This window comes from Streptomyces sp. NPDC096048 (genome assembly GCF_044763415.1).
Lineage (GTDB): Bacteria > Actinomycetota > Actinomycetes > Streptomycetales > Streptomycetaceae > Streptomyces.
Genome location: NZ_JBIWGG010000001.1, coordinates 184,530 through 294,532 on the forward strand (window position 1 = coordinate 184,530; position 110,003 = coordinate 294,532).

Sequence of the window (110,003 nt, forward strand, 5' to 3'; positions counted from 1 at the left end):
TCTCCCGGGGGGGGCCCGCGCCGGGGTTTTTGCGGCGGGGGGCCGGCTTTTTTTCCCCGCCCCGACCCGGCGCGGGGGGGGGCGCCCCCCCCCGCCCGTGTTAGGGCGGTCAGGGACGCCGCCACGAGGCCGGTCCAATTCCGCCCCAAGCCCTCCGCGAAGAAGGCTGCCGTGTCGGACCCTCGCGGACCACCTTCATGGGGTAGGCGTGGGGCCGTGTTCTTTGGTGTGGCTGTTTTTCAAGGTCACCCGCCCTTGTTTGCGCAGACTGTAAATCTGCCGGCTCAGCCTTCCCAGGTTCGAATCCTGGCGCCGCCACACGGGAACGAAAGACCCCGTGACCTGCCCAAACAGCAGGTCACGGGGTCTTCGTCATGTGTGGGCTCAAGAGAGGGCTCGTCCGGCGGGCAGACTGGTGACATGGTCTCGTCCTCCCGTCGCAGAACCTGCCCCGAATGCCGTCGCGAGATCGCCGTCGTCGCGGGCCGGTACGCGCGTCACGATCCGCCCGGGACGCGGGAGAGCGGCGAACTCGTCTCCTGCCCGGGGTCGCGTCGCACGGCGCAACTCGGCGGTGCGGTGCAGCCGTCCCTGGACGGGTACGTCGTCCCCGACTTTCCCGGGCAGTTGCCGCTGTTCTGACTGCGCGTGCCGGGGCGCGCCTCAGGCACCCCACGCGCCCCGTGCCCCGCCCTCAGTTCCCGGCCACCGACTTCACCGCCACCGACACGGGCGTGGAACCGCTGATCAGCTCCAGGGTCAGGCCGTTGGTGGCCGGGGTGTCGACCAGTTCCGCCAGTACGGCGGCCACGTCGTCGCGCGGGACCGGGCCCCGGCCGGTGTGTGCCTCCAGGCGGACGAGGCCGGTTCCGGCGTCGTCCGTCAGCGCGCCGGGGCGCAGGATCGTCCAGTCCAGCTCGTCCAGGGAGCGGACGTACGCGTCGGCCTCGCCCTTGGCGCGCTGGTAGACGTCGAAGATCTCGTCCCCCCGGTGGCTCGGGTCGGCGCCCATGGAGGACACGACGACGAAGCGCCGTACGCCCGCCCGGACCGCCGCGTCCGCGAAGAGGACCGCCGCCGCCTTGTCCACCGTGTCCTTGCGGGCCGCTCCGCTGCCGGGGCCCGCGCCCGCCGCGAAGACCGCCGCGTCCGCGCCCCGCAGCCGCTCCGCGACCTCCTCGACCGAGGCCGACTCCAGGTCCAGCACGACCGGTTCGGCGCCGGCCGCACGCAGATCGTCGGACTGCTCGGCCTTGCGGATGATGCCCGCCACCTCGTCACCACGCGCGGCGAGCAAGCGCTCCAGCCGCAGCGCGATCTGACCATGACCACCAGCGATGACAATGCGCATGTCTTCGACCGTACGCCCCGACGGCCGCCCGCGCCGCACGACTTCGGCCGCATCCCACCGGACGCGCGTCGCGCCCCCTCAGGAGGTCTCCCCGCGCCCCGCGGAACCCTCGCGCCCCTTCAGGAGGTCTCCCCACGCCCTGCGGAACCCCCGCGCCCCTGCCGAGGCAGCCCCAGGTCCGTCGCGGTCGTCGAGTCGCCGTACTCCCGTACCGCGCTGGTCCGTGACACAACGCGCCCCCGGTGCACCACGATCCGGCTGTACGCCAGTGACAGCGCCCCCGCCAGCCCGTCCCCGCGTACCGCGAGGAGTTCGGCAGGGAAGCCCGCCTCGACCCGTACCTCGGGCAGACCCAGGGCCGCCCGCGCCGCCGCGCTCACCGCGTCGTACGCGTCCTCGGGGCGCAGCCCGTGGCACGCGGCCAGCAGATAGGCCGCCTCCAGGGGGTCGCCGCGCCCGACCGGGTTGGACACGTCCCGCAGCGCGCCGCTCCCGGCGGCCACCCGCACCCCGGCCGCGCGCAACAGCCGTACCGGAGCGGTGCCGTCGCGGTGGTCGACGGCACCGCAGGCGCCCTGCGGCAGGCACACCACCGTCAGCCCGGCCGCCGCGAGCCGGTCGGCGGCCTGAGCGGCCGCGTCGGCGGGCAGCCGCCCCAGCCCGTCGCAGGGGCCGAGGGTCACTCCGGGACGCAGCCCGCCCGCCATCGCCGCCAGCCGGGCCAGCCGTGCCGGGTCGGCGGCGTCCGTGTGCAGGTCGACCGGGCAGCCGTGCTCGGCGGCGACCTCCAGGGCCGCCTCCACGTACCCGGCCGGATCGGGGTCCAGGTCCGGACACCCGCCCACCACGTCCGCGCCCATCTTGACCGCGTCCCGCAGCATCGCCAGCCCGTCGGCCCCGGCCACCCCGGTCAGCAGTCTCGGCATCGCCACCGCGGTCAGCTCCGTCAGCCCGCGCAGCGACCGCCGCGCCCGCAGCACGGCGGTCAGCGCGCCCAGCCCCGCGACGTCGCCCACGCGCACGTGAGCCCGCACCGCGGTCGCCCCGTGTCCCAGCTGGAGCAGGGCGGCCTCGGTGGCCCGGCGCTGGACGTCCTGGGGGTCGTAGGAGACGGGGCCGGGGGCGTCGGCGGTCAGCGCCGTGTCGCCGTGGACGTGGGGTTCGGCGGGGGCGGGGAGGAGCAGGTAGCCGGTGAGGTCCACACGGGCGCCGGGGCCGGGGGCGCGGGCCGCGGACAGGCTGCCGGCCGTGCCGACCGCCTCGATGCGCCCGCCGTGCAGCCGTACGTCCACGGTCCGGCCGTCGGTGAGCCGCGCCCCGGACAGCAGGAGCGAGCCGCGGTCGGCGGGGCCCGAGGGGGAGGGCGAGTGGGGCGGCTGCGGCTGGCTGTCGGGCATCGCGCTCCTCTGGGCTCGGGACTGCGCAGTGGGGGACGCAAGATCACGCAGAGTGAGTCGAGCCTAGGACGGTGATCAGTCCGTGGCGCGGAGGAGCGCAATAGTCGTACCGGCGCGGTCCGCCGTGCCGAGGGTCCGTCGGAGGGCCCGCTGGAGGCTCGTCGAAGGGCCTTGGAAGGCCCTTCGGAGGACCTCCGGGGCGTACGCGCGGGAAGGCCGACGGGCCCGGGGGCAGGACGGGGGACGGGCTGGGGCAGGGGCGGCGAAACGGATTTGGGCGAACGGCGGGCGACCGTGTAATGTCTTCATCGCTCGCCCCAATAGCTCAGTCGGCAGAGCGTCTCCATGGTAAGGAGAAGGTCTACGGTTCGATTCCGTATTGGGGCTCTGGTGTGAGAGGTTCCCGCCGCGAGGCGGGGCCCGATCGCATCACAGCGGTGTAGCTCAGTCGGTAGAGCAAGCGGCTCATAATCGCTGTGTCACCGGTTCAAGTCCGGTCACCGCTACACAAAAAGTAGCCGATTGCGGGGTCGGTCCTTCAGTCGGCTACTCTTGCTTGCGTTAATACCATCAATCCGTTCGTCAAGGAGTGCACTCACGTGGCTGCCACCGACGTCCGCCCGAAGATCACGCTGGCCTGCGTGGAGTGCAAGGAGCGGAACTACATCACCAAGAAGAACCGGCGTAACAACCCGGACCGACTGGAGATGAAGAAGCACTGCCCGCGTTGCAACGCGCACACCGCGCACCGCGAAACGCGATAGAAACAGGCTCGTACACGAGGCCGTCCCCGAGGTTTGGGGGCGGCCTCGTGTCGTTTTGTTCAGTGGCACCCGAGACGGCACCCACAGCAGCACAGAGCAGCAGGAGGTTGCGAGCCCATGGCGCTCGACCAGTCGTTCGTGGGGCGGACCTATCCGCCCACCGAGCCCTACGAGGTGGGCCGGGAGAAGATCCGCGAGTTCGCGGAGGCGGTGGGTGACGCCAGTCCGGCGTACACGGACACGGAGGCCGCGAAGGCGCTCGGCCATCCGGATGTGATCGCTCCGCCGACCTTCGTGTTCTCGATCACGTTCAAGGCGGCCGGTCAGGTCATCGAGGACCCGCAGCTCGGCCTGGACTACAGCCGGGTGGTGCACGGCGACCAGAAGTTCGCGTACGTCCGTCCGGTGCGGGCCGGTGACCGGCTCACGGTGACCTCCACCATCGAGGCGATCAAGTCGATGGCGGGCAACGACATCCTGGACATCCGCGGCGAGGTCCACGACGAGGCCGGCGAGCACGTCGTGACCGCCTGGACCAAGCTCGTGGCCCGCGCGGCCGAGGAGGCGTGAGCATCCCATGACGGCGAAGGTCGCTTACAGCGACGTCGAGGTCGGTACCGAACTGCCCGCGCGGAGTTTCCCTGTGGACCGCGCCACCCTCGTGCGGTACGCGGGTGCCTCCGGTGACTTCAACCCGATCCACTGGAACGAGAAGTTCGCCAAGGAGGTCGGTCTGCCGGACGTCATCGCGCACGGCATGTTCACCATGGCCGAGGTGATCCGCGTGGTCACCGACTGGATCGGCGACCCGGGCGCGGTCGTGGAGTACGGCGTCCGGTTCACCAGGCCCGTCGTGGTCCCGAACGACGACCGGGGTGCCGTGATCGAGGTCAGCGGCAAGGTCGCGGCCAAGCTCGACGACAACACCGTCCGCGTCGACCTGACGGCCACCAGCGCCGGCCAGAAGGTCCTGGGCATGTCCCGGGCGGTCGTGCGTCTCGCCTGAGGCCGGGTGGCCGGGCCTGATCTCCGGTCGGCTCTTCGGCTTACCGGGCTTGCCGGGCTTACCCGGATCGCCGGGCTCCCGGGGATTGCCGGGAGGTGACGGGGACGGGGGCGGGGACGGGGACGGCTGACTGTCGGCCGGTCCCGTCCGGCACCCGCTTCACGCGTGAGCGATGAGTCCGGGTGCCGGCTCGGGTCTGTCCTGTATGACCCGAATCATCGCTGACATCTCGATCTCCCTCGACGGGTTCGTCACCGGACCCGACCCCGGCCCGGACAACGGTCTGGGCACCGGCGGGGAGGCCCTGCACACCTGGGCGTTCTCCGACGACCCCGACGACCGCCGGATCCTGCGCGAGGCGACCGCGCGCTCGGGTGCCGTCGTCCTCGGCCGCCGGCTCTTCGACTTGGTCGACGGGCCGAACGGCTGGGACGACACGTCCGGCTACGGTGCCGGAGAGGTCGGCAAACCCGCGTTCGTCGTCGTGACGAGTTCGCCGCCGGAGTCGATGCGACTCACCGGCCTCGACTGGACGTTCGTCACCACCGGTCTCCCCGACGCCCTCACCGCCGCGCGGGAGCGCGCCGAGGCGGCGTCGTCGGACGGCGCCGAGGATCTCGACGTCGTCCTCATGGGCGGCGGTGCCACGATCGGCTCGGCGCTCGACGCCGGGCTGGTCGACGGACTGTCCCTGCACCTCGCGCCCGTCGTGCTGGGTGCCGGGACGCCGCTGTTCACCGGCGGAGCGCCGCGCACGCTGGCGCAGCGCGGTGTGACCCGGACGTCGACCGCGACCCACCTGACCTACGACCTCCTGTGACGTCCGGTGGCGACGGGGTGTGGGGGAGCCGGCCGCTCTTGACGCAGTGAGTGATTGACGTAGTTAGTGATTGAGTACTAACTTATTCGCATGGTCAGGATGAGCGCAGAGGAGCGGCGCGAGAGTGTCATCCGTGCGGCGACGAGCGAGTTCGCCCGGGGCGGCTACTACGGCACGTCCACGGACGCCATCGCCAAGCGAGTGGGAGTCTCCCAGCCGTATCTCTTCCGGCTCTTCCCGGGCAAGAAAGCGATCTTCCTCGCGGTGGCGGAACGCTGCCTGCAGGACACGCGCCGGGTCTTCGAGGTGGCGTCCGAGGGCCTGCACGGCGAAGAGGCACTGCAGGCCATGGCGGAGGCCTACACGCAACTGATCGACGAGCGGCCCGAGCGGCTCCAGATGCAGTTGCAGGTGTACGTCACGGTCGCGGCCGCGGAGGCGGCGGGAGACCATGAGTTCGGTGAGATGGTCCGCAAGCTCTGGCTGGACCTCTGGGACACCGTCGGCCTGCCCCTTGGCGGCGACGTCAACGAGACGACCACGTTCATGGCGTACGGGATGCTCATCAACATCCTGGCGGGCATGGGCTTCCCGCCTGAACACCGGATCTGGGACGGTCTCCACATCTCGGCGCAGGCCAGACGGAACAACGAGGAAGGCCCGTAGGGGCGCACAGGTGCGTACGGGTGCCGCGTAGGGTGCGCTCGGACTGCGCGCTTCCGTATGCCCCGAGTAGTTAGTCAGTAATCACTAACCGCATCGATCGCAATCAGTGGACACCCTGTGGGGGAGAGATGTCGCAGCAAGGCGCACGTAGTGGGGGAGCAGGCTGGGCCCTCGTCATCACCAGCGCCGCCGGTTTCATGGCGGCCCTGGACAATCTCGTCGTCACCACCGCCCTGCCCGCCATCCGGGAGGACCTGGGCGGAGCACTGCACGACCTGGAATGGACGGTGAGTGCCTACACGCTCACCTTCGCGGTGCTGCTGATGTTCGGCGCCGCCCTCGGTGACCGCTTCGGCCGCCGCAGGCTCTTCGTGGTCGGCCTCACCGTCTTCACCGGTGCCTCCGCCGCCGCGGCCCTGGCGCCCGGCATCGACTCGCTCATCGCCGCCCGCGCGGTCCAGGGCGTCGGCGCGGCGATCATGATGCCGCTGACGCTGACCCTGCTGACGGCCGCCGTGCCCGCCGAACGGCGTGGGATGGCGTACGGCGTCTGGGGCGCCGTCAACGGGCTCGCCGTGGCCTCCGGTCCGCTGGTCGGCGGCAGCCTCACCGAGCACATCTCCTGGCAGTGGATCTTCTGGCTGAACGTTCCGCTGGGGCTCGTCCTGCTGCCGCTCGCCCGCCTGCGGCTCGCCGAGTCCCACGGCACCGGCGCCCCGCTCGACCTCCGCGGCACTCTGCTCGCCAGCGGCGGGCTCTTCGGCATCGTCTACGGCCTGGTGCGCGGACCCGTGGACGGCTGGACCGCCCCGGTGGTGCTGACCGCCCTGTTCGCCGGCGCCGCGCTGCTGGTCGGCTTCGTCCATCACGGCATCAACAACAAGAACCCCATGCTCCCCATGAGGCTCTTCCGATCCCGCGCCTTCTCCGGCATCAGCGCGGCGAGCCTGCTGATGTTCCTGGGGATGTTCGGTTCGATCTTCCTGCTCAGCCAGTACATGCAGGGTGTCCTCGGCTACTCGCCCACCGAGGCGGGCCTGCGCATGCTGCCCTGGACCGGGATGCCGATGCTGGTCGCACCGATCGCCGGCATCCTCTCGGACCGGATCGGAGGGCGCCCGGTCGTCGCCGCCGGACTCTTCCTCCAGGCGGCCGGCCTCGGCTATCTCGCCTCCGTGATCACGGCAGACACCTCCTACGCCATCCAGCTGCCCGGTCTGATCATCAGCGGAATCGGCATGGCCCTGTTCTTCGCCCCCGCCTCCGCCCTGGTGATGTCCAGCGTCGGCCCGAAGGAGCAGGGCATCGCGTCGGGCGCCAACAACGCCCTGCGCGAGGTGGGCGGCGCGCTCGGCATCGCGATCATGGGCTCGATCTTCGCGGCGCAGGGCGGCTACGGGTCCGGGCAGTCCTTCGTCGACGGGCTGCGGCCCGCGGTCGCGGTGGGCGCCGGCGTGGTGGCCCTCGGAGGCTTCGCGGCCCTCTTGATCCCGGCCCGCCGCCGGGAGGACGACCACGCGTCCACCGACGGGCCCGGGGCCGGGCCGGCACCGACAGCCGAACCCGTGCTCGTCACGACCGGGGAAGCGGCCCCCCGCTGACCGCACACCGCGCGAGAAGCGACGCACGAGAACCACAAGCGACGAACGAGAACCACAAGAGACGCACGAGAACGAGAAGCAAGGCCCGCGAAACGAGACACGACACGCGCCAGAGCAACGAACGGAGTCCACCATGCCCACCCTCCCCTGGACCGTGCCGAACCGGCCGCCGCAGGCCACCGAGGTCCACGTCTTCGCCTCCCGCTTCGAGACCCGCACGCTGTGGGGAGCGCTGAAGTTCCTGGCGCGTACGCCGGGCGTGTGGCGCCAGGTCAGGGGCGCGCCCGGAGCGTACGGCGCCTCCCTGAAGGCGGAGCCCTTCAAGCGGACCTTCTGGACGGTGTCCGCCTGGGAGTCGCCCGCGGCCCTCAAGGCCTTCGCCCGCTCCGGCACCCACGCGCCGACCTCCCGCGGGCTGTCCGCGCAGATGCGGGACTCGAAGTTCGCCTCCTGGCCGGCACCGGGCGACGAGCTCCCGGTGAGCTGGGCGGAGGTACGGGAGCGCCTGCGGTGAGGGTCAGGCGCGGACCGACATGAGTACGGCAAACGCCCCGACCGGTCGGGGCGTTTGCCGCTGCTCGGGGTTGTCAGCGCAGTCTCGTAGTCTTGAGCGCGTGCAGGAACTCCACGACGCCCCCCTCGCCCCGCTGACCACCTTCCGGCTGGGAGGACCGGCCACCCGGCTGGTCACGGCCACGACCGACGCCGAGGTGATCGCCGCCGTCCGCGAGGCCGACGACACCGGCACGCCCCTGCTGCTCATCGGCGGCGGCTCCAACCTGGTCATCGGCGACAAGGGCTTCGACGGCACCGCCCTGCACATCGCCACGCGCGGTCTCTCCCTCGACGGCACGACGCTGGAGCTGGCGGCCGGCGAGATCTGGACCGACGCCGTCGCCCGCACCGTCGAGGCCGGACTCGCCGGCGTCGAGTGCCTGGCCGGCATCCCCGGCTCGGCGGGCGCCACCCCCATCCAGAACGTCGGCGCGTACGGCCAGGAGGTCTCCTCGACGATCACCGAGGTGACCGCGTATGACCGCAGGTCCGGCGAGACGGTCACCCTCATCAACAGCGACTGCGGCTTCTCCTACCGCCACAGCCGCTTCAAGGCCGAGCCCGAGCGGTACGTCGTCCTGCGCGTCCGCTTCGAGCTGGAGAACGCCGACGGGCTCTCCGCGCCCCTCCGCTACGCCGAGACGGCCCGCGCCCTCGGCGTGCAGCCCGGCGAGCGGGTCCCGCTGACCGAAGCCCGTGACACCGTGCTGAAGCTGCGCGCCGGCAAGGGCATGGTCCTGGACCCCGAGGACCACGACACCTGGTCGGCCGGGTCGTTCTTCACCAACCCCATCCTCACGGACGAGGAGTTCGCCGCGTTCCGCGCGCGCGTGGACGAGCGGCTCGGGACGGGCGCCGAGCCGCCCGCCTTCCCGGCCGGGGAGGGCCGCATCAAGACCTCCGCGGCCTGGCTGATCGACAAGGCCGGTTTCACCAAGGGCTACGGCACCGGGCCCGCCCGTATCTCCACCAAGCACACCCTCGCCCTCACCAACCGCGGCGGCGCGACCACGGAGGACCTGCTCGCCCTGGCCCGCGAGGTCGTCACCGGCGTCCGCGAGGCCTTCGGCGTCACCCTGGTCAACGAACCGGTGACGGTCGGCGTCAGCCTCTAGCCGAAGCCGAAGCCGAAGCCGAAGCCGAAGCCGAAGCCGAAGCCGAAGCCGAAGCCCAAGCCCAAGCCCAGGGCATCAGTAGGCCATGCCCACGCCCTGCTTCACGGTCCCCGCGTCCCCGCGTCCCCGCGTCCCCGGGCATCGTGAGCATCGCGTGGGCGACGTCGGCGCGCCCCGTGGAACGGCCTTCGGCCCTTGGACGGGAAGCCGCCGACCACCGTCCGGTAACGGCCGGACGACCGTCCAGTCGGTTGAGCTGCGCGCCAGCTCGGCCTCCATGGCGCGCGGATCGGCGTAGACGTCCTTGAAGATGGCGGAGACGACGCCCCGCACGCCCTCCGCCTCCATCGCGTCGAGTACCGTCCGGGTCAGCCTGGTCGCGACCCCGGCGTCGGCGCGATCCGCCGCTGCGCTGAACCGTCGCCCGGCGCGGGGGCGGGACGGGCTCCGACCACACCGTCATCGAACGCGACACGCCGACCCCTACTCGGTCAGCCAGTCGTCCACCCCCGCCAGCAGCCTTTCCTTCACATCCTCGGGGGCGGCCGAACCCCGCACCGACTGGCGTGCCAGTTCCGCCAGTTCCGCGTCCGTGAACCCGTGGTGGTCCCGTGCGATCTCGTACTGGGCGGCCAGCCGCGCCCCGAACAGCAGCGGATCGTCCGCGCCCAGCGCCATCGGTACCCCCGCCTCGAACAGGGTCCGCAGCGGTACGTCCTCCGGCTTCTCGTACACGCCCAGGGCGACATTCGACGCCGGACACACCTCGCACGTCACCTGCCGGTCCGCCAGCCGTTTCATCAGCCGGGGATCCTCCGCCGCCCGCACCCCGTGCCCGATCCGGTCGGCCTCCAGGTCGTCCAGGCAGTCCCGCACGGACAGCGGACCGGTCAGTTCGCCTCCGTGCGGCGCGGACAGCAGCCCCCCGTCCCGCGCGATCGCGAACGCCCGGTCGAAGTCCCGGGCCATGCCCCGCCGCTCGTCGTTGGAGAGCCCGAAGCCGACCACGCCCCGGTCCGCGTACCGCACCGCGAGCCGGGCCAGCGTCCTTGCGTCCAGCGGGTGCTTCATCCGGTTCGCGGCGACCAGTACCCGCATCCCGATCCCGGTGTCCCGCACGGTCGTCTCCACCGCGTCCAGGATGATCTCCAGCGCCGGAATCAGCCCGCCCAGCCGCGGCGCGTACGACGTCGGGTCCACCTGGATCTCCAGCCACCCCGACCCGTCCCGCAGGTCCTCCTGAGCGGCCTCGCGGACCAGCCGCTGGATGTCCTCCGGCTCCTGGAGGCACGACCGCGCCGCGTCGTACAGCCGCTGGAAGCGGAACCAGCCCCGCTCGTCCGTCGCCCGCAGCTTCGGGGACTCCCCGCGGCCCAGCGCCTCGGTCAGCGTCTCGGGCAGACGCACGCCGTGCTTGTCGGCCAGTTCCAGCAGGGTCGCGGGCCGCATCGACCCGGTGAAGTGCAGGTGGAGATGGGCCTTCGGCAGTTCAGAGACATCACGTACACGCTCCATTCCGTGATCCTGCCGTACGACACGCCCGGCCCGACAGCACTTTCCCCGTACGTGGTCTTGCTCGCACAAAGAAACAGGGCTCCCCGGAACGTTACGGGGAGCCCTGTCGCGGGAGCGCGGTCAGTTCCGCGCCTCCGCCAGCAGCTTCTGGATCCGGCTCACGCCCTCGACGAGGTCCTCGTCCCCGAGCGCGTACGACAGCCGCAGGTACCCGGGCGTGCCGAACGCCTCGCCGGGTACGACCGCGACCTCGGCCTCCTCCAGGATCAGCGCGGCCAGCTCGACCGTGTCCTGCGGACGCTTGCCGCGGATCTCCTTGCCGAGGAGCGCCTTCACCGACGGGTACGCGTAGAACGCGCCCTTGGGCTCCGGGCACAGCACGCCGTCGATCTCGTTGAGCATCCGCACGATGGTCTGGCGGCGCCGGTCGAAGGCCTCGCGCATCTTCGCCACGGCGTCCAGGTCGCCGGAGACCGCGGCGATCGCCGCCGCCTGGGCCACGTTGGACACGTTGGACGTGGCGTGCGACTGGAGGTTCGTCGCGGCCTTGACGACGTCCTTCGGGCCGATGACCCACCCGACCCGCCAGCCGGTCATCGCGTACGTCTTCGCGACGCCGTTGACCACGATGCACTTGTCGCGCAGCTCGGGCAGCAGCGCGGGCATGGAGACGGAGAAGGCGTCGCCGTAGACGAGGTGCTCGTAGATCTCGTCGGTCAGCACCCACAGACCGTGCTCGACGGCCCACTGGCCGATCGCCTCGGTCTCGGCCTCGCTGTACACGGCACCCGTCGGGTTCGACGGCGACACGAACAGGACGACCTTCGTCTTCTTGGTGCGCGCGGCCTCCAACTGCTCCACGCTCACCCGGTAGCCGGTCGTCTCGTCGGCGACGACCTCGACGGGGACACCGCCGGCCAGCCGGATCGACTCCGGGTACGTCGTCCAGTACGGCGCCGGGACGATGACCTCGTCGCCCGGGTCGAGAATCGCGGCGAACGCCTCGTAGATGGCCTGCTTGCCGCCGTTGGTGACCAGGATCTGCGACGGGTCGACCTCGTAGCCGGAGTCGCGCAGCGTCTTCGCGGCGATGGCGGCCTTCAGCTCGGGCAGCCCGCCGGCCGGCGTGTAGCGGTGGTACTTCGGGTTCTGGCAGGCCTCGACGGCGGCCTGGACGATGTAGTCCGGGGTCGGGAAGTCCGGCTCACCGGCGCCGAAGCCGATCACCGGACGCCCGGCGGCCTTGAGGGCCTTGGCCTTGGCGTCCACGGCGAGGGTGGCGGACTCGGAGATCGCGCCGACTCGGGCGGAGACCCGGCGCTCGGTGGGAGGGGTTGCAGCGCTCATGGCCCCATCGTTCCAGACCGGAAACTTCCCGGGCACACGGGTTTCACGGACTGAACAGCACACAACGGGACGGGACGGAGGCGAGGCAGCGGAGACAGAAGGGGAGACGGAGACCGGACGGCGGCGGGGACAGCGGTGAGACAGGACGGGACAAGCGCCTGAACAACAGTCCGGATCCGCCGCGGAAACGTCCCGGATCCGCCCCGCGGCCAGGGCGATCTTCGGCCAGGACGGCCCGGCGGAGCCTTTCGCGCGTCCTTTCTGTTCGACGCCCGGCTCCTGAGCACGTACACTCTCACCTCGTTGGCCTTCAGCGGTCCGCGCTCACTCGGTGCACACCAAGCATCCGGGCGGATGCGGTACGTTGGGGACACACAAAGGGTCGTAGCTCAATTGGTAGAGCACTGGTCTCCAAAACCAGCGGTTGGGGGTTCAAGTCCCTCCGGCCCTGCTACACACACCTTCGCCAGGATGTGTGCGCATGTACGTACAGCAATGCACCGCCGTGCGGCTCCAACCGGGCGCGGCACGGCCACGACCCGGAATCAGGTGAGGACGAGTGACGGACGCCGTGGGCTCCATCGACATGCCTGATGCCCAGGACGAGGCGCCGGACTCCAAGAAGAAGTCGCGCAAGGGCGGCAAGCGCGCCAAGAAGGGCCCGCTGAAGCGCCTCGCGCTCTTCTACCGCCAGATCGTCGCGGAGCTGCGCAAGGTTGTCTGGCCGACCCGCAATCAGCTGTCGACGTACACCACCGTCGTGATCATCTTCGTGGTCATCATGATCGGCCTGGTGACTCTGATTGACTATGGCTTCTCTCACGCCGCCAAGTACGTCTTCGGCTGAGTCGAGAGCGAAGGGCGCCGAGGTACCCGGCGCCCCTTTCGCGTGTTCCACCCCTATGTATCCAGGAAGAAGCAGCCACCGTGTCTGACCCGAACGTGAACGACGCCATCGAGCCGGTCGAGTCCGTCGAGGACGAGCCCGGCATCGTCGAGGGCGCCGACAACGAGGACACCGAGGCCTCCGCCGAGGCCGAGGCTGCCGACGACGCCGTCGTCGCGGACGTGGACGAGACCGCCGAGGCCCAGGACGAGACCGCCGAGGAGGCGGGCGAGGACGTGGAGGCCGAGGACGCCGACGCGGAGACCGCCGAGGCCGCGGAGCCCGAGCCCGAGATCGACCCGATCGAGAAGCTCCGCCAGGAGCTGCGCGTCCTGCCCGGCGAGTGGTACGTGATCCACACGTACGCCGGCTACGAGAACCGCGTGAAGACCAACCTCGAGCAGCGCGCCGTCTCGCTGAACGTCGAGGACTACATCTTCCAGGCCGAGGTGCCGCAGGAAGAGGTCGTCCAGATCAAGAACGGCGACCGCAAGACGATCCGGCAGAACAAGCTGCCCGGCTACGTCCTCGTCCGCATGGACCTGACCAACGAGTCCTGGGGTGTCGTCCGCAACACCCCCGGCGTCACCGGCTTCGTCGGCAACGCCTACGACCCGTACCCGCTGACGCTGGACGAGATCGTCAAGATGCTCGCCCCGGAGGCCGAGGAGAAGGCCGCCCGCGAGGCCGCCGAGGCCGAGGGCAAGCCGGCGCCGCAGCGCAAGGTCGAGGTCCAGGTGCTGGACTTCGAGGTCGGCGACTCGGTCACCGTCACCGACGGCCCGTTCGCGACGCTGCAGGCCACGATCAACGAGATCAACGCCGACTCGAAGAAGGTCAAGGGCCTCGTCGAGATCTTCGGCCGCGAGACCCCGGTCGAGCTGAGCTTCGACCAGATCCAGAAGAACTAGTACCCCTCACCGGTACTTCTCTGGACGTACTGCTTCCGAGCAGGTCAGGCAGGCGCGAGAGCGTGTGCCTGACCTGCTCGGTTTTGGCCGCACATCCATACCCGTTATCGTTGTGCGGTATGCCTGTGTCCGGGTCGCCCCCGGATGCGGGCAGGACCCGAATCGAAAGGACCCGGAGAGCTATGCCTCCCAAGAAGAAGAAGGTCACGGGGCTCATCAAGCTCCAGATCCAGGCCGGTGCCGCGAACCCGGCTCCGCCGGTCGGCCCCGCGCTGGGTCAGCACGGCGTCAACATCATGGAGTTCTGCAAGGCCTACAACGCCGCGACCGAGTCGCAGCGCGGTTGGGTCATCCCGGTGGAGATCACGGTCTACGAGGACCGCTCCTTCACCTTCATCACCAAGACGCCGCCGGCCGCCAAGATGATCCTCAAGGCCGCGGGCGTGGAGAAGGGCTCCGGCGAGCCGCACAAGACCAAGGTCGCGAAGATCACGCGCGAGCAGGTCCGCGAGATCGCCACCACCAAGATGCCCGACCTCAACGCCAACGACCTGGACCAGGCGGAGAAGATCATCGCCGGTACCGCGCGTTCCATGGGCGTCACGGTCGAGGGCTGACCTCCACCCCCGTAAGACAGCAGTAGTAGTGGCAGGGCCTGCTCGGCCCGCACCACGACTCCTCAGAAGCCAACAGGAGCAGTAGTGAGCAAGCGCAGCAAGTCTCTCCGCGCTGCGGACGCCAAGATCGACCGGGACAGGCTCTACGCCCCGCTCGAGGCCGTCCGTCTCGCCAAGGAGACCTCCACGACCAAGTTCGACGGCACCGTCGAGGTCGCCTTCCGCCTGGGTGTCGACCCGCGCAAGGCCGACCAGATGGTCCGTGGCACCGTGAACCTCCCGCACGGCACCGGTAAGACCGCCCGGGTCCTGGTCTTCGCGACCGGTGACCGTGCCGAGGCCGCGACCGCCGCTGGCGCCGACATCGTCGGCTCCGACGAACTGATCGACGAGGTGTCGAAGGGCCGTCTGGACTTCGACGCCGTCGTCGCCACCCCGGACCTCATGGGCAAGGTCGGCCGCCTCGGTCGCGTCCTCGGCCCGCGTGGTCTGATGCCGAACCCGAAGACCGGCACCGTGACCCCGGACGTGGCCAAGGCCGTGACCGAGATCAAGGGCGGCAAGATCGAGTTCCGCGTCGACAAGCACTCGAACCTGCACTTCATCATCGGCAAGTCGTCCTTCGACGACACCCAGCTGGTGGAGAACTACGCCGCGGCGCTGGAGGAGATCCTCCGTCTGAAGCCGTCCGCCGCCAAGGGTCGCTACATCAAGAAGGCCGCCATCAGCACCACGATGGGCCCCGGCATTCCGATCGACTCCAACCGCACCCGCAACCTCCTCGTCGAGGAGGACCCGGCGGCGGTCTGAGCCCACGGCTCGCCCAACCGGTTCACGGGCCCCGCACCTTCCGAGGTGCGGGGCCCGTTCCCTTTTCCCCGTACGGGTGCCCGATCGCTGGGCTAGCGTGCGGGCAGCGCGGGATCGCGCGCGGGGCACACGGGGACAAGGGGTGGGCGTATGACGGGCACGACGGCACGCCGTACGGTCGTCTCGATCGCGGTGACGGCCGCGCTGGCGTGCGTCACCGCGTGCACCTCCGCCGACGGGCCGACCGACTCCACCGACTCCACCGGCGCCCCCGACAGGTCGGAGCGGTCGCTGCGTGCCGTCGAGCGGGCCACCGGACGGGCGGGTTCGGCAAGGGTCGAGTCCACGACCGTCATGGGCCGCGAGTTGTCCCTGTCCGCCGACGGAGCCCTCGGCTGGCGCGACGGCCTCACCGGCACCCTGACCATCACGTACACCGGCGGCACGACCGCCGAGACCATGCGCCGGCTCGGCACCACGGCCATGGAGGCCCGGTACCTGCCCGACGCCTACTACGCCAGGATGGGCGACGAGTTCGCCGACCGCGTGGGCGGCAGGCACTGGATCAAGTACGTCTACGCCGACCTGGAGGGCCTCGGCGCCACGGGCGCCGGGTTCGCGGAGCAGATGCGCGACACCACGCCCCACCAGGCGGTGAAGCAGCTGCTGGCCTCGGACGACGTACGCAGGGTCGGGGAGGAGACGACCCGCGGCCGGCGCACCACGCACTGGACCGGCACGGTCGGCGGCGCCACCGCGCAGACCGTCGACATCTGGGTCGACGACCGGGACCTGCTGGTCAAGAAGGTCGAGCGGGGGCGGTCGGAGACCGGGGAACTGAGCCAGACCGCGTACTACAGCGACTACGGCGTCGCCGTCTCCGCCGAGCGCCCTCCGGCCGCCGACACGGCGGACTTCAAGGAACTCCTGAAGGCGCAGGAGAGCGGCTGATCCACAGAAATCACAAGACCGTTCGAACCGTCCTGGGTACGCTCGCGTCCTGCTGAGTAAAGGCTGCTTCTTACTGTGTTCCGTGGGGGGACTCCATGAAGAATTCCGTGCGCGTGCCCGTGGGTGCCGGGCTGGCCGCGCTGCTGCTCGCCGCCGGCGCGGTGGGCTGCTCCAAGGGTGACGGGGCCGGGGAGTCCCCGAAGATGACGCCGGCGGCGGCCGTCGCCAAGGCGGCGAAGAACACGGAGGAGATCGATTCCCTTCGCTACCGCATGACCGGGCGGACCCCGGAGGAGGGCCGGATCAAGGCCGAGGCCGAGATGCGGATCAAGCCCACGCTCGCGATGAGCATGAAGATGACGGCACTCGACCAGGGCGCCGACGCCAAGGGGGAGATCCGGCTCGTCGACAAGGCCATGTACATCGGCGGTGGCGCCGAGGCGGCCAAGGAGCTGGACGGCAAGAGCTGGATCAAGTTCGATCTGGCCGCGCTGGGCGCCGACAAGGAGCTGAACCAGCTCGGCGGCGCCTCCCAGGCGGACAAGAACCCGGCGACCGAGTCCACCTTCCTCACCGGCGCCAAGGACGTGGAGAAGGTCGGCACCGAGACCGTCGACGGCGTGAAGACCACCCACTACAAGGGCACGGTCACCCTCGCCGACCTGGAGAAGTCCATCGGGGACGAGGACGCGGCCACCCGGGAGAAGCGCCGGAAGAGTCTCGAGCAGTACGAGAAGATGGGCCTCGACAAGCTCACGATGGACATGTGGGTCGACGGCGACGACCAGACCAAGCAGTTCCGCATGCGCGGCGACGCCGACAAGGGTCCGCTGGACATGACCATCACCTTCCTCGGCTTCAACGAGCCCGTGAAGGTCACCGCCCCGCCCGCCAAGGACACCGTCGACCTGGCCGAGATGATGCGGGAGTCCCAGCAGGGCTGAGTCGCCGTACGGGCGGATTTGCTTGACACTGCCCCGTTCACGTACGCTTCCCCAGAAGCCAAAGACCGCTGGTCGTTGCCGTGCTCTCGTGAGAGACACGGTGGCCGAAGGATCCGCTGAACTGCGGACGACCCGCGCAGGTGACTGTGGATGAGCTCCCGTCAGTCCGCGCCTCGTGCGTGTGATCAACGGTCGAGCCACGCCCCGTGCGCCTGCGCCGGGGCGTTTCGTATTCCCCAGTCCTCCTTCGGGTCCGCGCGGTCCGAATCACCCGGAAGGAGGCCGAGGCTCTATGGCGACGCCCGAAAAGGCTGCCGCGGTTGCCGAGCTGACGGACAAGTTCCGCAGCTCCAACGCCGCTGTGCTGACCGAGTACCGCGGTCTCACCGTGGCGCAGCTCAAGACGCTGCGCCGGTCGCTCGGTGAGAACGCCCAGTACGCCGTGGTGAAGAACACGCTGACCAAGATTGCGGCCAACGAGGCCGGGATCACGCTCGACGACCAGCTCTTCGCTGGTCCGACGGCCGTCGCCTTCGTCACCGGTGACCCGGTGGAGTCGGCGAAGGGTCTGCGCGACTTCGCCAAGGACAACCCGAATCTCGTCATCAAGGGCGGTGTCCTTGACGGCAAGGTGATGTCCGCCGACGAGATCAAGAAGCTTGCGGACCTCGAGTCCCGCGAGGTTCTGCTCTCCAAGCTGGCGGGTGCCTTCAAGGGCAAGCAGTCCCAGACTGCGCAGCTCTTCCAGGCGCTTCCCTCGAAGCTCGTCCGCACCGTGGACGCGCTCCGTGCCAAGCAGGACGAGCAGGGCGGTGCCGAGTAATTCGGCTCGCTTTCCGATCCTCGCCGCATGAACCGCATGAGGTGAGGGTCGACGCGGGCCCGACGTACGCCCGCCTCACCCCGTACATCCGGCACCTGCCGAATTAGTGGAAGGACCGCCATCATGGCGAAGCTCAGCCAGGACGACCTGCTCGCCCAGTTCGAGGAGATGACCCTCATCGAGCTCTCCGAGTTCGTGAAGGCCTTCGAGGAGAAGTTCGACGTCACCGCCGCCGCCGCGGTCGCCGCCGCCCCGGTCGGCCCGGCCGCCGTTGCCGACGCCCCGGAGGAGAAGGACGAGTTCGACGTCATCCTCACCGGTGCCGGCGACAAGAAGATCCAGGTCATCAAGGTCGTGCGCGAGCTGACCTCCCTGGGTCTCAAGGAGGCCAAGGACCTCGTGGACGGCGCCCCGAAGCCCGTCCTCGAGAAGGTCGCCAAGGACGCCGCCGAGAAGGCCGCCGAGTCCCTCAAGGGCGCCGGCGCCTCGGTCGAGGTCAAGTAAGACCGCGAAGGCTCCACGGATCCGTCAGGATCTGTAACGCCACAGCACCGAAGAGCGATCATCCATCCGGGTGGTCGCTCTTCGGCGTATCCGGGGGCCCGGCGGCGGCTGCCTTGCACGCGCGACGGCGAAGAGTATGGTGATCTTCGTCGTGCCGTCGCCGGGGCCCTGAGAGCCCCCAGGCGGCAGGCGGTTCGGGCAAGGGGGGCCTTGACGAACCGCACGCAGCGCGCGATTCTCAGGACGCGTCGTCACACGGATCCGAATCCGAGGCATGGATCCACGGCGAAGAGGGCAGTATCACGGTGCGTTGAGGGCGAGGCCTTGCCGCAGGTGGTGAGAACAACGAGGAGCGAACACGGTCATCGAGACCCGCACTGGACATCAGTGTGCCATGTGGCTACACTGACCCTTTGCGCTGCCTGTTAGTTGCCCCCTGCCCGTCACCAGGGGTCTGCCCTCGCCCGAGCACCGACGACCAGAGCCTGCCTGACCTGGCTTTATAGCCACATCAGGCGCCCCCTGTCTTCGTGCACGGAAGAGGGGCCGGTACGCGCGTAGTGAGTCCGAGCCCTCGGAAGGACCCCCTCTTGGCCGCCTCGCGCAATGCCTCGACCGCGAATACGAACAACGCTGCCAGCACCGCCCCGCTGCGCATCTCCTTTGCAAAGATCAAGGAGCCCCTCGAGGTTCCGAACCTTCTCGCGCTGCAAACCGAGAGCTTCGACTGGCTGCTCGGCAACGACGCGTGGAAGGCTCGCGTCGAGTCGGCTCTGGAGTCCGGTCAGGACGTCCCCACCAAGTCCGGTCTGGAAGAGATCTTCGAGGAGATCTCGCCGATCGAGGACTTCTCCGGGTCGATGTCGCTGACGTTCCGCGACCACCGTTTCGAGCCCCCCAAGAACAGCATCGACGAGTGCAAGGACCGCGACTTCACGTACGCGGCCCCGCTCTTCGTCACCGCCGAGTTCACCAACAACGAGACCGGCGAGATCAAATCCCAGACGGTCTTCATGGGCGACTTCCCGCTCATGACCAACAAGGGCACCTTCGTCATCAACGGCACCGAGCGTGTCGTGGTGTCGCAGCTGGTCCGTTCGCCGGGTGTCTACTTCGACTCCTCCATCGACAAGACGTCCGACAAGGACATCTTCTCCGCCAAGATCATCCCGTCCCGGGGTGCCTGGCTGGAGATGGAGATCGACAAGCGCGACATGGTCGGTGTGCGCATCGACCGCAAGCGCAAGCAGTCCGTGACCGTCCTCCTCAAGGCCCTCGGTTGGACCACCGAGCAGATCCTCGAGGAGTTCGGCGAGTACGAGTCCATGCGCGCCACCCTGGAGAAGGACCACACCCAGGGCCAGGACGACGCGCTGCTCGACATCTACCGCAAGCTGCGTCCGGGCGAGCCCCCCACGCGTGAGGCCGCGCAGACGCTGCTCGAGAACCTCTACTTCAACCCGAAGCGCTACGACCTCGCCAAGGTCGGCCGCTACAAGGTCAACAAGAAGCTCGGCGCGGACGAGCCGCTGGACGCCGGCGTGCTCACCACCGACGACGTCATCGCCACCATCAAGTACCTGGTGAAGCTGCACGCCGGTGAGACCGAGACGGTCGGCGAGTCGGGCCGGGAGATCGTCGTCGAGACCGACGACATCGACCACTTCGGCAACCGCCGCATCCGCAACGTCGGCGAGCTGATCCAGAACCAGGTCCGTACGGGTCTCGCCCGTATGGAGCGCGTCGTGCGCGAGCGCATGACGACCCAGGACGTCGAGGCGATCACGCCGCAGACGCTGATCAACATCCGGCCGGTCGTCGCCTCCATCAAGGAGTTCTTCGGCACCAGCCAGCTGTCCCAGTTCATGGACCAGAACAACCCGCTGTCGGGGCTGACGCACAAGCGTCGTCTGAACGCCCTCGGCCCGGGTGGTCTCTCCCGTGAGCGGGCCGGCTTCGAGGTCCGTGACGTCCACCCGTCGCACTACGGTCGCATGTGCCCGATCGAGACGCCGGAAGGCCCGAACATCGGCCTGATCGGCTCGCTCGCCTCGTACGGCCGGATCAACCCGTTCGGTTTCATCGAGACGCCTTACCGCAAGGTCGTCGAGGGCCAGGTCACGGACGACGTGGACTACCTGACCGCCGACGAGGAGGACCGCTTCGTCATCGCGCAGGCCAACGCCACGCTCAACGACGACATGCGCTTCTCCGAGGCCCGCGTCCTGGTCCGCCGCCGTGGCGGAGAGGTCGACTACGTCCCCGGTGACGACGTCGACTACATGGACGTCTCGCCGCGCCAGATGGTGTCGGTCGCGACCGCCATGATCCCGTTCCTCGAGCACGACGACGCCAACCGTGCCCTCATGGGCGCGAACATGATGCGTCAGGCGGTGCCGCTCATCAAGAGCGAGTCCCCGCTGGTCGGCACCGGCATGGAGTACCGCTCCGCCGCCGACGCCGGCGACGTGGTCAAGGCCGAGAAGGCGGGTGTGGTCCAGGAGGTCTCCGCGGACTACATCACCACCACCAACGACGACGGCACGTACATCACGTACCGCCTGGCCAAGTTCTCCCGGTCCAACCAGGGAACCTCGGTCAACCAGAAGGTCATCGTCGCCGAGGGCGACCGGATCATCGAGGGCCAGGTCCTGGCCGACGGTCCGGCCACCGAGAACGGCGAGATGGCGCTCGGCAAGAACCTGCTGGTCGCGTTCATGCCGTGGGAGGGTCACAACTACGAGGACGCGATCATCCTGTCGCAGCGCCTCGTGCAGGACGACGTCCTCTCCTCGATCCACATCGAGGAGCACGAGGTCGACGCCCGTGACACCAAGCTCGGCCCCGAGGAGATCACCCGGGACATCCCGAACGTCTCCGAGGAGGTCCTCGCCGACCTCGACGAGCGCGGCATCATCCGCATCGGTGCCGAGGTCGTCGCCGGCGACATCCTCGTCGGCAAGGTCACGCCCAAGGGTGAGACCGAGCTGACGCCGGAGGAGCGCCTGCTCCGCGCGATCTTCGGTGAGAAGGCCCGTGAGGTCCGTGACACCTCGCTGAAGGTGCCGCACGGCGAGATCGGCAAGGTCATCGGCGTCCGCGTCTTCGACCGCGAAGAGGGCGACGAGCTTCCCCCCGGTGTGAACCAGCTGGTGCGCGTGTACGTCGCGCAGAAGCGCAAGATCACCGACGGTGACAAGCTCGCCGGCCGTCACGGCAACAAGGGCGTCATCTCCAAGATCAACCCGATCGAGGACATGCCGTTCCTGGAGGACGGCACCCCGGTCGACATCATCCTCAACCCGCTGGGTGTCCCGTCCCGAATGAACCCGGGGCAGGTCCTGGAGATCCACCTCGGCTGGCTCGCCAGCCGCGGCTGGGACGTCTCCGGCCTCGCGGAGGAGTGGGCCCAGCGCCTCCAGGCCATCGGCGCCGACAAGGTCGAGCCCGGCACCAACGTCGCCACCCCGGTCTTCGACGGTGCGCGCGAGGACGAGCTGGCCGGTCTGCTCCAGCACACCATCCCGAACCGCGACGGCGAGCGCATGGTGCTCCCGACCGGTAAGGCGCGGCTGTTCGACGGCCGCAGCGGTGAGCCGTTCCCGGACCCGATCTCGGTCGGGTACATGTACATCCTCAAGCTCCACCACCTGGTCGACGACAAGCTGCACGCCCGGTCGACCGGTCCGTACTCGATGATCACCCAGCAGCCGCTGGGTGGTAAGGCCCAGTTCGGTGGCCAGCGCTTCGGTGAGATGGAGGTGTGGGCGCTGGAGGCTTACGGCGCCGCGTACGCCCTCCAGGAGCTGCTGACCATCAAGTCCGACGACGTGACCGGCCGCGTGAAGGTCTACGAGGCCATCGTCAAGGGCGAGAACATCCCTGAGCCCGGCATCCCCGAGTCCTTCAAGGTGCTCATCAAGGAGATGCAGTCCCTGTGCCTCAACGTGGAGGTGCTGTCCTCGGACGGCATGTCCATCGAGATGCGTGACACCGACGAGGACGTCTTCCGCGCAGCGGAGGAGCTCGGCATCGACCTGTCCCGGCGCGAGCCGAGCAGCGTCGAAGAGGTCTGACGGGAGTTTCGGCGGACCTTGAGCGATCAAGGTCCGCCGGCCCCAGGACCCCCGTTTCAGACCCCAAGACTTACAACCCTGAGAGGGATTGACGCATAGTGCTCGACGTCAACTTCTTCGACGAGCTCCGGATCGGTCTGGCCACCGCTGACGACATCCGTCAGTGGAGCCACGGCGAGGTCAAGAAGCCCGAGACGATCAACTACCGCACGCTCAAGCCCGAAAAGGACGGACTCTTCTGCGAGAAGATCTTCGGTCCGACCCGGGACTGGGAGTGCTACTGCGGCAAGTACAAGCGAGTCCGCTTCAAGGGCATCATCTGTGAGCGCTGTGGCGTCGAGGTCACGCGCGCCAAGGTGCGCCGTGAGCGGATGGGCCACATCGAGCTCGCCGCCCCCGTCACCCACATCTGGTACTTCAAGGGCGTTCCGTCGCGGTTGGGCTACCTGCTCGACCTCGCCCCGAAGGACCTGGAGAAGGTCATCTACTTCGCGGCGTACATGATCACGTACGTCGACGAGGAGCGCCGCACCCGCGACCTGCCCTCGCTGGAGGCCCACGTCTCCGTCGAGCGTCAGCAGGTCGAGCAGCGCCGTGACTCGGACCTGGAGGCCCGGGCCAAGAAGCTCGAGACCGACCTGGCCGAGCTCGAGGCCGAGGGCGCCAAGGCCGACGTGCGCCGCAAGGTGCGCGAGGGCGCGGAGCGTGAGATGAAGCAGCTGCGCGACCGTGCGCAGCGCGAGATCGACCGCCTCGACGAGGTGTGGAACCGGTTCAAGAACCTCAAGGTCCAGGACCTGGAGGGCGACGAGCTGCTCTACCGCGAGCTGCGTGACCGCTTCGGCACGTACTTCGACGGCTCGATGGGTGCCGCGGCGCTGCAGAAGCGCCTGGAGTCCTTCGACCTCGACGAGGAGGCCGAGCGCCTCCGCGAGATCATCCGCACCGGCAAGGGCCAGAAGAAGACCCGTGCGCTCAAGCGCCTCAAGGTCGTCTCCGCGTTCCTGCAGACCAGCAACAGCCCCAAGGGCATGGTGCTCGACTGCGTGCCGGTCATCCCGCCGGACCTGCGTCCGATGGTGCAGCTGGACGGTGGCCGCTTCGCGACCTCCGACCTGAACGACCTGTACCGCCGCGTGATCAACCGCAACAACCGCCTGAAGCGGCTTCTCGACCTCGGCGCGCCCGAGATCATCGTGAACAACGAGAAGCGCATGCTCCAGGAGGCCGTGGACGCCCTCTTCGACAACGGTCGTCGTGGCCGCCCGGTCACCGGTCCGGGCAACCGCCCGCTGAAGTCCCTGAGCGACATGCTCAAGGGCAAGCAGGGCCGTTTCCGTCAGAACCTGCTCGGTAAGCGTGTGGACTACTCCGCGCGTTCCGTCATCGTCGTCGGCCCGCAGCTGAAGCTGCACCAGTGCGGTCTGCCCAAGGCCATGGCGCTGGAGCTCTTCAAGCCGTTCGTGATGAAGCGCCTGGTCGACCTGAACCACGCGCAGAACATCAAGAGCGCCAAGCGCATGGTCGAGCGCGGCCGCACGGTCGTGTACGACGTGCTGGAAGAGGTCATCGCGGAGCACCCGGTTCTGCTGAACCGTGCGCCCACGCTGCACCGCCTCGGCATCCAGGCCTTCGAGCCGCAGCTGGTCGAGGGCAAGGCCATCCAGATCCACCCGCTCGTCTGCACCGCGTTCAACGCGGACTTCGACGGTGACCAGATGGCCGTGCACCTGCCGCTCTCCGCGGAGGCGCAGGCCGAGGCCCGCATCCTGATGCTGTCCTCGAACAACATCCTGAAGCCGGCCGACGGCCGTCCGGTGACGATGCCGACCCAGGACATGGTCCTCGGTCTGTTCTTCCTCACCACCGACGGCGAGGGCCGCGACCTCAAGGGTGAGGGCCGTGCCTTCGGGTCCGCCGCCGAGGCGATCATGGCGTTCGACGCGGGCGACCTGTCGCTCCAGTCGAAGGTCGACATCCGCTTCCCGGTGGGCACCATCCCGCCCCGCGGCTGGGAGCCCCCGGCCCGCGAGGAGGGTGAGCCGGAGTGGCAGCAGGGTGACACCTTCACGCTGCGCACCACGCTGGGCCGCGCGCTCTTCAACGAGCTGCTGCCCGAGGACTACCCGTTCGTCGACTACGAGGTCGGCAAGAAGCAGCTCTCCGAGATCGTCAACGACCTCGCCGAGCGGTACCCGAAGGTCATCGTGGCGGCGACGCTCGACAACCTGAAGGCCTCCGGCTTCTTCTGGGCGACCCGTTCCGGCGTCACCGTGGCCATCTCCGACGTCGTCGTTCCCGAGGCGAAGAAGGAGATCGTCAAGGGCTACGAGGCGCAGGACGAGAAGGTCCAGAAGCAGTACGAGCGCGGTCTGATCACCAAGGACGAGCGCACGCAGGAGCTCATCGCGATCTGGACCAAGGCGACCAACGAGGTCGCCGAGGCGATGAACGACAACTTCCCGAAGACCAACCCGATCTTCATGATGGTGAACTCGGGTGCACGAGGCAACATGATGCAGATGCGTCAGATCGCCGGTATGCGTGGTCTGGTGTCGAACGCGAAGAACGAGACGATCCCGCGTCCCATCAAGGCCTCCTTCCGTGAGGGCCTGTCCGTGCTGGAGTACTTCATCTCCACGCACGGTGCCCGTAAGGGTCTGGCGGACACCGCTCTGCGTACCGCCGACTCGGGTTACCTCACGCGTCGTCTGGTCGACGTCTCCCAGGACGTCATCATTCGCGAGGAGGACTGCGGCACCGAGCGCGGTCTCAAGCTGCCGATCGCCACGCGTGACGCGGACGGGACGCTGCGCAAGGCCGAGGACGTCGAGACCAGCGTGTACGCCCGCATGCTCGCCGAGGACGTCGTCATCGACGGCAAGGTGATCGCGCCGGCCAACGTCGACCTCGGTGACGTCCTGATCGACGCCCTGGTCGCCAACGGCGTCGAGGAGGTCAAGACCCGCTCGATCCTGACCTGTGAGTCCCAGGTCGGCACCTGCGCCATGTGCTACGGCCGCTCGCTGGCCACCGGCAAGCTGGTCGACATCGGTGAGGCGGTCGGCATCATCGCCGCCCAGTCCATCGGTGAGCCCGGTACCCAGCTGACGATGCGTACCTTCCACACCGGTGGTGTGGCCGGTGACGACATCACCCAGGGTCTGCCGCGTGTCGTCGAGCTCTTCGAGGCCCGTACCCCGAAGGGTGTCGCCCCGATCTCCGAGGCCTCCGGCCGCGTGCGGATCGAGGAGACCGAGAAGACCAAGAAGCTCGTCGTCACGCCCGACGACGGCAGCGACGAGACGGCGTTCCCGATCTCGAAGCGTGCCCGTCTGCTGGTCGGCGAGGGCGATCACGTCGAGGTGGGCCAGAAGCTCACCGTGGGTGCCACCAACCCGCACGACGTGCTGCGCATCCTGGGTCAGCGTGCCGTCCAGGTCCACCTGGTCGGCGAGGTCCAGAAGGTCTACAACTCGCAGGGCGTGTCGATCCACGACAAGCACATCGAGATCATCATCCGGCAGATGCTGCGCCGCGTGACGATCATCGAGTCGGGCGACGCGGAGCTGCTGCCCGGCGAGCTGGTCGAGCGTACGAAGTTCGAGACCGAGAACCGTCGTGTGGTCCAGGAGGGCGGTCACCCGGCCTCCGGTCGTCCGCAGCTGATGGGTATCACCAAGGCCTCGCTGGCGACGGAGTCCTGGCTGTCGGCCGCCTCCTTCCAGGAGACGACCCGAGTCCTGACGGATGCGGCGATCAACGCCAAGTCCGACAGCCTCATCGGCCTCAAGGAGAACGTCATCATCGGTAAGCTCATCCCGGCCGGTACGGGCCTGTCCCGCTACCGCAACATCCGGGTCGAGCCGACCGAGGAGGCCAAGGCCGCGATGTACTCGGCCGTCGGCTACGACGACATCGACTACTCGCCGTTCGGCACGGGCTCCGGCCAGGCCGTTCCGCTGGAGGACTACGACTACGGTCCGTACAACCAGTAGGCGAGCCGTCGCTTGATCGCATGAAGGGCGGTCACCCCCAGGGGGTGGCCGCCCTTCGGCGTGTGCGCGGGGAGGGGCTTACGGCACGCCCAGCTCGAAGATGACGTAGTGCGCGTACCAGCCGGAGGCGAGCGCGGCGGTGGAGAAGAAGACCACCAGGCTCGGGCGCTTCAGGCGGCTGAGGGCCGCGGCGGGGGCGAGGAGCAGGGGGAAGGCGGGCAGCAGGTAGCGCATCGTGTTGCCGAACATCTGCTGGGTGCCGAGGACCGTGATGATCGTCGCCAGGGTGTACGCGACGAGCACCAGCGGGGGCTTCTCGCGCAGCATCAGGGCGATCAGGAACGGCAGCGCCAGGACCAGCTGGAGGGAGAGCAGGTCCGGGGTGGAGAAGGCGAAGTGGTAGTCGCCCTTGCCCACCGCGAGGTTGCGCAGCACGTCCAGGGTGTAGGCGCCGTAGTCGAAGAAGTGCGCCCAGCCCTCGCGCTGGAGCGTGAAGTACGCCGTGGCCTCGCCCGTGCGGTAGCCGACCCAGGCGATGTAGGAGAGCAGGCCCAGGGGAGCGACGGCCATCGCGTACACGGGACCGCGTACGCCGTGCTCGCGTCTGGTCGCGGGGCGGGCGAGCGTCACCAGCGCGGCGAGTCCCACGGCGCCTATGAGCACGGCGGACGTGGGGCGGTTCAGGCCCGCGGTGAAGGCGAGGAGGCCGGCCGTCACCCAGCGGCCGGTCATCACGGCGTAGCAGGTCCAGGCGGCGATGGCGACGAACAGGGACTCGGAGTACACCGCCCACTCGACGCCCGCGCCCGGGGCCACGGCCCACAGCCCCGCGGCGACGGTGCCCGCGCGGGCACCGGCGACGAGCCGGACCACGGCGAAGATGCCCGCCGCCGCGACGAACGACGAGACGACGGAGACGAGGATGCCGGAGCCGTACAGGCCGAGGCCCGTGGTCTCCGAGACCATGCGGATCAGCGCGGGATAGAGCGGGAAGAAGGCGACGGAGTTCTGCTGGACGGTGAACAGGCCGTCGCCGCCGAGCCGCACCAGGGAGGGGCTGTAGCCGTGCTCGGCGACCTGGAGGTACCACCAGCCGTCCCAGGTGGCGAGGACGTCCCACCAGTGGGCGCCGCCGCCGAAGCGCGGGTTCTTCCCCTTGTAGTCCCCGGCGTACTCCAGCAGGGAGGCGAAGACCGTGAGGCCGACGAGCTTCGTGACGCCGTAGAGGGCGAGCGCGGGCAGGTAGGGGCGGGCGCCGTCCGGCAGCGTCGGACGCCAGGTCCGCCAGGCCCGCCAGGAGCGTTCCGGGCGGTCGTCGGGCTGCCCGTCCGGTGCGCCGCGCGGTCCGTCGGTCACCGTGCCGTCGGCAGCCGTGTCCATGGCTGTCATCCCCCTCAGTCCACCCTCAACCGTCAATTGCTGCCATAAGATCGCACAAGAGTCGCACATCTGTGCCCGGTGTTCGGGGGAGGGGAGGCGCGGTGCCCGAGGAACGGGACGAGGAACTGCACGAACCGATCGTGCTGTCGGTCGTCATTCCGATGTACAACGAGGAAGAGGTCCTGCCCGCGCTGGTCAGCAGGCTGCGGCCGGTCCTCACGGAGCTGGGCGTCCCCCACGAGGTCGTGGCGGTGGACGACGGCAGCGGCGACCGCACGGCGGAACTGCTCGCCGCCTTCCGGCTGGGATGGCCAGAGCTGCGCGTGGTCGCGCTGCGGCGCAATTCCGGCCACCAGGCCGCCCTCACCGCGGGCTTGGACCGGGCGTCCGGGGCCTACGTGGTGAGCCTGGACGCCGACCTCCAGGACCCGCCGGAGAAGATCCCCGACATGCTGGCGCTGGCCCGCGCCGAGGGGCTCGACATCGTGTACGGCGTCCGCGCCGACCGCAGCAGCGACACCGGGTTCAAGCGCTGGAGCGCGGGCCTCTACTACCGCCTCATGCGGCGCCTGGCGGGCCCGTCGGTCCTCGCGCAGGCCGGCGACTTCCGGCTGCTCAGCCGGGCCGCGGTGGACGCCCTGAAGGCCCTGCCGGACCAGCAGCGGGTCTACCGGCTCCTCGTGCCCTGGCTGGGCTTCCCGAGCGGGCGGGTGACGTACGAGCGCGCTCCGCGCACCGCGGGCCGCACCAAGTACCCGCTGGGCCGGATGATCCGCCTCGCGGTCGACAGCGTCACCGGCTTCTCCGCGGCCCCGCTGCGACTGGCCACCTGGCTGGGCGCCGGCGCCTTCGTGGTCTGCCTGGCGCTGCTCGTCTACACCCTCACCGCCTTCGCACTGGGCCGCACGGTGCCCGGCTGGACGTCGCTCTTCACCGGCATCGTCTTCATCGGCGCCGTGCAGCTGATCTGCGTCGGCCTGCTCGGTGAGTACGTAGGCCGCATATACACGGCCGTGCAGAACCGGCCGACGTACTTCGTCCGCGACGACACGGCGGCACCGGCGGCACGGGCGACGCCGACGACGCCGGCGGCTCCGGCCCGCGGTGACGCCGTCCCCGCCGGCGACGCCGTCCCGGACGGGCCTTCGGACCGACGGGCCGAGCCCGCCGCCGACGCCGCCGCGGATCCGGTCCGGGGCTCTGCCGGGTCGGGTGCCGTCGACGGTCACGGCGATCCGGGCGGACCCGCGTCCGGGGCGAGCGGTGCGTCCGAGGCGAGCTGTGCGTCCGAGGCGTCCGGCGCGTCCGGCGCGACCGTACGCGGTTCCTCTGGTCCGCCGGGGCCACGGGCGGCTGCCGAGCCCGCACCTGGCGGGGCGCGCGTTCCGGTGCCGCGGGTCTGAGGCGCCGGGCCCTGAGCACCTGAGGCACCGGGTCCCGCGGGCCTGAGACGTCGGGGCGGCGGTGAGTCGCCGGCGGTGCTCCCGGGGGCGTGGAGGCGCTGCGCGCGGGTCGGGAGGAATCGGGGCGAGGCGGGTGCCACTGCCGGTCCCGCGCATTTGTTTTGACCGCAGCGAATGCGATAGGTACGCTCAGACCTTGTGCCTGGGGTGTGCCCTGGCCCTCGTGCGTGCCTTCAACCGCAGTGAGGGTCGTGACCGGCCACCGCAATCCGCGCTTTCCTCTGCCTCGCGGCAAGGGTTCGCGGCTTCGACACACCCGACCGCGTGGGTCGGAGACGTTCCAGGTTAGCTTCACCATTCGGCACACAGAAACCGGAGAAGTAGTGCCTACGATCCAGCAGCTGGTCCGGAAGGGCCGGCAGGACAAGGTCGAGAAGAACAAGACGCCCGCACTCGAGGGTTCGCCCCAGCGTCGCGGCGTCTGCACGCGTGTGTTCACGACCACCCCGAAGAAGCCGAACTCGGCCCTGCGTAAGGTCGCGCGTGTGCGTCTGACCAGCGGGATCGAGGTCACCGCTTACATTCCGGGTGAGGGGCACAACCTGCAGGAGCACTCCATCGTGCTCGTGCGCGGCGGCCGTGTGAAGGACCTGCCGGGTGTTCGCTACAAGATCATCCGCGGTTCGCTTGACACCCAGGGTGTGAAGAACCGCAAGCAGGCCCGCAGCCGCTACGGCGCCAAGAAGGAGAAGTAAGAATGCCTCGTAAGGGCCCCGCCCCGAAGCGCCCGGTCATCATCGACCCGGTCTACGGTTCTCCTCTGGTGACCTCCCTGATCAACAAGGTGCTGCTGAACGGCAAGCGCTCCACCGCCGAGCGCATCGTCTACGGCGCCATGGAGGGCCTGCGCGAGAAGACCGGCAATGACCCGGTCATCACGCTGAAGCGCGCTCTCGAGAACATCAAGCCGACCCTCGAGGTCAAGTCCCGCCGTGTCGGTGGTGCGACGTACCAGGTGCCGATCGAGGTCAAGCCCGGTCGCGCCAACACCCTCGCGCTGCGCTGGCTGGTCGGTTACTCCCGCGCCCGTCGCGAGAAGACCATGACCGAGCGTCTGCTCAACGAGCTTCTCGACGCTTCGAACGGCCTCGGTGCGGCCGTCAAGAAGCGCGAGGACACGCACAAGATGGCCGAGTCCAACAAGGCCTTCGCGCACTACCGCTGGTAGTCGCTACCCACATCGAGACCGAGAGAAGACTGAAGCCTTATGGCTACCACTTCACTTGACCTGGCCAGGGTCCGCAACATCGGGATCATGGCCCACATCGACGCGGGCAAGACGACCACCACCGAGCGGATCCTGTTCTACACGGGTGTGTCGTACAAGATCGGTGAGGTCCACGACGGCGCCGCCACGATGGACTGGATGGAGCAGGAGCAGGAGCGTGGCATCACGATCACGTCTGCTGCGACCACCTGCCACTGGCCGCTCGAGGACAACGACTACACGATCAACATCATCGACACCCCGGGGCACGTCGACTTCACCGTCGAGGTGGAGCGTTCCCTGCGTGTGCTCGACGGTGCCGTGACCGTGTTCGACGGTGTCGCCGGTGTCGAGCCGCAGTCCGAGACGGTGTGGCGTCAGGCCGACCGTTACGGCGTGCCGCGCATCTGCTTCGTCAACAAGCTGGACCGTACCGGCGCCGAGTTCCACCGCTGCGTGGAGATGATCTCGGACCGCCTGGGCGCCCAGCCGCTCGTCATGCAGCTCCCGATCGGTGCCGAGGCCGACTTCAAGGGCGTCGTGGACCTGGTCCGCATGAAGGCGCTCGTGTGGTCCGCCGAGGCCGCCAAGGGCGAGATGTACGACACCGTCGACATCCCGGCCACGCACACCGAGGCAGCCGAGGAGTGGCGCGGCAAGCTGGTCGAGGGCGTCGCGGAGAACGACGAAGAGATCATGGAGCTGTTCCTGGAGGGCCAGGAGCCCACCGAGGAGCAGCTGTACGCCGCGATCCGTCGCATCACCATCGCCTCCGGCAAGTCCAGCGACACCACGGTCACCCCGGTGTTCTGCGGCACCGCGTTCAAGAACAAGGGCGTTCAGCCCCTGCTCGACGCGGTCGTGCGCTACCTGCCGACCCCGCTCGACGTCGAGGCCATCGAGGGCCACGACGTCAAGGACCCCGAGGTCGTCGTCAAGCGCAAGCCGTCCGAGGACGAGCCGCTGGCCGCGCTCGCCTTCAAGATCATGAGCGACCCGCACCTCGGCAAGCTCACCTTCGTCCGGGTCTACTCGGGCCGCCTGGTGTCCGGCACCGCGGTGCTGAACCCCGTCAAGGGCAAGAAGGAGCGCATCGGCAAGATCTACCGTATGCACGCCAACAAGCGTGAGGAGATCGAGTCGGTGGGCGCCGGTGACATCGTCGCCGTCATGGGCCTGAAGCAGACCACCACCGGTGAGACGCTGTCCGACGACAAGAACCCGGTCATCCTGGAGTCCATGGACTTCCCGGCGCCGGTCATCGAGGTCGCCATCGAGCCCAAGTCGAAGGGCGACCAGGAGAAGCTCGGCGTCGCGATCCAGCGCCTGGCCGAGGAGGACCCCTCCTTCCAGGTCCACTCCGACGAGGAGACCGGCCAGACCATCATCGGCGGCATGGGCGAGCTGCACCTCGAGGTGCTGGTCGACCGTATGCGCCGTGAGTTCAAGGTCGAGGCCAACGTCGGTAAGCCCCAGGTCGCGTACCGTGAGACGATCCGCAAGGCCGTCGAGCGCGTGGACTACACCCACAAGAAGCAGACCGGTGGTACCGGTCAGTTCGCCAAGGTGCAGATCGCGATCGAGCCGATCGAGGGTGGCGACACCTCGTACGAGTTCGTGAACAAGGTGACCGGTGGCCGCATCCCGAAGGAGTACATCCCTTCGGTGGACGCCGGTGCCCAGGAGGCCATGCAGTTCGGCATCCTGGCCGGCTACGAGATGACGGGCGTCCGCGTCACGCTCATCGACGGTGGCTACCACGAGGTCGACTCCTCCGAGCTGGCGTTCAAGATCGCCGGTTCGCAGGCGTTCAAGGAGGCCGCGCGCAAGGCCTCGCCCGTGCTCATGGAGCCGATGATGTCCGTCGAGGTCACCACCCCCGAGGACTACATGGGTGAGGTCATCGGCGACATCAACTCCCGCCGTGGCCAGATCCAGGCCATGGAGGAGCGGATGGGTGCTCGCGTCGTGAAGGGCCTCGTGCCCCTCTCGGAGATGTTCGGCTACGTCGGCGACCTCCGCAGCAAGACGTCGGGTCGCGCAAGCTACTCGATGCAGTTCGACTCCTACGCCGAGGTTCCCCGGAACGTCGCCGAGGAGATCATCGCGAAGGCCAAGGGCGAGTAACGGACTACTCCGTTTAACGGACCCCGTTCTCACGCTTTAGGCTTGACCCCGGAGCCTGCATGGGGCATTCCGTCGTGAACCCGGCGGAATGCCCCCGGCACCCGGGCTTTCCAGCAAAGATCACCTGGCGCCGATGAGTAAGGCGTACAGAACCACTCCACAGGAGGACCCCAGTGGCGAAGGCGAAGTTCGAGCGGACTAAGCCGCACGTCAACATCGGCACCATCGGTCACATCGACCACGGTAAGACGACCCTCACGGCCGCCATTACCAAGGTGCTGCACGACGCGTACCCCGAGCTGAACGAGGCCTCGGCCTTCGACCAGATCGACAAGGCTCCCGAGGAGCGCCAGCGCGGTATCACGATCTCGATCGCGCACGTCGAGTACCAGACCGAGACGCGTCACTACGCCCACGTCGACTGCCCCGGTCACGCGGACTACATCAAGAACATGATCACGGGTGCGGCGCAGATGGACGGCGCCATCCTCGTGGTCGCGGCCACCGACGGCCCGATGCCGCAGACCAAGGAGCACGTGCTCCTGGCCCGCCAGGTCGGCGTTCCGTACATCGTCGTCGCCCTGAACAAGGCCGACATGGTGGACGACGAGGAGATCCTGGAGCTCGTCGAGCTCGAGGTGCGCGAGCTCCTCTCCGAGTACGAGTTCCCGGGCGACGACCTGCCGGTCGTCAAGGTCTCCGCTCTGAAGGCCCTCGAGGGCGACAAGGAGTGGGGCAACTCGGTCCTCGAGCTCATGAAGGCCGTGGACGAGTCCATCCCGGAGCCCGAGCGCGACGTCGACAAGCCGTTCCTGATGCCGATCGAGGACGTCTTCACGATCACCGGTCGTGGCACCGTCGTCACCGGCCGCATCGAGCGTGGTGTCCTCAAGGTCAACGAGACCGTCGACATCATCGGCATCAAGACCGAGAAGACCACCACCACGGTCACCGGCATCGAGATGTTCCGCAAGCTGCTCGACGAGGGCCAGGCCGGTGAGAACGTCGGTCTGCTCCTCCGTGGCATCAAGCGCGAGGACGTCGAGCGCGGCCAGGTCATCATCAAGCCGGGTTCGGTCACGCCGCACACCGAGTTCGAGGCCCAGGCCTACATCCTGTCGAAGGACGAGGGTGGCCGTCACACCCCCTTCTTCAACAACTACCGTCCGCAGTTCTACTTCCGTACGACGGACGTGACCGGCGTCGTGACCCTCCCCGAGGGCACCGAGATGGTCATGCCGGGTGACAACACCGAGATGAAGGTGGAGCTCATCCAGCCCGTCGCCATGGAAGAGGGCCTGAAGTTCGCCATCCGCGAGGGTGGCCGGACCGTGGGCGCCGGCCAGGTCACCAAGATCAACAAGTAAGCTCCGCTTGCTTGTCGGTCGACTGACCTGACATGGGCTGATGCCTGAACAGAGGGGCCCGTACGACTTCGGTCGTACGGGCCCCTCTGCCATGCCTCTCCGCCGATGGCCGCCCACGGGAGATCGAGCGCGGGGGTGCACCGAGGGCGGGCCATACCCCCCGACAGGCCGTTGCGGCGGCACCGGGTGCGTCTCGTGGCCCCGGACGGCGCAGCAGTTCTGTCACAACTCCCCCACGGGGGTGCACTCCTGCTACACCCGAGGCCACCATTGATCTTCTGATCTTCGAAAGCCCAGCCCTGTGCCGCCACCGGGAAGTGAGTCCGTGAGTACTGTTCCGCCTTCCGGCCGCTCCGACGACGAGTCGGCCTCCTCCCTGTCCGACGAGCAACTGGAGGCGTTCCTGCGGGAGGCCGCCGAGGGCGGGGGCACCGCCACGCCCAAGGAGCCCTCCGCGCGGGCGCGGATGGTGGCCCGGCGGTTGCGGGAGGAGGACGAGGCGGCGCGGCGCGCCGGCGGCGGACGTGGTGGCCGAGGACCGGGCGGGAAGCGAAAGGCTCAGGGCCCGCCGCCCCCGCCGGGATGGCGCACGGGCCCCGTGGGCCAGGAGGGGAACGGCGGTTCCCGTCGGCGCCGGGTGGGCGCCGTCATCGGCGTGCTGGTCGTGGCGGCGCTCGCGGTCGTCGCCGTGCGCCCCTCGCTGGTGCTGCCCGGCGACGCCGGCGGCTCCGAGCAATCGCCGTTGGCGGCCGAGACCGCGCGGCCGACCGGTGCTCCCGGAAACCCCGCCGAGTCGGGGCGGGCCACGCGCGAGCACCCCTTCCGCGGCTCACCGGCCGAGCGGTGGGCCGAGGGCGCCGACGCCATCGAGATACCGGAGGCGAAGGCGCTCTCCGGCATGAGCGAGAAGGACGTGGCGTTCGCGCTGCGGCGTACCAAGGAGCTCCTGGTCGCCGCCAACCTCGACCCCGGCGTACTGCGCGGCGAGCGGCCGGACAAGGCGCTGGCCGTCCTCGACCCGAAGCAACCGGAGCTGCTGCCCAAGCTGCGCCGGTCGCTGCGCGCGCCGGACGAGGAGCACGACCCGCTCAAGCTCTTCACCCGCTTCGACCCGGACGAGACCCGCCTGGCCGGCGACGTGGTCAAGGTCAGGGGACGCATGACCCTGGCCGCGGGGGAGCCGGGCGTGGTGAAGGTCAACGCGGACTACACCTTCGTCTACCCGCTGGTCCGGGCGGACGGGGACGACGGCGAGGTGGCGCGCACGATCGTGCGGCGCGTGCTCACCCTGACGCTGAACGACCCCGAGAGGTGGAACGTGACCGAGGGCAAACTGCTGGTGGAGAAGTACTTCTCCGAGCACGGGAACACCGACTGCGGCATCGACGACGGTTATCTGCACCCCCGATTCAGCGGTGACGCGGTCGACGGTGACCCGGCGACCGGGCCCCGGACGGACCCGTACGACCGCAGCGAGCCCCTCACGGGGGCCGAGTCGGAGGAGTGCGGCAGGGTCACCCGCACCTGACCGTGGTCATGACCGTGACCGCGACCGGGCCCGGGTGCGCTCCCACCGCGCACCCGGGCCCGTCCCCGTCGTCCCCCGCCAGGGCGTCCCCCGTGGGATGGTCAGCCGCTCACACGCGCTGCCACAGCGCCGGTACGTTCGGCGGTTCCCAGCCCTGCTGGGCCTGGTGGCCCTGGAGGCAGCGGTAGGTGGCGCCGCCGTACGTCACGGTGGCACCCGGCTGGTAGACGGTGCCGGCCGCCCAGGTGCCGCCGGGCTCGCCCGGGTCCTCGCCGCCGTCACCCGTCGTCTTCAGGGTGAGGCCGTAGTTCTGCAGCAGCGGGTTGATCGGCTGGTAGAACGTCGTACCGCCGCTGCGGCAGTCGCCCGAGCCGCCCGAGGTGACGCCCTGCGCCTGGCTGCCCGAGATGTACGAGCCACCCGAGTCGCCGGGCTCGGCGCACACCGTGGTGCGGGTGACGCCGCTGATGGTGCCCTCGGGGTAGGTCACGCTGGTGTTGTGCTGCTGGATGGTGCCGCAGTGCCAGCCGGTGGTGGAGCCGGAACGGCACACGGACGCGCCGACCGGTGCCTGGGTGGACCCGGTGACCTGCACGTTCTGACCGCCGGCGCCGCTGACGTACGGAGTGGCGGTCCACTGGGAGTTGGTCGCCACCCACGCCATGTCACGGCCCGGGAAGATCGACCCCTGGAAGGTGCCCTGCGCCACCCGGTTGGCGCCGCTCGTGCTCGCCCCGGCCCGCCCGCAGTGGCCGGCGGTGGCGTAGCCCTGCTGCGTCCCCTTGGTCACCGGGAAGCCGATCGAGCAGCGTCCGCTGTTGTTGATGTAGTACGCCTCGCCGCCCCGCAGGTCGTAGAAGGGGCGGGGCTTCTCGGCCGACTTCTCGACCCGGGCGAGTCCGGTGCCGACGTCGGCCGCGTCGAGGAGCGCGCGGGCCGCGGACGGCCGTACCGCCTGCACGGTGACCGTGTTCGTGCGCACATCGACGTACCGGACGGCCGCGTCGGTGGCGTCCCCGTCCAGCCGGGCGGCGGCCCGGTCGAGGCGGGACTTGGCCGCGTCGAGGTCACCGAGCGAGTGCCGTACGACCTTCGCCACGGCGCCCTCGGCCTCGATCGTCGCGACGTCGCCCGCGTCCGTCGTCGCCACGGTCAGCGTGCCGGACTCGGTGCCCCGCACCCACGCGCCCGCGAAGTCGCCGCCGAGCGCGGCGCGGAGCCGGCCCGCCGTGGCGCCCGCGTCGGCCTCGTTGACGAGTCGGCGTTCGGCCTGCTCCCGGTTGAGGCCGAGGTCGCGCTGCATGGCCCGGAGCAGGGCGGGCGGAGCGGCGTCGGCACGCAGGTTCTCGGCGGCGGTGGGGACGGGGGCGGAGGGTGCCGTACCGGCGCTCGCGGAGCCGCTGAGCCCGGCCACGAGCAGGGCGGCCGTCGCGGCGACGGCGGCACCCACGGCTCTGGTGTCTCGGTGTCGGTGGGGCATGGGGGATCTCCTCGGTCTCGGTGGGGAGGTGCCGAAACCGTAGGGAGGGGCGACCGGCGGCCGTAAGACGTCGGTCGACCCTCTCCCCGGCGTTATGGAAGGCGTGCCGTTATGGAGTGCGTGCCGTTACGGAAGGGCGTGTCGCTACGGAGGGCGTGCGAGGGCGCCGGGCCCGGCATCACGGCACCCGGTGCGCCGCCATCCACTCCGTGTAGCTGTCGCTGCTCGCCGCCACGCCCGCGTGCGCCATGCGCGCCTGCGCGAGCACGGTCGCGGCGGTGTCCTGCCGCTGCGTCACCGCGTGCCAGCCGAGCAGGTGCCGCCAGGCCAGCGGCGTACCGGTGAGCGGCCGGGTGACGATGCCGGGCGTGGTCGGGAACGTCGCCCGGCACAGTCCGACCGCCCGCCCCACCTGCACCAGGTGCACCAGGGACGCGGTGTCCGTCTCGTACATGCGGCGCGGCGTGAACCCAGCGCGGGCGCACGACACGGAGAAGCAGTCGCCGAAGCAGCCGTCGCCGGGTACGCAGGCCCACTCCTCGCCCGCCAGCTCGGTCAGGTCCACCTCGGGCCGGTGGGCGAGCGGGTGACCGACGGGCATCATCACGAACACGGGGTCGACGGCGACCTCCCGCCACACCAGCCCCTCGGCACCGGGCGGGGCGGCCGGGCCACAGGTCCCGGCGAGCGCGAAGTCCAGCCGCCCCTCGGCGAGCTGTTCGGCCAGCTCCCGCTCGGACCAGGAGGTGCAGGTCGTCATCCGGGCGTCGGGCGCCACATCGGCCAGCCGGTCGACGAGCGCACCCAGCAGAGGCCCGTGCGTGCCGCCCAGCCGAAGCCGCTCGGCGGTGCGCGGCGCCCGCGCGAACCGGGCCGCCTCCTGCTGCAACTCGGTCACCGCCGGCAGCACGATCCGGCTGCGCTCCAGCACCAGTTCGCCCAGCGCGGTGGCCCGCACGCCATGCCGACCGCGCACGAACAGCGCGCCGCCCAGGGCCCGTTCGATCCGCTTGAGCTGTGCGCTCAGCGCGGGCTGCGCGAGACCGAGAGCCGTCGCCGCCCTGGTGAGGCTCCCGGCGTCGGCGATGGCCCGTACCGTCTTGAGATGCCGCAACTCCAGCTCCATGAGGGGAGCTTGCGACGAGCGAGGGGCGGGGGCAAGGGGTTGGTCCGGACCTGTGACGGTGAGGCCCCCTGCCAGGGCGCCCAGCTCGTTCTTTCCTTGGCAGGGCGCCGACGGCACCGGAACCTCAGAAGGTGGGTTCCGGTGGCGTGCAGCGCAGTTCGGCCCACACGGTCTTGCGCGGGAAGCGGCCCTCGGTCACTCCCCAGCGGTCCGCCAACGCCTCCACCAGCAGCAGGCCACGGCCCGATTCCGCGTCGGGGGCGGGTGTCCGGACGTCGGGGAGCCGCTCGGCCCGGGTGTCGGTGACCTCGATGCGGAGGGTGCCGCCTACGACGTAGAGCGTGAGCCGGAAATCGCGGCCGGGGACGCGTCCGTGGGCCGCCGCGTTGGAGGCCAGCTCGGCGATGAGCTGGCGTGCGGGGTCCAGGGGAAGGCCCCAGGCGCGGAGCTGCTCGGTCGCGAGCAGGCGGGCGAGGCGGGCGCCGCGTGGCGTGGGGGAGAGCTGCACGCTGAAGTTGCGGACGCGGGTCGGGAGTTCGGCGGCGGATTTCTGGTTCACGTCACTCAGCGTGGCGGTGCGTGCGTACCGTGAGAAGTGACTCAGCGGGTACGTACGGTGACTGTCCGGTTGTTGTCCGGCGGTGTCGGTGCTGTCGGGAGGGGCCGGCGGGTAGGGCGCTGGGGCAACGCTGCGAGTACGACGAAGGGGCGCGGGATGACGGTCGAGACGGAAGAGCCGGGGTGGGAGGTGGACCCCGACGACGAGTGGGGCGTCGCGGTCATCACCACGGTGGGACGGCAGTTGAAGCTCCGCCGCGAGGCGGTGGGGATGCGGGCTGCCGACTTCGGAGTGGCTGTCGGGTACGGGGAGGACCTCGTCTACAAGGTCGAGGGTGGGAAACGGATTCCCCGGCAGGAGTATCTGGACCGGGCCGACGAGGTGCTGGACGCGGGTGGGCTCATCGCGGCGGCCTGGGAGGACGTGAAGAAGGTCCGGTACCCGAAGAAGGTGCGGGAGCTGGGGAAGCTGGAGGCGAAGGCGGTTGAGATCGGGATCTACGAGTGCAACAGCGTCCACGGGTTGTTGCAGACACCGGAGCACGCTCGCGCCCTGATGGAAGCAGCCCAGCCGCCCTACTCGTCGGACGATGTGGAGCGCATGGTCGCCGCTCGCCTGGCTCGACAGGCCATCCTCGAACGTGACCCGGCCCCATCGATCCACTTCGTTCTGGAAGAGGCACCATTGCGTCGCCCGGTTGGCGGCACAATGGTGAAACGGCGCCAGCTCGAACGCCTGTTGGAGGCGGGGAGGTTGAACCACGTCACGCTGCAGGTCATGCCGACGAACACCGATGCCCATCCGGGAGTGGACGGCAAGATCGAGCTGCTGAAGTTCCCGGACGGTACGGCTGTGGGGCGCTCCGACGGTGCCTTCAACGGCCGACCTACCACGGAGCCCAAGGACCTGCGCATTCTTGAACTGCGGTATGGCACCATCCGGGCCCAGGCTCTCCCCCCGAGAGAGTCGCTCGCCTTCATCGAACAAGTGCTGGGAGAAACATGATCCGCAAGGCCTCCACCAGGGACGCCTCTGAACTGGTGTGGTTCAAGAGCAGCTATAGCAGCGGCACAGACGGCAACTCGTGCATCGAGATCGCGGCCACCCCCGGCACCATCCACGTCCGCGACTCCAAGCACGCACAAGGCGGCCCCCGCCTCGCCCTCACTCCGACCGCGTGGACGGACTTCCTCCCGTACGCCTCGGAGAGCTGACCACCTCCTGCGTCCCGACCACCGCCAGCAGATCCAGCAACCCCGCGCTGTCGGTCCCCACGGCCGGCGTGAACCAGAGCAGCCGCTGCCGCCCGTCCTCGCTGAAGAGGTTGAGGCAGTTGACCTCGATGACGCCGATCGTGGGATGGACGATCCGCTTCCGGTCGTCCCGCCGGAACGCCACGTCGTGGTCGGCCCACAGCGCGGCGAACTCCGGCGACACGTCGAGCAGCGTACGGATCATCGAGCCGGCCTCCGGGTCCTTCGCGTCCCTCCGCGCCGCAGCGGCCCGCAGGTCGGCGACGAAGGCGCGGGACTGGCTCTCGTGGTCGGCCTCGGGATGCAGGCGCCGGGTGTCGGGCTCGGTGAACCACCGGTGCACGAAGCTGGCGCGGGGCCCCCGCAGCCCGGAGTGGTCCCCGACCAGCGCCACGGCCAGCGGGTTCTGTACGAGGGTGACGTGCAGGTCGGTGATGACCTGCGCCGGGGTCGAGGTCATCCGCCCGAGCAGGTCGAGCATGCCGGGGTGCACATGCGAGGCGGCCCCGCCCTGCACGGGCACCGGCCGGTCCGCGAGCCGGTACAGATAGTCCCGTTCGTCGGCGGACAGCCGCAGTGCCCTGGCCAGCGCGGCGATCATCTGCTCGGAGGGCTGCGACCCGGCGCCGCGCTCCAGCTCGTTGTAGTAGTCCACCGACGCCCCGGCGAGATGGGCGACCTCCTCGCGCCGCAGCCCCGGCACCCGGCGCCGGGGCCCGGTCGGCAGCCCGACGTCGGCCGGGCGGATGCGTTCCCGCCGTGACCGCAGGAAGGCCCCCAGCTCGGCGTACTTCACAGCGCTCATGCCCTCCATTCTGCGCCGGGCCGGGCCGCTGACCCATGGGATGACATCCCCTGGTTGCGCGGGCGGAGGCGGCGCATCGTGGACGCATGACCACGAACACGAACACCAACCTGACCACAGCGGCGGACATCCGCGTCGCCGTCGTCACCGGCGGATCACGCGGCATCGGCCGCGCGGTCTCCGAGAAGCTCGCCCAGGACGGCCTGGCCGTCGTCGTGAACTACGCCCGCGACGAGGCCTCCGCCAAGGAGACGGTGGCGGCGATCACCGAGGCCGGCGGACGGGCGGTCGCCGTACCGGCGGACGTGGCGGAGGAGACGGAGGTCGCCGCGCTGTTCGACCGGGCGGAGGAGGAGTACGGCGGGATCGACGTGGTGGTGAACTCGGCGGGCCGAATGGCCCTGTCACCCATCGCCGACCTGGACCTGACCGCCCTGGACGCCATGCACCGCACCAACATCCGCGGCACCTTCGTGGTCGCCCGGGAAGCGGCCCGGCGGCTGCGCGGGGGAGGAAGCTTCGTGGGCTTCTCGACCTCCGTGGTCGGCACGCAGTTCCCGACCTACGGGGCGTACGCGGCGAGCAAGGGCGCCGTGGAGGCGATGACCCTGATCCTGGCGCGGGAGCTGCGCGGGCGGGACATCACCGTGAACACGGTCGCGCCCGGCCCCACGGCCACGGACCTGTTCCTCTCGGGCAAGACCCCCGAGCAGATCGACCAGCTCGCGAAGACGCCGCCCCTGGAGCGGCTGGGCACCCCGGCGGACATCGCCGCCGTGGTCGCCTTCCTGAGCAGCCCCGCCGGTCACTGGGTGAACGGCCAGATCCTGCGGGCCAACGGAGGGATGATCTGACATGCCCTTCGCCCACTTCAAGGTCCCCGAGGGCACCCTCACCCCGGAGGACAAGCGGAAGATCATCGAACGCACCACCGACCTCTACGTGGAGATCTACGGCGACCGGGCCCGCCCCACCACCGTCGTACTCGTCGACGAAGTCGCCGACGGCGGGTGGGGCGTCGCCGGGAACGTCCTCACGGCTGCGATGCTGAACGGCGACGCGTGACGCGTGACGCGTGCCGGGGGCAGGCCCGAGCCGTCCGGGTGACCTTCGTCTCGTACGTCACGAAAACCCCCGATATGCGGGAGCGCGGTCTCACATAGTGGTCGCGTGGGACGCCTGGTGCTGGCCAGGACGTTTACATGCGCGTAACACTGAAGTGTCCCGCGCGCGGCAACGGCGCCGAGCGCCCACCACCGGACCGACCGGACGACGACGCCCGTACTCCCGTACCCCCGTCCTCTCCCGGTCTCCGGTGTCAGCCGTGCCAGAAAGGGCCCCCGTGACGACGCGAAGCGAGACCAGGACCGCGCTCGACCACCTGCTCACCGAGATCGAACACCGTAACCCGGCCCAGCCCGAGTTCCACCAGGCCGCCCACGAGGTCCTGGAGACGCTGGCGCCGGTGCTCGCGGCCCGTCCCGAGTACGCCGAGCCGGGGCTGGTCGAGCGGCTGGTCGAGCCGGAGCGGCAGGTGATCTTCCGGGTGCCGTGGCAGGACGACAAGGGCCGGGTCCACGTCAACCGCGGCTTCCGCGTCGAGTTCAACAGCGCGCTGGGCCCGTACAAGGGCGGCCTGCGCTTCCACCCCTCCGTCAACCTGGGCGTCATCAAGTTCCTGGGCTTCGAGCAGATCTTCAAGAACGCGCTGACCGGCCTCGGCATCGGCGGCGGCAAGGGCGGCAGCGACTTCGACCCGCACGGGCGGAGCGACGCGGAGGTCATGCGCTTCTGCCAGTCGTTCATGACGGAGCTGTACCGGCACATCGGCGAGCACACCGACGTCCCGGCGGGGGACATCGGCGTCGGCGGCCGGGAGATCGGCTACCTCTTCGGCCAGTACCGCCGGATCACCAACCGCTGGGAGGCCGGCGTGCTCACCGGCAAGGGTGCGGGCTGGGGCGGCTCGCTGATCCGCCCGGAGGCGACGGGCTACGGCAACGTGCTCTTCGCGGCGGCGATGCTGCGCGAGCGCGGGGAGGACCTGGAGGGCCAGACGGCGGTCGTGTCCGGCTCCGGCAACGTCGCGATCTACACCATCGAGAAGCTCACCGCCCTCGGCGCGAACCCCGTCACCTGCTCGGACTCCTCCGGCTACGTCGTCGACGAGAAGGGCATCGACCTCGACCTGCTGAAGCAGATCAAGGAGGTCGAGCGCGGCCGGGTCGACACGTACGCCGAGCGGCGCGGCGCCTCGGCCCGCTTCGTCCCCGGCGGCAGCGTCTGGGAGGTCCCGGCCGACCTCGCGCTCCCGTCGGCCACGCAGAACGAGCTGGACGAGAACGCCGCCGCCACCCTCGTCCGCAACGGCGTGAAGGCCGTCTCCGAGGGCGCCAACATGCCGACGACGCCCGAGGCCGTCCACCTCCTCCAGAAGGCCGGCGTCGCCTTCGGCCCCGGCAAGGCCGCCAACGCGGGCGGCGTCGCGGTCAGCGCCCTGGAGATGGCGCAGAACCACGCCCGTACGTCCTGGACGGCGGCGCGGGTCGAGGAAGAACTGACCCACATCATGAACGGCATCCACACCACCTGCCACGAGACCGCCGAGCGCTACGGCGCTCCCGGCGACTACGTCACCGGCGCGAACATCGCGGGCTTCGAGCGGGTGGCGGACGCGATGCTGGCGCAGGGTGTCATCTGACGGACCCGACGTGCGGGCCCATCTCTGCGAAATGGGCACCCTTATATCTGCATCCGCGGGATGAGGGTTTCACGGAATGAGCGCACAGTTTCCCTGCCGCAGCGGACAGAGTGGAATTACTCAACACACACGGATCGCCGCAACGTGCTACTGTCGATATCAGTTGGTTGTGGTTCCCGAATTTAAAGCTCTTCCCGTTCGGCCGCTGTGCTGTCGGAAGTGCTCTTTGACACCGGTCTTTTCCGGGCGGGGTGATCATCGCCACGACATGGCGTCCGTAGAGTGCGGGCGCCGGTGGACTGCCCCGAAGGAGAACAAGACATGGCTACTGGCACCGTGAAGTGGTTCAACGCGGAAAAGGGTTTCGGCTTCATCGAGCAGGACGGTGGCGGCGCAGACGTGTTCGCCCACTACTCGAACATCGCCGCCCAGGGCTTCCGCGAGCTGCTCGAAGGCCAGAAGGTGAACTTCGACATCGCGCAGGGCCAGAAGGGCCCGACGGCCGAGAACATCGTCCTCGCCTGACGCCGGCGCGTCCTCGGACGCGCATTTCGTAGCTGGGGCCCGCATCCCTCGGGGTGCGGGCCCCAGCTGCGTCTACTTTCCGCAGCGAATCCCATCCGGGGAACGGCTGCGAGGAATCCGCAGATCCGCGAACACGGATTCCCGTTCATTCGGCCTGTTCTTGCAATTCTCGATGCGTCCCTGCTGCGGGAATTCCTTGATATGTGCCGCATCGAGGAAGGTTCCGCATGAACCGCACACGCACGAACGACCGCTTCGCCCGCACTCGGAACGGCGACGCCGCCCCGGGCAAGAACGGCAGCCGATTCGGTTTCCCGCCCCCGAGCCGCTCCGGCGGGCCGAGTCGTTCTCCCGGTCGCGGCCGCCGACCCGCCGCGGTGCAGGGCGAGTTCGCCCTCCCGAAGACGGTCACCCCGGCGCTGCCCGCCGCGGCGAGCTTCGCCGATCTCGCCATGCCAGCGGAGCTGCTGGCCGCGCTCGGTGCGCAGGGCGTGACCGTACCGTTCCCGATCCAGGGGGCGACCCTGCCGAACTCCCTCGCCGGCCGTGACGTCCTCGGCCGGGGGCGCACCGGTTCCGGCAAGACGCTCGCCTTCGGGCTGGCCCTGCTGGCCCGTACGGCCGGGCGGCGTGCCGAGCCCCGGCAGCCGCTGGGGCTGGTCCTGGTACCGACGCGTGAGCTGGCGCAGCAGGTCACCGACGCGCTCACGCCGTACGCCCGATCGATGAAGCTGCGACTGACCACGGTGGTGGGCGGGATGTCGATCGGCAGGCAGGCCGGCGCGCTGCGCGGTGGCGTCGAGGTCGTCGTCGCCACGCCCGGACGCCTCAAGGACCTCATCGAGCGCGGCGACTGCCGGCTGGACCAGGTCTCCGTCACCGTCCTCGACGAAGCCGACCAGATGGCCGACATGGGCTTCATGCCGCAGGTCACCGCGCTGCTCGACCAAGTGCGTCCCGACGGCCAGCGCATGCTGTTCTCCGCCACGCTCGACCGCAACGTCGATCTGCTCGTACGCCGCTACCTGAGCGACCCGGTCGTGCACTCCGTCGACCCGTCGGCCGGCGCGGTCACCACGATGGAGCACCACGTACTGCACGTCCACGGCGCCGACAAGCACGCGGCCACCACCGAGATCGCCGCACGCGAGGGCCGGGTGCTCATGTTCCTGGACACCAAGCACGCCGTCGACCGTCTCACCGAGCACCTCCTGAGCAGCGGAGTACGGGCTGCCGCCCTGCACGGCGGCAAGTCGCAGCCGCAGCGCACCCGTACGCTGACGCAGTTCAAGAACGGGCACGTCACCGTGCTGGTGGCGACCAACGTCGCGGCACGCGGGATCCACGTCGACAGCCTCGACCTCGTCGTCAACGTCGACCCCCCGACCGACCACAAGGACTACCTCCACCGCGGCGGCCGCACGGCCCGCGCCGGCGAGTCCGGCAGCGTCGTCACCCTGGTCACCCCGAGCCAGCGCCGCGCCATGACCCGCCTCATGGCAACGGCCGGCATCGTCCCGCAGACCACCCAGGTCCGCGCGGGCGCGGAGGCCCTGCACCGCATCACCGGCGCCCAGGCCCCCTCCGGCATCCCGGTCGTCATCACCGCTCCGGTCGCCGAACGGCCCAAGCGCGGCGCCACCTCACGCGGCCGACGCCGCCCGGCTGCGGCGACCCGGCGCGCGTCCGCCCGGCGGGCCGTCACCGACGCGGCAGCGTAGAACCGTCCTGATCGGAAAGCCGCCCCATCTCTGCAGGAGGCACTCTTGACGCTGCTCCAGACGCATCCCCGCCCGGCCCCGACGAACGCCGACGCCGTGCACAGGACGGCCGCCGACGCCATGGACGCCGCCGGGCCCCAGGTGTGGGACGACATGACCGTCGAGGTGGCGCTGTCCGTCATGGCCGCCGCCCGCACGGATCACCTCGTCGTCTGCGACGAGGACGGCCAGTACACCGCCCTGGTCACCCGGGCCCGGCTGGCCGCCGTGCGGAACGGTTCCGCATACACGGACCGGGTCCGCCTGCGCGACATCGCCGACGGCGACGGGTCCTTCGCCTCGCCGCTGACCACGGTGGCCGAAGCCGAACACGCGATGCGACACCGGCGGCTCGGGGCCCTGCCCGTGGTCGACGAGTACGGCAACGCCCTGGGCGTCCTCGCCCTCTCCCGCTGAACCGCCTCACCACGGTCGGCCCCCACTCCACCTCTTCCCGTTGTGAGGCATCATGCGCTGTGTCATCGCCCGCTTTCCCTTCGAGCTCTCCAAGGGCGGCGTGCTGGAAACGATGAAGGGCGTCAAGCCGGAGGCCGTCACCGGCGACTCCGTGATCATCGGGCGTCGCCACTATCCCGCCAAGCAGGTAGGCCAGGCCATCACCCGCCAGGACCGCCGCGACTTCAGCGACGGCGAAGTCCTCAGGGCCATGGCCCGGCTCGGCTTCACGTGCCGCACCGTCCCCAAGGCCGTGACCGCGAGGATCGTCGACCCGCTCCAGCGGGCCTCGGCGATGCTCGGCGCCCCCCTGCCCCGCTGACCGCCGTGCCGTTCTCGGCGCGGCGGTAGGGCAGGGGGCGAACGGGTCGGTGAGTCAGCGGGTCAGCGGGTCAGTGGGAGCAGCGGCTCAGCGGTCGGAGTAGCTGAAGTCCCCCACGGTCCAGGCACTGACGTCCTCGATCGCCACGCGGTACATCCCGCCCGTCTCCGGGATGCCCATGGTGCCCTGGAGGATCCGGGCGACATGGAAGTGCAGATGCGTGGGTGGTCCGTCCTTCTTCGCGGGGGTCTCGAAGACGGCGGAGAAGTCGCCCAGGTCGGCGGAGTCCGTCAGCACCTCCGACACCCTGCGCCTCCACACGGCTTCGGGGGCCAGGCGACCGGTGATGACGGCACCACCGGTGACCACGGTCAAGGACATCCGACTGCTCTGCCCCGACTCCACAAGGGCGGCGATGTCAACGATCAGCTCGTCAGGCTTCGGCATGAGACCGAATTTTATGCACTGGTCCGCCCGGGCGGACCTGGGAGGTGGCACTACCGGGCGGTACGTGTGCCCCCGGTCCTGCCGCCGGAGGCCGCGGCATCATCGCGTCGCAGTTCGTCGTTGATGCGCCGGGCCTCTTCGAGCTGGTCTTCCAGGATGATGATGCGGCAAGCCGCCTCGATGGCAGTGCCCTGGTCAACCATCTCGCGGGCGCGAGCGGCGATCCGCAGCTGGTAGCGGGAGTAGCGACGATGGCCGCCCTCGGAGCGCAGGGGTGTGATCAGCCGGGCTTCGCCGAGGGCCCGCAGGAAGGCGGGTGTGGTGCCGAGCAGCTCGGCCGCCCGCCCCATGGTGTACGCGGGGTAGTCGTCGTCGTCGATTCGGTCGAGCGGTGTGTCTGCGGTCATCTGCACCTCTGCTTGGGGAATGCGTCGAGGGGCCTTGGTGCCGTACGGCACCAAGGCCCCGAGGGATTTGTAACACCATCCGCCGGCTTACTGCACTGCCGGCCTTCTGTTTCCGCACCGGCCCCCGTCGGGGGGCGGGCAGTTAAGGGATCGCGGATGCGTGACCGTGGGACCACCTTCCGTTCCGGGGCCTGCGGTACCCGGTGAGAACGTTCTCGCCCGGGCGATCCTGATGGCGTCCTCCTCCTTCTCTCTCTGTCCTGCCTGTCGGTGATGCTGGTCCTGCGTACTGTCGGCAGCCCTCACAGGCCGCCCGGTCCGGCAGCCAGCGAGGGGACCCTGGGAACTCTGGCCCCGCCACTCCACTGCCGTACCGCAACCACTGTTCTGCATGCGGGCAGTTCGTCTCTGCCGCGCCTCACTGACTTCCTGGCTACAGCAAGAGCCTAACCCCACTGACGGTCGCATGTCTACATCAGCCACAACAGATATGGCTCCGAGCGGGTGAACGGTTATCTGCATCGAGGCCACTCATGCCGCGCCGGGCGGGCCGCACGCTGCCGGACGCCGCCCGCGCCCGGCGTCACTCGATCGGTGGGACGATGACGCGACAACTGGGACGATGGCGCACCAGCTGATCGAGCGACGAACGGGGAGGCCGGGTACGTCATGGCCCGTTACACGGAGACACTGACCGTCGAGCGCGGCGGGTTCCGGATCAAGGTCCCGGAAACCTGGTGGGAATTCGACGTACGCCCGGAGTCACGGGACGACTCGATCCGCCGCATGGTCGACGACCGGGTCCGCCGACACCCCGAGCTGGAGCCCTCCCGCGGCGCCTACGTCACCTTCCTCCAGAAGGCGGCCTCCGACGCGTGGAAGTCCGGCGCCCTGTACTGCGGTTGCATGGCGGAGAGCTTCGGCGGCGACACCCCGATCACCGGCTCGGTGACGGTCTCCCTGGTCGGCGGCCGCACGTCGTCCGGCGACCCGCTCCCCACCGACCCGGCCGCCATCGCGGGCCAGCTCGCCGTCAAGGAGGCGAAGAAGCCCGGCGACTCCTGGCGCGAGGTGACGACGGTCGACATACCCGGCGTGGGCCCCGCGGCCCGCACCCAGGGCATCGAGGACATCCCGGTCCCCGGTGACGCCCTGAACCGCACCGTCCGTGCCGTCCTGATGCAGACGTACATCCCGGTCCCCGGCCAGGAGGGCAAGGTCGCCCTGGTCGCGGGCAGCAGCCAGGTCCTCGACCTCGCGGACTCCTTCTTCGACATCTTCGACGCGGTCACGTCGACGTTCCGGTTCGCGGACTGAGGGCGCAGCCGAATGGCAGGACGAGCGGTTCGCGAGGGCGAGCCGGGAAGCGGGCACGCCCCTGTACCCCGTAGGCACGGCGGACGAGGGAGCCGGCTTCCTGGGCATGAGCGACGGCGGAGCGCTCCGCCGCCGGCGTTCTGGGACGTGGAGATCATCGAGGACCTCGCGGAGCAGGCGGACGTCGGTCTCTGCCCCGTCGGCATGCGGGGTGGAGCAGCTGACCAGGACGATTCGCCCTACGGGTGAGTGAGAGCAGGGAAGCGGCACGGTGGCGGAGTGGAACTGGGAGACCGGTGAACGACTGCTGGCTCTGGACGATCCCGAGGAGTGGGACGCCGTGTTCGAACGTGGTGGCGACCACCTCGGTACGGCGGTCATCGGTTTGGCGTTCCACTGTTCGCTGGAGGAGGTGTCGCCTCGGATCGTGCGGGCGATGCGGTTGCCGGACGTCGCTCAGAGAGGGTTCGCGTTCACCGCGGCGGGCACCGCGGCTCGGCTCAACGGCGCGTTGACGCCAGAGCTGTACGCCGCGCTGCGGGCGGCAGGCCCCGGCCGTGGGAGCATCGCCGTGAACGCCATCGACGACACCTTGACCTTTGTGCCGTTCCGGCAGCTGCCGCCGTGGCTCAAGTGGCGGATGGTCGTGTCCACGGTCCAGGGCAGACTGGAAACCTGGCGATCGGAGATCGGCTACGCGGTCCGTGACGCTGGGAAGTCTCTGCGTCGACGACGGCGCTGACCCGCGAGTGACTGGCTGTGACGCGCTGGCGGCGAGACCGCCGGTGGGCCGATCTCCGACGTGCCGCCCTGACATCGCGGTCGCCGGGGCAGTGGTTTGACGTTCGCCACACCCGGGGTATTGTCCTCGGCCCCGATTCGCCAGCCTCCCGCCCCGTATGGCAGACTAGCGGGGTTGCTCGGTCGAGTGCCGATGCTGCGCGCCTCCCGCCGGGAGGACCGGAAGCGAGTCCCACAGTACTCGTCGCTCCTGCTCAGGGGCGGACGTACGGGAATCTTCCGGGAAGTGTCAGCGGGGTGCAGGCCAGGCACCCGGTGGGCCTCTCGCCCCCGGCCTGCGGTTCCGGAAGGGCCCGCGACTCCCACTGCAGGGAAGTCCCGAAGAGGGACATCCGTTTCAGCGAGAGCGCGACACGCCCGACCGCGTGGGTCGGAGGGGGAGCGGAAGAAAAGGGACCACCGGGTCCAGAGCGTTTCGAGAGACAGGACTACTGAGTAGCCATGGCGGGACAGAAGATCCGCATCCGGCTCAAGGCCTACGACCACGAGGTCATCGACTCTTCGGCGAAGAAGATCGTCGAGACGGTGACTCGCACTGGTGCGTCGGTCGCGGGCCCGGTGCCGCTGCCCACTGAGAAGAACGTGTACTGCGTCATCAAGTCGCCGCACAAGTACAAGGACTCGCGCGAGCACTTCGAGATGCGCACGCACAAGCGCCTGATCGACATCCTCGACCCGACCCCCAAGACCGTTGACTCTCTGATGCGACTCGACCTCCCGGCCGGTGTCGACATCGAGATCAAGCTCTGAGGGCGGTGATCTGAAGATGACCAAGCAGATCAAGGGCATCCTGGGCGAGAAGCTCGGCATGACGCAGGTGTGGGACGAGAACAACCGTGTTGTTCCGGTCACCGTCGTCAAGGCCGGCCCCAACGTCGTCACCCAGGTCCGTACGAACGACGTCGACGGCTACGAGTCGGTCCAGATCGCCTTCGGCGAGATCGACCCGCGCAAGGTGAACAAGCCCCTCAAGGGTCACTTCGCCAAGGCCGACGTCACCCCCCGCCGTCACCTCGTCGAGATCCGTACCGCTGGTGCCAGCGAGTACACCCTCGGCCAGGAGATCACCGCTGAGGCCTTCGAGTCCGGCGTGAAGGTCGACGTCACCGCGAAGAGCAAGGGCAAGGGCTTCGCCGGCGTCATGAAGCGCCACAACTTCAAGGGTGGCAAGGCGTCGCACGGTGCCCACCGTGTGCACCGCATGCCCGGATCCATCGGTGGCTGTGCCACCCCCGGCCGTGTCTTCAAGGGCATGCGCATGGCGGGTCGCATGGGCAACGAGCGGGTCACCACCCAGAACCTGACCGTTCACGCCGTTGACGCGGAGAAGGGCCTGCTCCTCATCAAGGGCGCGGTTCCTGGTCCGAACGGCGGCCTCGTCCTGGTCCGCACTGCGGCCAAGGGGGCCTGAGGTAACCGATGAGCACTGTTGACATCCTTTCGCCTGCCGGCGAGAAGACCGGAAGCGTCGAGCTCCCCGCGGAGATCTTCGGCGTGGAGAAGATCAGCATCCCGCTGATCCACCAGGTCGTCGTCGCGCAGAACGCCGCTGCCCGCCAGGGCACGCACAAGACCAAGCGTCGCGGCGAGGTCCGTGGTGGCGGCAAGAAGCCGTACCGCCAGAAGGGCACCGGCCGCGCCCGCCAGGGCTCGACCCGTGCGCCGCAGTTCGCCGGCGGTGGCGTCGTCCACGGCCCGCAGCCGCGTGACTACTCGCAGCGGACCCCGAAGAAGATGAAGGCCGCGGCCCTGCGCCACGCCCTCACCGACCGGGCCCGCCACAACCGCATCCACGTCGTCTCCGGCGTCATCGAGGGCGACAGCCCGTCGACGAAGGCCGCCCGGACGCTGTTCGGCAAGATCTCGGAGCGCAAGAACCTGCTCCTGGTCGTCGACCGCGCCGACGAGGCCGCGTGGCTGTCCGCCCGCAACCTGCCCCAGATCCACATTCTGGAGCCGGGCCAGCTGAACACGTACGACGTTCTCGTCTCGGACGACGTGGTCTTCACCCAGGCCGCTTTCGAGTCCTTCGTGTCTGGCCCCAAGGCCGCTGACACCGAAGGGAGCGAAGCCTGATGGCTACGCGTCACCCGAGCATCGCCTCCAAGGCGGCCAAGGCCGCCAAGGCCGCGCGCGTCGCCAAGGCGCGTCGCCACGAGGCCGAGGGCAAGAACACTGTCGTCACCCCGGCCAGCAAGGCGTTCACGGACCCCCGTGACGTGCTGCTGAAGCCGGTCGTGTCCGAGAAGAGCTACGCGCTCCTCGACGAGAACAAGTACACGTTCATCGTCGCGCCGGGCTCCAACAAGACCCAGATCAAGGAGGCCGTCCAGGCGGTCTTCTCGGTCAAGGTCACCGGGGTCAACACGATCAACCGCCAGGGCAAGCGCAAGCGGACCCGCACCGGCTTCGGCAAGCGTGCCGACAGCAAGCGCGCGATCGTGACCCTTGCCGAGGGCGACCGTATCGACATCTTCGGCGGTCCGACCTCCTGACGGAGGTCCGGATCGTCCGGAATCGGACGAGGACTGAGAAATGGGAATCCGCAAGTACAAGCCGACTACGCCGGGCCGTCGTGGCTCCAGCGTCGCCGACTTCGTCGAGGTCACGCGGTCCACGCCGGAGAAGTCGCTGGTCCGCCCGCTGCACAGCAAGGGCGGCCGTAACAACGCCGGTCGTGTGACCGTTCGCCACCAGGGTGGCGGACACAAGCGCGCCTACCGCGTGATCGACTTCCGTCGTCACGACAAGGACGGCGTGCCGGCGAAGGTCGCGCACATCGAGTACGACCCCAACCGCACCGCGCGCATCGCGCTGCTGCACTACGCGGACGGCGAGAAGCGCTACATCCTCGCCCCGCGCAACCTGCAGCAGGGTGACCGCGTCGAGAACGGTCCCGGGGCCGACATCAAGCCGGGCAACAACCTGGCGCTCCGCAACATCCCGGTCGGTACCACGATCCACGCGATCGAGCTCCGTCCCGGTGGCGGTGCCAAGTTCGCCCGCTCCGCCGGTGCCTCCGTGCAGCTGCTCGCGAAGGAGGGCTCGATGGCCCACCTGCGCATGCCGTCCGGAGAGATCCGCCTGGTCGACCAGCGCTGCCGCGCCACGGTCGGCGAGGTGGGCAACGCCGAGCAGAGCAACATCAACTGGGGCAAGGCGGGCCGTAAGCGCTGGCTGGGCGTTCGCCCGACCGTGCGTGGTGTGGTCATGAACCCGGTGGACCACCCGCACGGTGGTGGCGAAGGCCGTACCTCGGGTGGTCGCCACCCGGTGTCCCCCTGGGGCAAGAAGGAAGGCCGTACTCGTTCGCCCAAGAAGGCGTCGAACAAGTACATCGTCCGCCGCCGCAAGACGAACAAGAAGCGCTAAGGACGGGTTGAGATGCCTCGTAGCTTGAAGAAGGGACCCTTCGTCGACGACCACCTGATCAAGAAGGTGGACACGCAGAACGAAGCCGGTACCAAGAACGTCATCAAGACCTGGTCCCGTCGCTCGATGATCGTCCCGGCGATGCTCGGCCACACGATCGCGGTGCACAACGGCAAGACCCACATCCCGGTGTTTGTCACCGAGTCCATGGTCGGCCACAAGCTCGGCGAGTTCTCGCCGACGCGCACCTTCCGGGGTCACGTCAAGGACGACCGGAAGTCGAAGCGCCGCTAGTAGCGGGGTGTGACAGATCATGACAAACACTGAAGGGACAACCATGGAAGCCAGGGCCCAGGCGCGGTACATCCGCGTCACGCCCATGAAGGCCCGCCGCGTGGTGGACCTCATCCGTGGCATGGATGCCACGGAGGCTCAGGCGGTCCTGCGTTTCGCCCCGCAGGCCGCGAGCGTGCCGGTCGGCAAGGTGCTGGACAGCGCCATCGCCAACGCCGCGCACAACTACGACCACACCGACGCCGACAGCCTCTTCATTTCCGAGGCCTACGTCGACGAGGGCCCGACCCTGAAGCGGTTCCGGCCGCGCGCCCAGGGCCGCGCCTACCGGATCCGCAAGCGGACCAGCCACATCACCGTGGTCGTCAGCAGCAAGGAAGGAACCCGGTAATGGGCCAGAAGGTAAACCCGCACGGGTTCCGGCTCGGTGTCACGACCGACTTCAAGTCGCGTTGGTACGCCGACAAGCTGTACAAGGACTACGTCAAGGAAGACGTCGCCATCCGTCGGATGATGACGTCCGGCATGGAGCGCGCCGGCATCTCGAAGGTGGAGATCGAGCGCACCCGTGACCGCGTGCGTGTGGACATCCACACCGCTCGCCCGGGCATCGTCATCGGCCGCCGCGGCGCCGAGGCCGACCGCATCCGCGGTGACCTGGAGAAGCTGACCGGCAAGCAGGTCCAGCTGAACATCCTCGAGGTCAAGAGCCCGGAGACGGACGCTCAGCTGGTGGCCCAGGCCGTCGCCGAGCAGCTCTCCTCCCGCGTCTCCTTCCGTCGTGCCATGCGCAAGAGCATGCAGGGCACGATGAAGGCCGGCGCCAAGGGCATCAAGATCCAGTGCGGTGGCCGCCTCGGTGGCGCCGAGATGTCCCGCTCGGAGTTCTACCGCGAGGGCCGTGTGCCCCTGCACACGCTCCGCGCGAACGTGGACTACGGCTTCTTCGAGGCCAAGACGACCTTCGGCCGCATCGGTGTGAAGGTCTGGATCTACAAGGGCGACGTCAAGAACATCGCCGAGGTCCGCGCCGAGAACGCCGCTGCCCGCGCCGGCAACCGCCCGGCCCGTGGTGGCAACGACCGCCCGGCCCGTGGTGGCCGCGGTGGCGAGCGTGGCGGTCGCGGTCGCAAGCCGCAGCAGCAGTCCGCGCCGGCTGCCGAGGCCCCCAAGGCCGACGCTCCCGCCGCCGCTGCCGCTCCGGCTGAGAGCACCGGAACGGAGGCCTGACCGAAATGCTGATCCCCCGTAGGGTCAAGCACCGCAAGCAGCACCACCCGAAGCGCCGTGGTCAGGCCAAGGGCGGTACGACGGTTGCGTTCGGCGAGTACGGCATTCAGGCCCTCACGCCGGCGTACGTGACCAACCGCCAGATCGAGGCGGCCCGTATCGCGATGACCCGCCACATCAAGCGTGGCGGCAAGGTCTGGATCAACATCTACCCGGACCGCCCGCTCACGAAGAAGCCGGCCGAGACCCGCATGGGTTCCGGTAAGGGTTCCCCCGAGTGGTGGATCGCGAACGTGCACCCGGGCCGGGTCATGTTCGAGCTGTCCTACCCCAACGAGAAGATCGCCCGTGAGGCGCTGACTCGTGCGGCCCACAAGCTGCCGATGAAGTGCCGGATCGTCAAGCGCGAGGCAGGTGAAGCGTGATGTCGGCCGGTACCAAGGCGTCCGAGCTGCGCGAACTGGGTGACGAGGAGCTTCTCGCGAAGCTCCGCGAAGCCAAGGAAGAGCTGTTCAACCTCCGCTTCCAGGCGGCGACGGGTCAGCTCGAGAACCACGGTCGGCTCAAGGCCGTCCGCAAGGACATCGCGCGGATCTACACCCTGATGCGTGAGCGCGAGCTGGGCATCGAGACGGTGGAGAGCGCCTGATGAGCGAGAGCAACGTGACTGAAGAGACGAAGGCCGGCCGCGGCTTCCGCAAGACCCGTCAGGGTCTGGTCGTCAGCGACAAGATGGACAAGACCGTCGTCGTCGCCGTCGAGGACCGCGTGACCCACGCGCTGTACGGCAAGGTCATCCGCCGTACCAACAAGCTCAAGGCTCACGACGAGCAGAACGCCGCGGGCGTCGGCGACCGTGTCCTCCTCATGGAGACCCGGCCGCTGTCCGCGACGAAGCGCTGGCGCGTCGTCGAGGTCCTCGAGAAGGCCAAGTAATTCCTGCGGTAAAACCCCGCAGGTCAGTTCCGCCAGGCTCGGCGAGAAGCGTGAAGCACTCACGCTTCTCGCCGGGAACCGGCAGACAAACAGGAGATAGACGTGATCCAGCAGGAGTCGCGGCTGCGTGTCGCCGACAACACGGGTGCGAAGGAAGTCCTCTGCATCCGTGTGCTCGGTGGCTCGGGCCGCCGCTACGCGGGTATCGGTGACGTCATCGTCGCCACCGTCAAGGACGCGATCCCCGGTGGCAACGTGAAGAAGGGTGACGTCGTCAAGGCGGTCATCGTTCGCACCGTCAAGGAGCGCCGCCGTCCCGACGGCTCGTACATCCGCTTCGACGAGAACGCCGCTGTCATTCTGAAGAACGACGGCGACCCTCGCGGCACCCGTATCTTCGGCCCGGTGGGCCGTGAGCTGCGCGAGAAGAAGTTCATGAAGATCATCTCCCTCGCGCCGGAGGTGCTGTGAGCATGAAGATCAAGAAGGGCGACCTGGTTCAGGTCATCACCGGTAAGGACAAGGGCAAGCAGGGCAAGGTCATCGCGGCCTTCCCCCGCGAGGACCGCGTCCTGGTCGAGGGTGTCAACCGGGTCAAGAAGCACACCAAGGCCGGGCCGACCGCTCGCGGTTCGCAGGCCGGCGGCATCGTGACCACCGAGGCCCCGATCCACGTCTCCAACGTCCAGCTGGTCGTGGAGAAGGACGGCAACAAGGTCGTCACGCGCGTCGGTTACCGCTTCGACGACGAGGGCAACAAGGTTCGCGTTGCCAAGCGGACGGGTGAGGACATCTGATGGCTACCACCACCACTCCGCGTCTGAAGACGAAGTACCGCGAGGAGATCGCGGGCAAGCTGCGTGAGGAGTTCTCGTACGAGAACGTCATGCAGATCCCCGGCCTCGTCAAGATCGTGGTCAACATGGGTGTGGGCGACGCCGCCCGCGACTCCAAGCTGATCGATGGTGCCATCAAGGACCTCACCACGATCACCGGTCAGAAGCCGGCCGTCACCAAGGCCCGCAAGTCCATCGCGCAGTTCAAGCTGCGCGAGGGCCAGCCGATCGGTGCCCACGTCACGCTCCGTGGCGACCGCATGTGGGAGTTCCTGGACCGCACCCTGTCGCTCGCGCTGCCGCGCATCCGCGACTTCCGCGGTCTGTCCCCCAAGCAGTTCGACGGCCGTGGCAACTACACCTTCGGTCTCACCGAGCAGGTCATGTTCCACGAGATCGACCAGGACAAGATCGACCGCACCCGGGGTATGGACATCACCGTGGTGACCACGGCGACCAACGACGCTGAGGGCCGCGCGCTCCTTCGTCACCTCGGCTTCCCCTTCAAGGAGGCGTGAGCGAGATGGCGAAGAAGGCTCTGATTGCCAAGGCTGCTCGCAAGCCCAAGTTCGGTGTTCGTGGCTACACGCGCTGCCAGCGCTGCGGCCGTCCGCACTCCGTGTACCGCAAGTTCGGCCTCTGCCGCGTGTGCCTTCGTGAGATGGCTCACCGTGGCGAGCTGCCGGGCGTGACCAAGAGCTCCTGGTAATCCGGTAATTCCGGGTTATTCAGGCTCTCGGTAAGCATCTGGGTCGGCAGGGGCCCGCCCTCGCATGCCTTAGGCTTGTGGGGTTGGGCGTCTGCCGCCCGTACGACTTACTACGCCGTAGGTCCACCGCGCCGCACCCGTCCCGTCTCGGATCGGGGAGAGGGATGGCGCACCAGGAAACCACGGCGAGAGAGGCCGAAGGCCAATTCATGACCATGACTGATCCGATCGCAGACATGCTTACGCGTCTGCGGAACGCGAACTCGGCGTACCACGACTCCGTGACGATGCCGGCGTCCAAGATCAAGTCTCACATCGCGGAGATCCTCCAGCAGGAGGGCTTCATCACGGGCTGGAAGACCGAGGACGCCGAGGTCGGCAAGAACCTCGTCCTCGAGCTGAAGTTCGGCCCGAACCGTGAGCGCTCCATCGCGGGCATCAAGCGGATCTCCAAGCCCGGTCTCCGGGTGTACGCGAAGTCCACCAACCTGCCCAAGGTGCTGGGTGGCCTCGGCGTGGCGATCATCTCCACGTCGCACGGGCTCCTCACCGACAAGCAGGCCGGCAAGAAGGGCGTAGGCGGAGAAGTTCTCGCCTACGTCTGGTAGCGGAAGGGAACGGAGGAAACAGCTATGTCGCGCATCGGCAAGCTCCCCATCGCGGTTCCCGCCGGCGTGGACGTCACCATCGACGGCCGTACGGTCTCGGTCAAGGGCCCGAAGGGCTCGCTGACTCACACCGTCGTGGCGCCGATCGACATCGCCAAGGGTGAGGACGGCGTTCTGAACGTCACCCGCCCCAACGACGAGCGTCAGAGCAAGGCCCTGCACGGCCTGTCCCGCACGCTGGTGGCGAACATGATCACCGGCGTGACCCAGGGTTACGTGAAGAAGCTCGAGATCAGCGGTGTCGGTTACCGCGTGCTCGCCAAGGGTTCGAACCTGGAGTTCTCCCTCGGCTACAGCCACCCGATCCTGGTCGAGGCCCCCGAGGGCATCACCTTCAAGGTGGAGAACCCGACCCACTTCTCGGTCGAGGGCATCGACAAGCAGAAGGTCGGCGAGGTTGCGGCCAACATCCGCAAGCTGCGCAAGCCCGACCCGTACAAGGCCAAGGGCGTCAAGTACGAGGGCGAAGTCATCCGCCGCAAGGTCGGAAAGGCGGGTAAGTAAGCCATGGCATACGGACAGAAGATCCTCAAGGGCGACGCGTACAAGCGCGCCGCGATCAAGCGCCGTCACATCCGGATTCGCAAGAATCTCTCGGGTACGGCGGAGCGTCCCCGTCTGGTCGTTACCCGCTCGAACCGCCACATCGTGGCCCAGGTGATCGACGACCTCAAGGGTCACACCCTTGCGTCGGCGTCCACCCTGGACACCTCGATCCGTGGCGGCGAGGCCGACAAGTCCGCTCAGGCCAAGCAGGTCGGCGCCCTGGTCGCCGAGCGCGCCAAGGCCGCGGGTGTCGAGGCCGTGGTCTTCGACCGCGGTGGCAACCAGTACGCCGGGCGCATCGCCGCCCTGGCGGACGCCGCCCGCGAAGCCGGTCTGAAGTTCTGACCCGGTTCCGTATCGCTAGCGGAAACAGAGAGAGGTAATTCCAATGGCTGGACCCCAGCGCCGCGGTGGCGGTGCCGGTGGCGGCGAGCGGCGGGACCGGAAGGGCCGTGACGGCGGCGCAGCTGCCGCCGAGAAGACCGCTTACGTTGAGCGCGTCGTCGCGATCAACCGCGTCGCCAAGGTTGTGAAGGGTGGTCGTCGCTTCAGCTTCACCGCGCTGGTCGTGGTGGGCGACGGTGACGGCACCGTGGGTGTCGGTTACGGCAAGGCCAAGGAGGTGCCGGCCGCCATCGCCAAGGGTGTTGAGGAGGCCAAGAAGCACTTCTTCAAGGTCCCCCGTATCCAGGGCACCATCCCGCACCCCATCCAGGGTGAGAAGGCTGCCGGCGTCGTGCTGCTCAAGCCCGCGTCCCCGGGTACCGGTGTTATCGCCGGTGGTCCGGTGCGCGCCGTGCTCGAGTGCGCCGGTATTCACGATGTGCTGTCGAAGTCTCTCGGCTCCGACAACCAGATCAACATCGTGCACGCGACCGTGGAGGCCCTCAAGGGTCTGCAGCGTCCCGAGGAGATCGCGGCCCGCCGTGGTCTGCCGCTCGAGGACGTCGCTCCCGCGGCTCTTCTCCGTGCACGTGCCGGGGCGGGTGCGTAATCATGGCGCAGCTCAAGATTACGCAGGTCAAGTCCTACATCGGCAGCAAGCAGAACCACCGTGACACCCTGCGTTCCCTTGGTCTCAAGGGGATCAACACGCAGGTCGTCAAGGAGGACCGCCCCGAGTTCCGCGGCATGGTGCACACCGTCCGCCACCTCGTGACGGTCGAGGAGGTCGACTGATCATGGGTGAGCAGAACCCGCTCAAGATCCACAACCTCCGTCCCGCCCCGGGCGCCAAGACCGCCAAGACCCGTGTGGGTCGTGGTGAGGCGTCGAAGGGTAAGACGGCCGGTCGTGGTACCAAGGGTACGAAGGCCCGTTACCAGGTGCCGGAGCGCTTCGAGGGTGGCCAGATGCCCCTCCACATGCGTCTTCCGAAGCTGAAGGGCTTCAAGAACCCGTTCAAGACCGAGTTCCAGGTCGTGAACCTCGACAAGCTGGCCGCGCTCTACCCCGAGGGTGGCGAGGTCACCGTCGAGGGTCTGGTGGCCAAGGGTGCCGTTCGCAAGAACAGCCTCGTCAAGGTCCTCGGCCAGGGCGAGATCTCCGTGGCGCTGCAGGTGACGGTCGACGCCGTCTCCGGCTCCGCCAAGGAGAAGATCACCGCCGCCGGCGGTACCGTCACCGAGCTCGTCTGAACCCTTCAGGCGTCTCGATGACTTGAGCGATCCCAACCGGGGATGCCCCACAAAAGGGGTATCCCCGGTTGGTCGTTCCAAGGAAAGTACTCCCGCCGGTAAGGTGGCCTGCGCTGCCCTCTTTCACGGGTGCGTCACATGGGGCACCCTGGGCGGCAGTTGACCGTTACTTACTTAGTCGTCAGTCGAATCCTCAAGACCGTCACCCTTGACGCAGTAGCGCGGGGGTCGCAGGAGGCACCGTGCTCACCGCGTTCGCCCGGGCGTTCAAGACGCCCGACCTGCGCAAGAAGCTGCTCTTCACGCTCGGCATCATCGTGGTCTACCGGCTCGGTACCCACATCCCCATCCCAGGCGTCGACTACAAGAACGTCCAGGAGTGTGTGGACCAGGCGTCCGGCAACCAGGGCATCTTCGGCCTGGTGAACATGTTCAGCGGCGGCGCCCTGTTGCAGATCACGGTCTTCGCGCTCGGCATCATGCCGTACATCACGGCGAGCATCATTCTGCAGCTGCTGACCGTGGTCATCCCGCGCCTGGAGGCCCTGAAGAAGGAGGGCCAGGCGGGCACGGCGAAGATCACGCAGTACACCCGCTACCTGACCATCGCGCTCGCCGTCCTCCAGGGCACCGGCCTGGTCGCCACCGCCCGCAGCGGCGCCCTGTTCTCCGGCTGCACCGTCGCCGGTCAGATCGTGCCCGACCAGGCGATCTTCACCACCATCGTCATGGTGGTCACCATGACCGCCGGTACGGCCACCGTCATGTGGCTCGGTGAGCTGATCACCGACCGCGGCATCGGCAACGGCATGTCGATCCTGATGTTCATCTCGATCGCCGCGACCTTCCCCTCCGCTCTGTGGGCCATCAAGCAGGAGGGCACGCTGGCGGGCGGCTGGATCGAGTTCGGCATCGTCATGCTCGTCGGCTTCGTCATGGTCGGCCTGGTCGTCTTCGTCGAACAGGCGCAGCGCCGCATCCCGGTGCAGTACGCGAAGCGGATGATCGGCCGCCGCTCCTACGGCGGTACGTCCACGTACATCCCGCTCAAGGTGAACCAGGCGGGCATCATCCCCGTCATCTTCGCCTCGTCGCTGCTCTACATTCCGGCTCTGATCGTCCAGTTCTCCGGCTCGCAGGCGGGCTGGGCCGTCTGGATCCAGAAGAACCTGGCCGACCCCGAGGCCGCGTCGCACGTCGCTCTGTACTTCCTCCTGATCGTGTTCTTCGCCTTCTTCTACGTGGCGATCTCGTTCAACCCCGAGGAAGTCGCGGACAACATGAAGAAGTATGGTGGGTTCATCCCGGGCATCCGGGCTGGCCGACCGACCGCTGAGTATCTGAGCTACGTACTCAACCGGATCACCTGGCCGGGTTCGCTGTATCTGGGCCTGATCTCTCTCGTACCGACAATGGCGTTGGCCGGTTTCGGGGCAAACCAGAACTTCCCGTTCGGCGGGACCAGCATCCTCATCATCGTGGGTGTGGGTCTCGAGACGGTGAAGCAGATCGAGAGCCAGCTCCAGCAGCGCAATTACGAAGGGTTCCTCCGCTGATGCGAATCGTCCTCGTCGGGCCGCCGGGTGCCGGTAAGGGAACGCAGGCCACCCGCCTTGCCGAGACGCTGCACATTCCGCACATCTCCACGGGTGACCTGTTCCGCGCGAACATCAGTCAGCAGACCGACCTGGGCAAGCTCGCCAAGTCGTACATGGACGCCGGCAACCTCGTACCGGACGAGGTGACCATCGCCATGGCGAAGGACCGCATGGAGCAGCCCGACGCCGAGGGCGGCTTCCTGCTGGACGGCTTCCCGCGCAACGTCTCCCAGGCCGAGGCGCTGGACGAGCTGCTCGAGACCGAGGACATGAAGCTCGACGCGGTGCTGGACCTGGAGGCACCGGAGGACGAGGTCGTCAAGCGGATCGCCGGCCGCCGCCTGTGCCGCAAGGAGCCGTCGCACGTCTTCCACGAGACGTACTCGCCGTCGAAGAAGGAAGGCGTCTGCGACGTCTGCGGCGGCGAGCTGTACCAGCGGGACGACGACTCCGAGGAGACGGTCCGCAAGCGGCTCGAGGTCTACCACACGAAGACTGAGCCGATCATCGACTACTACAAGGCGCAGGGCCTGGTCGTCACCATCGCCGCGACGGGACCGGTGGCCGAGGTCACCGGCCGTGCGCTGGAGGCGCTCAAGCGCGACCAGTAGTCCTCACAGTCAGGCTGCAGCCGCGGTCCCTCGCTCAGGGGCCGCGGCTGTGCTGTGGGGTGGGGCCGGTCCCCGCCCCGTATCGTTGGAAGCGTTCCCCTCGCTCTCCGGTCCAGAAAGGCCGCAGTCCCCATGGTGCAGATCAAGAGCCCCGAGCAGATCGCCAAGATGCGTGAGGCGGGGCTGGTCGTCGCCGCCATCCACGCGGCCACGCGCGAGGCCGCCGTGCCCGGCGCCACGACCAAGGACCTGGACCAGGTCGCCCGCAAGGTGCTCACGGAGCACAACGCCAAGCCGAACTTCCTCGGCTACGGCGGCTTCCCGGCGACCATCTGCACGTCCGTGAACGAGGTCGTCGTCCACGGCATCCCGTCCGACGACGTCGTCCTCAAGGACGGCGACGTCATCTCCATCGACTGCGGCGCGATCATCGACGGCTGGCACGGCGACGCCGCGTACACGGCCTTCGTCGGCTCCGGCCACTCCCCGGAGCTGGTCGAGCTCTCCCGGGTGACCGAGGAGTCGATGTGGGCGGGCATCGCGGCCATGAAGCAGGGCAACCGGCTCGTCGACGTGTCCCGGGCCATCGAGACGTACATCCGCCGCCAGCCGAAGCCCGGTGGCGGCAAGTACGGGATCATCGAGGAGTACGGCGGTCACGGCATCGGCACCGAGATGCACATGGACCCGCACCTGCTGAACTACGTCGACCGCCGGCGCGGCAAGGGCCCGAAGCTGGTCCCCGGCTTCTGCCTGGCCATCGAGCCGATGGTGTCCCTCGGCACCCCGCGCACGGAGGTCCTGGAGGACGACTGGACCGTCATCACGACGGACGGCACCTGGTCCTCCCACTGGGAGCACTCCGTGGCCCTCACGGAGGAGGGCCCCCTGGTCCTGACGGCTCCTGACGGCGGCAAGGCGAAGCTGGCGGAGCTGGGCGTGACGGCGGCGCCGGATCCGGCCGCGTGAGGGCTCTGTGCCCGGGGCGGTTGCCGTCGCATAACGATCACCCCGGTGGGGCAGGCTACCTCGTTTCGCCTTTCCGGGTGTGCTGACGTAGACTGACTCGTCGGCTCTCGTGCACCCGCATGCCTGCATGCACTCGTACGGTGCAGGGGAGTCGATCAAGGTAGTCGATTCGAAGGGCGAAGCGTGGCCAAGAAGCAAGGTGCCATCGAGATCGAGGGCACTGTCGTCGAGTCTCTTCCGAACGCCATGTTCAGGGTCGAGCTCCAGAACGGCCACCAGGTCCTGGCTCACATCAGCGGCAAGATGCGCATGCACTACATCCGCATCCTCCCTGACGACCGGGTCGTGGTGGAGCTGTCTCCGTACGACCTGACGCGTGGCCGGATCGTCTACCGGTACAAGTAGATCTTGCCCACGTCTCGCGCGGGTTCCGCGCGGGGCCGCCGGCAACTGACCCGGAGAACCTCACACCCATGAAGGTCAAGCCGAGCGTCAAGAAGATCTGCGACAAGTGCAGGGTGATCCGCCGTCACGGTCGGGTCATGGTCATCTGCGACAACCCGCGCCACAAGCAGCGCCAGGGCTGACGCACGACCGTTCCCTCCGCGATTCGCAAGACTTCGCGCGACGCGAGCTGAATTGTTCATACGCAGGACCCGGACGCCGAGGCGTCCGACACCCCCGGTTCGGAGGCCGGGGACCCGTGCCGTACCAAATCTTCGACTGTGGCGGTGCCACAGCGTGAAGAGGCCGGCGGCCGGAGACCGGTTCTGTGGAAGACCTCCGAAGATCAACTGGAGCCATTGAATGGCACGCGTTTCCGGTGTTGACATCCCGCGCGAAAAGCGCGTCGAGATCGCCCTCACCTACGTGTTCGGCATCGGCCGGACTCTCTCGCAGCAGACGCTGGCTGCCACCGAGGTGGACCCGAACACCCGTGTTCGTGACCTCACCGAGGAGCAGCTCGTCGCGATCCGCGAGTACGTCGACAACAACATCAAGACCGAGGGTGACCTCCGTCGCGAGGTCCAGGCCGACATCCGCCGCAAGGTCGAGATCGGCACCTACCAGGGTCTCCGCCACCGTCGCGGTCTGCCCGTCCGCGGTCAGCGCACCAGCACCAACGCGCGTACCCGCAAGGGCCCGCGTCGCGCCATCGCCGGCAAGAAGAAGCCGGGCAAGAAGTAGTCCGCAGCGGACTCGCCGTCCAGCGGTCTTCGCTGTAGGACCGACCACCTCCCGTAGGAGAAGACATGCCCCCCAAGGGACGTCAGGGCGCTGCCAAGAAGGTGCGCCGCAAGGAAAAGAAGAACGTCGCTCACGGCCACGCGCACATCAAGAGCACGTTCAACAACACGATCGTGTCCATCACGGACCCGACCGGCAACGTGATCTCCTGGGCCTCCGCCGGCCACGTCGGCTTCAAGGGCTCGCGGAAGTCCACGCCGTTCGCCGCGCAGATGGCCGCCGAGTCGGCTGCCCGTCGCGCGCAGGAGCACGGCATGCGCAAGGTCGACGTCTTCGTCAAGGGCCCGGGTTCCGGTCGTGAGACCGCCATCCGTTCGCTCCAGGCGACCGGCCTCGAGGTCGGCTCGATCCAGGACGTCACCCCGACGCCGCACAACGGCTGCCGTCCGCCGAAGCGTCGTCGCGTCTGATCCGCCGCGTCCCGCCGGACGCGTCTGATCTCGCTTCACCAGGGTTTTCCGGGCGGTACGGCTCTTTCGGGTCGTATCGCCCGTACCCTTGCAGTACTAGTCGGGCGTCAAATAGCGGGCGCCCCTGACTGAAGGATCACCACATGCTGATCGCTCAGCGTCCCTCGTTGACCGAAGAGGTCGTCGACGAGTTCCGCTCCCGGTTCGTCATCGAGCCGCTGGAGCCGGGCTTCGGTTACACCCTCGGCAACTCCCTGCGCCGTACGCTCCTCTCCTCGATCCCGGGTGCGGCGGTCACGTCCATCCGCATCGACGGTGTCCTGCACGAGTTCACCACCGTGCCGGGCGTCAAGGAGGACGTCACCGACCTGATCCTCAACATCAAGCAGCTGGTCGTGTCGTCCGAGCACGACGAGCCGGTTGTGATGTACCTGCGCAAGCAGGGCCCGGGTCTGGTCACCGCCGCCGACATCGCGCCCCCGGCCGGTGTCGAGGTGCACAACCCCGACCTCGTCCTCGCCACGCTCAACGGCAAGGGCAAGCTGGAGATGGAGCTGACCGTCGAGCGCGGTCGCGGCTACGTCTCCGCCGTGCAGAACAAGCAGGTCGGTCAGGAGATCGGGCGCATCCCGGTCGACTCGATCTACTCGCCGGTTCTCAAGGTCACGTACAAGGTCGAGGCCACGCGTGTCGAGCAGCGCACCGACTTCGACAAGCTGATCGTCGACGTCGAGACCAAGCAGGCCATGCGGCCGCGCGACGCCATGGCGTCGGCCGGTAAGACCCTCGTCGAGCTGTTCGGCCTCGCCCGCGAGCTGAACATCGACGCCGAGGGCATCGACATGGGTCCGTCCCCGACGGACGCCGCGCTGGCGGCCGACCTCGCGCTCCCGATCGAGGAGCTCGAGCTGACCGTCCGCTCGTACAACTGCCTCAAGCGTGAGGGCATCCACTCCGTGGGCGAGCTCGTCGCGCGTTCCGAGGCGGACCTGCTGGACATCCGCAACTTCGGTGCGAAGTCCATCGACGAGGTCAAGGCCAAGCTCGCGGGTATGGGTCTCGCGCTCAAGGACTCGCCTCCCGGGTTCGACCCGACCGCCGCCGCGGACGCCTTCGGCGCGGACGACGACGCGGACGCGGGCTTCGTCGAGACCGAGCAGTACTGAGCGCTCCGCGAGGAGGGCCGTACTGCGGCTGCCGGTCCGTAGGGGCCGGTCGCGCCCACGCGACGGAGTCGCATGCCGACACCGCCCCGCGCCCCTTCGGGGCGCGGACCCTCCGGGGCGCTTGAAAAGGTGCCTCGGATCTCCGACGGGCGACCGCCCGCTCGGATACTGACTTCGGTACCTGATACGGCCGGGGCAGACACCTAGGAGAAACACCATGCCGAAGCCCAGCAAGGGTGCCCGTATGGGCGGCAGCGCCGCGCACGAGAAGCTGCTCCTCGCGAACCTCGCGAAGTCGCTGTTCGAGCACGGCCGCATCACCACCACCGAGGCGAAGGCGCGCAAGCTGCGTCCGTACGCCGAGCGTCTGGTCACCAAGGCGAAGAAGGGCGACCTTCACAACCGCCGTCAGGTGCTCCAGGTGATCACGGACAAGAGCATCGTGCACACGCTCTTCACCGAGATCGGCCCGCGCTACGAGAACCGTCCCGGTGGCTACACCCGGATCACCAAGATCGGTAACCGCCGTGGCGACAACGCGCCCATGGCCGTCATCGAGCTGGTCGAGGCGCTGACCGTGGCGCAGGAGGCGACCGGCGAGGCCGAGGCCGCCACCAAGCGCGCCGCCAAGGACACCGAGGCCGCTCCGGCTGCCGAGGAGACCAAGGTCGACACGGCCAAGGCCGACGACGAGGCTGCGGCCGAGGAGTCGAAGGACGCGTAAGCGTTCCGCGTTCGCGTTCGCGGGTCCGTTCCTTTCGAGGGACGGGCCCGCTTTCGTTCTGCTGAGAGGATCTCTGGGTGAGTGACGAAGTGGAGCCCGGGTTCGTGCGGGTGCGGCTGGATCTGTCGTACGACGGGAGCGAGTTCTCCGGGTGGGCCAAGCAGGCCGGTGGGCGGCGGACCGTGCAGGGCGAGATCGAGGACGCGCTGCGGACGGTCACGCGGTCCCGTGAGACGTACGAGCTGACCGTGGCGGGGCGGACCGACGCCGGGGTGCACGCCCGGGGCCAGGTCGCCCATGTCGACCTGCCGCGCGAGGTGTGGGCCGAGCACCATGTGAAGCTGCTCAAGCGGCTCGCGGGGCGGCTGTCCAGGGACGTACGGGTGTGGGCCCTGCGCGAGGCACCCGACGGCTTCAACGCCCGGTTCTCCGCGATCTGGCGGCGCTACGCCTACCGGGTCACCGACAACCCCGGCGGCGTCGACCCGCTGCTGCGCGGCCACGTCCTGTGGCACGACTGGCCCCTCGACGTGGACGCCATGAACGAGGCCGCCCGCGGACTGCTGGGCGAGCACGACTTCGCCGCCTACTGCAAGAAGCGGGAGGGGGCCACGACCATCCGGACCCTCCAGGAGCTGAGCCTGGTGCGCGGCGACGACGGCATCGTCACCGCCACCGTCCGGGCGGACGCCTTCTGCCACAACATGGTGCGCTCCCTGATCGGCGCCCTGCTGTTCGTCGGCGACGGGCACCGGGGCGCCGACTGGCCGGGGAAGGTGCTCGCGGCCGGCGTACGGGACTCGGCCGTGCACGTCGTACGGCCGCACGGGCTGACGCTGGAGGAGGTCGGCTACCCGGCCGACGAGCTGCTGGCGGCCCGGAACAAGGAGGCGCGGAACCGGCGGTCCCTGCCGGCGGCCGGCTGCTGCTGAGCGGACGGGCGTCCGCGTCCCCCCCGTCGGTCGCCCGCCCACCGGTCAGTCGCCCGCCCAGGTGCTGAGCAGTCCGGCCACGGCGTCCGCGGCCTCGTCGGCGTCCCGGCCGTCGCCCCGGGCGCCGGGCGCCAGCTCCAGGTGGACGAAGGTCGCGTGCTGCCGCTGGGCCGCGCGGCCCTGGACGTTGGTCGCGCCCTCCAGCGGACAGCGCGCCGACCAGCCCCGGCAGACCCGCAGCCCCTCCGACTCCATCCGGTCGGCCAGGGCGGAGACCTCGCCGGGGGCGCTCTCGGCGGCGCCGGTGGACAGGACGGCGTCGTAGCGGTCCGTGGTGGACTCGGCGAAACCGTGCAGCTGGATGCCGGGCACACCGCGTTCCTGCAGCTCCAGGACGATGCCGTGGAAGGCGCTGTCCTCGCGGTGGGCGACGTCGGCGGCGTCCCCGCGTCCGGCCCGGCGGTGGGCGCCGGCCAGCACCAGCGCGCCGCCCGGGGTGTCCTCCAGCAGGCGCACGCCCAGCTCCTCGGTGTCCCGGTCGGAGACGGGGTGCGGCACCTGCGCGCTCCAGCGGACGCGGGAGTCGGCGTTCAGGTACAGCCGGCCCCACCGGGCGCTCTCGCCCGAGCCGGTGGCGGCGACCTCGTCGTAGCGCCGGCCGGACTCGGTGTCGGTGAGGCGGGTGACGCCGAGTCCGACCGGGGCGAGCAGCCGCTCGGCCTCGCGCGCGTCGCCCTCCAGCAGACTGCCGACGGCTCGGGCCAGCTGGGCGCGCTGCTCCTCGTCGGGCGGCGAGTAGGAGCCGTCGGGGTCCAGATCCTTCGTGTACGACAGGACGCGGCTGCGCAGGTCGACCAGCTCACGCGCCTTCGGCTCCGAGGCCTCCGTGGGGGAGTCGGAGGACGCCTGACACCCGGTCAGCACCAGGAGGACACCTATCAGACCGAAAACGAACACAAAGCGAGACTGTCTTGTAATGGTAGAGACAGGGTGCGTTATGAGGTCCATGTGAACATGTTTCGGTGACATTCCGTAAGTCTCTCCGTATGGGTCGTGCCGTGGCGATCCTGGCGGTTACCGCCACTCTGGCCGCCGCGTGCGCCTCCGGGTCCGTCGACGGGTCCGTGGAGCCGCAGGCGAAGCCGGGCGGACGCTCCTTCACCGTGGCCGCCGCGGGTGACGTACTGATCCACCCCGAGCTGGTGGAGCAGGCGGCCAAGGACGCGGAGGAGACCGGCGAGGGGGAGGCCGGGCTGGACTTCGGTCCGCTGCTCGCCGGGGTGAAGCCGGTCATCAGCGAGGCGGACCTGGCGATCTGTCACATGGAGACACCCGTCGGCAAGCCCAAGGGCCCCTTCCAGGGGTACCCGGAGTTCCTGGTGCCGCCGCAGATCCTGACGGCTCTGAAGGACGTGGGGTACGACACCTGCTCCACGGCCTCCAATCACACCTTCGATCACGGGATGACGGGCGTACGGAACACGCTCGACGCCATGGACAAGGCGGGGCTGGGTCACACGGGCTCGGCGCGTACGCCCGAGGAAGCAGAGCAGATCAACATCCGTGACGTCAACGGCGTCAAGGTCGTGCATCTCTCCTACTCCTGGGAGTCCTTCGTCCATCCCACGCCCAAGAGCAAGGACTGGGCGCTCAACAGCACGGACTGGGCGAGCATCAAGAAGGCCGAGCGCCGGGCCCGGGACAAGGGTGCCGAGGTGGTCATCCTGTCCGTCCACTGGGGCGCCGAGTACTACAACGAACCGAGCACCTCGCAGATCCGGCTGGCGCAGTGGATCAGTGAGGAGACGGGGATCGACCTCGTGATCGGACACCACTCCCACGTGGTGCAGCCGATCCAGAAGGTCGACGGGACCTGGGTCGCCTACAGCCTCGGCAACCAGGTGGCCCGGCACTCCACGCCCAGCGGGATCACCGAAGAGGGCGCCATCGGCTGGTTCGAGTTCCGGGAGACGACGGAGGGGTGGGACGTCACCGCCCGCTACCGCACCACGCTCGTGGAGATCCCGCCCGAGGTGCAGCCCGGGGAGGAACTGCCGGACGGGGCGGTGGAGGACCACCGGGTGAGGGATGTCCAGAGCGTGCTCGACGAGCCGGGTGACCTCTCCAGGGAGCGGCTCGCCCGTTACCGGCTCGCGGCCGACCGCACCAGCGGGTTCCTCTACAACCGCGGTGCTCCGGGTGGCGACGGCCTGAAGTCGCTGTCCCTGGGGGAGTGACGAGCCACACAGCTCACTCCGTGCCGAGAGCACAACCTTGTCAGCACTTATCAGTCTTTCGAGTGACGGCGTCGCACGACCGCGGCAGCGGAGCGTCCAGCGCGCGCTGGACATCCCGTAGCAACCAAGGAAGAAGACCGGTGACATCGAGTCCTGCCGCGAACTCCGGGCGGAGAGGGCGGCGACGCAGCCGCAGGCGCGCGGATATGCCGCTCCTCGGCGGCATCCGTCCCCCGATCGCGGTGCTGTGTCTGCTGATCCTCGCCCTGGCCGGTCTCACCGTGAAGGTCCTCGGCCCCGGAGAGGACGCGGTGGTGCCCAAGGCGGTGCTGACGTCGCAGCGGTACTTCGCGGAGGACGGCGCCATCGCGCTGCGCGCCTCGATCGACGAGCGGGTCACGGACCTGCAGCGCACAGCCGACGCGCTGAACGCGGGGCCGCGCGTCGAGCCGGAGCGCGTCCTGTCCGACCTCGGGAAGACCTATCAGAAGTGGACCGGCACCACTGTGCTGGACCTGGAGAGCGGGGACGTCCTCGCCGCACGCGGCGAAAGGATTCCGCTCGCCTGGCTCGACAAGGACGTCCTCACCGGCGAACACGCCCTCGCCCCGCGCATGGTGCGGCTGGAGACCGGCGACGTGCGCCTGATGACGATGGTGCTCCTCGACTGGAAGGACGGGGCGCAGCAACTGCTGATCGCGTCCAACAGCCTGTCCGTGCCCGCCATCAACATGGGCCCGTTCCGCACCATGTCGGTCGTGGCCCGCGACGGCGAAGTCCTCGCCACGGCCGGGTTCGAGGAGTCCGAGGCGCTCAACTCGGACAAGCAGCGCGAGGAACTCGCCTTCCTCCAGAAGCAGATGTCCCACCTCTCCGACCAGGCCGCCGAACGCACCGAGGAGCACCCCGTCACCGCACGGGAGCCCGGCTCCCGGGGCTACCCCGGCGTCAGCGGGACCCTGCTGGGTGACGACTACGCCGGCCGCGTCACCACCGCCGGGTACGCCTCCCTCGCCTCCTCCGACCCGGAGGAGAAGGACAGCGTCGCCGCGGGCCTCGGGCTCACCGTGGTGGCGATGCTGCCCGTGGTCCAGCAGGACGCCGGCGAGACGGGCCGGGAACTGTACGGGCTGGTCGCGGCCGGGGCGCTGGTCGTGCTCGGGCTGCTGGCGGCGGCCGTGCTGTGGGCGGCCGTGCAGCGCCCGCTGCTGCGGCTGTTCCTGGAGTCCCGCCGGCTCGCCCGCGGCGATCTGACCCGGCCCGTCGCGGTGCCCCGCTGGGGCGAGGCCGCCCGGATCGGCGCCGCGCTGGAACGCCTGCGGACCCAGCTCCACGGCGCCGGCGAAGGCCCCGGCCAAGGCCCCGGCGGCAAGAGCGGCAAGGTCCGCCTCGGCGTGCGCGTGCCCCTCGGGGTGACCGCCGTTCTGCTGCTGCTCTGGTGCGTGCCGGTCGGCCTGCTGCTGAACCGCACCGACGGCTCGGTCAGCGTGCCCGCCACCATCGTCAACGACCAGCGGGACCGCACCGACCTGATCGCCGACCGCGTCCGCCGGGCGCTCAACGAAGCCCAGGCGGACCTCGTCTCCACCTCCCGGCTGATCGACGCGGACGACCCCGGCGCCGCCGAGACCCTGTTGGCGGACGCCCTGGAGGAGCACACCCGCTACCAGGCCCTGTACGTCGTGGACGCCGACGGCGGGGTCGTCGCCCGTGCCGGGGGAGACCCGCACGACTGGAGCGACGACCAGGACCTGCCGTTGGTCCGCGTCTCCGGCAAGGGAGACCGGAAGCCGGTGATCCAGGCCGCCGCCCCCGTGCCGGAGCACAAGGGCACCACCCTGGTCGGCGAGGTACGGGTGGAGTTCCTCAACTCGCTGCTGAAGCGGCCCGGCCTCGGCGAGGTCCGCGTGGTGAACGCCGACGCGCGGACCGTCGCCGGCAGCGACGGCTTCCTGGCCTTCGAGAAGCTGCCCGGCGACGCCCTGACCGACCTGGTCCGCGCGGGCAACGTACGGGTCGGCGCCGGCCCCGTCGAGAACGGCCTGCTCATCCGGGACGGCGGCGACGTCACCGTGGCCGCCGCGGCCCCCTTCTCCGGCGGCGGCATCGCCTCCGACATCGGCTGGACGGTGGTCAGCAGCCAGGACGCCGACCACTTCGAGATCGCCGCGTACGAGCGCGAGGACCGCAGCGTGCTCGCCGGGATGCTCGGCCTCGCCGCGATCGTCGTCTGCCTGGGCTGGGTGTACCTGGTCGTGGCACGGCCGCTGCGGGCCCTGGCCGCCGGCGCCGAGAAGCTGGCCGACGGAGACCTCAAGACCGTGCACTACCCCCGCTACCAGGACGAGGTCGGGGCCGTCGTCCGCAGCCTCGAACTGCTCCGCCAGCAGTTGCAGGCCCGCCGACAGAACCAGGCCCGCCGGCCCGCCGAGCCCCGGCTCGGCGCCGGAGGAAGGTGATCCCGAGTGCTCTACCTGTACTTCGTCCTGCTGGCCGGCAGCCTGTTCCTGCTCGTCGCGGGCATCGTGGAGCAGCGCCGGCACTACGCCGCCCTGCACTCCATCCCCTCCCGCGTGCTCGTCAACGGCATCCGCGGCAAGTCCTCCATCACCCGGCTGTGCGCGGGCGCGCTGCGCGGCGGTGACCTGGTCACCGTGGCCAAGACGACCGGTACGGCCGCGCGCTTCATCCACCCCGACGCCACCGAGGAGCCGGTCTACCGCAAGTTCGGCATCGCCAACGTCGTCGAGCAGATCGGCATCGTCCGCCGGGCCGCCACCTACCGGCCCGACGCGCTGGTCATCGAGTGCATGGCGGTGATGCCGGCGCTCCAGGAGGTCAACCAGAGCAAACTGATCCGCTCCACGATCGGCGTGCTGTGCAACGTCCGCGAGGACCACCTCGCCGAGATGGGCCCGACCCTGGACGACGTGGCGCGCTCGCTGTGCCGCTCGATGCCCGAGAACGGCATCTGCGTCACCGCCGAGAAGGAGCGCTTCCACATCCTCCAGGAGGAGGCCGACGCCCGGAACTGCCGGCTGGTCTACGCGGACCCGGAGATGGTCAGCGACGAGGAGCTGCGCGGCTTCAGCTGGTTCACCTTCAAGGAGAACGTCGCGATCGCCCTGGTCGTCGCCGAGCTGGTCGGCGTGGAACGGCAGGTCGCCCTCCAGGGCATGTACGACGCGCCGCCGGACCCGGGCGTGCTCTCCGTGGAGCGCTACGTGGCCCCCGAGGGCAAGCGCCTCGCCTTCGCCAACGTCTTCGCGGCCAACGACCCCGAGTCGACGCTGATGAACATCAACCAGCTGCTCGATCTCGGCGCCATCCGCCGCCCGCTCAACGTGGTGATCAACTGCCGTCCGGACCGCGTGGAGCGCAACGGGCAGATGGGCGAGATCATCCCCGACCTCCGGCCCGACAACGTCTTCGTGATCGGACACCCGTCCAAGAGCGCCATCGACGCCATCCCCGCCCAGTGGCGGGACCGGGCGGTGGACCTGGGCGGCGAGCGACGGTCGGCCGACGAGTTCATGCCGGCGCTGCTCGGCCGCATGTCCGACGGCTCCTCCCTGGTCGCCATCGGCAACATCCACGGCCAGGGCGAGGAACTCCTGGAGTACCTGGCCGAGCTGCCGGCGGACGACAGCGACACCGGCGCCGCGGCGCCGAGCCCGGCCGCCGCGGCTCCGGCCCAGGCGCCGCGCCTGGACCCGTTCGCCTCGTACCCGACGGCGTACGAGGAGCGCTACCAGGCTTCGCAGACCCAGGAGATCCCGGTGGTCCGCGTCCCGGCCCAGCCGACGGGCCCGTACGGGCAGCAGCGGGAGTACGGACAGCAGCAGGAGTACGGACAGCAGCAGTACGGGCAGCACGCCCCCGCGCGGCAGAACTGGCCGCCCCACGACGAAGCGCACGACGACCCCTACGGCGGGACCCCCCGCCCACCTGCCCGGAGACCCCGTTGACCACCGCCGCACTCACCCCCGAGATGGCCGCCCTCGGCATCGCCATAGGCCTGTTCTTCTCGCTGCTGTGCTACCTCACCACCAATCTGTCGCCCGGTGGCATGATCACGCCGGGCTGGATCGCGCTGACCCTCATCGAGGACCTCCAGCGCGCGGCCATGATGGTGGGCGTCACCGCGCTGACCTACGCGGGCACCAAGATCATGCAGCGGCTGGTGATCCTCTACGGCAAGCGGCTGTTCGCCGCGGTGGTGCTGCTGGGCGTACTGCTCCAGGCCACGGTGATGATCGTGCTCTCGATCGAGTTCCCGCTCCTGTACGGCAACCAGACCCTCGGCTTCATCGTGCCCGGCCTCGTCGCCTACCAGATGGTGCGCCAGCCCAAGGGCGCCACCCTGCTGGCCACCGGCACGGTCTCCCTCATGGCGTACATCGTCGTCGCCGCCGGATTGCTGCTCGGCGTCATGCCCACCGTCTGAGAACGAGCCTGCGAACGAGTCGCTAACGAGGAGGAGCAAACCATGGCAGCGAAAGCCAAGAAGAAGTCACGTCCGGTCGTCTCGGGCCTCGTGGTGCTGGCGCTCGTCGGCACCTCCGGCTACCTCACCCTGGAGCTGCGCAAGCAGGAGGAGACGGGAGTCACGGAGGTCAGGAACGTCGGCGTCCTGGACGGCTCGCGCGGCTCCGGCGGTGGCGGGGCCTCGAAGGACGACGGCGAGGAGAGCTGGTCCCGGCTGGAGAACCCGGCGCGCTCCGTGCTGCGCGACGCGGACGGCCGGATCAAGGCTGTGCTCACCGACGGGGCGCGCACCGCCACCTTCGAGGAGCCCGCCTCGACCTCCTCCAAGGTCTCCTCCACGGACTGGGTCCGGCTCATGCCCGAGGCCTGGGAGAAGGGCGCCGAGAAGAAGAAGTGGTTCAAGGAGTGGTACGCCGAGTACAAGGACAGCAAGGAGGACGACCTGTTCGCCTTCGCCTTCCAGTACGTGGCGGGCGCCCCGCAGAAGAAGGACGAGCAGGGCATCGTCTACGCCGGTGACGCGGACTTCGGCCCGCTGAACACCACCGGCGCCGAGGGCGGCGACCTGCGCCTGGAGCAGTCCGACTTCTACGACTACCTCGGCGTCCCGTACCCGTTCCGCGACGGCTCGACCGGCACGCCGGAGGCCATGCGCGCCAAGGCGCTGGACTGCTCCGGCTTCATCCGCATGGTGCTCGGCTACCGCGCCCGCTACCCGCTGATGTCCTCCGACACCTCCGGCGACGGCCTGCCGCGCACCGCCAACGGGATGGCCCGCTCCGAGGAGGGCGTCGACGTGCTCCCGCTGGCCGGGGTGTCGCCGGACGACCGGCCGTCCGCCATCGACCAGCTCCAGCCCGGCGACCTCGTCTTCTTCAAGCTCGACACGCGCACCAAGGAGCGGCTGGACCACGTGGGCATGGTGCTCGGCTACGACACCGAGGGCCACCTGATCTTCGTCTCCAGCCGCGAGGAGGTCAACGGACCGACCATCGGCGACATGGGCGGCGTCTCCCGCCTGGACGGAAACGGCTACTACGCCAAGACGCTGCGCAGCGCCAAGCGGCTCTGACGGCGAGGGATCCGACCGTGAGGGCCCCGGCACGAGGGCCCCGACGCGAGGGCGCCCGGCAGCGGGCGGGCGTCAGCCCTCCGCCGCCGCCGAAGCCTGGGCCTCGCCGCGCCTGCGGATCTGCCGGAAGGCGAACTCGGCCAGGTCGTCGCCGGCCCGGAACACCTCCGTGGACTTCTCCGTGACGTTCTTGCCGTCCGTGAAGCCGGCGACGGTGAAGTAGGCGTAGCGGCCGTAGGCGTTGGTGGTGGAGCGGCAGACGGCGCCGGTGCAGAAGGACTTGACGCCGCCGCCGGACAGGGAGCGCACGATGCTCTTCTTGTCGGCCTGCTTCTTGGCCTTGGCGGCCTGCGCCTCGGTGTCGAAGACGGCCACGCCGACCGTCACGGCGGTGCCGCCCTTGGTGTAGGTGACGCGGAGCAGCCGGGTGCAGTCATTGGCGTCGAGGACCTTGGGCAGGGTGCCCTGGGCCGCGGAGCCGCAGGTGCGGGTGTCGGCCGTCGGGCCCTTCTTGTAGACCGTGTCACCCATGGTCAGCTGGGTGCCGGGGAAGAGCAGGTCGGGGCTGAGCGGGGCCTTGTCCTTCTTGGCGCTGGAGACGAAGTCCTTCGGGTCCAGCGGCGGCGGGGCGCTGGTCGGGGCGAAGGACGGCTCGGTGGCCGTCGAGCTGGGTATGTCCGCCGTCGCGGGGAGCTGCGAGGAGGGGCCGTCGGCCGCCTGGCCGGAACCGTTCGCCGAGACCACGGCCACGGCGACGGCACTGGCTATCGCCACGGTGGCCAGCGCGCCGCCACCGATGAAGAGCAGCCGGCGCCGCTTGGCGCGGGCCTCGGAGGCCTCGGCCAGAGCGGCCCAGTCCGGGGCGGCACCCCCGTCGCCACCGTTCCAGGGCTGCTGCTGCGGCTGCTGTTGCGATTGCGGTGTCCAGGGATCCCACTGCGACTGAGGTCCCCCCTGCCCAAAGCTCATGGGCCGCATCTTAGACGGGCCGGGTGGCGTGCTGGTGCGCGTCCAGAGGCCTCGCAGCGCCTAGCGTTCCGGTCATGCGGACGGGCAAAAGCGACATCTCCGGGTGGTTGGTGCGACCGGCGGGCGGGCCCGCGTGGGCGGTCCTCGTGGCGGTGCTGGCGGCGTCCGCGGTGCACGCGGGGCGTGTGACCTCGGACGGCGGGATGGACAACGCGATCGTCGTGCGGGCCGCCCGCACCTGGCTGGCCGGCGGCTCCCCGTACGACGATCCGCACTTCCTCTATTTCCCGAGCGCGGTGCTCGCCGCCGCCCCGCAGGCGCTGCTGCCTCCGGAGGTGCTGCGGATGCTGGTGCCGTGCGCGGTGACGGCCCTGCTGGCGCTGGGCTGGGCCTGTGCGCTGCGACTGCACCGCGTGCCGCTCGGCAGCCGGCTGGCGGTCCTCGGGCTGACCGGGCTCGCGGTGGGCTTCGCGCCGTTCGGGCACCTGGTGCGCCTCGGCAACTGGACCGTGACGGCGGCGGTGGCCCTGCCGCTGGCCCTGCTGCTGGCCGGCCGGGGGCGGTGGACGGCGGCGGGCGCGGTCATCGGCGCCGCCGTGGCGCTCAAGCCGCTGCTCGCACCCGTCCTCCTGCTCTTCCTGTTCGCCGGGCGGTGGCGGGCGCTGGCGGCGGCCGTCCTGGTGCCCGCGCTGGCCTGCGGGGCGGCGGCACTGCTGATGCCCGACCCGGCGGGCTTCTTCACCCGCACCCTGCCGTTCCTGCTGCACGGCGACGACGGGTTCGTACGGCTCTACGAGGCGTCCCCGGCGGCCGTACTGCCCCGGCTCGGGGTCCCGGGGGCGCTCGCCCAGGGGCTCGCGGTGGCGGCGGCCGGTGCCGGGGTGCTGTGCGCGTACGTCCGCTGGCGCCGCGCCGGCCCCGGGCCGCTGCGGCTCTCGGAGACCGGCGCGGGCCTGATGCTCTCGGCGTTCCTCGTCTCCCGGCCCTCCTACGACCACTACCTCCTGGTCGCCCTGCCGCTGCTGCTCGCCGGGCTGCCGTACGCCGGTTCGGTGGCCCGCGGGGTCTGGTTCTGGGTCGCCCTGGTGCCCCAGGTCCCGGGGCTGACCTGGCCCTGGCTGGAGTCGGAGCGGCGGCGGGCCTTCAAGGACGCGTTCACGCTGTGCGTGCTGGCGGTGACGGTCGCGCGGCGGTCCCGGGCCGGTACAGTGGCCGCCGACGATCACGCGCGCGCGAGGCCCGAGCCGGAGCCCGCCCCGGCACCGGTGGCTCCGTTTTGACCCGGCCAGGGGACCCCGGGTACTCTGCACAGTCGTATGTGTATTGGCTTGCTCATTCTCACGTGAGGGGCCCTTACACCGGTCCACCGGGACCGATGACCAGCGACCTGCACGCGGTATGCGTCACCGCGGTGCGGTCAAGGCTGTCGTGATCGTCTTCGGTGACCATGTCAGGACCACTCACTGAAGAAGCGAAGGCTACGAACCGTGCGTACGTACAGCCCCAAGCCCGGCGATGTGACGCGCCAGTGGCACGTCATCGACGCTCAGGACGTCGTCCTGGGTCGTCTGGCCACCACTGCGGCCTCCATCCTGCGCGGCAAGCACAAGCCGATCTACGCGCCCCACGTCGACACCGGTGACTTCGTCATCATCATCAACGCCGACAAGGTGCACCTCTCCGGCAACAAGCGGACCCAGAAGATGGCGTACCGCCACTCCGGCTACCCGGGCGGTCTCCGCTCGGTGCGCTACGACGAGCTGCTGGACAAGAACCCGGAGAAGGCCGTCGAGAAGGCCATCAAGGGCATGCTCCCCAAGAACTCCCTGGGCCGTCAGATGCTCTCGAAGCTGAAGGTCTACAAGGGTGACCAGCACCCGCACGGCGCGCAGCAGCCGCAGCCGTTCGAGATCACCCAGGTCGCGCAGTAGTTCCGGCCACCCTTTAAGACTGAAGAGAATCTGAGGAGCATCGTGGCCGAGACCACTGCCGAGCAGCCGCTCGAAGAGATCGACATCGACAGCTACACCACCGAGTCCGAGGTGCCCGTCGAGGGCGAGTACACCTCGGAGTCCATGGCGTCCGCCTTCGGTGAGCCCCAGCCGGCCGCCGGCCTGGGCCGCCGCAAGAACGCCATCGCCCGCGTCCGGATCGTCCCGGGCACCGGCAAGTGGAAGGTCAACGGGCGCACGCTCGAGGACTACTTCCCGAACAAGGTGCACCAGCAGGAAGTCAACGAGCCCTTCAAGGTGCTCGAGCTGGACAACCGCTACGACGTCATCGCCCGCATCTCGGGTGGCGGTGTCTCCGGTCAGGCCGGTGCGCTCCGTCTCGGTGTCGCCCGCGCCCTGAACGAGGCCGACGTCGACAACAACCGCGGTCCGCTCAAGAAGGCCGGTTACCTCAAGCGCGACGACCGTGCGGTCGAGCGCAAGAAGGCCGGTCTGAAGAAGGCCCGCAAGGCTCCGCAGTACAGCAAGCGCTAAGCTTCGCTGCCTGTACTCCGAACGCCCCGGCGGCACGCCACTGTGCTGCCGGGGCGTTCGTTTATCCCCGTCGTTGGGCGTATAACGGCACAAGACGTTCAGAAGCTCAAAGGCTTGTGTGATCGGATGGCCGGACGGTGCGTTGCGACGCGTGTCCGTGACCACGGGAGCCGACTGCGTGGGCCGCACCGGCAGCCGCTTCCGGAATTGACGTTTCCTCAGGAGGACAAGTGGGACGACTCTTCGGCACGGACGGCGTGCGCGGTGTCGCCAACGCGGATCTGACGGCCGAGCTGGCGCTCGGGCTCTCCGTCGCCGCGGCGCACGTACTGGCGGAGGCGGGCACCTTCGCCGGGCACCGGGCGACCGCGGTGGTCGGACGGGACCCGCGCGCCTCCGGGGAGTTCCTGGAGGCCGCCGTGGTCGCGGGCCTGGCCAGCGCCGGCGTGGACGTGCTGCGGGTCGGCGTGCTGCCGACGCCCGCCGTGGCCCACCTCACCGGCGCGCTCGGCGCCGACCTCGGCGTGATGCTCTCCGCGAGCCACAACGCCATGCCCGACAACGGCATCAAGTTCTTCGCCCGCGGCGGCCAGAAGCTCGCCGACGAGCTGGAGGACCGTATCGAGTCCGTCTACGCGGAGCACCGCACCGGCGCCCCCTGGGACCGCCCGACCGGCGCCGGCGTCGGCCGCGTCCGCGACTACGACGAGGGGCTCGACCAGTACGTCGCCCATCTCGTCGGCGTCCTCCCGAACCGCCTCGACGGACTGAAGATCGTCCTCGACGAGGCGCACGGCGCTGCCCACCGCGTCTCGCCCGAGGCGTTCGCGCGGGCCGGCGCCGAGCTGGTCACCATCGGCGCGGTGCCGGACGGCCTCAACATCAACGACGGCTGCGGCTCCACCCACCTCGACCTGCTCAAGGCCGCCGTCGTCGAGCACGGAGCCGACCTGGGCATCGCCCACGACGGCGACGCCGACCGCTGCCTGGCCGTGGACCACACCGGCGCGGAGGTGGACGGCGACCAGATCCTCGCCGTGCTGGCGCTGGCGATGCGGGAGCGCGACGCGCTGCGTTCGGACACCGTCGTGGCGACGGTCATGTCCAACCTGGGCTTCAAGCTCGCCATGGAGCGCGAGGGCATCCGGTTCGCGCAGACCGGGGTGGGCGACCGGTACGTCCTGGAGGAGATGAAGGAGCACGGCTACGCCCTCGGCGGCGAGCAGTCCGGCCACGTCATCATCCTCGACCACGCCACCACCGGCGACGGCACGCTGACCGGCCTGATGCTGGCGGCGCGGGTCGCGCAGACCGGCCGTACGCTCCGGGACCTCGCGTCCGTCATGGAGCGGCTGCCGCAGGTGCTGATCAATGTGCCGGACGTGGACAAGTCCCGGGTGACGAGCTCCGCCGAGCTGGCGACGGCGGTTTCCGAGGCCGAGCGGGAGCTGGGGAGCACCGGGCGGGTGCTGTTGCGTCCCTCCGGGACCGAGCCGCTCGTGCGGGTGATGGTGGAAGCGGCGGATATCGAGCAGGCTCGGGCTGTGGCCGGGCGGCTGGCGGATTCCGTCAAGTCGGCGCTGGGGTAGTTCTTCGGCGCCGGGTTCGGGGTGGGGGTCTGTGCCGTCGCGGGCCGCGGGTTCGTCGCGGCCTGTCGCGCCCACGCGGCGGAGCCGCACGTCGACGAAGCCCCGCGCCCCTAAGCGGGCTTGGTCAGCCGGCGTCGCTGGGTCGCCCACAGGCCTTTCTGGACGAGGAGCGTCAGCGTGCCGGCCAGGATGATGGCGAACAGGTTGAGCAGCAGCTGCTCGGTCGAGCGCCAGGCCTGGTGGGTGTCGTCGTAGACGAGGGCCACGGCCGCGTTCGCGGCGGCCGGCACGGTCGTCACCGAGATGGCCACGCCGACCAGGGCACCGGACTTGGCCGATGTCAGGGAGAGGGTGCCCGCGGTCCCGGCGAGGATCGCCACCACGAAGGAGAACCAGTCGGGGGCGTAGATGAACTCGGTGTTGGGCCGCTCCGCCTCCAACTGGGCCTCGCTGAAAAGGTCCACGGCGTCCATGAAGAGGCTGAAGCCCGCAGTGACGGACATCGCCGCCGCGAATCCCACCAGGAGTGCGATCGCCGAGCGCAGCGCCAACCGCGGGGCGCGCTGCACGATCGCCGTGCAGATGCCGGCCAGCGGACCGAACTCCGGTCCGACCGCCATCGCGCCCACGATCAGGATCGCGTTGTCGAGCACCACACCGCAGGCCGCGATCATCGTGGCGAGGGTGATGAAGGCGACGTAGGTGACGGAGAGGGTCGACTCCTCGTGTGTCGCCTCCTCCAGCTGCTCCCACAGCACCGCGTCGGCGGGCTCGCCCGGCGCGTCCCGCTCCGCCTTGTCGGCGCGCTCGGACAACGACAGGTCGAGGTTCCCGGCGATGATGGCGCCGCAGCTGTCGATGCCCAACGCCCGGAGCCGGCTGATGAGTTCGTCGCCGGCCTCGCGGGCCACGTCGCACATGACGATGTCGCCCTCGGGATCGCGGGCGCAGCCCGGAATGACGACCAGGTGGGCGGTGCCGACCGTCCGGTCGATCAGGTGGACCACCGCGTCGGTGCGGTCGGCCGGGGTGATCAGGCGCAGATGCGGCATCCGGTATTTCTACCGGCCACGGCGGGCGCCGTCACAGTTTGCGCAGGCTCAGCCGCTGCACCTTGTGGTCGGGTCCCTTGCGCAGGATGAGGGTGGCCCGGCCGCGGGTGGGGGCCACGTTCTCCACCAGATTGGGCTTGTTGATGGTGCGCCAGGTGGTGCGGGCGTAGTCGAGGGCCTCCTCCTCCGACACCTGGGTGTACTTGCGGAAGTACGAGGACGGGTTCTGGAAGGCGGTCTCGCGCAGCTTGCGGAAGCGGCTGAGGTACCAGTGCTCGATGTCCTCGGTGCGGGCGTCGACGTACACGCTGAAGTCGAAGTAGTCGGCGAGACCGACCCTGGTGCGGCCGTCCTTGCCGGGCAGTGCGGGCTGGAGCACGTTGAGGCCCTCGACGATCAGGATGTCGGGGCGGCGGACGACGAGCTTCTGGTCCGGGACGATGTCGTAGATGAGGTGGGAGTAGACCGGGGCGGTCACCTCGCCCTTGCCCGCCTTGATGTCGGCGACGAAGCGGGTGAGGGCCCGGCGGTCGTACGACTCCGGGAAGCCCTTCCGGGACATCAGGCCGCGGGCCTCCAGCTCCTTCGTGGGCAGCAGGAAGCCGTCGGTCGTGACCAGTTCGACGCGCGGGTGCTCGGGCCAGCGCGAGAGCAGCGCCTGGAGCAGGCGGGCGACGGTGGACTTGCCGACCGCGACGGAGCCGGCGACCCCTATGACGAAGGGGGTGCCGGACTGCGAGCCCTGTTCACCGAGGAAGGTGTTCAGCGCGCCGCGCAGGCCGTCGGTGGCGCCGACGTAGAGGTTGAGGAGCCGGGACAGCGGCAGGTAGATGTCCCGCACCTCGTCGAGGTCGATGACGTCGCCGAGGCCGCGCAGCTCTTCGACCTCCTCGGCGGTGAGGGACAGCGGCGTCTTGTCGCGCAGCGCGCTCCACTCGGGGCGGGTGAGGTCGACGTAGGGAGTCGCCTCCGGCCGCTGCCGGTGGGCGCTCCGGGGCATCGAGGAGACCGGATAGATCACAGTCCATTGTTAACGGAGTTCGAACGGGGCGGCAGGTGGGGTGCGTCACGCCGCTCCGGCCTTCCGGAGGGGCAGATCACGTCGGTGTCACGGTCGGGTACCGGGTGGCGCATCGTTGATCATCTGTCAGTCGGCTGTGCATACAGTTCCTCGCACATACGTGCGGAACCTCCGCCGTCTGGAAGAGAGAGTCCATCGTGAGACTGACCGCCGTCCGCCGTACCGCCCTCGCGGCCTCCGCCGCGGCCCTGGCCCTCCTCGTCACCGCCTGCGGCGGCTCCTCCGGCGACGATGGCGCGAAGACCGGCGACGACAAGGCCAAGGGCGGTGCGAACGCCTCGGCGGACCCCGCGGCCGCCAAGGCGCTCACCGCCGCCGAGCTGGAGAAGGCCGCCCTGGCGCAGGCGGACGTCGACAACGGCAAGGTCACCAAGACGTCCGCGACGGACGACGTGACGAAGGACAAGGTGAAGGGCGGCGACGCGGCGTGCGAGCCGCTCGCCTTCGCCGAGACCGGCGTCCCGCTGGGCGAGCCGGCGGCGACCGCGAAGCGGACCTGGACGGAGGGCCCGAAGAAGCCGTCCGGCGACGAGACCACCGAGGAGGCCATCGGTGCCGCGTTCGACCTGGACAAGGCCCTGGTGACGCTGGCCAGCTACGACGACGGCGGCGCCGAGGCCGTCCTGAAGGACGTGAAGGAGGCCGCCGGCAAGTGCGCCGGGGGCTTCACCTTCACCGCGGTCGGTGAAACGGCCAAGATCGCCAAGGTGGCGGAGGACAAGGCGCCCGGCGGTGCCGACGAGGCCGTCGCGATGACGATGACGATGGTCGGCGATGAGGGGGACGAGTTCCCGGTCAAGGTGGTCGTCACCCGCAAGGGCTCCACCGTCGCCTCCTTCACCGTGCTGAACCTCGCCTCCGCCGGCACCGGCAAGGACTTCCCGTTCCCCACGCAGATCAGCGACGCCCAGCTCGCCAAGCTCGGCTAGTCCGGCGGCGGGGATCCGCTGAAGTTCCCACCGGGGTGTGCGTACCCCGGTGGGAATTTCCGATTTCGGGCACGGGAAGGCAGGTTCGTGACCGGATCTGATCGTAGGCTGCCCGTCATGTGCGGAATCGTGGGATACGTGGGTTCTCAGTCGGCGCTCGATGTCGTGATGGCCGGACTGAAGCGGCTCGAATACCGGGGGTACGACTCGGCGGGCGTCGCCGTGCTCGCGGACGGCGGCCTCGCCACCGCCAAGCGCGCCGGCAAGCTCGTCAACCTGGACAAGGAACTGTCCGAACGACCACTGCCGACCGCCGCCACCGGCATCGGCCACACCCGCTGGGCCACACACGGCGGCCCGACCGACGCCAATGCCCATCCGCATCTCGACAACGCGGGCCGGGTGGCCGTGGTCCACAACGGCATCATCGAGAACTTCGCGCCGCTGCGGGCCGAGTTGGCGGAGCGCGGCCACGAACTGGCCTCCGAGACCGACACCGAGGTCGTCGCCCACCTGCTCGCCGAGGAGTTCTCCGCCTGCGCCGACCTCGCCGAGGCGATGCGGCAGGTGTGCCGGCGTCTGGAGGGCGCCTTCACGCTGGTCGCGGTGCACGCGGACGCGCCGGACGTGGTCGTGGGCGCGCGCCGCAACTCGCCGCTCGTGGTGGGTGTGGGGGAGGGCGAGTCGTTCCTGGCCTCGGACGTGGCGGCCTTCATCGCGTACACCCGGGACGCCATCGAACTGGGCCAGGACCAGGTCGTCGAGCTGCGCCGCGACGGAGTGACGGTCACCGGCTTCGACGGTACTCCGGCCGACGTCCGCTCCTACCACGTCGACTGGGACGCCTCGGCCGCCGAGAAGGGCGGCTACGACTACTTCATGCTCAAGGAGATCGCCGAGCAGCCGAAGGCGGTCGCCGACACCCTGCTGGGTCGCATCGACGGCTCCGGCACGCTGAGCCTGGACGAGGTGCGCATCCCTCCGGGGGTGCTGCGCGAGGTCGACAAGGTCGTCGTCGTCGCGTGCGGTACGGCCTTCCACGCCGGGCTGATCGCCAAGTACGCCATCGAGCACTGGACGCGGATCCCCTGCGAGGTGGAGCTGGCCAGCGAGTTCCGCTACCGCGACCCGATCCTCGACCAGCAGACCCTGGTCGTCGCGATCTCCCAGTCCGGCGAGACCATGGACACCCTCATGGCCCTGCGCCACGCCCGCGAGCAGGGTGCCAAGGTGCTCGCCATCTGCAACACCAACGGCTCCACCATCCCGCGCGAGTCCGACGCGGTGCTCTACACGCACGCCGGCCCCGAGGTCGCCGTCGCCTCCACCAAGGCGTTCCTCACCCAGCTGGTGGCCTGCTACCTGGTCGCCCTCTACCTCGGGCAGGTGCGCGGCACGAAGTACGGGGACGAGATCCGCGACGTCGTCCGCGACCTCGCACGGATCTCCGGCGCGGTCGAACAGGTCCTGGAGACGATGGAGCCCGTACGGGAACTGGCGCGCTCCCTCGCCCACAAGAACACGGTGCTGTTCCTGGGCCGGCACGTCGGCCACCCGGTCGCCCTCGAAGGCGCCCTCAAGCTCAAGGAGCTGGCGTACATGCACGCCGAGGGCTTCGCGGCGGGCGAGCTGAAGCACGGTCCGATCGCGCTGATCGAGGAGGACCTGCCGGTCGTCGTGGTCGTGCCGTCCCCGCGCGGGCGCTCCGTGCTCCACGACAAGATCGTGTCCAACATCCAGGAGATCCGGGCACGCGGCGCCCGCACCATCGTCATCGCCGAGGAGGGCGACGAGGCGGTCGTCCCCTACGCCGACCATCTCGTCCGCATCCCGGCGACCCCGACGCTGCTCCAACCGCTGGTGGCGACGGTGCCGTTGCAGGTCTTCGCGTGCGAGCTGGCGACGGCCCGGGGCAACGAGGTGGATCAGCCTCGGAACCTGGCGAAGTCGGTGACGGTGGAGTAGGGCCTCAGCCGTCGGCGGGGCGGAGTGCGGTGACGGGGCGGAAGCGTTCCGGGGTCACACTAGGGGCGCAACGGCGGCATCCCGCTACGGCGGGCGACCCGGACCCGTCCCTCGTCCCGGCGCCGGGCGCCCCGCCGCTACACCGGTGCCGGGCGCCCCGCGCCACCGGCCCACCGCGCACCTGGGCCCGCGGAGCCCTCGGAACGCCGCCCGCACAAGGCCTGGCTCACGCGCGCCCGCACGACCCCTGCTCACGCGCGCCCGCCCCCCCCGGCACACGCGCGCCCGCGCGCCCCGCCCCGCTCAAACCCCCCGCACATCCCGCCACGCCCCCGGAATCGCCCCGGCGACATCGTGCGCCCCCGCCGGCGCCCCGTCCGCCGCGAAGCGGCCCGCCAGTCCGTGGACGTAGGCCCCCACACTCCCCGCGTCCACCGTCGAGAGCCCCGCCGCCAGCAGCGACCCGGTCAGCCCGGAGAGCACGTCGCCGCTCCCCGCGGTGGCGAGCCACGAAGTCCCCGTCGCGTTGACCCGCACCGGCCCTCCCTCCACGCCGGCCACCACCGTCGTCGACCCCTTCAGCAGCACCGTCGCCCCGTACCGCTCCGCCAGTTCCCGCGCCGAGGCCAGGCGTGCCCCCTCGACCTCCTCGCGGCCCACCCCGAGCAGCGCGGCCGCCTCTCCGGCGTGCGGCGTCATCAGCGTCGGCGCCGTACGCCCGCGCACCGCCCCGGCATCCGCCAACCGCAGCCCGTCCGCGTCGATCAGTACCGGCACCTCCGCGGCCAGCACCTCGGCCACGGTCCCGGCGTCGTCACCGGCCCCCGGTCCGACGACCCACGCCTGCACCCGCCCCGCCCGCTTCGGCCCCTGGTCGGACACGAGCGTCTCCGGGTAGCGGGCGATCACCGCGTCCCCGGCCGGACCGACGTACCGCACCGCACCGGCCCCGCCCCGCAGCGCCCCGGCGACGGCGAGCACGGCCGCGCCCGGATAGCGCGCCGACCCGGCGGCGATGCCCACGACACCCCGCCGGTACTTGTCGCTCTCCGCCCCCGGCACCGGCAGCAGCCGCGCCACGTCCGCGTGCTGCAACGCCTCCAGTTCGGCCGCCTCGGCCGGCAGCGGCAGACCGATGTCCACCAGCCGCACCGACCCCGCATACTCCCGCGCCGGATCGATGAGCAGCCCCGGCTTGTGCGCACCGAACGTCACCGTCAGGTCGGCCCGCACGGCCGCCCCGCGCACCTGGCCGGTGTCCGCGTCCACGCCGCTCGGCAGGTCGACGGCGACGACGGCGGCCCGCGACCGGGCGGCCGCGTCGGCGAGCGGCACCGCCTCCTCGCGCAGCCCGCCCCGGCCGCCGATCCCGACGATGCCGTCGACGACCAGGTCCGCCCGCGCGATCAACTCCCCGGCGGAGCCGCTCCCCGCGACCTGCCCGCCGGCCCGGCGCAGTGCCGCCAGCCCCGCGCCGTGCGCGCGCTCCGGCGTGAGCGGCACCGCCGTCACCCCCGCCCCCCGCCCGGCGAGTCGCGCCCCGGCGTACAGGGCGTCGCCGCCGTTGTCCCCGCTCCCGACCAGCAGCACCACCCGGCCGCCGTAGACCCGGCCGGCCACCCGCCGGAGCACCTCCGCGCAGGCGGCGGCGAGCCCGGCGGCGGCCCGTTGCATCAACGCCCCCTCCGGGAGCCGTGCCATCAGCTCCCGTTCGGCCGTCCTGACCATCTCCACGCTGTACGCAGTCCGCATGCCGTCGAGTCTTCCCCGTCCGCCGGGAACACGCCCGACTCCGCCCTCCGCGTCGTGAGGGACAGTTGTCCCATGGACGACGACGAGACGGCGCAGGTGATGACGTCACTCGGGGCACGCCTGCGCGCCATCCGGCAGGCCCGCGGTCTCACGCTGGCCCAGCTCGGCGCCGCCACCGGCATCTCCGTCAGCACGCTGTCCCGGCTGGAGTCGGGACAGCGTGAACCGGGGTTGCGGCACCTGCTGCCGCTGGCCAGGGCGCACCGCCTGCCCCTGGACGAACTGGTCGGCTCCCGGACCGGTGACCCCCGCGTCCACCCGCGCCCCTTCACCCGGCACGGCCAGACCTGGATCCCCCTCACCCGCAACCCCAACGACGGGCTGCACGCCTACAAGCAGATCCTCCCCGCCCCGCCGGTCGCGCGGACCGGAACGGCCCCGCGCCCCGACCAGGGCTCCCACGAGGGCCACGAGTGGATCTACGTCCTCTCCGGACGCCTGCTCCTCGCCCTGGGCGAGCACCACCTCGTGCTGACGGCCGGTGAGACGGCGGAGTTCGACACCCGCGTCCCGCACGGCATCGCCAACGCCGGGGACCGGCCCGTCGAGTGGATCGCCCTGTACGGCGCGCAGGGCGAGCGGATGCACATCCGGGTTCAGCCGACGGGCGACTGACCCCCGCCGCCCGAACGGGCGACGCGGAACCCCACGTCGTCGACCCGGAACGTCGGGTGGCTGCGGCGCCGTACGGAGGCCCGGCAGCTCCAGTGCTCGTCGAACCAGCCGCCGCCGCGCAGCACCCGGTAGGCGCCGTAGACCTCGGCGTCGTAGAGGTCCCAGCACCACTCCCAGACGTTGCCGAGCATGTCGTACAGGCCCCAGGCGTTCGGCCGCCTGCCGCCCACCTCGTGGACGCGCTCGCCCGAGTTGCCCCGGTACCAGGCGATGTCGTCCAGGGTGCCGTAGCGCGGCCCCTCCGTCCCGGCGCGGCAGGCGTGTTCCCATTCGGCCTCGGTCGGCAGCCGGTACCCGTCGGCGGAGGTGTCCCAGGCGACACCGTCGGCGGTGACGCGGTAGGCCGGGGGGAGCCCCTCGTGCAGCGACAGCGAGTTGCAGAAGCCGACCGCGTCCGCCCAGGAGACCTCCGCGACGGGCAGCCGCTCGTCCCGCGCGGCGGGCCGCCGCCCGGTGACCCGCGCGTACTCGGCCCGCGTGACCGGGAACGCCGCCAGCCGACAGGACGCGACCTCCACCGGCCAGCTGCGCCGCGTCCGCCGGTCCGACAGGGTCACCCGTCCGGGCGGAACGGAGACCATCCGGGTGTCCGCACGTACGCCGCCGGTTCCCGCACTCAGATCCATGGACAGACGATCGTACCGGCCCCCGCCACGCCCCGGGACGAGGCGACCCGCCTCGCGCTGGCGCGGGGAAGCGCGGCGGAAGCACGCCCTACCCCTCCGCGATCACCACCGCCGACGCCACCCCCGCGTCATGGCTCAGCGACACGTGCCACGACGTCACACCCAGTTCCGCCGCCCGCGCCGCGACCGTCCCCGCCACCCGCAGCCGCGGCTGCCCGGTGTCCTCGACGTACACCTCGGCGTCCGTCCAGTGCAGCCCCGCGGGCGCGCCGAGCGCCTTGGCCAGGGCCTCCTTCGCCGCGAACCGGGCGGCGAGCGAGGCGGTGCCCCGGCGCTCCCCGCTAGGCAGCAGCAACTCGCTCTCCAGGAAGAGCCGTCGTGCCAGGGCCGGCGTGCGTTCCAGCGACTGCCCGAACCGTTCGATCTCGGCCACGTCGATCCCGACCCCGATGATGCTCATGCGAGGAACCCTAACGACCGGTGGGCGCACGGGAACGACCGGCGGGCGCGCGCGGACCCGGGCGTGCTGCGGCGGAAGCGGGGCGCGGGTGCTCTGAGACACTGGGGGCACGATGAGTGAGACAGCTGCTCGGCGGGCCGCGGTGACGCGGGCCCGTGCCGAGATCGACCTGGCCGCCCTGCGGGCCAACGTCCGCGCACTGCGCGAACGGGCTCCCGGGGCGGCTCTCATGGCCGTGGTCAAGGCCGACGGCTACGGCCACGGCGCGCTCCCGTGCGCCCGCGCGGCCGTCGCGGCGGGCGCGACCTGGCTGGGCACCGCCACCCCGCAGGAGGCCCTCGCGCTGCGCGCGGAGGCGGGACTGCCGGACGACGTGCGGATCATGTGCTGGCTGTGGACGCCGGGCGGCCCCTGGCAGGAGGCCGTCGAGGCGGATCTCGACGTGTCCGTCAGCGGGATGTGGGCCCTGGACGAGGTCACCGAGGCGGCACGGCGGGCCGGGGTCCCCGCACGAGTGCAGCTCAAGGCCGACACCGGCCTCGGCCGGAACGGCTGCCAGCCGGGCGAGGACTGGGCGGAGCTGGTCCGGGAGGCCCTGCGGGCCGAGGGCGAGGGGCTGCTCCGCGTCACCGGACTCTGGTCGCACTTCGCCTGCGCCGACGAGCCCGGCCACCCCTCCATCGCCGCCCAGCTCACCCGCTTCCGGGAGATGACGGCCTACGCCGAGCAGCAGGGCGTGCGCCCCGACGTGCGGCACATCGCCAACTCGCCGGCCACGCTCACCCTCCCCGAGGCCCACTTCGACCTCGTACGGCCGGGCATCGCGATGTACGGCGTCTCGCCCAGCCCCGAGATCGGCACCCCCGCCGACTTCGGGCTGCGCCCCGTGATGACGCTGGCCGCCTCGCTCGCCCTGGTCAAGCAGGTCCCCGGCGGCCACGGCGTCAGCTACGGGCACCACTACACCACCCCCGGCGAGACGACCCTCGGCCTCGTCCCCCTCGGCTACGCGGACGGCGTCCCCCGCCACGCCTCCTCCACCGGCCCCGTCCTGGTGGACGGCAAGTGGCGCACGGTGGCGGGGCGGATCGCGATGGACCAGTTCGTCGTCGACCTGGGCGGGGACCGGCCGGCGCCGGGCACCGAGGCGGTGCTGTTCGGGCCCGGCGACCGCGGCGAGCCCACGGCCGAGGACTGGGCCCAGGCGGCGGGCACCATCGCGTACGAGATCGTCACCCGGATCGGATCCCGCGTGCCGCGCGTCTATGTGAACGAGTGACGCGCCCGCACACGGCGTGACGCGCACCCGGCGTGCCGCGCGTGCAGGTGAATCGGCAACCAGCGGGTATCCGCACAGCGGCCCGGCGAAGAGGAGCGGTGTACGTGAGCGAGAGCAACGCGGAGGCCGTCGTGTCGGCCGTCGCCTCCGCCACGGAAGCGGCCACCGAGGTCGCCGCCGGCGGCTGGCGCCGGGCGACCGGCATCGCCGGTGTCGCGATAGGCGTGGTCGCGGCGGGCGCCGCGGCCGGCGTGGCGATAGAACGGCTCACCGTCGGCCGCGGGATGCGCCAGAAGGCACGGCTCGCCCTCGACTCGACGGGCCCCTACGGCGGGCTGCGCGGCACCCCCGGCAAGGCGTACGCCGACGACGGCACGGAGCTGTACTACGAGGTCGACGACGTCGATCCGGAGACGGAGTCCGCGCTCACGCGGCGGCGTCGGCGGCTGTTCGGCCGTAAGGCGCCCGCCCCCGTGACCGTCGTCTTCAGCCACGGCTACTGCCTCAACCAGGACTCCTGGCACTTCCAGCGGGCGGCCCTCAGGGGCGTCGTCCGCACCGTGCACTGGGACCAGCGCAGCCACGGCCGTTCCGGGCGGGGCGTGTCCCAGGTGCGGGACGACGGGCCGGTCACCATCGACGAGCTGGGCCGCGACCTGAAGGCCGTCATCGACGCGGCCGTGCCCGACGGCCCGATCGTGCTGGTCGGCCACTCCATGGGCGGCATGACCCTGATGGCGCTGGCCGACGCGTTCCCCGAACTGATCCGCGACCGGGTCGTCGGCGTCGCCCTCGTCGGCACCTCCTCCGGCCGCCTCGGCGAGGTCAACTTCGGGCTGCCCGTGGCCGGGGTCAACGCGGTCCGGCGGGTGCTGCCCGGTGTGCTCAAGGCGCTGGGGCAGCGGGCCGACCTGGTGGAGAAGGGGCGGCGGGCGACGGCGGACCTGTTCGCCGGGATCATCAAGCGGTACTCGTTCGCGACCCGGGACGTCGACCCGGCCGTGGCCCGGTTCGCCGAGCGGATGATCGAGTCGACGCCGATCGACGTGGTCGCCGAGTACTACCCGGCCTTCAACGACCACGACAAGACCGCGGCCCTCGCCCACTTCGCCGGCCTGCCGGTCCTGGTGCTGGCCGGGGTGCGGGACCTGGTCACGCCCAGCGAGCACAGCGAGGCGATCGCCGACCTGCTGCCGGACGCGGAACTGGTGCTGGTCCCCGACGCCGGGCACCTGGTGATGCTGGAGCACCCGGAGCTGGTCACCGACCGCCTCGCCGACCTGCTCGCCCGCGCGGGCGCGGTGCCGGCAGCCGCTACCGTTGATGGCTATGGAAGCACCAGCAGCACCGCAGGGCCCGGCTGAGCCCGCCGAGCCCGCGCCCGACGTCGAGATCACCGTCACCTCTCCCGAGCAGATGCGGGAACTGGGCCGCAGGCTCGCCAAAGTGCTGCGCGCCGGGGACCTGCTGATGCTCAGCGGGGAGCTGGGCGCGGGCAAGACGACGCTGACCCGGGGGCTCGGCGAGGGCATGGGCGTCCGCGGCGCCGTCACCTCCCCGACCTTCGTGATCGCGCGCGTGCACCCCTCCCTCGGCGACGGTCCGCCGCTCGTCCACGTCGACGCCTACCGGCTGTCCGGCGGACTGGACGAGATGGAGGACCTCGACCTCGACGTCTCCCTGTCCGACTCGGTGATCGTCGTCGAGTGGGGGGAGGGCAAGGTCGAGGAGCTGACCGACGAACGGTTGCTGCTCCGGATCCACCGTGCCGTGGGCGACACCACCGACGAGGTGCGGCACGTGACGCTGACGGGCATCGGCGAGCGGTGGGCAGCGGCCGACCTGAGCGTGCTCGCGGTCTGAGCCGACGCGCCTCGCGCGAGCCGGCGCCTTTTCCCGAACGGCGCCTTTTCCCGAACGGCGCCTTTTCCCGAACGGCGCCCGTGTCCGAGCCGACGCCCCCGGCCCGAGCCGACGCTCCTCGTCCGGGGGACGTTCCGACAAGACGTCGGGAAGATGTTGCTTTCGGGGTCCGGCGCGTGGTCACATGGTATCCAGCTCGTAGTTAGGCATGCCTAACTACGCCCGCCCCCGACCTTCAGGAGGCGTCCATGCCGGAGACCGAGCCGCAGCAGCCGCGGCAGCAGGCCGCGCGGCGGCCGCAGTCGCCCGCGCTCACCGGGGTGTCCATGCACGACCTGCTCGCGTCCTGCGCCGCCGCGGCGGCGGTCTCGACGCCGCCGCGCGCGCCCGAGCCGGCGACGTGCCACCCCGTCCGTGAGCACCGCGAGGCCGCCTGACCGCACGGCCGCGGCACTCCGTCAGGGAACGACGACGACCCGCTGCCCGATCGTCGCGAACCGCCACATCGCGTCGCCGTCCGCGCGCGTCTCCCGGATGCCGCCGGTGCGCTCGCCCGCGTCGGGCTTCGCCATCGAGCCGTCCACCGCCGCGCTGAACCCGATGACCACGCCCTCGACGCTGGTGAAGCGCACGACGTGCTCGACCGGGATGCCGTCGGACCCGGTGACCCGGTTCGAGCGGGACGTGACCACGTAGGTGCCCGGCGCCGGGTCGACGGTGCTGGGCGTGACCTTGAACGTGCGCCCGACCTTGTTGCCCGCGTCGACCAGCCACACCCGGTCGTCGTCCACCGAGTACACCACCCGTTCACCCCTTCCGGAGCCCGCGGGAAGCGCGTTCGGATGCCGCCGGTCGCGGGGGGCCTTGGAGGCGCCGGGGGCGGGCGGGCCGCTCGCGTGGGTGCGGCCGAGATCGGCCGGGACACTGACCGACGCCTGGTGGCCGAGGAAGCCGATGGCGGCGAGGGCCGCCGCGGTGAGGCCGGTGACGAGACCGGCACTGCTGCTTGCCACTGGCGACCACCTCGTCGTCGTACGTCGTGCGTCCTTTCCCGGCGACCGTAGCAGTCCGTGACCGTATGGATGCGGTGCGCGACACGGAGTGACCTCGGGCCCGCCGACCGGGCGTCCGACACGGGCCCCGCGGCGCCGTAGGCTGTTTGCGTGCTCTTGCTCGCTCTGGATACCGCCACGCCCGCCGTGACCGTCGCGCTGCACGACGGTACGGACGTCATCGCCTCGTCGAGCCAGGTGGACGCACGCCGGCACGGTGAGCTGCTGCTGCCCGCCGTCGACCGGGTGCTCGCCGAGGCCGGCCTGGGCCTCGACGCCGTCACCGGCATCGTCGCCGGGATCGGCCCCGGCCCGTACACGGGGCTGCGCGTCGGCCTGATGACCGCGGAGACCTTCGGACTCGCGCTCGATGTGCCCGTGCACGGCGTGTGCACGCTGGACGGCCTCGCCTGGGCCGCCGGCCTGGAGGGTCCCTTCGTGGTGGCGACCGACGCCCGCCGCAAGGAGGTCTACTGGGCCCGGTACGCCGACTCCCGCACCCGTCTCACCGACCCGGCGGTGGACCGTCCCGCCGATATCGCCGAGCGGGTCGAGGGCCTGCCCGCGGTCGGCGCGGGCGCGCTGCTGTACCCGGACACCTTCCCGAAGGCGCACGAGCCCGAGCACGTGTCCGCCTCCGCCCTCGCGTGCCTGGCCGCCGAGAAGCTCGCGGCGGGCGAGGAACTGCCCGCGCCCCGGCCCCTGTACCTGCGCAGGCCCGACGCCCAGGTCCCCAAGAACTACAAGGTGGTCACCCCGAAGTGACCGAAGCGACCGAGCCCGTGACCTCGCCCGTCCACGCCGAACTGCGCGAGATGCGCTGGTGGGACATCGACCCCGTGCTCCGGATGGAACGGGAGCTGTTCCCGGAGGACGCCTGGTCGCGGGGGATGTTCTGGTCCGAGCTGGCCCACGCGCGCGGCCCCGGGGCGACCCGGCGGTACCTGGTCGCCGAGAAGGACGGCCGGGTCGTCGGCTACGCGGGCCTCGTCACCTCCGGGGAACAGGCCGACGTGCAGACCATCGCCGTCGCCCGCGACCACTGGGGCACCGGTCTCGGCGGTCGACTGCTGACCGAACTGCTGCGGGCGGCGACCGCCTTCGAGTGCGCCGAGGTGCTGCTGGAGTGCCGGGTGGACAACACCCGCGCCCAACGGCTGTACGAGCGCTTCGGCTTCGAGCCCATCGGCTTCAGACGCGGCTACTACCAGCCGGGGAACGTGGACGCCCTGGTGATGCGCCTGACCGACCCCTCCACCTCCGTACCGGGAACCGAACGAGGAACCGACAACCATGCCTGACGAACCGCTGGTCCTGGGGATCGAGACATCCTGCGACGAGACCGGTGTCGGTGTCGTCCGGGGCACCACCCTGCTGGCCGACGCCGTCGCGTCCAGCGTCGACGAGCACGCCCGCTTCGGCGGCGTCGTGCCGGAGGTGGCGAGCCGCGCCCACCTGGAGGCGATGGTCCCCACCATCGACCGCGCCCTGAAGGAGGCGGGGGTGAGCGCCCGCGACCTCGACGGCATCGCCGTCACCGCGGGCCCCGGCCTCGCCGGCGCCCTGCTGGTCGGCGTCTCGGCGGCGAAGGCGTACGCCTACGCCCTCGGCAAGCCCCTGTACGGCGTCAACCACCTCGCCTCGCACATCTGCGTCGACCAACTGGAGCACGGCGCGCTGCCCGAGCCGACGATGGCGCTGCTGGTCTCCGGCGGACACTCCTCGCTGCTGCTGTCGACGGACATCACCTCAGACGTCCGGCCGATGGGCGCCACCATCGACGACGCGGCCGGCGAGGCCTTCGACAAGATCGCGCGTGTGCTGAACCTGGGCTTCCCCGGCGGCCCGGTCATCGACCGCTACGCGCGCGAGGGCGACCCGAACGCGATCGCCTTCCCGCGCGGACTGACCGGCCCGCGCGACCCGGCGTACGACTTCTCCTTCTCCGGGCTGAAGACGGCCGTGGCCCGCTGGATCGAGGCCAAGCGGGCGGCGGGGGAGGAGGTGCCGGTGCGCGACGTGTCGGCGTCCTTCCAGGAGGCGGTCGTGGACGTGCTGACCCGCAAGGCGGTGCGGGCCTGCAAGGACCAGGGCGTGGATCACCTGATGATCGGTGGCGGCGTGGCCGCCAACTCCCGGCTGCGGGTCCTGGCCCAGGAGCGCTGCGAGGCGGCCGGCATCCGGCTGCGCGTGCCGCGGCCCAAGCTGTGCACGGACAACGGGGCGATGGTCGCGGCGCTCGGCGCGGAGATGGTCGCCCGGGGCCGGGCCGCCTCCGACTGGGACCTGTCGGCCGACTCCTCCCTGCCGGTGACGGAACCGCACGTGCCGGGAGAGGGACACGCGCACGCTCACGACCACGACCACGTCCACGAGGTCAGCAAGGAGAACCTGTACTCGTGACCGTCGCGCTGATGTGGGAGGCGCGGGCCGTGCCCGGCCGGGGCGGGGAGCTGCTGGCCTGGGCACGGGCACAGCCGCTCGACGGCACCCCGCTGCGCAGGGAGGTCCTGCGTGCCCCGCGGGACCGGGTCCTCGTCATCACGTGGTGGGACGCCGGCTACGACGCCGAACTGCCGGAACTCCCCGAGCCGGACGGGGACCTGGTCACGCGGGCGGTCCACCGGTGGCGTTTCGAGTCGGTGGCCGTTCACTGACCGGGGAGGTCGCGAGTCCCACGTTCCCCGTCGTGGACGTCCGCCACAGCAGCAGGCCCGTCCGACGCTCCCAGACGGCGATGACCACGGCCCGCAGACCCCAGTCGACCACCCACGCCAGGGGCAGTACGGCGAACCACGGCTCCCACACCAACGCCGGCACCAGCGAGGACAGGGCGAGCACCGGGAAGAGCCCCGGCAGGAACAGGCGCCGGCGCAGGGGCACGCCCGGCGGCGGCTCCACGTCGTCCGCGAGCGGGGCGGCCCCGCGGAACCGCCGTACCTTCAGAAACAGCTCTCCGACCGCCCACAGCGCCAGGAAGCCGAGCAGCGCCCAGAGGAACCTCCGGGTGTCCCAGCCGGGAAGCGGCGGGATCCCGTGCACGGCACCCGTCACCACCACGCAGACGGCCGCGGCGGCCAGCGCCGTTCCGGTGGATCTGGTCTCGTGGTACAGCTTTCGGTCCACCGCGCCCCCGTACGTCCGCGCCCCCGCGCCCCCGTCGCGGCGGCCCCGGGCCACCGACGTCACCGGCAAACCGTAGTTCCGGGGCGCGGGGGGCGACCCCCAGGCCGTCTGAACGCCCGGTGAACGCCTGGAAGAAGATCGCCTACGGCAGCCGAGGCCGAATGTTTCGGCGATCGACGCGAACGATCCGAGAGCCCGCAGCTCACCGAGGACTGCGTCAAGAAGGCCCACAGGGATACGATCGCCGCCATGACAACCCCGCAGCCCGCTGAAACCCGGACGCAAAGGCGGTCCGCGCAGACCGCGACCCTCGCCGAGATCGCGCGTGAGGCCGGTGTGTCGGCGCCGACTGTTTCGAAGGTCCTCAACGGCCGCGCCGACGTCGCCCCCGCGACCCGGGCCCGTGTGGAGGAGCTGCTGCGCACCCACGGCTACCGGCGGCGGCGGGCCGAGGCGAGCCGCTCCCCTCTCATCGACCTGGTCTTCCACGAGCTGGAAAGCGCCTGGGCGATGGAGGTCATCCGGGGCGTGGAGAACGTGGCGCGGGACGCGGGGCTCAGCGTCGTCCTCTCCGAGAGCGCGGGGCGCCTCACGCCCGGCCGGACCTGGGCCGACCAGGTCGCCGCCCGCCGTCCGCACGGCGTGATCCTCGTCCTGTCCGGCCTCGACGAGTCCCAGCGGGCCCTGCTCACCAGCCGCTCCATCCCGTTCGTGGTGATGGACCCGGCCGGTGACCCGGGCGCCGACGTGCCGTCCATCGGCGCCACCAACTGGCAGGGCGGGCTCGCCGCCACCCGGCACCTGGTCGACCTCGGCCACACCCGCATCGGCGCGATCAGCGGACCCACCCGGATGATGTGCAGCCGCGCCCGCGTCGACGGCTACCGGGCCGCCCTGGAGACGGCCGGGCTGCCCGTCGACCCCGATCTCGTCGTGACCGGCGACTTCCACCACGAGGCCGGCTACCGGCAGGGCCTGGAACTGCTGCGCCGCCCCGACCGGCCGACCGCCGTCTTCGCCGGCAACGACCTCCAGGCGCTCGGGCTGTACGAGGCCGCGCGCGAGCTGGGGCTGCGCATCCCGCAGGACCTGAGCGTGGTCGGGTTCGACGACCTGCCGGTGGCCCGTTGGGTGGGGCCGCCGCTGACGACCGTACGGCAGCCGCTCATGGAGATGGCCGAGGCGGCGGCCCGGCTGGTCCTGGACCTGGGGCGGGACGACGGGTCCGCGGCGGCGACCCGGGTGGAGCTGGCCACGAGCCTGGAGGTGCGCAGCAGTACGGGGGCGCCGCCGGCCGTCTGACCTCCGTCACTCGCCGCCTCCCGCGAAACGTTCGACGGTCATCCGAAGTCTGAGAATTTCCGCAGAATCACGGCCCGCACGGTCCGCTCCCGATAATTCGGACTTATGTTCCTTCTGATGGGGCACTCGGGTGGGGACGCGAACGGGACCGGCACGGGCGGGGGCGGACGCATGGCTGCGCGGGGTGGGCGGGTCGGGCGCGCGAAGGGGCTGAGGGCGGCAGGCTTCGCCCTGGTCGGCGCCCTGTTGCTCGGGGTCGCCGCGGCGGGCTGGGCCTACTGGCACCTGAACGGCAACATCAAGAGCGTCGACATCAACGGCGCGCTCGGCGACGACCGCCCCGCGAAGCCGGTCACGGCCCCCTCCGCCGGGCCGTCGGCGTCGCCCGTGCCCACCGGATCCCTGAACGTCCTGGTCCTCGGCTCGGACTCGCGCAGCGGCGAGGAGAACCAGGAGCTAGGCGGCGGCGACAGCGAGGGCGCCCGTTCGGACACCGCGATGGTCGTCCACCTCGACGCGGGCCGGACCGCCGCCACCGTCGTGAGCATCCCGCGTGACACGCTCGTCACCCGCCCGTCCTGCCCGCTGCCGTCCGGCGGTGAGTCCCGGGAAGCGAGCGGCGCGATGTTCAACACCGCCTACGCCCTGGGCGGTCCGGTCTGCGCGGTCAAGACCGTCGAGTCGATGACCGGCGTCCGCATGGACCACTACATCGAGATCGACTTCTCCGGCTTCGCCAAGCTGGTCGACGCGCTCGGCGGCGTGACCGTCACCACCGACGTCGACATCGACGACGACAAGAGCCACCTGCACCTGGACGCCGGCACCCACCACCTCGACGGCACCGAGGCCCTCGGTCTGGCCCGCACCCGGTACGGACTCCAGGGTGGCAGCGACCTCGCCCGCATAGAGCTCCAGCAGAAGCTGGTGAAGGCCCTGCTGGAGCAGATCTCCGCCACCGCACTGCTCACCGACCCCCCGCGCCTCTACCAGGTCGCCGACGCGGTCACCGGCAGCCTCACCACCGACACCGGCCTGGACTCGCTGGGCGAGCTGATGAGCCTCGGCCGCAGCCTCGGGGGCCTGTCGGCGGACGACGTACGCACGGTGACGATGCCCGTCGTACCGGCGCCCTGGGACACCAACCGGGTGGTGGCCGAGGAGCCGGACGCCGGTGACCTGTGGGAATCGCTGCGCTGAGGCGGCGCCGAAAAAAGTACCGGGAAATCCCGGGAGGCGTGTCGATCCGCCCCCCGCCCGTTCGACGCACGGGGTGAGAGGCCGGGAAGGACCCGGCCCCGACCACCCCGAGGAGTCACCATGCCCCGCTACCTCTCGCTGATCCGGATCGAGGAGAACGACGCCCTCTCCGGCGGTCCCAGCCCCGAGCTGGTCCAGCGCATGGAGCAGCTGATGGAGGAGATGACGAAGGCCGGCGTCCTGCTCGACACCGCCGGGCTCGCCCCGACGGCCCAGGGCACCCGCGTCCACTACGAGGGCGGGCAGCTGTCCGTCACCGACGGGCCCTTCACCGAGTCCAAGGAGGTCGTCGGCGGCTACTCGCTCCTCCAGGCCAAGGACAAGGCCGAGGCGATCGAGTGGACCAAGCGGTTCCTGAAGGCGCACGAGGAGTACTGGACGGTCACCTGCGAGGTGCGGGAACTCATGGAGGGCTGACCGGAGTTTCGCCCCGCGGGCCCGAGGGTGTTGCATGGTGGGCTGTGGAACCACAGCCCACCGAAGCCCTGGAGACCGTCTTCCGCCTGGAGTCGCCCCGGGTCATCGCCGGCGTCGCCCGCCTGGTCCGGGACGTCGGCATCGCCGAGGAACTCACGCAGGACGCCCTGGTCGCGGCCCTGGAACAGTGGCCCCGGGACGGCGTGCCCGACAATCCGGGCGCCTGGCTCATGGCCACCGCCCGGCACCGCGCCGTCGACCTGATCCGGCGTCGTGAGAACTACGCCCGCAAGCTGGCGGAGGTCGGCCGCGACCTGCCCGCGGCGGCCCCGCCGCCCGAGGAGCCCGCCGACCCGGAGGACATCGACGACGACCTGTTGCGGCTGGTCTTCACCGCCTGTCACCCGGTGCTGTCCGCCGAGGCCCGTATCGCCCTCACCCTGCGCCTGTTGGGTGGCCTCACCACCCCGGAGATCGCCCGCGCCTTCCTCGTCCCGGAACCGACGGTCGCACAGCGCATCGTGCGCGCCAAACGCACCCTGGCCACGAAGAACGTCGCCTTCGAGGTGCCCTACGGCCCGGACCGCGCCGCCCGCCTCGGCTCGGTCCTGGAGGTCATCTACCTGATCTTCAACGAGGGGTACGCGGCCACCGCGGGCGACGACTGGCTCCGCCCGGCCCTGTGCGAGGACGCCCTGCGCCTGGCCCGTGTGCTCTGCGCCCTGATGCCGAAGGAACCGGAGGTCCACGGCCTGACCGCCCTGCTGGAGCTCCAGGCGTCCCGCACCGCCGCCCGTACCGGCCCCGACGGCGCGCCGGTGCTCCTCAAGGACCAGAACCGCCGCCGCTGGAACCGCATGCTCATCACCCGCGGCATCACCGCCCTCGACCGCGCCCGCACCACCAGCTCCGGCGCGCCGGGCCCGTACGTTCTCCAGGCCGCGATCGCCGCCTGCCACGCGACGGCGTACACGTACGAGGAGACCGACTGGCCGCGCATCGCCACGCTCTACGGCCTGCTCGCGGCCCGCGCCCCGTCCCCGGTCGTCGAACTCAACCGCGCGGTCGCCGTGTCGATGGCCGAGGGCCCCGCCCCGGCACTCACCCTCGTCGACGCCCTCGCCGCCGAACCCGCCCTGCGCGACTACCACCTGCTCCCCAGCGTCCGCGGCGACCTCCTGCTCCGCCTGGGCCGCGCGGCGGAGGCGCGGGCGGAGTTCGAACGCGCGGCGTCCCTGGCCCGCAACGAACGCGAACGCGAGCTGCTGAAGCGCCGGGCGCGGGAGACGGACACCGCTTAGCGGACGGGGTGCCCGATCAGCATCGTCGGCGCCCCGGCGACCCGGGTCATGAACACCGTCGCCGCGTTCGGCCCCTGCGGCTTGACCTTCCTGCGCAGCTCCTCCGGCTCGACCGCCGAGCCCCGCTTCTTCACCGTCAGCGTGCCGACCTCGCGCTCCCGCAGCAGCGCCTTCAGCTTCTTGACGTTGAAGGGCATCCGGTCGGTGATCTCGTACGCCGTGGCGTACGGCGTCGGCGCCAGCTCGTCCGCGGTGACGTACGCGATGGTCGCGTCGAGCAGCCCCCCGCCGACCCGTTCGGCGACCTCGGCGACCAGATGGGCGCGGATGACGGCGCCGTCCGGCTCGTACAGGTACCGGCCGGGCGTGCGGACCTCCGGGTCGGGCAGGCCGGTGCCGAGCAGGGTGCGGGGCCCCGGCAGCAGGGTGGCCCGCACCGCGCCCGGCGCGCCGCCGAACCACAGCACCGCCTCCTTCACGTCGCCGCCGTCGGAGATCCACTCCGCCTCGGCGTCGTCCGGCACCGCCTCGTGCGGGATGCCGGGCGCCACCTTCAGCGCGGCGGCGCGGGGGGCCGTACGGGCCGCCTCGACGGCCCAGGACAGCGGCGGTGAGTACGCCTCCGGATCGAAGATCCGGCCGCGTCCGCCCCGCCGCGCGGGATCGACGAACACGGCGTCGTACCCCCCGGTGTCGACCTCCGTGACATCCGCCTCGCGCACCTCGATCAGCTCACCCAGCCCCAGCGCCCCGGCGTTGGCACGGGCGGCGGCGGCCGTCGCCGGGTCCCGGTCCACGGCCAGCACCCGGATGCCCGCGCGGGCCAGTGCCACCGCGTCGCCCCCGATCCCGCAGCACAGGTCGGCGACCGAGGTCACGCCGAGGCCCTTGAGACGCTCCGCCCGGTACGCGGCCACGCTGGCCCGCGTCGACTGCTCGACCCCGTTGGACGTGAAGAACATCCGCCCCGCGTCCTCGGCCCCGAACTTCGCCACCGCCCGCTGCCGCAGCCGCGCCTGCCCGAGCGCGGCCGACACCAGCTCGGCGGGATGCGTGCGCCGCAGCCGGGTCGCGACCGCCAACTCCCGCGCGGGGTCGGTGTCGCGCACCTCGTCGAGGAGGGCGCGGCCCTCGGGGGTGAGCAGGGCGAGGAGGGCGTCGAGGTCGTTCACCGGAACATTGTGGGCCAGTCGGTGGATGGTCTGCCTCCGGCGCGGTGTCGGGCCGGGTTCGGCGGCCGGGGACTGCGAGGATCCGGCACCATGCGAGCAGTCGTACAAAATGACAAAAGTCGGGTGTCCCGGGTGTTCCGGGCGTCCTCCTCAGGGCTCCGGACACGCGGCGGTGTCGCCGCGCTCGCCGTCGCCGCCCTCGCCTCCGGCTGTGCGCAGGACGCCTCCGAGGTGCGGGGCGCCGCCGGCCGGCAGCCCCTCCAGGCGCCCCCGGCCCGGGCCCTGGACGCCTACGCGTCCAAGCTGCGCGCGGCCCAGGCCGCCCGGGTCGCCGCCGCCGAGCGCTGGAACCTGAGGAAGGTCCCGCTGACGGCCCCGCCGCCCCCCGCGAAGAAGCCGGAGATCAAGGCACGCAAGGGCTTCGAGGTGAGGGGCCAGAAGAACCTCCCGCCGGTCTTCACCTCGATCCCGACCAAGGAGAAGATCGTCTTCCTCACCATCGACGACGGCGCCGAGAAGGACCCGGCGTTCCTGCGGATGATGAGCGAGCTGAAGATCCCGTACACCGCCTTCCTCAGCGACTACCTGGCGAAGGAGGACTACGGCTACTTCAAGAAGATGCAGGACCGGGGCGTCACCCTCAACAACCACACCCTCCACCACCCCTACCTGCCCGGCCTGTCCTACGCCGAGCAGAAGCGCGAGATCTGCGGCATGCAGGACGTGATCGAGAAGCGCTACGGAAAGCGCCCGATCCTGTTCCGTCCGCCCTACGGCAACTACAACCGCGACACCCTGCGGGCGGCCAAGGCCTGCGGCATCGAGTACGCCCCGATCTGGAACGAGGAGGTCTTCGCCGACCACTGGGACTACCGCGAGTGGGACCGGGAGATCCACCCCGGCGACATCGTCCTCACCCACTTCCGGGGCGAGGACGACTGGGGCGGCACCATGCGCGACATGGTCCGCGAGTTCCTCGACAAGGTCACCGCCGAGGGATACGCCGTGGCCCGGCTGGAGGACTACCTGTGAGGCGCGGGCGGTTCCGGCCGGCCGGGGCCGCCCTGGCAGCCGTACTGCTCACCGGCTGCGCCCAGTTCGCCGGCCCCGCGCAGCAGCCGGCGGCCGGAGAGCCCGCCCAGGGCAGCGACCGCGGGCAGAACCTGCCGCCCGTCGTGGACCACGTCCGCACCACGGACCGGGTCGTCTTCCTCACCTTCGACGACAGCGCCGAGCGGGACCCGGGCTTCGCCGGCCTGGTCCGCGAGCGGCGGCTCCCCGTCACCCTGTTCCTCACCGACACCGTCGCCGGACCCGCCTACGGCCACTTCGCCCGGCTCCGCTCGGTCGGCGCGAGCCTGCAGAACCACACTCTCGACCACCGCTCCCTGCGCGGTCTGCCCTACGCGGGCCAGCGCGCCGAGATCTGCGGCCAGCAGACCAAGCTCAGGTCCCGCTTCGGCGTCCGCCCCCACCTCTTCCGCCCGCCCTACGGCACGTACGACACCACGACCCTGCGCGCCGCAGCCGACTGCGGTATCGCGGCGGTCGTCCTGTGGCGGGCGGCCCTGAACGCCGACGGCGACCTGACCTACACCCGCGGCGAGCACCGTCTCCACCCCGGCGACGTCGTGTCCGTCGCCCCGGACCACCCGACGGGCCCGGGCCTGAGCGCCCGCACGGAACGTTTGCTGGCGGAGATCGAGGAGCAGGGGCTGAGGGTGGGGCGCCTGGGGGACTACCTCTGAGAGTGGGGCGCCCGGGGGACTACCTCTGACTTCCTGGCGCCCGGGGCGGCCTGCCCCGGGCCCCCGCTTTCGCCGAAATATCCCCGACGCGCCGTCGGCATTGGCACTCCGCTTGACCGAGTGCTAATCGCGGTCATAGTCTCGGACCTGGCACTCCCCACTGGAGAGTGCCAACTACGCGACGGGCAGGTCCGGCACCCGCGACGACGGATCCACCTGGTCGCCACCTCAGACAGTTAACCCCGTGAGATCTCCGAAGGGGGAGGTCGGATCGTGACGACCACCAGCTCCAAGGTTGCCATCAAGCCGCTCGAGGACCGCATTGTGGTCCAGCCGCTCGACGCCGAGCAGACCACGGCTTCGGGCCTGGTCATTCCGGACACCGCCAAGGAGAAGCCCCAGGAGGGCGTCGTCCTGGCCGTGGGCCCGGGCCGCTTCGAGGACGGCAACCGTCTTCCGCTCGACGTCAGCGTCGGCGACGTCGTGCTCTACAGCAAGTACGGCGGCACCGAGGTGAAGTACAACGGCGAGGAGTACCTCGTCCTCTCGGCCCGCGACGTGCTCGCGATCGTCGAGAAGTAGTTCACCGAAGCACCTTGCTTTCCAGCTGCGCCCCTGGCTCCCGCGTCCATAAAAAGCCGGGCGTCGGGGGCGCAGTGCCGTATAACCCCAAAATTTCCGGAAGAGGGCTCACGCTCCCATGGCGAAGATCCTGAAGTTCGACGAGGACGCCCGTCGCGCCCTCGAGCGCGGCGTCAACAAGCTCGCCGACACCGTGAAGGTGACGATCGGCCCCAAGGGCCGCAACGTCGTCATCGACAAGAAGTTCGGCGCCCCGACCATCACCAACGACGGTGTCACGATCGCCCGCGAGGTCGAGATCGAGGACCCGTACGAGAACCTCGGCGCCCAGCTGGTGAAGGAGGTGGCGACCAAGACCAACGACATCGCGGGTGACGGTACGACCACCGCCACCGTGCTGGCCCAGGCGCTGGTCCGCGAGGGCCTGCGCAACGTGGCCGCCGGTGCCTCCCCGGCGCTGCTGAAGAAGGGCATCGACGCGGCCGTCGCCGCCGTGTCCGAGGACCTCCTCGCCACCGCCCGCCCGATCGACGAGAAGTCCGACATCGCCGCCGTGGCCGCGCTGTCCGCCCAGGACCAGCAGGTCGGCGAGCTGATCGCCGAGGCGATGGACAAGGTCGGCAAGGACGGTGTCATCACCGTCGAGGAGTCCAACACCTTCGGTCTGGAGCTGGACTTCACCGAGGGCATGGCCTTCGACAAGGGCTACCTGTCGCCGTACTTCGTGACGGACCAGGAGCGCATGGAGGCCGTCCTCGAGGACCCGTACATCCTCATCAACCAGGGCAAGATCTCCTCCATCGCGGACCTGCTGCCGCTGCTGGAGAAGGTCATCCAGGCGGGCGCCTCGAAGCCGCTGCTGATCATCGCCGAGGACCTGGAGGGCGAGGCGCTCTCCACCCTCGTCGTCAACAAGATCCGCGGCACCTTCAACGCGGTGGCCGTCAAGGCCCCCGGCTTCGGCGACCGCCGCAAGGCGATGCTGCAGGACATGGCGGTCCTCACCGGCGCCACGGTCATCTCCGAGGAGGTCGGCCTCAAGCTCGACCAGGTCGGCCTCGAGGTGCTCGGCACCGCCCGCCGCATCACCGTCACCAAGGACGACACCACGATCGTCGACGGTGCCGGCAAGCGCGACGAGGTCCAGGGCCGCATCGCCCAGATCAAGGCCGAGATCGAGAACACGGACTCCGACTGGGACCGCGAGAAGCTCCAGGAGCGCCTCGCGAAGCTGGCCGGCGGCGTGTGCGTGATCAAGGTCGGCGCCGCCACCGAGGTGGAGCTGAAGGAGCGCAAGCACCGTCTGGAGGACGCCATCTCCGCGACCCGCGCCGCGGTCGAGGAGGGCATCGTCTCCGGTGGTGGCTCCGCGCTGGTCCACGCCGTCAAGGTCCTCGAGGGCAACCTCGGCAAGACCGGCGACGAGGCCACCGGTGTCGCGGTCGTCCGCCGCGCCGCCGTCGAGCCGCTGCGCTGGATCGCCGAGAACGCCGGCCTGGAGGGCTACGTCATCACCTCCAAGGTCGCCGAGCTCGACAAGGGCCAGGGCTTCAACGCCGCCACCGGCGAGTACGGCGACCTGGTCAAGGCCGGCGTCATCGACCCGGTGAAGGTCACCCGCTCCGCCCTGGAGAACGCCGCCTCCATCGCCTCCCTCCTCCTGACGACCGAGACCCTGGTCGTCGAGAAGAAGGAAGAGGAAGAGCCGGCCGCCGCGGGCCACGGCCACGGGCACGCCCACTAGGCGTTGCTGAGCTGAGCTGAACGGTGCCCGGTCCCCTGCGGGGGCTGGGCACCGTTTCTCGTTGCCGGGTGCGCGTCTGCCCGTCGGTCCGGTGCCGGGCGCGGCGCCGTGGGGCTGGTCGCGCAGTTCCCCGCGCCCCTTCGGGGCGCGCTCTCACCGCGGCCCGTACTTCCGCCCCGTCCGGGAGGTGAGTCCGCCCAGCATCCCCCTCGGTACCAGCTTCGCCGCGCCCATCAGGGTCTTGTAGCGGGGGTCGGGGATGGAGAGGGTCTTGCCGCGGGAGAGGTCGGTCAGGGCCGCTGCGGCGACCTTGTCCGCGTCCAGCCACATCCAGCCCGGGATGTTGTCCGTGCCCATGCCGGCGCGCTCGTGGAACTCCGTGCGCACGAAGCCGGGGCACAGGGCCATCAGGCGTACGCCGCTGCCGGCCAGGTCCTTCGCCACGCCCTGGGTGAACTGCACGACCCACGCCTTGGAGGCGCCGTAGGTGCCGCGCGGGACGAAGGCCGCTACCGAGGCCACGTTGACCACGCCGCCGCGGCCCCGGTCCCGCATCGACTCCGTCGCCGCCGAGGTCAGCCGGAGCACCGCCTCGCAGTGCACCTTGAGCATCGTCAGCTCGTCGGCCATGGAGACGTCGAGGAAGCGGCCCTTGTTGCCGAAGCCGGCGTTGTTGATCAGCAGGTCGACGGGGCTCCGGCGCTCACCGAGCCGGGCGGCCACCGCCTCGATGCCGGCGTCCGCGGACAGGTCGGCCGTCAGGACCTCCGCCTCGATTCCGTGCCGGTCGTGCAGTTCGGTCGCCTGCTCGCGCAGCCGCTTGGTGTCGCGGGCCACCAGCACCAGGTTGTGTCCGTCGGCCGCCAGCCGCCGCGCGAACGCGGCGCCGATGCCCGCCGTCGATCCCGTAATCAATGCCGTTGTCATGGCGCAAGGTTATGGGCCCGGACCGAGCAGGTCCGTCCGGCTCAGGCGCCGTACGTCTCCGCGTATTTCCGTGCGGCCGCCAGCGACTCGGGGTGCAGCGCCTCGCCCGCCGCGAGCAGCCGGGGCAGCAGCTCCCGCTCCCTCGTCACCGCCCGGAACTGCAACGCCACCGTCACCTCGTGGGCGGGCCGGTGCACGATCTCGACGGCGTCGCCCGCCCGTGCCCCACCGGGCTCGATCACCCGCAGGTACGCGCCCGGCGCGCCCTTCTCCGTGAAGCGCCGCACCCACCGCTTCTCACCCAGATGGCCCTGGAAGGTGCGGCACGGGATACGGCCGCTGGTGACCTCCAGCACCAGATCGGGACCGATCCGCCAGCGCTCGCCGATCAGGGCGCCGGAGACGTCCAGGCCCGTCGTCGTGAGGTTCTCGCCGAAGGAGCCGTTCGGCAGCGGGCGGCCCAGCTCGCGCTCCCAGTCGTCCATGTCCTCGCGCGCCATCGCGTACACGGCCTGGTCGTCGCCGCCGTGGTGCCGCATGTCGCAGACCGTGTCGCCGGCCAGTCCGCTCGCCCCGACGCCCTTCGGTCCGGGCGCGGCCACGCGTACAGTCCCGTCGGCCGGTCGCTTGTCGATGCCGGTGACGCCCTGGGGGTGGTCCGTGTACGGCGCGGCCGTCGCGCGGCCCAGGTTGACAGACAGAAGCTTCATGGCGGAACGGTAGGACAGGCCTCGTCAAAGCGTCGACGCGTTATTCGGCGGCCGGTCAAAGGGGCGCTTATCGTCGCCTATCCTCGGGAGGGTGATCGAGGCTCGTCATCTCCGCGTGCTGCGCGCCGTGGCATCGACCGGTTCCTTCTCCGCCGCGGGGCGCGAGCTGGGCTGTACCCAGCCCGCCGTCAGTCAGCAGATGAAGGCCCTGGAGGCCTCCGTCGGCACGCCCCTGCTCGTGCGCACCGGACGCGAGATGCGGCTGACCCAGGCCGGTGAGGCGCTGGTGCGGCACGCCGCCGGGATCATCGCCGGACTGACCGCGGCCGAGGAAGAGGTCGCCGCCATCGCCGGACTGCGCGCCGGACGCGTCCGCCTGGTCTCCTTCCCCAGCGGCAGCTCCACCCTCGTACCGACGGCCCTGGCCGCGCTGCGCGCCGCGCACCCCGGTACCCGGGTCTTCCTGGAGGAGGCCGAGCCGCCCGCCTCCGTCGAGCTGCTGCGCGAGGGCGACTGCGACGTGGCGCTCGCCTTCCGCTATGAGGGCGCGGCCGGCGCGGAGGAGTGGGACGACCTCGTCGTACGGCCGCTGCTGACCGACCGCCTCGTGGCACTGGTACCCGAACGGCACCGGCTCGCGCGCACGGAACCCGGCGGGTCGGTGGCCATCGGGGAGCTGGCCCGGGACCCGTGGATCGCGGGCTGCCCACGGTGCCGCGGGCAGTTGGTCGAGGTCTGCGAAGGGGCCGGCTTCACGCCCCGCATCGACTTCGCCACCGACGACTATCCGGCGGTCGCCGGTCTGGTGGGGGCCGGCCTGGGTGTGGCCGTCCTGCCCCAGCTCGCCGTCGAGTCCGTACGGCCACGGGGCGTGCGCACGGTGGCGCTCGAGCCGGCGGTGCGGCGGGAGATCGTCGCGCTCACCCTGCCCGACCTGGCGCAGGTCCCGGCGGTGAAGGCGACGCTGGACGAGCTGGCCCGGGCGGGGGCGCGCCAGTCGGCGACGCGCTGAGGTACGGGCGCACCTGCGCGCCCGTGGTACAGAGAAACGTTCCTTCAGTGGGGTGCGGTTTCAGTGAGGTGCGGCCGCCTCCCCGCCGGCCGATGCCGTCGCCGCCACCAGGCGGTTGCGGGCGCGTCCCATGAGCTCCTCGCGCTCGTCCTCGGTCAGCCCGCCCCACACGCCGTACGGCTCGCGCACCGCCAGCGCGTGCGCCGCGCACTCGGCGCGGACCGGGCACCTCATGCAGACCTCCTTGGCCGAGTTCTCGCGAGCACTCCGCGCCGCACCGCGTTCGCCCTCCGGATGGAAGAAGAGCGAGCTGTCCACCCCGCGGCACGCGGCCAGGAGCTGCCAGTCCCACAGATCCGCGTTCGGACCGGGAAGGCGGGAGAAATCTGCCATTGCGTGACCCCTTGTAGCCGATATGGGTAGATGCCGGTGACTCAGCGTCCACGACCGTACAACTACGATCTAAGGAGATGAAAATATGACTCATTGCGAATCTAGCCGCAGACACCAGCGAAGCGGAAGAAAAGCGGCTAAATGGGGCACCGGTTGTGATGAAACGGGGCGGGTCCGTCGCGCATGTCTGCTGCGTGGCGGTCCCCTCACGTAGAGTGCCGAAGACGACACACAGCCCCGTAACTCTTTCGAGTGACCGTCGTTGAGAGTGCGGAGGCGGTTGAAGGAACAAGTGCTCGGGCGGGCGTCCGGGACGGTCGACCGCACAGGTGACGATTTCGTACCAGCCTGGAGGCTCAACGTGACGCGCATCAGCTGCGGAGGACGGCCATGACTTCCGTCCTCGTCTGCGACGACTCCCCGCTTGCCCGAGAGGCGCTCCGCCGCGCGGTCGCGACCGTGCCCGGCGTCGAGCGTGTGACGACGGCGGCCAACGGCGAGGAAGTCCTCCGCCGCTGGGGTGCCGACCGCTCGGACCTGATTCTGATGGACGTGCGCATGCCCGGCCTCGGCGGCGTCGAGACCGTCCGGCGGCTGCTCTCCGCCGACCCCGGCGCGCGCATCATCATGCTCACCGTCGCCGAGGACCTGGACGGCGTGGCCCTCGCGGTCGCCGCCGGGGCCCGCGGCTACCTGCACAAGGACGCCTCGCGCGCCGAACTGCGCGCCACGGTCACGCAGGCCCTCGCCGACCCGACCTGGCGGCTCGCCCCGCGCCGGCTGCGCTCGGCCGAGATGGGTGCCGCGCCCACGCTCACCGCGCGTGAGATCCAGGTCCTGGAGGGCATGAGCCACGGCCGCTCCAACGCGGAGATCGGCCGCGAGCTGTTCCTCTCCGAGGACACCGTCAAGACGCACGCCCGGCGGCTCTTCAAGAAGCTCGGCGCCTCGGACCGGGCACACGCGGTGGCGCTCGGTTTCCGGTGGGGCCTGGTCCGCTAGGAGCACCCCGTGCGGTGGAGTCCGAGAGGGCCCGTCGGGGAGGCGGCGATCCCCGCTTATCGCGAGGTGGGCGGGGGTGACAAGACGACCCGCCGGGT

The 110,003-nt window shown here is 70.3% G+C and carries 120 protein-coding genes, 4 tRNA genes and 1 pseudogene; 101 read left to right on the top strand and 24 right to left on the bottom strand.

The genetic code is table 11. The annotated features are described in order from the left end of the window. Positions 1-202 precede the first annotated feature (202 nt). A tRNA-Tyr gene (locus ACIQ6R_RS00930) sits at positions 203-318 on the top strand. Positions 319-420: 102 nt separating this feature from the next. Beyond that, positions 421-642 carry a hypothetical protein gene (locus tag ACIQ6R_RS00935; protein WP_376669854.1) on the top strand — a complete coding sequence of 74 codons (222 nt, stop codon included), beginning with the start codon at positions 421-423 and terminating at the stop codon, positions 640-642. 52 nt (positions 643-694) lie between these two features. Here the strand turns inward: ACIQ6R_RS00935 and ACIQ6R_RS00940 are convergent, their stop codons facing one another. Together ACIQ6R_RS00940 and ACIQ6R_RS00945 are read right to left on the bottom strand one after the other, a co-directional pair. Then, positions 695-1,351 carry an SDR family oxidoreductase gene (locus ACIQ6R_RS00940; RefSeq protein WP_404168879.1) on the bottom strand — a complete coding sequence of 219 codons (657 nt, stop codon included), beginning with the start codon at positions 1,349-1,351 and terminating at the stop codon, positions 695-697. Positions 1,352-1,470: 119 nt separating this feature from the next. Further along, a complete protein-coding gene (locus ACIQ6R_RS00945) occupies positions 1,471-2,748 on the bottom strand; it encodes a hydrolase (RefSeq protein ID WP_404217887.1) in 1,278 nt (425 codons plus the stop codon). A 314-nt stretch (positions 2,749-3,062) separates the two neighbouring features. Between ACIQ6R_RS00945 and ACIQ6R_RS00950 the strand changes: the two genes are divergently transcribed. From ACIQ6R_RS00950 to ACIQ6R_RS00995, 10 genes are all read left to right on the top strand, one after another. Then, a tRNA-Thr gene (locus ACIQ6R_RS00950) sits at positions 3,063-3,135 on the top strand. Between the two features lie 46 nt (positions 3,136-3,181). Beyond that, a tRNA-Met gene (locus ACIQ6R_RS00955) sits at positions 3,182-3,254 on the top strand. Between the two features lie 93 nt (positions 3,255-3,347). Then, complete coding sequence (gene rpmG, locus ACIQ6R_RS00960; protein WP_003948671.1) at positions 3,348-3,512, top strand: 50S ribosomal protein L33; 165 nt, start codon at positions 3,348-3,350, stop codon at positions 3,510-3,512. Positions 3,513-3,629: 117 nt separating this feature from the next. Continuing rightward, the gene (locus tag ACIQ6R_RS00965; RefSeq protein WP_310871764.1) at positions 3,630-4,082 is read left to right on the top strand and encodes a MaoC family dehydratase N-terminal domain-containing protein; all 453 of its coding nucleotides are present in this window, start codon (positions 3,630-3,632) and stop codon (positions 4,080-4,082) included. A gap of 7 nt (positions 4,083-4,089) precedes the next feature. Continuing rightward, positions 4,090-4,518 (top strand): MaoC family dehydratase, encoded by a 429-nt coding sequence (locus tag ACIQ6R_RS00970; protein ID WP_404217889.1) that lies wholly within the window; start codon positions 4,090-4,092, stop codon positions 4,516-4,518. Positions 4,519-4,723: 205 nt separating this feature from the next. Beyond that, entirely contained in the window at positions 4,724-5,338 is a 615-nt protein-coding gene (locus tag ACIQ6R_RS00975) for a dihydrofolate reductase family protein (protein WP_404217891.1), read from the top strand. A gap of 90 nt (positions 5,339-5,428) precedes the next feature. Continuing rightward, a complete protein-coding gene (locus ACIQ6R_RS00980; RefSeq protein ID WP_404217893.1) occupies positions 5,429-6,004 on the top strand; it encodes a TetR/AcrR family transcriptional regulator in 576 nt (191 codons plus the stop codon). Between the two features lie 128 nt (positions 6,005-6,132). Beyond that, positions 6,133-7,605 carry an MFS transporter gene (locus tag ACIQ6R_RS00985; RefSeq protein ID WP_404217895.1) on the top strand — a complete coding sequence of 491 codons (1,473 nt, stop codon included), beginning with the start codon at positions 6,133-6,135 and terminating at the stop codon, positions 7,603-7,605. Between the two features lie 133 nt (positions 7,606-7,738). Then, positions 7,739-8,119 carry a DUF3291 domain-containing protein gene (locus ACIQ6R_RS00990; protein WP_404168897.1) on the top strand — a complete coding sequence of 127 codons (381 nt, stop codon included), beginning with the start codon at positions 7,739-7,741 and terminating at the stop codon, positions 8,117-8,119. A gap of 19 nt (positions 8,120-8,138) precedes the next feature. After that, positions 8,139-9,275, top strand: a complete 1,137-nt coding sequence (locus tag ACIQ6R_RS00995) for a UDP-N-acetylmuramate dehydrogenase (RefSeq protein WP_404217897.1) — start codon at positions 8,139-8,141, stop codon at positions 9,273-9,275. 483 nt (positions 9,276-9,758) lie between these two features. On the opposite strand, the gene ACIQ6R_RS01000 is transcribed toward ACIQ6R_RS00995, so the two are convergent. Both ACIQ6R_RS01000 and ACIQ6R_RS01005 read right to left on the bottom strand, forming a co-directional pair. Next, a complete protein-coding gene (locus ACIQ6R_RS01000) occupies positions 9,759-10,790 on the bottom strand; it encodes an adenosine deaminase (protein ID WP_404168903.1) in 1,032 nt (343 codons plus the stop codon). Positions 10,791-10,910: 120 nt separating this feature from the next. Beyond that, the gene (locus ACIQ6R_RS01005) at positions 10,911-12,137 is read right to left on the bottom strand and encodes a pyridoxal phosphate-dependent aminotransferase (protein WP_404168906.1); all 1,227 of its coding nucleotides are present in this window, start codon (positions 12,135-12,137) and stop codon (positions 10,911-10,913) included. 378 nt (positions 12,138-12,515) lie between these two features. On the opposite strand from ACIQ6R_RS01005, the gene ACIQ6R_RS01010 reads away from it, so the two are divergent. The 11 genes from ACIQ6R_RS01010 to ACIQ6R_RS01060 all read left to right on the top strand — a co-directional run bounded on the left by ACIQ6R_RS01010 (position 12,516) and on the right by ACIQ6R_RS01060 (position 26,657). Further along, positions 12,516-12,588 (top strand) — tRNA-Trp (locus tag ACIQ6R_RS01010). A gap of 108 nt (positions 12,589-12,696) precedes the next feature. Next, positions 12,697-12,984 (top strand): preprotein translocase subunit SecE, encoded by a 288-nt coding sequence (gene secE / locus ACIQ6R_RS01015; protein ID WP_121748634.1) that lies wholly within the window; start codon positions 12,697-12,699, stop codon positions 12,982-12,984. Positions 12,985-13,064: 80 nt separating this feature from the next. After that, positions 13,065-13,934 carry a transcription termination/antitermination protein NusG gene (gene nusG, locus ACIQ6R_RS01020; RefSeq protein ID WP_404168909.1) on the top strand — a complete coding sequence of 290 codons (870 nt, stop codon included), beginning with the start codon at positions 13,065-13,067 and terminating at the stop codon, positions 13,932-13,934. 182 nt (positions 13,935-14,116) lie between these two features. Next, on the top strand, positions 14,117-14,551 hold the full coding sequence (rplK, locus tag ACIQ6R_RS01025) for a 50S ribosomal protein L11 (RefSeq protein WP_073725164.1): 435 nt from the start codon (positions 14,117-14,119) through the stop codon (positions 14,549-14,551). 84 nt (positions 14,552-14,635) lie between these two features. Continuing rightward, the gene (gene rplA / locus ACIQ6R_RS01030) at positions 14,636-15,361 is read left to right on the top strand and encodes a 50S ribosomal protein L1 (protein WP_404217899.1); all 726 of its coding nucleotides are present in this window, start codon (positions 14,636-14,638) and stop codon (positions 15,359-15,361) included. A gap of 150 nt (positions 15,362-15,511) precedes the next feature. Then, complete coding sequence (locus ACIQ6R_RS01035) at positions 15,512-16,312, top strand: hypothetical protein (protein ID WP_404217901.1); 801 nt, start codon at positions 15,512-15,514, stop codon at positions 16,310-16,312. Between the two features lie 95 nt (positions 16,313-16,407). Continuing rightward, the gene (locus ACIQ6R_RS01040; RefSeq protein ID WP_404217903.1) at positions 16,408-17,256 is read left to right on the top strand and encodes a DUF1396 domain-containing protein; all 849 of its coding nucleotides are present in this window, start codon (positions 16,408-16,410) and stop codon (positions 17,254-17,256) included. 292 nt (positions 17,257-17,548) lie between these two features. Beyond that, positions 17,549-18,079 (top strand): 50S ribosomal protein L10, encoded by a 531-nt coding sequence (gene rplJ, locus ACIQ6R_RS01045; RefSeq protein WP_404168920.1) that lies wholly within the window; start codon positions 17,549-17,551, stop codon positions 18,077-18,079. A gap of 123 nt (positions 18,080-18,202) precedes the next feature. Next, a complete protein-coding gene (gene rplL, locus ACIQ6R_RS01050) occupies positions 18,203-18,583 on the top strand; it encodes a 50S ribosomal protein L7/L12 (RefSeq protein ID WP_404168923.1) in 381 nt (126 codons plus the stop codon). A gap of 590 nt (positions 18,584-19,173) precedes the next feature. After that, entirely contained in the window at positions 19,174-22,659 is a 3,486-nt protein-coding gene (gene rpoB / locus ACIQ6R_RS01055; RefSeq protein WP_404168926.1) for a DNA-directed RNA polymerase subunit beta, read from the top strand. A 98-nt stretch (positions 22,660-22,757) separates the two neighbouring features. Further along, the gene (locus ACIQ6R_RS01060) at positions 22,758-26,657 is read left to right on the top strand and encodes a DNA-directed RNA polymerase subunit beta' (RefSeq protein WP_404168929.1); all 3,900 of its coding nucleotides are present in this window, start codon (positions 22,758-22,760) and stop codon (positions 26,655-26,657) included. Positions 26,658-26,735: 78 nt separating this feature from the next. Here the strand turns inward: ACIQ6R_RS01060 and ACIQ6R_RS01065 are convergent, their stop codons facing one another. Then, positions 26,736-28,037, bottom strand: coding sequence for a hypothetical protein (locus ACIQ6R_RS01065; RefSeq protein WP_404218645.1), 1,302 nt, complete (start codon positions 28,035-28,037; stop codon positions 26,736-26,738). Between the two features lie 101 nt (positions 28,038-28,138). On the opposite strand from ACIQ6R_RS01065, the pseudogene ACIQ6R_RS01070 reads away from it, so the two are divergent. From ACIQ6R_RS01070 to ACIQ6R_RS01095, 6 genes and pseudogenes are all read left to right on the top strand, one after another. Further along, positions 28,139-29,099 (top strand): annotated as a pseudogene (locus tag ACIQ6R_RS01070) (glycosyltransferase family 2 protein); the annotation flags it as partial. Positions 29,100-29,823: 724 nt separating this feature from the next. Further along, on the top strand, positions 29,824-30,195 hold the full coding sequence (rpsL, locus tag ACIQ6R_RS01075) for a 30S ribosomal protein S12 (RefSeq protein WP_003948652.1): 372 nt from the start codon (positions 29,824-29,826) through the stop codon (positions 30,193-30,195). Positions 30,196-30,197: 2 nt separating this feature from the next. Further along, a complete protein-coding gene (rpsG, locus tag ACIQ6R_RS01080; RefSeq protein WP_003974303.1) occupies positions 30,198-30,668 on the top strand; it encodes a 30S ribosomal protein S7 in 471 nt (156 codons plus the stop codon). Positions 30,669-30,707: 39 nt separating this feature from the next. Next, the gene (gene fusA, locus ACIQ6R_RS01085; RefSeq protein ID WP_404217906.1) at positions 30,708-32,834 is read left to right on the top strand and encodes an elongation factor G; all 2,127 of its coding nucleotides are present in this window, start codon (positions 30,708-30,710) and stop codon (positions 32,832-32,834) included. Positions 32,835-33,007: 173 nt separating this feature from the next. After that, positions 33,008-34,201, top strand: a complete 1,194-nt coding sequence (gene tuf / locus ACIQ6R_RS01090; protein WP_055418382.1) for an elongation factor Tu — start codon at positions 33,008-33,010, stop codon at positions 34,199-34,201. Positions 34,202-34,526: 325 nt separating this feature from the next. Next, entirely contained in the window at positions 34,527-35,729 is a 1,203-nt protein-coding gene (locus tag ACIQ6R_RS01095; RefSeq protein ID WP_404217909.1) for a hypothetical protein, read from the top strand. A 109-nt stretch (positions 35,730-35,838) separates the two neighbouring features. Here ACIQ6R_RS01095 and ACIQ6R_RS01100 read toward each other — a convergent pair whose 3' ends face one another. The 3 genes from ACIQ6R_RS01100 to ACIQ6R_RS01110 form a co-directional block, all read right to left on the bottom strand. Continuing rightward, positions 35,839-37,209 carry a carbohydrate-binding protein gene (locus tag ACIQ6R_RS01100; RefSeq protein ID WP_404217912.1) on the bottom strand — a complete coding sequence of 457 codons (1,371 nt, stop codon included), beginning with the start codon at positions 37,207-37,209 and terminating at the stop codon, positions 35,839-35,841. Positions 37,210-37,387: 178 nt separating this feature from the next. Further along, on the bottom strand, positions 37,388-38,335 hold the full coding sequence (locus tag ACIQ6R_RS01105) for a LysR family transcriptional regulator (protein ID WP_404217915.1): 948 nt from the start codon (positions 38,333-38,335) through the stop codon (positions 37,388-37,390). A 124-nt stretch (positions 38,336-38,459) separates the two neighbouring features. Further along, positions 38,460-38,894 (bottom strand): ATP-binding protein, encoded by a 435-nt coding sequence (locus ACIQ6R_RS01110; protein WP_404217918.1) that lies wholly within the window; start codon positions 38,892-38,894, stop codon positions 38,460-38,462. 156 nt (positions 38,895-39,050) lie between these two features. Here ACIQ6R_RS01110 and ACIQ6R_RS01115 point away from each other — a divergent pair, with 156 nt between their 5' ends. Continuing rightward, on the top strand, positions 39,051-39,899 hold the full coding sequence (locus ACIQ6R_RS01115; protein ID WP_404217921.1) for a helix-turn-helix domain-containing protein: 849 nt from the start codon (positions 39,051-39,053) through the stop codon (positions 39,897-39,899). Next, on the top strand, positions 39,896-40,108 hold the full coding sequence (locus ACIQ6R_RS01120; RefSeq protein WP_404217923.1) for a DUF397 domain-containing protein: 213 nt from the start codon (positions 39,896-39,898) through the stop codon (positions 40,106-40,108). The genes ACIQ6R_RS01115 and ACIQ6R_RS01120 overlap by 4 nt, the downstream gene beginning before the upstream one ends. Here ACIQ6R_RS01120 and ACIQ6R_RS01125 read toward each other — a convergent pair. Beyond that, entirely contained in the window at positions 40,059-40,961 is a 903-nt protein-coding gene (locus ACIQ6R_RS01125) for a helix-turn-helix transcriptional regulator (RefSeq protein ID WP_404217926.1), read from the bottom strand. The genes ACIQ6R_RS01120 and ACIQ6R_RS01125 overlap by 50 nt on opposite strands. 77 nt (positions 40,962-41,038) lie before the next feature. Between ACIQ6R_RS01125 and ACIQ6R_RS01130 the strand changes: the two genes are divergently transcribed. The 7 genes from ACIQ6R_RS01130 to ACIQ6R_RS01160 all read left to right on the top strand — a co-directional run bounded on the left by ACIQ6R_RS01130 (position 41,039) and on the right by ACIQ6R_RS01160 (position 46,716). Then, positions 41,039-41,806: an SDR family oxidoreductase gene (locus tag ACIQ6R_RS01130; RefSeq protein WP_404217929.1), complete on the top strand. Its 768-nt coding sequence runs from the start codon at positions 41,039-41,041 to the stop codon at positions 41,804-41,806. A 1-nt stretch (position 41,807) separates the two neighbouring features. Beyond that, on the top strand, positions 41,808-42,017 hold the full coding sequence (locus tag ACIQ6R_RS01135; RefSeq protein ID WP_404217931.1) for a 4-oxalocrotonate tautomerase family protein: 210 nt from the start codon (positions 41,808-41,810) through the stop codon (positions 42,015-42,017). 277 nt (positions 42,018-42,294) lie between these two features. Continuing rightward, positions 42,295-43,653 carry an NADP-specific glutamate dehydrogenase gene (gene gdhA / locus ACIQ6R_RS01140; RefSeq protein WP_404217933.1) on the top strand — a complete coding sequence of 453 codons (1,359 nt, stop codon included), beginning with the start codon at positions 42,295-42,297 and terminating at the stop codon, positions 43,651-43,653. Between the two features lie 321 nt (positions 43,654-43,974). Beyond that, positions 43,975-44,178, top strand: coding sequence for a cold-shock protein (locus ACIQ6R_RS01145; RefSeq protein WP_003974279.1), 204 nt, complete (start codon positions 43,975-43,977; stop codon positions 44,176-44,178). 227 nt (positions 44,179-44,405) lie between these two features. After that, the gene (locus tag ACIQ6R_RS01150) at positions 44,406-45,899 is read left to right on the top strand and encodes a DEAD/DEAH box helicase (RefSeq protein WP_404217936.1); all 1,494 of its coding nucleotides are present in this window, start codon (positions 44,406-44,408) and stop codon (positions 45,897-45,899) included. Between the two features lie 45 nt (positions 45,900-45,944). Then, complete coding sequence (locus ACIQ6R_RS01155; RefSeq protein WP_404217938.1) at positions 45,945-46,355, top strand: CBS domain-containing protein; 411 nt, start codon at positions 45,945-45,947, stop codon at positions 46,353-46,355. 52 nt (positions 46,356-46,407) lie between these two features. Then, complete coding sequence (locus tag ACIQ6R_RS01160) at positions 46,408-46,716, top strand: SCO5918 family protein (RefSeq protein WP_404168977.1); 309 nt, start codon at positions 46,408-46,410, stop codon at positions 46,714-46,716. An 87-nt stretch (positions 46,717-46,803) separates the two neighbouring features. Here the strand turns inward: ACIQ6R_RS01160 and ACIQ6R_RS01165 are convergent, their stop codons facing one another. Continuing rightward, complete coding sequence (locus tag ACIQ6R_RS01165; protein WP_404168980.1) at positions 46,804-47,163, bottom strand: hypothetical protein; 360 nt, start codon at positions 47,161-47,163, stop codon at positions 46,804-46,806. 50 nt (positions 47,164-47,213) lie between these two features. Then, positions 47,214-47,570: a MerR family transcriptional regulator gene (locus tag ACIQ6R_RS01170; protein WP_404168983.1), complete on the bottom strand. Its 357-nt coding sequence runs from the start codon at positions 47,568-47,570 to the stop codon at positions 47,214-47,216. 669 nt (positions 47,571-48,239) lie between these two features. Here ACIQ6R_RS01170 and ACIQ6R_RS01175 point away from each other — a divergent pair. From ACIQ6R_RS01175 to truA, 33 genes are all read left to right on the top strand, one after another. Next, the gene (locus tag ACIQ6R_RS01175; protein WP_404168986.1) at positions 48,240-48,887 is read left to right on the top strand and encodes a hypothetical protein; all 648 of its coding nucleotides are present in this window, start codon (positions 48,240-48,242) and stop codon (positions 48,885-48,887) included. A gap of 271 nt (positions 48,888-49,158) precedes the next feature. Then, complete coding sequence (locus tag ACIQ6R_RS01180) at positions 49,159-49,629, top strand: hypothetical protein (RefSeq protein WP_404217940.1); 471 nt, start codon at positions 49,159-49,161, stop codon at positions 49,627-49,629. A 500-nt stretch (positions 49,630-50,129) separates the two neighbouring features. Further along, on the top strand, positions 50,130-50,438 hold the full coding sequence (gene rpsJ, locus ACIQ6R_RS01185; RefSeq protein WP_003948644.1) for a 30S ribosomal protein S10: 309 nt from the start codon (positions 50,130-50,132) through the stop codon (positions 50,436-50,438). A 16-nt stretch (positions 50,439-50,454) separates the two neighbouring features. Further along, on the top strand, positions 50,455-51,099 hold the full coding sequence (gene rplC / locus ACIQ6R_RS01190) for a 50S ribosomal protein L3 (RefSeq protein ID WP_104634712.1): 645 nt from the start codon (positions 50,455-50,457) through the stop codon (positions 51,097-51,099). A gap of 8 nt (positions 51,100-51,107) precedes the next feature. Beyond that, on the top strand, positions 51,108-51,764 hold the full coding sequence (gene rplD, locus ACIQ6R_RS01195; protein ID WP_386312461.1) for a 50S ribosomal protein L4: 657 nt from the start codon (positions 51,108-51,110) through the stop codon (positions 51,762-51,764). Further along, positions 51,764-52,183 (top strand): 50S ribosomal protein L23, encoded by a 420-nt coding sequence (gene rplW, locus ACIQ6R_RS01200; protein ID WP_007443985.1) that lies wholly within the window; start codon positions 51,764-51,766, stop codon positions 52,181-52,183. The genes rplD and rplW overlap by 1 nt, the downstream gene beginning before the upstream one ends. Positions 52,184-52,223: 40 nt before the next feature. After that, the gene (gene rplB / locus ACIQ6R_RS01205; protein ID WP_030400225.1) at positions 52,224-53,060 is read left to right on the top strand and encodes a 50S ribosomal protein L2; all 837 of its coding nucleotides are present in this window, start codon (positions 52,224-52,226) and stop codon (positions 53,058-53,060) included. 12 nt (positions 53,061-53,072) lie between these two features. Next, a complete protein-coding gene (gene rpsS, locus ACIQ6R_RS01210) occupies positions 53,073-53,354 on the top strand; it encodes a 30S ribosomal protein S19 (RefSeq protein WP_003974263.1) in 282 nt (93 codons plus the stop codon). Positions 53,355-53,397: 43 nt separating this feature from the next. Further along, positions 53,398-53,745, top strand: coding sequence for a 50S ribosomal protein L22 (gene rplV / locus ACIQ6R_RS01215; protein WP_003974262.1), 348 nt, complete (start codon positions 53,398-53,400; stop codon positions 53,743-53,745). Continuing rightward, positions 53,745-54,584 (top strand): 30S ribosomal protein S3, encoded by an 840-nt coding sequence (rpsC, locus tag ACIQ6R_RS01220; RefSeq protein WP_055418365.1) that lies wholly within the window; start codon positions 53,745-53,747, stop codon positions 54,582-54,584. The genes rplV and rpsC overlap by 1 nt, the downstream gene beginning before the upstream one ends. 5 nt (positions 54,585-54,589) lie before the next feature. Beyond that, positions 54,590-55,009, top strand: a complete 420-nt coding sequence (gene rplP / locus ACIQ6R_RS01225; protein ID WP_004927269.1) for a 50S ribosomal protein L16 — start codon at positions 54,590-54,592, stop codon at positions 55,007-55,009. Further along, positions 55,009-55,233, top strand: coding sequence for a 50S ribosomal protein L29 (gene rpmC / locus ACIQ6R_RS01230; protein ID WP_003998824.1), 225 nt, complete (start codon positions 55,009-55,011; stop codon positions 55,231-55,233). Before rplP ends, rpmC begins: the two co-directional genes overlap by 1 nt. After that, positions 55,233-55,520 carry a 30S ribosomal protein S17 gene (rpsQ, locus tag ACIQ6R_RS01235; RefSeq protein WP_055418364.1) on the top strand — a complete coding sequence of 96 codons (288 nt, stop codon included), beginning with the start codon at positions 55,233-55,235 and terminating at the stop codon, positions 55,518-55,520. Before rpmC ends, rpsQ begins: the two co-directional genes overlap by 1 nt. Positions 55,521-55,622: 102 nt before the next feature. Next, entirely contained in the window at positions 55,623-55,991 is a 369-nt protein-coding gene (gene rplN / locus ACIQ6R_RS01240; protein WP_030831680.1) for a 50S ribosomal protein L14, read from the top strand. A 2-nt stretch (positions 55,992-55,993) separates the two neighbouring features. Next, positions 55,994-56,317, top strand: a complete 324-nt coding sequence (gene rplX, locus ACIQ6R_RS01245; RefSeq protein WP_003974256.1) for a 50S ribosomal protein L24 — start codon at positions 55,994-55,996, stop codon at positions 56,315-56,317. Continuing rightward, positions 56,317-56,874: a 50S ribosomal protein L5 gene (gene rplE / locus ACIQ6R_RS01250; protein WP_404169007.1), complete on the top strand. Its 558-nt coding sequence runs from the start codon at positions 56,317-56,319 to the stop codon at positions 56,872-56,874. The genes rplX and rplE overlap by 1 nt, the downstream gene beginning before the upstream one ends. A gap of 5 nt (positions 56,875-56,879) precedes the next feature. After that, entirely contained in the window at positions 56,880-57,065 is a 186-nt protein-coding gene (locus tag ACIQ6R_RS01255) for a type Z 30S ribosomal protein S14 (RefSeq protein ID WP_003948630.1), read from the top strand. A gap of 209 nt (positions 57,066-57,274) precedes the next feature. After that, positions 57,275-57,673 carry a 30S ribosomal protein S8 gene (gene rpsH / locus ACIQ6R_RS01260; protein WP_026248232.1) on the top strand — a complete coding sequence of 133 codons (399 nt, stop codon included), beginning with the start codon at positions 57,275-57,277 and terminating at the stop codon, positions 57,671-57,673. Positions 57,674-57,697: 24 nt separating this feature from the next. Then, entirely contained in the window at positions 57,698-58,237 is a 540-nt protein-coding gene (rplF, locus tag ACIQ6R_RS01265; protein WP_003974253.1) for a 50S ribosomal protein L6, read from the top strand. A gap of 3 nt (positions 58,238-58,240) precedes the next feature. After that, positions 58,241-58,624, top strand: a complete 384-nt coding sequence (rplR, locus tag ACIQ6R_RS01270) for a 50S ribosomal protein L18 (protein WP_121748663.1) — start codon at positions 58,241-58,243, stop codon at positions 58,622-58,624. Between the two features lie 43 nt (positions 58,625-58,667). Next, the gene (gene rpsE, locus ACIQ6R_RS01275) at positions 58,668-59,273 is read left to right on the top strand and encodes a 30S ribosomal protein S5 (protein ID WP_004927232.1); all 606 of its coding nucleotides are present in this window, start codon (positions 58,668-58,670) and stop codon (positions 59,271-59,273) included. 2 nt (positions 59,274-59,275) lie between these two features. Further along, positions 59,276-59,458: a 50S ribosomal protein L30 gene (rpmD, locus tag ACIQ6R_RS01280; RefSeq protein WP_003974250.1), complete on the top strand. Its 183-nt coding sequence runs from the start codon at positions 59,276-59,278 to the stop codon at positions 59,456-59,458. A 2-nt stretch (positions 59,459-59,460) separates the two neighbouring features. After that, positions 59,461-59,916 carry a 50S ribosomal protein L15 gene (rplO, locus tag ACIQ6R_RS01285; protein ID WP_043381011.1) on the top strand — a complete coding sequence of 152 codons (456 nt, stop codon included), beginning with the start codon at positions 59,461-59,463 and terminating at the stop codon, positions 59,914-59,916. A gap of 242 nt (positions 59,917-60,158) precedes the next feature. Next, a complete protein-coding gene (gene secY, locus ACIQ6R_RS01290) occupies positions 60,159-61,472 on the top strand; it encodes a preprotein translocase subunit SecY (protein ID WP_404169010.1) in 1,314 nt (437 codons plus the stop codon). Beyond that, positions 61,472-62,125, top strand: coding sequence for an adenylate kinase (locus ACIQ6R_RS01295; protein ID WP_404217943.1), 654 nt, complete (start codon positions 61,472-61,474; stop codon positions 62,123-62,125). Before secY ends, ACIQ6R_RS01295 begins: the two co-directional genes overlap by 1 nt. A 132-nt stretch (positions 62,126-62,257) precedes the next feature. Beyond that, positions 62,258-63,094 carry a type I methionyl aminopeptidase gene (gene map, locus ACIQ6R_RS01300; protein WP_404217945.1) on the top strand — a complete coding sequence of 279 codons (837 nt, stop codon included), beginning with the start codon at positions 62,258-62,260 and terminating at the stop codon, positions 63,092-63,094. Positions 63,095-63,277: 183 nt separating this feature from the next. Continuing rightward, positions 63,278-63,499, top strand: coding sequence for a translation initiation factor IF-1 (gene infA, locus ACIQ6R_RS01305; protein WP_004927214.1), 222 nt, complete (start codon positions 63,278-63,280; stop codon positions 63,497-63,499). A 68-nt stretch (positions 63,500-63,567) separates the two neighbouring features. After that, entirely contained in the window at positions 63,568-63,681 is a 114-nt protein-coding gene (gene rpmJ, locus ACIQ6R_RS01310) for a 50S ribosomal protein L36 (protein WP_003974245.1), read from the top strand. Positions 63,682-63,901: 220 nt separating this feature from the next. Continuing rightward, positions 63,902-64,282, top strand: coding sequence for a 30S ribosomal protein S13 (gene rpsM, locus ACIQ6R_RS01315; protein WP_279560360.1), 381 nt, complete (start codon positions 63,902-63,904; stop codon positions 64,280-64,282). Between the two features lie 65 nt (positions 64,283-64,347). After that, positions 64,348-64,752 carry a 30S ribosomal protein S11 gene (gene rpsK, locus ACIQ6R_RS01320; protein WP_003948617.1) on the top strand — a complete coding sequence of 135 codons (405 nt, stop codon included), beginning with the start codon at positions 64,348-64,350 and terminating at the stop codon, positions 64,750-64,752. Positions 64,753-64,895: 143 nt separating this feature from the next. After that, positions 64,896-65,918 (top strand): DNA-directed RNA polymerase subunit alpha, encoded by a 1,023-nt coding sequence (locus ACIQ6R_RS01325; protein WP_003966937.1) that lies wholly within the window; start codon positions 64,896-64,898, stop codon positions 65,916-65,918. Between the two features lie 217 nt (positions 65,919-66,135). Continuing rightward, positions 66,136-66,642 (top strand): 50S ribosomal protein L17, encoded by a 507-nt coding sequence (gene rplQ / locus ACIQ6R_RS01330; RefSeq protein WP_404169019.1) that lies wholly within the window; start codon positions 66,136-66,138, stop codon positions 66,640-66,642. 77 nt (positions 66,643-66,719) lie between these two features. Then, complete coding sequence (gene truA, locus ACIQ6R_RS01335; RefSeq protein ID WP_404169021.1) at positions 66,720-67,574, top strand: tRNA pseudouridine(38-40) synthase TruA; 855 nt, start codon at positions 66,720-66,722, stop codon at positions 67,572-67,574. Positions 67,575-67,619: 45 nt separating this feature from the next. On the opposite strand, the gene ACIQ6R_RS01340 is transcribed toward truA, so the two are convergent. Beyond that, positions 67,620-68,603, bottom strand: coding sequence for a hypothetical protein (locus ACIQ6R_RS01340; protein ID WP_404217948.1), 984 nt, complete (start codon positions 68,601-68,603; stop codon positions 67,620-67,622). A gap of 17 nt (positions 68,604-68,620) precedes the next feature. On the opposite strand from ACIQ6R_RS01340, the gene ACIQ6R_RS01345 reads away from it, so the two are divergent. The 5 genes from ACIQ6R_RS01345 to ACIQ6R_RS01365 all read left to right on the top strand — a co-directional run bounded on the left by ACIQ6R_RS01345 (position 68,621) and on the right by ACIQ6R_RS01365 (position 75,371). Beyond that, positions 68,621-69,811: a CapA family protein gene (locus ACIQ6R_RS01345; protein ID WP_404217950.1), complete on the top strand. Its 1,191-nt coding sequence runs from the start codon at positions 68,621-68,623 to the stop codon at positions 69,809-69,811. Positions 69,812-70,017: 206 nt separating this feature from the next. Next, positions 70,018-72,270, top strand: a complete 2,253-nt coding sequence (locus ACIQ6R_RS01350) for a HAMP domain-containing protein (protein WP_404217952.1) — start codon at positions 70,018-70,020, stop codon at positions 72,268-72,270. Between the two features lie 6 nt (positions 72,271-72,276). Continuing rightward, positions 72,277-73,779, top strand: coding sequence for a poly-gamma-glutamate synthase PgsB (gene pgsB / locus ACIQ6R_RS01355; RefSeq protein ID WP_404217954.1), 1,503 nt, complete (start codon positions 72,277-72,279; stop codon positions 73,777-73,779). Then, entirely contained in the window at positions 73,776-74,258 is a 483-nt protein-coding gene (locus tag ACIQ6R_RS01360; RefSeq protein ID WP_184761006.1) for a poly-gamma-glutamate biosynthesis protein PgsC/CapC, read from the top strand. The genes pgsB and ACIQ6R_RS01360 overlap by 4 nt, the downstream gene beginning before the upstream one ends. A 42-nt stretch (positions 74,259-74,300) precedes the next feature. After that, complete coding sequence (locus ACIQ6R_RS01365; protein WP_404217956.1) at positions 74,301-75,371, top strand: C40 family peptidase; 1,071 nt, start codon at positions 74,301-74,303, stop codon at positions 75,369-75,371. Between the two features lie 72 nt (positions 75,372-75,443). Here ACIQ6R_RS01365 and ACIQ6R_RS01370 read toward each other — a convergent pair whose 3' ends face one another. Beyond that, entirely contained in the window at positions 75,444-76,340 is an 897-nt protein-coding gene (locus ACIQ6R_RS01370) for a hypothetical protein (protein WP_404217959.1), read from the bottom strand. Between the two features lie 74 nt (positions 76,341-76,414). Between ACIQ6R_RS01370 and ACIQ6R_RS01375 the strand changes: the two genes are divergently transcribed. The 4 genes from ACIQ6R_RS01375 (at position 76,415) to glmM (ending at position 80,415) form a co-directional block, all read left to right on the top strand. After that, positions 76,415-77,620, top strand: a complete 1,206-nt coding sequence (locus ACIQ6R_RS01375) for a glycosyltransferase 87 family protein (protein WP_404169040.1) — start codon at positions 76,415-76,417, stop codon at positions 77,618-77,620. Positions 77,621-77,827: 207 nt separating this feature from the next. Continuing rightward, positions 77,828-78,271, top strand: a complete 444-nt coding sequence (gene rplM / locus ACIQ6R_RS01380) for a 50S ribosomal protein L13 (protein WP_003974239.1) — start codon at positions 77,828-77,830, stop codon at positions 78,269-78,271. Positions 78,272-78,313: 42 nt separating this feature from the next. Then, positions 78,314-78,826 carry a 30S ribosomal protein S9 gene (rpsI, locus tag ACIQ6R_RS01385; RefSeq protein WP_310871721.1) on the top strand — a complete coding sequence of 171 codons (513 nt, stop codon included), beginning with the start codon at positions 78,314-78,316 and terminating at the stop codon, positions 78,824-78,826. A gap of 230 nt (positions 78,827-79,056) precedes the next feature. Continuing rightward, positions 79,057-80,415: a phosphoglucosamine mutase gene (glmM, locus tag ACIQ6R_RS01390; protein WP_404169044.1), complete on the top strand. Its 1,359-nt coding sequence runs from the start codon at positions 79,057-79,059 to the stop codon at positions 80,413-80,415. Positions 80,416-80,525: 110 nt separating this feature from the next. Here the strand turns inward: glmM and ACIQ6R_RS01395 are convergent, their stop codons facing one another. Beyond that, complete coding sequence (locus tag ACIQ6R_RS01395) at positions 80,526-81,467, bottom strand: DUF389 domain-containing protein (RefSeq protein ID WP_404217962.1); 942 nt, start codon at positions 81,465-81,467, stop codon at positions 80,526-80,528. A 31-nt stretch (positions 81,468-81,498) separates the two neighbouring features. Next, positions 81,499-82,467 (bottom strand): type I pantothenate kinase, encoded by a 969-nt coding sequence (coaA, locus tag ACIQ6R_RS01400; RefSeq protein WP_404170656.1) that lies wholly within the window; start codon positions 82,465-82,467, stop codon positions 81,499-81,501. Positions 82,468-82,685: 218 nt separating this feature from the next. Between coaA and ACIQ6R_RS01405 the strand changes: the two genes are divergently transcribed. Further along, entirely contained in the window at positions 82,686-83,477 is a 792-nt protein-coding gene (locus tag ACIQ6R_RS01405) for a hypothetical protein (protein WP_404169049.1), read from the top strand. A gap of 117 nt (positions 83,478-83,594) precedes the next feature. Beyond that, positions 83,595-85,442: a glutamine--fructose-6-phosphate transaminase (isomerizing) gene (gene glmS, locus ACIQ6R_RS01410; RefSeq protein WP_404217964.1), complete on the top strand. Its 1,848-nt coding sequence runs from the start codon at positions 83,595-83,597 to the stop codon at positions 85,440-85,442. 303 nt (positions 85,443-85,745) lie between these two features. Here glmS and ACIQ6R_RS01415 read toward each other — a convergent pair whose 3' ends face one another. Then, positions 85,746-87,194, bottom strand: coding sequence for an NAD(P)H-hydrate dehydratase (locus tag ACIQ6R_RS01415; protein ID WP_404217966.1), 1,449 nt, complete (start codon positions 87,192-87,194; stop codon positions 85,746-85,748). Between the two features lie 72 nt (positions 87,195-87,266). On the opposite strand from ACIQ6R_RS01415, the gene ACIQ6R_RS01420 reads away from it, so the two are divergent. Beyond that, complete coding sequence (locus tag ACIQ6R_RS01420) at positions 87,267-87,869, top strand: helix-turn-helix domain-containing protein (RefSeq protein ID WP_404217968.1); 603 nt, start codon at positions 87,267-87,269, stop codon at positions 87,867-87,869. Here ACIQ6R_RS01420 and ACIQ6R_RS01425 read toward each other — a convergent pair. Together ACIQ6R_RS01425 and ACIQ6R_RS01430 are read right to left on the bottom strand one after the other, a co-directional pair. Continuing rightward, positions 87,851-88,555, bottom strand: coding sequence for a formylglycine-generating enzyme family protein (locus ACIQ6R_RS01425; RefSeq protein WP_404217971.1), 705 nt, complete (start codon positions 88,553-88,555; stop codon positions 87,851-87,853). The two genes, ACIQ6R_RS01420 and ACIQ6R_RS01425, sit on opposite strands and share 19 nt — an antisense overlap. Positions 88,556-88,643: 88 nt before the next feature. Then, on the bottom strand, positions 88,644-89,015 hold the full coding sequence (locus ACIQ6R_RS01430; protein ID WP_404169063.1) for a holo-ACP synthase: 372 nt from the start codon (positions 89,013-89,015) through the stop codon (positions 88,644-88,646). Between the two features lie 112 nt (positions 89,016-89,127). Between ACIQ6R_RS01430 and alr the strand changes: the two genes are divergently transcribed. From alr to ACIQ6R_RS01450, 4 genes are all read left to right on the top strand, one after another. Beyond that, a complete protein-coding gene (gene alr, locus ACIQ6R_RS01435) occupies positions 89,128-90,294 on the top strand; it encodes an alanine racemase (RefSeq protein WP_404217973.1) in 1,167 nt (388 codons plus the stop codon). A 104-nt stretch (positions 90,295-90,398) separates the two neighbouring features. Next, entirely contained in the window at positions 90,399-91,658 is a 1,260-nt protein-coding gene (locus tag ACIQ6R_RS01440; RefSeq protein ID WP_404217975.1) for an alpha/beta fold hydrolase, read from the top strand. Further along, the gene (gene tsaE / locus ACIQ6R_RS01445) at positions 91,624-92,157 is read left to right on the top strand and encodes a tRNA (adenosine(37)-N6)-threonylcarbamoyltransferase complex ATPase subunit type 1 TsaE (protein WP_404217977.1); all 534 of its coding nucleotides are present in this window, start codon (positions 91,624-91,626) and stop codon (positions 92,155-92,157) included. The genes ACIQ6R_RS01440 and tsaE overlap by 35 nt, the downstream gene beginning before the upstream one ends. Positions 92,158-92,405: 248 nt before the next feature. Next, complete coding sequence (locus ACIQ6R_RS01450) at positions 92,406-92,594, top strand: hypothetical protein (RefSeq protein ID WP_404217979.1); 189 nt, start codon at positions 92,406-92,408, stop codon at positions 92,592-92,594. A 21-nt stretch (positions 92,595-92,615) separates the two neighbouring features. Here the strand turns inward: ACIQ6R_RS01450 and ACIQ6R_RS01455 are convergent, their stop codons facing one another. Beyond that, positions 92,616-93,170, bottom strand: coding sequence for a hypothetical protein (locus ACIQ6R_RS01455; RefSeq protein ID WP_404169077.1), 555 nt, complete (start codon positions 93,168-93,170; stop codon positions 92,616-92,618). A 150-nt stretch (positions 93,171-93,320) separates the two neighbouring features. Between ACIQ6R_RS01455 and tsaB the strand changes: the two genes are divergently transcribed. Genes tsaB through ACIQ6R_RS01475 form a run of 4 tightly spaced genes read left to right on the top strand, consistent with a single transcriptional unit; the run spans position 93,321 to position 95,866 of the window. After that, a complete protein-coding gene (gene tsaB, locus ACIQ6R_RS01460; protein ID WP_404217982.1) occupies positions 93,321-93,974 on the top strand; it encodes a tRNA (adenosine(37)-N6)-threonylcarbamoyltransferase complex dimerization subunit type 1 TsaB in 654 nt (217 codons plus the stop codon). A gap of 50 nt (positions 93,975-94,024) precedes the next feature. Then, the gene (gene rimI, locus ACIQ6R_RS01465; RefSeq protein WP_404218647.1) at positions 94,025-94,510 is read left to right on the top strand and encodes a ribosomal protein S18-alanine N-acetyltransferase; all 486 of its coding nucleotides are present in this window, start codon (positions 94,025-94,027) and stop codon (positions 94,508-94,510) included. Further along, a complete protein-coding gene (gene tsaD, locus ACIQ6R_RS01470) occupies positions 94,503-95,612 on the top strand; it encodes a tRNA (adenosine(37)-N6)-threonylcarbamoyltransferase complex transferase subunit TsaD (RefSeq protein WP_404169083.1) in 1,110 nt (369 codons plus the stop codon). Before rimI ends, tsaD begins: the two co-directional genes overlap by 8 nt. Continuing rightward, positions 95,609-95,866, top strand: a complete 258-nt coding sequence (locus ACIQ6R_RS01475) for a hypothetical protein (RefSeq protein WP_404169086.1) — start codon at positions 95,609-95,611, stop codon at positions 95,864-95,866. The genes tsaD and ACIQ6R_RS01475 overlap by 4 nt, the downstream gene beginning before the upstream one ends. Here the strand turns inward: ACIQ6R_RS01475 and ACIQ6R_RS01480 are convergent. After that, a complete protein-coding gene (locus ACIQ6R_RS01480) occupies positions 95,817-96,398 on the bottom strand; it encodes a hypothetical protein (protein ID WP_404217984.1) in 582 nt (193 codons plus the stop codon). The genes ACIQ6R_RS01475 and ACIQ6R_RS01480 overlap by 50 nt on opposite strands. Positions 96,399-96,584: 186 nt before the next feature. Between ACIQ6R_RS01480 and ACIQ6R_RS01485 the strand changes: the two genes are divergently transcribed. The 4 genes from ACIQ6R_RS01485 to ACIQ6R_RS01500 all read left to right on the top strand — a co-directional run bounded on the left by ACIQ6R_RS01485 (position 96,585) and on the right by ACIQ6R_RS01500 (position 100,615). After that, positions 96,585-97,637: a LacI family DNA-binding transcriptional regulator gene (locus ACIQ6R_RS01485; RefSeq protein ID WP_404169092.1), complete on the top strand. Its 1,053-nt coding sequence runs from the start codon at positions 96,585-96,587 to the stop codon at positions 97,635-97,637. 171 nt (positions 97,638-97,808) lie between these two features. Then, entirely contained in the window at positions 97,809-98,837 is a 1,029-nt protein-coding gene (locus tag ACIQ6R_RS01490) for an LCP family protein (RefSeq protein ID WP_404217986.1), read from the top strand. Between the two features lie 120 nt (positions 98,838-98,957). Beyond that, entirely contained in the window at positions 98,958-99,314 is a 357-nt protein-coding gene (locus tag ACIQ6R_RS01495; protein ID WP_404169098.1) for a YciI family protein, read from the top strand. Positions 99,315-99,358: 44 nt separating this feature from the next. Next, positions 99,359-100,615 carry an RNA polymerase sigma factor gene (locus ACIQ6R_RS01500; RefSeq protein ID WP_404217988.1) on the top strand — a complete coding sequence of 419 codons (1,257 nt, stop codon included), beginning with the start codon at positions 99,359-99,361 and terminating at the stop codon, positions 100,613-100,615. Here ACIQ6R_RS01500 and ACIQ6R_RS01505 read toward each other — a convergent pair. Then, a complete protein-coding gene (locus ACIQ6R_RS01505) occupies positions 100,612-101,787 on the bottom strand; it encodes a methyltransferase domain-containing protein (RefSeq protein ID WP_404217990.1) in 1,176 nt (391 codons plus the stop codon). The two genes, ACIQ6R_RS01500 and ACIQ6R_RS01505, sit on opposite strands and share 4 nt — an antisense overlap. A 90-nt stretch (positions 101,788-101,877) precedes the next feature. On the opposite strand from ACIQ6R_RS01505, the gene ACIQ6R_RS01510 reads away from it, so the two are divergent. The 4 genes from ACIQ6R_RS01510 to groL all read left to right on the top strand — a co-directional run bounded on the left by ACIQ6R_RS01510 (position 101,878) and on the right by groL (position 105,861). Then, positions 101,878-102,819 carry a polysaccharide deacetylase family protein gene (locus ACIQ6R_RS01510; protein WP_404217992.1) on the top strand — a complete coding sequence of 314 codons (942 nt, stop codon included), beginning with the start codon at positions 101,878-101,880 and terminating at the stop codon, positions 102,817-102,819. After that, a complete protein-coding gene (locus ACIQ6R_RS01515; RefSeq protein WP_404217994.1) occupies positions 102,816-103,535 on the top strand; it encodes a polysaccharide deacetylase family protein in 720 nt (239 codons plus the stop codon). Before ACIQ6R_RS01510 ends, ACIQ6R_RS01515 begins: the two co-directional genes overlap by 4 nt. A 273-nt stretch (positions 103,536-103,808) precedes the next feature. After that, positions 103,809-104,117, top strand: coding sequence for a co-chaperone GroES (gene groES, locus ACIQ6R_RS01520; protein ID WP_003974211.1), 309 nt, complete (start codon positions 103,809-103,811; stop codon positions 104,115-104,117). Positions 104,118-104,235: 118 nt separating this feature from the next. Beyond that, the gene (gene groL / locus ACIQ6R_RS01525; RefSeq protein ID WP_404169112.1) at positions 104,236-105,861 is read left to right on the top strand and encodes a chaperonin GroEL; all 1,626 of its coding nucleotides are present in this window, start codon (positions 104,236-104,238) and stop codon (positions 105,859-105,861) included. Positions 105,862-106,014: 153 nt separating this feature from the next. On the opposite strand, the gene ACIQ6R_RS01530 is transcribed toward groL, so the two are convergent. Then, entirely contained in the window at positions 106,015-106,788 is a 774-nt protein-coding gene (locus ACIQ6R_RS01530) for an SDR family NAD(P)-dependent oxidoreductase (RefSeq protein ID WP_404217996.1), read from the bottom strand. Positions 106,789-106,829: 41 nt separating this feature from the next. After that, the gene (locus tag ACIQ6R_RS01535; protein ID WP_404217998.1) at positions 106,830-107,498 is read right to left on the bottom strand and encodes an MOSC domain-containing protein; all 669 of its coding nucleotides are present in this window, start codon (positions 107,496-107,498) and stop codon (positions 106,830-106,832) included. A 91-nt stretch (positions 107,499-107,589) separates the two neighbouring features. Here ACIQ6R_RS01535 and ACIQ6R_RS01540 point away from each other — a divergent pair, with 91 nt between their 5' ends. Next, positions 107,590-108,510, top strand: coding sequence for a LysR family transcriptional regulator (locus tag ACIQ6R_RS01540; protein WP_404218000.1), 921 nt, complete (start codon positions 107,590-107,592; stop codon positions 108,508-108,510). A gap of 60 nt (positions 108,511-108,570) precedes the next feature. Here the strand turns inward: ACIQ6R_RS01540 and ACIQ6R_RS01545 are convergent, their stop codons facing one another. After that, positions 108,571-108,903: a WhiB family transcriptional regulator gene (locus ACIQ6R_RS01545; protein ID WP_381592870.1), complete on the bottom strand. Its 333-nt coding sequence runs from the start codon at positions 108,901-108,903 to the stop codon at positions 108,571-108,573. Between the two features lie 390 nt (positions 108,904-109,293). On the opposite strand from ACIQ6R_RS01545, the gene ACIQ6R_RS01550 reads away from it, so the two are divergent. Beyond that, positions 109,294-109,905 carry a response regulator transcription factor gene (locus ACIQ6R_RS01550; RefSeq protein WP_003948568.1) on the top strand — a complete coding sequence of 204 codons (612 nt, stop codon included), beginning with the start codon at positions 109,294-109,296 and terminating at the stop codon, positions 109,903-109,905. Positions 109,906-110,003 lie beyond the last annotated feature (98 nt).

Bases quoted from the DNA above. Each gene is read 5' to 3' on its own strand.
- ACIQ6R_RS00980 (WP_404217893.1), top strand. From the start codon at position 5,429: ATGGTCAGGATGAGCGCAGAGGAGCGGCGCGAGAGTGTCATCCGTGCG.
- ACIQ6R_RS01120 (WP_404217923.1), top strand. From the start codon at position 39,896: ATGATCCGCAAGGCCTCCACCAGGGACGCCTCTGAACTGGTGTGGTTC.
- map (WP_404217945.1), top strand. From the start codon at position 62,258: ATGGTGCAGATCAAGAGCCCCGAGCAGATCGCCAAGATGCGTGAGGCG.
- ACIQ6R_RS01040 (WP_404217903.1), top strand. From the start codon at position 16,408: ATGAAGAATTCCGTGCGCGTGCCCGTGGGTGCCGGGCTGGCCGCGCTG.
- ACIQ6R_RS00985 (WP_404217895.1), top strand. From the start codon at position 6,133: ATGTCGCAGCAAGGCGCACGTAGTGGGGGAGCAGGCTGGGCCCTCGTC.
- tsaD (WP_404169083.1), top strand. From the start codon at position 94,503: ATGCCTGACGAACCGCTGGTCCTGGGGATCGAGACATCCTGCGACGAG.
- fusA (WP_404217906.1), top strand. From the start codon at position 30,708: ATGGCTACCACTTCACTTGACCTGGCCAGGGTCCGCAACATCGGGATC.
- ACIQ6R_RS01165 (WP_404168980.1), bottom strand. From the start codon at position 47,163: ATGCCGAAGCCTGACGAGCTGATCGTTGACATCGCCGCCCTTGTGGAG.
- ACIQ6R_RS01495 (WP_404169098.1), top strand. From the start codon at position 98,958: ATGCCCCGCTACCTCTCGCTGATCCGGATCGAGGAGAACGACGCCCTC.
- ACIQ6R_RS01130 (WP_404217929.1), top strand. From the start codon at position 41,039: ATGACCACGAACACGAACACCAACCTGACCACAGCGGCGGACATCCGC.
- ACIQ6R_RS01550 (WP_003948568.1), top strand. From the start codon at position 109,294: ATGACTTCCGTCCTCGTCTGCGACGACTCCCCGCTTGCCCGAGAGGCG.
- rplK (WP_073725164.1), top strand. From the start codon at position 14,117: ATGCCTCCCAAGAAGAAGAAGGTCACGGGGCTCATCAAGCTCCAGATC.
- rpmJ (WP_003974245.1), top strand. From the start codon at position 63,568: ATGAAGGTCAAGCCGAGCGTCAAGAAGATCTGCGACAAGTGCAGGGTG.
- ACIQ6R_RS01005 (WP_404168906.1), bottom strand. From the start codon at position 12,137: ATGAGCGCTGCAACCCCTCCCACCGAGCGCCGGGTCTCCGCCCGAGTC.
- ACIQ6R_RS01350 (WP_404217952.1), top strand. From the start codon at position 70,018: ATGCCGCTCCTCGGCGGCATCCGTCCCCCGATCGCGGTGCTGTGTCTG.
- ACIQ6R_RS01430 (WP_404169063.1), bottom strand. From the start codon at position 89,015: ATGAGCATCATCGGGGTCGGGATCGACGTGGCCGAGATCGAACGGTTC.
- alr (WP_404217973.1), top strand. From the start codon at position 89,128: ATGAGTGAGACAGCTGCTCGGCGGGCCGCGGTGACGCGGGCCCGTGCC.
- coaA (WP_404170656.1), bottom strand. From the start codon at position 82,467: ATGCCCCGGAGCGCCCACCGGCAGCGGCCGGAGGCGACTCCCTACGTC.
- ACIQ6R_RS01105 (WP_404217915.1), bottom strand. From the start codon at position 38,335: ATGGAGCTGGAGTTGCGGCATCTCAAGACGGTACGGGCCATCGCCGAC.
- ACIQ6R_RS01175 (WP_404168986.1), top strand. From the start codon at position 48,240: ATGGCCCGTTACACGGAGACACTGACCGTCGAGCGCGGCGGGTTCCGG.
- ACIQ6R_RS01365 (WP_404217956.1), top strand. From the start codon at position 74,301: ATGGCAGCGAAAGCCAAGAAGAAGTCACGTCCGGTCGTCTCGGGCCTC.
- rpsS (WP_003974263.1), top strand. From the start codon at position 53,073: ATGCCTCGTAGCTTGAAGAAGGGACCCTTCGTCGACGACCACCTGATC.
- ACIQ6R_RS00935 (WP_376669854.1), top strand. From the start codon at position 421: ATGGTCTCGTCCTCCCGTCGCAGAACCTGCCCCGAATGCCGTCGCGAG.
- rplO (WP_043381011.1), top strand. From the start codon at position 59,461: ATGGGTGAGCAGAACCCGCTCAAGATCCACAACCTCCGTCCCGCCCCG.
- groL (WP_404169112.1), top strand. From the start codon at position 104,236: ATGGCGAAGATCCTGAAGTTCGACGAGGACGCCCGTCGCGCCCTCGAG.
- rplF (WP_003974253.1), top strand. From the start codon at position 57,698: ATGTCGCGCATCGGCAAGCTCCCCATCGCGGTTCCCGCCGGCGTGGAC.
- ACIQ6R_RS01420 (WP_404217968.1), top strand. From the start codon at position 87,267: ATGGACGACGACGAGACGGCGCAGGTGATGACGTCACTCGGGGCACGC.
- ACIQ6R_RS01535 (WP_404217998.1), bottom strand. From the start codon at position 107,498: ATGAAGCTTCTGTCTGTCAACCTGGGCCGCGCGACGGCCGCGCCGTAC.
- rplW (WP_007443985.1), top strand. From the start codon at position 51,764: ATGGCTACGCGTCACCCGAGCATCGCCTCCAAGGCGGCCAAGGCCGCC.
- rplD (WP_386312461.1), top strand. From the start codon at position 51,108: ATGAGCACTGTTGACATCCTTTCGCCTGCCGGCGAGAAGACCGGAAGC.
- ACIQ6R_RS01450 (WP_404217979.1), top strand. From the start codon at position 92,406: ATGCCGGAGACCGAGCCGCAGCAGCCGCGGCAGCAGGCCGCGCGGCGG.
- ACIQ6R_RS00975 (WP_404217891.1), top strand. From the start codon at position 4,724: ATGACCCGAATCATCGCTGACATCTCGATCTCCCTCGACGGGTTCGTC.
- rpmC (WP_003998824.1), top strand. From the start codon at position 55,009: ATGTCGGCCGGTACCAAGGCGTCCGAGCTGCGCGAACTGGGTGACGAG.
- ACIQ6R_RS01510 (WP_404217992.1), top strand. From the start codon at position 101,878: ATGCGAGCAGTCGTACAAAATGACAAAAGTCGGGTGTCCCGGGTGTTC.
- rpsH (WP_026248232.1), top strand. From the start codon at position 57,275: ATGACCATGACTGATCCGATCGCAGACATGCTTACGCGTCTGCGGAAC.
- ACIQ6R_RS00990 (WP_404168897.1), top strand. From the start codon at position 7,739: ATGCCCACCCTCCCCTGGACCGTGCCGAACCGGCCGCCGCAGGCCACC.
- rimI (WP_404218647.1), top strand. From the start codon at position 94,025: ATGCGCTGGTGGGACATCGACCCCGTGCTCCGGATGGAACGGGAGCTG.
- ACIQ6R_RS01415 (WP_404217966.1), bottom strand. From the start codon at position 87,194: ATGCGGACTGCGTACAGCGTGGAGATGGTCAGGACGGCCGAACGGGAG.
- rpsK (WP_003948617.1), top strand. From the start codon at position 64,348: ATGCCCCCCAAGGGACGTCAGGGCGCTGCCAAGAAGGTGCGCCGCAAG.
- ACIQ6R_RS00970 (WP_404217889.1), top strand. From the start codon at position 4,090: ATGACGGCGAAGGTCGCTTACAGCGACGTCGAGGTCGGTACCGAACTG.
- rplV (WP_003974262.1), top strand. From the start codon at position 53,398: ATGGAAGCCAGGGCCCAGGCGCGGTACATCCGCGTCACGCCCATGAAG.
- ACIQ6R_RS01150 (WP_404217936.1), top strand. From the start codon at position 44,406: ATGAACCGCACACGCACGAACGACCGCTTCGCCCGCACTCGGAACGGC.
- ACIQ6R_RS01065 (WP_404218645.1), bottom strand. From the start codon at position 28,037: ATGGACACGGCTGCCGACGGCACGGTGACCGACGGACCGCGCGGCGCA.
- ACIQ6R_RS01145 (WP_003974279.1), top strand. From the start codon at position 43,975: ATGGCTACTGGCACCGTGAAGTGGTTCAACGCGGAAAAGGGTTTCGGC.
- rplR (WP_121748663.1), top strand. From the start codon at position 58,241: ATGGCATACGGACAGAAGATCCTCAAGGGCGACGCGTACAAGCGCGCC.
- rpsC (WP_055418365.1), top strand. From the start codon at position 53,745: ATGGGCCAGAAGGTAAACCCGCACGGGTTCCGGCTCGGTGTCACGACC.
- ACIQ6R_RS01115 (WP_404217921.1), top strand. From the start codon at position 39,051: ATGACGGTCGAGACGGAAGAGCCGGGGTGGGAGGTGGACCCCGACGAC.
- ACIQ6R_RS00940 (WP_404168879.1), bottom strand. From the start codon at position 1,351: ATGCGCATTGTCATCGCTGGTGGTCATGGTCAGATCGCGCTGCGGCTG.
- rplJ (WP_404168920.1), top strand. From the start codon at position 17,549: ATGGCGACGCCCGAAAAGGCTGCCGCGGTTGCCGAGCTGACGGACAAG.
- rpsE (WP_004927232.1), top strand. From the start codon at position 58,668: ATGGCTGGACCCCAGCGCCGCGGTGGCGGTGCCGGTGGCGGCGAGCGG.
- ACIQ6R_RS01035 (WP_404217901.1), top strand. From the start codon at position 15,512: ATGACGGGCACGACGGCACGCCGTACGGTCGTCTCGATCGCGGTGACG.
- ACIQ6R_RS01255 (WP_003948630.1), top strand. From the start codon at position 56,880: ATGGCGAAGAAGGCTCTGATTGCCAAGGCTGCTCGCAAGCCCAAGTTC.
- ACIQ6R_RS01100 (WP_404217912.1), bottom strand. From the start codon at position 37,209: ATGCCCCACCGACACCGAGACACCAGAGCCGTGGGTGCCGCCGTCGCC.
- rpsQ (WP_055418364.1), top strand. From the start codon at position 55,233: ATGAGCGAGAGCAACGTGACTGAAGAGACGAAGGCCGGCCGCGGCTTC.
- ACIQ6R_RS01125 (WP_404217926.1), bottom strand. From the start codon at position 40,961: ATGGAGGGCATGAGCGCTGTGAAGTACGCCGAGCTGGGGGCCTTCCTG.
- rplL (WP_404168923.1), top strand. From the start codon at position 18,203: ATGGCGAAGCTCAGCCAGGACGACCTGCTCGCCCAGTTCGAGGAGATG.
- ACIQ6R_RS01395 (WP_404217962.1), bottom strand. From the start codon at position 81,467: ATGCCGCATCTGCGCCTGATCACCCCGGCCGACCGCACCGACGCGGTG.
- ACIQ6R_RS01375 (WP_404169040.1), top strand. From the start codon at position 76,415: ATGCGGACGGGCAAAAGCGACATCTCCGGGTGGTTGGTGCGACCGGCG.
- rpsJ (WP_003948644.1), top strand. From the start codon at position 50,130: ATGGCGGGACAGAAGATCCGCATCCGGCTCAAGGCCTACGACCACGAG.
- rplP (WP_004927269.1), top strand. From the start codon at position 54,590: ATGCTGATCCCCCGTAGGGTCAAGCACCGCAAGCAGCACCACCCGAAG.
- ACIQ6R_RS00945 (WP_404217887.1), bottom strand. From the start codon at position 2,748: ATGCCCGACAGCCAGCCGCAGCCGCCCCACTCGCCCTCCCCCTCGGGC.
- ACIQ6R_RS01340 (WP_404217948.1), bottom strand. From the start codon at position 68,603: ATGTCACCGAAACATGTTCACATGGACCTCATAACGCACCCTGTCTCT.
- ACIQ6R_RS01170 (WP_404168983.1), bottom strand. From the start codon at position 47,570: ATGACCGCAGACACACCGCTCGACCGAATCGACGACGACGACTACCCC.
- ACIQ6R_RS01490 (WP_404217986.1), top strand. From the start codon at position 97,809: ATGGCTGCGCGGGGTGGGCGGGTCGGGCGCGCGAAGGGGCTGAGGGCG.
- ACIQ6R_RS01000 (WP_404168903.1), bottom strand. From the start codon at position 10,790: ATGGAGCGTGTACGTGATGTCTCTGAACTGCCGAAGGCCCATCTCCAC.
- glmS (WP_404217964.1), top strand. From the start codon at position 83,595: ATGTGCGGAATCGTGGGATACGTGGGTTCTCAGTCGGCGCTCGATGTC.
- ACIQ6R_RS01160 (WP_404168977.1), top strand. From the start codon at position 46,408: ATGCGCTGTGTCATCGCCCGCTTTCCCTTCGAGCTCTCCAAGGGCGGC.
- ACIQ6R_RS01425 (WP_404217971.1), bottom strand. From the start codon at position 88,555: ATGGATCTGAGTGCGGGAACCGGCGGCGTACGTGCGGACACCCGGATG.
- ACIQ6R_RS01370 (WP_404217959.1), bottom strand. From the start codon at position 76,340: ATGAGCTTTGGGCAGGGGGGACCTCAGTCGCAGTGGGATCCCTGGACA.
- rpmD (WP_003974250.1), top strand. From the start codon at position 59,276: ATGGCGCAGCTCAAGATTACGCAGGTCAAGTCCTACATCGGCAGCAAG.
- rplE (WP_404169007.1), top strand. From the start codon at position 56,317: ATGGCTACCACCACCACTCCGCGTCTGAAGACGAAGTACCGCGAGGAG.
- rplX (WP_003974256.1), top strand. From the start codon at position 55,994: ATGAAGATCAAGAAGGGCGACCTGGTTCAGGTCATCACCGGTAAGGAC.
- ACIQ6R_RS01295 (WP_404217943.1), top strand. From the start codon at position 61,472: ATGCGAATCGTCCTCGTCGGGCCGCCGGGTGCCGGTAAGGGAACGCAG.
- ACIQ6R_RS01545 (WP_381592870.1), bottom strand. From the start codon at position 108,903: ATGGCAGATTTCTCCCGCCTTCCCGGTCCGAACGCGGATCTGTGGGAC.
- ACIQ6R_RS01345 (WP_404217950.1), top strand. From the start codon at position 68,621: ATGGGTCGTGCCGTGGCGATCCTGGCGGTTACCGCCACTCTGGCCGCC.
- ACIQ6R_RS00995 (WP_404217897.1), top strand. From the start codon at position 8,139: ATGAGTACGGCAAACGCCCCGACCGGTCGGGGCGTTTGCCGCTGCTCG.
- rplC (WP_104634712.1), top strand. From the start codon at position 50,455: ATGACCAAGCAGATCAAGGGCATCCTGGGCGAGAAGCTCGGCATGACG.
- rpsM (WP_279560360.1), top strand. From the start codon at position 63,902: ATGGCACGCGTTTCCGGTGTTGACATCCCGCGCGAAAAGCGCGTCGAG.
- ACIQ6R_RS01530 (WP_404217996.1), bottom strand. From the start codon at position 106,788: ATGACAACGGCATTGATTACGGGATCGACGGCGGGCATCGGCGCCGCG.
- ACIQ6R_RS01135 (WP_404217931.1), top strand. From the start codon at position 41,808: ATGCCCTTCGCCCACTTCAAGGTCCCCGAGGGCACCCTCACCCCGGAG.
- rplQ (WP_404169019.1), top strand. From the start codon at position 66,136: ATGCCGAAGCCCAGCAAGGGTGCCCGTATGGGCGGCAGCGCCGCGCAC.
- rplB (WP_030400225.1), top strand. From the start codon at position 52,224: ATGGGAATCCGCAAGTACAAGCCGACTACGCCGGGCCGTCGTGGCTCC.
- tsaE (WP_404217977.1), top strand. From the start codon at position 91,624: ATGGAAGCACCAGCAGCACCGCAGGGCCCGGCTGAGCCCGCCGAGCCC.
- ACIQ6R_RS01485 (WP_404169092.1), top strand. From the start codon at position 96,585: ATGACAACCCCGCAGCCCGCTGAAACCCGGACGCAAAGGCGGTCCGCG.
- rpsG (WP_003974303.1), top strand. From the start codon at position 30,198: ATGCCTCGTAAGGGCCCCGCCCCGAAGCGCCCGGTCATCATCGACCCG.
- ACIQ6R_RS01325 (WP_003966937.1), top strand. From the start codon at position 64,896: ATGCTGATCGCTCAGCGTCCCTCGTTGACCGAAGAGGTCGTCGACGAG.
- ACIQ6R_RS00965 (WP_310871764.1), top strand. From the start codon at position 3,630: ATGGCGCTCGACCAGTCGTTCGTGGGGCGGACCTATCCGCCCACCGAG.